The 93,880-nt window shown below is 49.8% G+C and carries 73 protein-coding genes; 52 read left to right on the top strand and 21 right to left on the bottom strand.

The features are described from left to right. The coding region (nagZ, locus tag AC3WRW_RS16965) for a beta-N-acetylhexosaminidase (RefSeq protein ID WP_492547485.1) at positions 1–1,127 on the top strand (1,127 nt) is incomplete at its 5' end. 76 nt (positions 1,128–1,203) lie between these two features. On the opposite strand, the gene AC3WRW_RS16970 is transcribed toward nagZ, so the two are convergent. Beyond that, entirely contained in the window at positions 1,204–2,304 is a 1,101-nt protein-coding gene (locus AC3WRW_RS16970; protein WP_492547486.1) for a YheC/YheD family endospore coat-associated protein, read from the bottom strand. A gap of 224 nt (positions 2,305–2,528) precedes the next feature. Here AC3WRW_RS16970 and AC3WRW_RS16975 point away from each other — a divergent pair, with 224 nt between their 5' ends. The 4 genes from AC3WRW_RS16975 to AC3WRW_RS16990 all read left to right on the top strand — a co-directional run bounded on the left by AC3WRW_RS16975 (position 2,529) and on the right by AC3WRW_RS16990 (position 12,146). Continuing rightward, complete coding sequence (locus tag AC3WRW_RS16975) at positions 2,529–3,695, top strand: glycosyltransferase family 4 protein (RefSeq protein ID WP_492547487.1); 1,167 nt, start codon at positions 2,529–2,531, stop codon at positions 3,693–3,695. A gap of 104 nt (positions 3,696–3,799) precedes the next feature. Continuing rightward, positions 3,800–9,685 carry a WIAG-tail domain gene (locus tag AC3WRW_RS16980; RefSeq protein WP_492547488.1) on the top strand — a complete coding sequence of 1,962 codons (5,886 nt, stop codon included), beginning with the start codon at positions 3,800–3,802 and terminating at the stop codon, positions 9,683–9,685. Positions 9,686–9,844: 159 nt separating this feature from the next. Continuing rightward, positions 9,845–10,978: a glycosyltransferase family 4 protein gene (locus AC3WRW_RS16985; protein WP_492547489.1), complete on the top strand. Its 1,134-nt coding sequence runs from the start codon at positions 9,845–9,847 to the stop codon at positions 10,976–10,978. 25 nt (positions 10,979–11,003) lie between these two features. Next, positions 11,004–12,146, top strand: coding sequence for a glycosyltransferase family 4 protein (locus tag AC3WRW_RS16990; protein WP_492547490.1), 1,143 nt, complete (start codon positions 11,004–11,006; stop codon positions 12,144–12,146). A gap of 250 nt (positions 12,147–12,396) precedes the next feature. On the opposite strand, the gene AC3WRW_RS16995 is transcribed toward AC3WRW_RS16990, so the two are convergent. The 6 genes from AC3WRW_RS16995 to AC3WRW_RS17020 are packed head-to-tail and all read right to left on the bottom strand — an operon-like array spanning position 12,397 to position 17,702. Beyond that, complete coding sequence (locus AC3WRW_RS16995) at positions 12,397–13,365, bottom strand: GDP-mannose 4,6-dehydratase (protein ID WP_492547491.1); 969 nt, start codon at positions 13,363–13,365, stop codon at positions 12,397–12,399. 25 nt (positions 13,366–13,390) lie between these two features. Further along, entirely contained in the window at positions 13,391–14,161 is a 771-nt protein-coding gene (locus AC3WRW_RS17000; protein ID WP_492547492.1) for a hypothetical protein, read from the bottom strand. Positions 14,162–14,174: 13 nt separating this feature from the next. Then, positions 14,175–14,954, bottom strand: coding sequence for a hypothetical protein (locus AC3WRW_RS17005; protein WP_492547493.1), 780 nt, complete (start codon positions 14,952–14,954; stop codon positions 14,175–14,177). Between the two features lie 11 nt (positions 14,955–14,965). Then, entirely contained in the window at positions 14,966–15,742 is a 777-nt protein-coding gene (locus tag AC3WRW_RS17010; protein WP_492547494.1) for a hypothetical protein, read from the bottom strand. Between the two features lie 27 nt (positions 15,743–15,769). Beyond that, on the bottom strand, positions 15,770–16,891 hold the full coding sequence (gene glf, locus AC3WRW_RS17015; protein WP_492547495.1) for a UDP-galactopyranose mutase: 1,122 nt from the start codon (positions 16,889–16,891) through the stop codon (positions 15,770–15,772). 43 nt (positions 16,892–16,934) lie between these two features. Next, positions 16,935–17,702 carry a glycosyltransferase family 8 protein gene (locus tag AC3WRW_RS17020; RefSeq protein WP_492547496.1) on the bottom strand — a complete coding sequence of 256 codons (768 nt, stop codon included), beginning with the start codon at positions 17,700–17,702 and terminating at the stop codon, positions 16,935–16,937. Positions 17,703–17,962: 260 nt separating this feature from the next. Here AC3WRW_RS17020 and AC3WRW_RS17025 point away from each other — a divergent pair, with 260 nt between their 5' ends. From AC3WRW_RS17025 to AC3WRW_RS17050, 6 genes are read left to right on the top strand one after another with little or no spacing between them, the layout of a single operon-like run. Beyond that, the gene (locus AC3WRW_RS17025; RefSeq protein ID WP_492547497.1) at positions 17,963–19,288 is read left to right on the top strand and encodes a UDP-glucose dehydrogenase family protein; all 1,326 of its coding nucleotides are present in this window, start codon (positions 17,963–17,965) and stop codon (positions 19,286–19,288) included. Positions 19,289–19,331: 43 nt separating this feature from the next. Then, positions 19,332–20,198 carry a UTP--glucose-1-phosphate uridylyltransferase GalU gene (gene galU / locus AC3WRW_RS17030; protein WP_492547498.1) on the top strand — a complete coding sequence of 289 codons (867 nt, stop codon included), beginning with the start codon at positions 19,332–19,334 and terminating at the stop codon, positions 20,196–20,198. A gap of 28 nt (positions 20,199–20,226) precedes the next feature. Further along, positions 20,227–22,035, top strand: coding sequence for a DUF707 domain-containing protein (locus tag AC3WRW_RS17035; protein WP_492547499.1), 1,809 nt, complete (start codon positions 20,227–20,229; stop codon positions 22,033–22,035). 32 nt (positions 22,036–22,067) lie between these two features. Continuing rightward, complete coding sequence (locus tag AC3WRW_RS17040) at positions 22,068–23,222, top strand: glycosyltransferase family 4 protein (RefSeq protein ID WP_492547500.1); 1,155 nt, start codon at positions 22,068–22,070, stop codon at positions 23,220–23,222. Between the two features lie 32 nt (positions 23,223–23,254). Further along, positions 23,255–24,304 carry a CotS family spore coat protein gene (locus AC3WRW_RS17045; protein WP_492547501.1) on the top strand — a complete coding sequence of 350 codons (1,050 nt, stop codon included), beginning with the start codon at positions 23,255–23,257 and terminating at the stop codon, positions 24,302–24,304. Continuing rightward, positions 24,294–25,310, top strand: a complete 1,017-nt coding sequence (locus AC3WRW_RS17050; protein WP_492547502.1) for a CotS family spore coat protein — start codon at positions 24,294–24,296, stop codon at positions 25,308–25,310. The genes AC3WRW_RS17045 and AC3WRW_RS17050 overlap by 11 nt, the downstream gene beginning before the upstream one ends. Before the next feature lie 37 nt (positions 25,311–25,347). Here the strand turns inward: AC3WRW_RS17050 and AC3WRW_RS17055 are convergent, their stop codons facing one another. The 8 genes from AC3WRW_RS17055 to AC3WRW_RS17090 all read right to left on the bottom strand — a co-directional run bounded on the left by AC3WRW_RS17055 (position 25,348) and on the right by AC3WRW_RS17090 (position 32,699). Next, positions 25,348–26,412 carry a hypothetical protein gene (locus AC3WRW_RS17055; RefSeq protein WP_492547503.1) on the bottom strand — a complete coding sequence of 355 codons (1,065 nt, stop codon included), beginning with the start codon at positions 26,410–26,412 and terminating at the stop codon, positions 25,348–25,350. An 80-nt stretch (positions 26,413–26,492) separates the two neighbouring features. Further along, positions 26,493–27,344 (bottom strand): SDR family oxidoreductase, encoded by an 852-nt coding sequence (locus tag AC3WRW_RS17060; RefSeq protein ID WP_492547504.1) that lies wholly within the window; start codon positions 27,342–27,344, stop codon positions 26,493–26,495. After that, positions 27,341–28,330 carry a polysaccharide biosynthesis protein gene (locus tag AC3WRW_RS17065; protein ID WP_492547505.1) on the bottom strand — a complete coding sequence of 330 codons (990 nt, stop codon included), beginning with the start codon at positions 28,328–28,330 and terminating at the stop codon, positions 27,341–27,343. Before AC3WRW_RS17065 ends, AC3WRW_RS17060 begins: the two co-directional genes overlap by 4 nt. Next, on the bottom strand, positions 28,320–29,414 hold the full coding sequence (gene wecB, locus AC3WRW_RS17070; protein ID WP_492547506.1) for a non-hydrolyzing UDP-N-acetylglucosamine 2-epimerase: 1,095 nt from the start codon (positions 29,412–29,414) through the stop codon (positions 28,320–28,322). Before wecB ends, AC3WRW_RS17065 begins: the two co-directional genes overlap by 11 nt. 16 nt (positions 29,415–29,430) lie before the next feature. Beyond that, the gene (locus tag AC3WRW_RS17075) at positions 29,431–30,399 is read right to left on the bottom strand and encodes a GDP-mannose 4,6-dehydratase (RefSeq protein WP_492547507.1); all 969 of its coding nucleotides are present in this window, start codon (positions 30,397–30,399) and stop codon (positions 29,431–29,433) included. Continuing rightward, entirely contained in the window at positions 30,396–31,109 is a 714-nt protein-coding gene (locus AC3WRW_RS17080; RefSeq protein WP_171687063.1) for a sugar phosphate nucleotidyltransferase, read from the bottom strand. The genes AC3WRW_RS17075 and AC3WRW_RS17080 overlap by 4 nt, the downstream gene beginning before the upstream one ends. A 13-nt stretch (positions 31,110–31,122) precedes the next feature. Then, positions 31,123–32,106 (bottom strand): SDR family NAD(P)-dependent oxidoreductase, encoded by a 984-nt coding sequence (locus AC3WRW_RS17085; protein ID WP_492547555.1) that lies wholly within the window; start codon positions 32,104–32,106, stop codon positions 31,123–31,125. A gap of 182 nt (positions 32,107–32,288) precedes the next feature. Then, on the bottom strand, positions 32,289–32,699 hold the full coding sequence (locus tag AC3WRW_RS17090; protein ID WP_492547508.1) for a hypothetical protein: 411 nt from the start codon (positions 32,697–32,699) through the stop codon (positions 32,289–32,291). 198 nt (positions 32,700–32,897) lie between these two features. Here AC3WRW_RS17090 and AC3WRW_RS17095 point away from each other — a divergent pair, with 198 nt between their 5' ends. The 6 genes from AC3WRW_RS17095 (at position 32,898) to AC3WRW_RS17120 (ending at position 37,821) form a co-directional block, all read left to right on the top strand. Further along, positions 32,898–33,650: a sulfotransferase domain-containing protein gene (locus AC3WRW_RS17095; protein WP_492547509.1), complete on the top strand. Its 753-nt coding sequence runs from the start codon at positions 32,898–32,900 to the stop codon at positions 33,648–33,650. A gap of 24 nt (positions 33,651–33,674) precedes the next feature. Further along, on the top strand, positions 33,675–34,694 hold the full coding sequence (locus AC3WRW_RS17100) for a glycosyltransferase family 4 protein (protein WP_492547510.1): 1,020 nt from the start codon (positions 33,675–33,677) through the stop codon (positions 34,692–34,694). A 7-nt stretch (positions 34,695–34,701) separates the two neighbouring features. Then, on the top strand, positions 34,702–36,465 hold the full coding sequence (locus AC3WRW_RS17105; RefSeq protein ID WP_492547511.1) for a glycosyltransferase: 1,764 nt from the start codon (positions 34,702–34,704) through the stop codon (positions 36,463–36,465). Positions 36,466–36,582: 117 nt separating this feature from the next. Then, positions 36,583–37,164: a hypothetical protein gene (locus AC3WRW_RS17110; RefSeq protein WP_492547512.1), complete on the top strand. Its 582-nt coding sequence runs from the start codon at positions 36,583–36,585 to the stop codon at positions 37,162–37,164. A gap of 48 nt (positions 37,165–37,212) precedes the next feature. Next, positions 37,213–37,605, top strand: a complete 393-nt coding sequence (locus AC3WRW_RS17115) for a hypothetical protein (protein WP_492547513.1) — start codon at positions 37,213–37,215, stop codon at positions 37,603–37,605. Between the two features lie 12 nt (positions 37,606–37,617). After that, complete coding sequence (locus tag AC3WRW_RS17120) at positions 37,618–37,821, top strand: hypothetical protein (protein ID WP_492547514.1); 204 nt, start codon at positions 37,618–37,620, stop codon at positions 37,819–37,821. 15 nt (positions 37,822–37,836) lie between these two features. On the opposite strand, the gene AC3WRW_RS17125 is transcribed toward AC3WRW_RS17120, so the two are convergent. Together AC3WRW_RS17125 and cysC are read right to left on the bottom strand one after the other, a co-directional pair. Further along, entirely contained in the window at positions 37,837–39,144 is a 1,308-nt protein-coding gene (locus tag AC3WRW_RS17125; RefSeq protein ID WP_492547515.1) for a glycosyltransferase family 2 protein, read from the bottom strand. A gap of 67 nt (positions 39,145–39,211) precedes the next feature. Next, the gene (gene cysC, locus AC3WRW_RS17130; protein ID WP_492547516.1) at positions 39,212–39,808 is read right to left on the bottom strand and encodes an adenylyl-sulfate kinase; all 597 of its coding nucleotides are present in this window, start codon (positions 39,806–39,808) and stop codon (positions 39,212–39,214) included. A 205-nt stretch (positions 39,809–40,013) separates the two neighbouring features. Here cysC and AC3WRW_RS17135 point away from each other — a divergent pair, with 205 nt between their 5' ends. The 15 genes from AC3WRW_RS17135 (at position 40,014) to AC3WRW_RS17205 (ending at position 52,365) form a co-directional block, all read left to right on the top strand. Further along, the gene (locus AC3WRW_RS17135) at positions 40,014–40,304 is read left to right on the top strand and encodes a hypothetical protein (protein ID WP_492547517.1); all 291 of its coding nucleotides are present in this window, start codon (positions 40,014–40,016) and stop codon (positions 40,302–40,304) included. Between the two features lie 14 nt (positions 40,305–40,318). Further along, positions 40,319–40,690, top strand: a complete 372-nt coding sequence (locus AC3WRW_RS17140; protein ID WP_492547518.1) for an alpha-helical endospore appendage domain-containing protein — start codon at positions 40,319–40,321, stop codon at positions 40,688–40,690. Continuing rightward, positions 40,687–40,983, top strand: coding sequence for a hypothetical protein (locus AC3WRW_RS17145; protein WP_492547519.1), 297 nt, complete (start codon positions 40,687–40,689; stop codon positions 40,981–40,983). Before AC3WRW_RS17140 ends, AC3WRW_RS17145 begins: the two co-directional genes overlap by 4 nt. 297 nt (positions 40,984–41,280) lie before the next feature. Continuing rightward, on the top strand, positions 41,281–42,090 hold the full coding sequence (locus AC3WRW_RS17150) for a glycosyltransferase family 2 protein (RefSeq protein WP_492547520.1): 810 nt from the start codon (positions 41,281–41,283) through the stop codon (positions 42,088–42,090). Between the two features lie 29 nt (positions 42,091–42,119). Continuing rightward, positions 42,120–43,169 (top strand): glycosyltransferase family 2 protein, encoded by a 1,050-nt coding sequence (locus AC3WRW_RS17155; RefSeq protein ID WP_492547521.1) that lies wholly within the window; start codon positions 42,120–42,122, stop codon positions 43,167–43,169. Further along, positions 43,166–43,894, top strand: coding sequence for a glycosyltransferase family 2 protein (locus AC3WRW_RS17160; protein WP_492547522.1), 729 nt, complete (start codon positions 43,166–43,168; stop codon positions 43,892–43,894). Before AC3WRW_RS17155 ends, AC3WRW_RS17160 begins: the two co-directional genes overlap by 4 nt. A gap of 28 nt (positions 43,895–43,922) precedes the next feature. After that, positions 43,923–44,681: a sugar phosphate nucleotidyltransferase gene (locus AC3WRW_RS17165; protein WP_492547523.1), complete on the top strand. Its 759-nt coding sequence runs from the start codon at positions 43,923–43,925 to the stop codon at positions 44,679–44,681. Then, positions 44,678–45,889 carry an L-2-hydroxyglutarate oxidase gene (gene lhgO / locus AC3WRW_RS17170; RefSeq protein ID WP_492547524.1) on the top strand — a complete coding sequence of 404 codons (1,212 nt, stop codon included), beginning with the start codon at positions 44,678–44,680 and terminating at the stop codon, positions 45,887–45,889. The genes AC3WRW_RS17165 and lhgO overlap by 4 nt, the downstream gene beginning before the upstream one ends. Then, on the top strand, positions 45,886–46,452 hold the full coding sequence (gene rfbC, locus AC3WRW_RS17175; protein ID WP_492547525.1) for a dTDP-4-dehydrorhamnose 3,5-epimerase: 567 nt from the start codon (positions 45,886–45,888) through the stop codon (positions 46,450–46,452). Before lhgO ends, rfbC begins: the two co-directional genes overlap by 4 nt. After that, entirely contained in the window at positions 46,449–47,492 is a 1,044-nt protein-coding gene (locus AC3WRW_RS17180) for an NAD-dependent epimerase/dehydratase family protein (RefSeq protein ID WP_492547526.1), read from the top strand. The genes rfbC and AC3WRW_RS17180 overlap by 4 nt, the downstream gene beginning before the upstream one ends. Beyond that, positions 47,492–48,382 carry a dTDP-4-dehydrorhamnose reductase gene (rfbD, locus tag AC3WRW_RS17185; RefSeq protein ID WP_492547527.1) on the top strand — a complete coding sequence of 297 codons (891 nt, stop codon included), beginning with the start codon at positions 47,492–47,494 and terminating at the stop codon, positions 48,380–48,382. Before AC3WRW_RS17180 ends, rfbD begins: the two co-directional genes overlap by 1 nt. Positions 48,383–48,384: 2 nt before the next feature. Further along, positions 48,385–49,626, top strand: a complete 1,242-nt coding sequence (locus tag AC3WRW_RS17190; RefSeq protein WP_492547528.1) for a CgeB family protein — start codon at positions 48,385–48,387, stop codon at positions 49,624–49,626. A 4-nt stretch (positions 49,627–49,630) separates the two neighbouring features. Beyond that, a complete protein-coding gene (locus tag AC3WRW_RS17195; RefSeq protein ID WP_492547529.1) occupies positions 49,631–50,665 on the top strand; it encodes a GT-D fold domain-containing protein in 1,035 nt (344 codons plus the stop codon). Further along, positions 50,662–52,116 (top strand): glycosyltransferase family 2 protein, encoded by a 1,455-nt coding sequence (locus AC3WRW_RS17200; RefSeq protein WP_492547530.1) that lies wholly within the window; start codon positions 50,662–50,664, stop codon positions 52,114–52,116. Before AC3WRW_RS17195 ends, AC3WRW_RS17200 begins: the two co-directional genes overlap by 4 nt. A 15-nt stretch (positions 52,117–52,131) precedes the next feature. Beyond that, positions 52,132–52,365 (top strand): hypothetical protein, encoded by a 234-nt coding sequence (locus AC3WRW_RS17205; protein ID WP_492547531.1) that lies wholly within the window; start codon positions 52,132–52,134, stop codon positions 52,363–52,365. 77 nt (positions 52,366–52,442) lie between these two features. Here AC3WRW_RS17205 and AC3WRW_RS17210 read toward each other — a convergent pair whose 3' ends face one another. Further along, a complete protein-coding gene (locus AC3WRW_RS17210) occupies positions 52,443–53,432 on the bottom strand; it encodes a ketoacyl-ACP synthase III (RefSeq protein WP_492547532.1) in 990 nt (329 codons plus the stop codon). Between the two features lie 324 nt (positions 53,433–53,756). On the opposite strand from AC3WRW_RS17210, the gene AC3WRW_RS17215 reads away from it, so the two are divergent. From AC3WRW_RS17215 to AC3WRW_RS17290, 16 genes are all read left to right on the top strand, one after another. Further along, positions 53,757–54,194 carry a GNAT family N-acetyltransferase gene (locus AC3WRW_RS17215; RefSeq protein ID WP_492547533.1) on the top strand — a complete coding sequence of 146 codons (438 nt, stop codon included), beginning with the start codon at positions 53,757–53,759 and terminating at the stop codon, positions 54,192–54,194. 625 nt (positions 54,195–54,819) lie between these two features. Then, positions 54,820–59,211 carry a glycoside hydrolase family 3 N-terminal domain-containing protein gene (locus AC3WRW_RS17220; protein ID WP_492547534.1) on the top strand — a complete coding sequence of 1,464 codons (4,392 nt, stop codon included), beginning with the start codon at positions 54,820–54,822 and terminating at the stop codon, positions 59,209–59,211. A gap of 212 nt (positions 59,212–59,423) precedes the next feature. After that, entirely contained in the window at positions 59,424–60,092 is a 669-nt protein-coding gene (locus tag AC3WRW_RS17225; protein WP_492547535.1) for a helix-turn-helix transcriptional regulator, read from the top strand. 162 nt (positions 60,093–60,254) lie between these two features. Further along, the gene (locus AC3WRW_RS17230; protein WP_492547536.1) at positions 60,255–61,994 is read left to right on the top strand and encodes a sensor histidine kinase; all 1,740 of its coding nucleotides are present in this window, start codon (positions 60,255–60,257) and stop codon (positions 61,992–61,994) included. A gap of 23 nt (positions 61,995–62,017) precedes the next feature. Then, entirely contained in the window at positions 62,018–63,541 is a 1,524-nt protein-coding gene (locus AC3WRW_RS17235; protein ID WP_492547537.1) for an ABC transporter substrate-binding protein, read from the top strand. Beyond that, the gene (locus tag AC3WRW_RS17240) at positions 63,538–65,160 is read left to right on the top strand and encodes a response regulator transcription factor (protein ID WP_492547538.1); all 1,623 of its coding nucleotides are present in this window, start codon (positions 63,538–63,540) and stop codon (positions 65,158–65,160) included. The genes AC3WRW_RS17235 and AC3WRW_RS17240 overlap by 4 nt, the downstream gene beginning before the upstream one ends. 277 nt (positions 65,161–65,437) lie before the next feature. After that, positions 65,438–69,856: a chitobiase/beta-hexosaminidase C-terminal domain-containing protein gene (locus tag AC3WRW_RS17245; RefSeq protein ID WP_492547539.1), complete on the top strand. Its 4,419-nt coding sequence runs from the start codon at positions 65,438–65,440 to the stop codon at positions 69,854–69,856. A 74-nt stretch (positions 69,857–69,930) separates the two neighbouring features. Then, positions 69,931–71,565: an S-layer homology domain-containing protein gene (locus AC3WRW_RS17250; RefSeq protein ID WP_492547540.1), complete on the top strand. Its 1,635-nt coding sequence runs from the start codon at positions 69,931–69,933 to the stop codon at positions 71,563–71,565. A gap of 195 nt (positions 71,566–71,760) precedes the next feature. Continuing rightward, on the top strand, positions 71,761–72,495 hold the full coding sequence (locus tag AC3WRW_RS17255) for a peptidoglycan-binding protein (protein ID WP_492547541.1): 735 nt from the start codon (positions 71,761–71,763) through the stop codon (positions 72,493–72,495). 225 nt (positions 72,496–72,720) lie between these two features. Continuing rightward, entirely contained in the window at positions 72,721–74,046 is a 1,326-nt protein-coding gene (locus AC3WRW_RS17260) for an IS91 family transposase (protein WP_492547542.1), read from the top strand. A 268-nt stretch (positions 74,047–74,314) separates the two neighbouring features. After that, positions 74,315–75,907, top strand: coding sequence for an AraC family transcriptional regulator (locus AC3WRW_RS17265; protein WP_492547543.1), 1,593 nt, complete (start codon positions 74,315–74,317; stop codon positions 75,905–75,907). A 129-nt stretch (positions 75,908–76,036) separates the two neighbouring features. Next, positions 76,037–76,597, top strand: coding sequence for a nitroreductase family protein (locus tag AC3WRW_RS17270; RefSeq protein ID WP_492547544.1), 561 nt, complete (start codon positions 76,037–76,039; stop codon positions 76,595–76,597). A gap of 3 nt (positions 76,598–76,600) precedes the next feature. Further along, positions 76,601–77,554 carry an ABC transporter permease gene (locus tag AC3WRW_RS17275; protein WP_492547545.1) on the top strand — a complete coding sequence of 318 codons (954 nt, stop codon included), beginning with the start codon at positions 76,601–76,603 and terminating at the stop codon, positions 77,552–77,554. Beyond that, complete coding sequence (locus tag AC3WRW_RS17280) at positions 77,544–78,491, top strand: iron chelate uptake ABC transporter family permease subunit (protein ID WP_492547546.1); 948 nt, start codon at positions 77,544–77,546, stop codon at positions 78,489–78,491. The genes AC3WRW_RS17275 and AC3WRW_RS17280 overlap by 11 nt, the downstream gene beginning before the upstream one ends. Beyond that, positions 78,488–79,246, top strand: coding sequence for an iron ABC transporter ATP-binding protein (locus AC3WRW_RS17285; protein ID WP_492547547.1), 759 nt, complete (start codon positions 78,488–78,490; stop codon positions 79,244–79,246). Before AC3WRW_RS17280 ends, AC3WRW_RS17285 begins: the two co-directional genes overlap by 4 nt. Positions 79,247–79,265: 19 nt before the next feature. Beyond that, entirely contained in the window at positions 79,266–80,252 is a 987-nt protein-coding gene (locus tag AC3WRW_RS17290) for a siderophore ABC transporter substrate-binding protein (protein ID WP_492547548.1), read from the top strand. A 267-nt stretch (positions 80,253–80,519) separates the two neighbouring features. On the opposite strand, the gene AC3WRW_RS17295 is transcribed toward AC3WRW_RS17290, so the two are convergent. Then, the gene (locus tag AC3WRW_RS17295) at positions 80,520–81,551 is read right to left on the bottom strand and encodes an anthranilate phosphoribosyltransferase (RefSeq protein WP_492547549.1); all 1,032 of its coding nucleotides are present in this window, start codon (positions 81,549–81,551) and stop codon (positions 80,520–80,522) included. Then, the gene (locus AC3WRW_RS17300) at positions 81,548–82,198 is read right to left on the bottom strand and encodes an ANTAR domain-containing response regulator (protein ID WP_492547550.1); all 651 of its coding nucleotides are present in this window, start codon (positions 82,196–82,198) and stop codon (positions 81,548–81,550) included. The genes AC3WRW_RS17295 and AC3WRW_RS17300 overlap by 4 nt, the downstream gene beginning before the upstream one ends. 461 nt (positions 82,199–82,659) lie before the next feature. Between AC3WRW_RS17300 and AC3WRW_RS17305 the strand changes: the two genes are divergently transcribed. From AC3WRW_RS17305 to nirD, 3 genes are read left to right on the top strand one after another with little or no spacing between them, the layout of a single operon-like run. Then, positions 82,660–83,901, top strand: a complete 1,242-nt coding sequence (locus AC3WRW_RS17305) for a nitrate/nitrite transporter (RefSeq protein WP_492547551.1) — start codon at positions 82,660–82,662, stop codon at positions 83,899–83,901. Positions 83,902–83,927: 26 nt separating this feature from the next. Then, a complete protein-coding gene (nirB, locus tag AC3WRW_RS17310) occupies positions 83,928–86,348 on the top strand; it encodes a nitrite reductase large subunit NirB (protein WP_492547552.1) in 2,421 nt (806 codons plus the stop codon). Between the two features lie 24 nt (positions 86,349–86,372). Further along, the gene (gene nirD, locus AC3WRW_RS17315) at positions 86,373–86,699 is read left to right on the top strand and encodes a nitrite reductase small subunit NirD (RefSeq protein WP_492547553.1); all 327 of its coding nucleotides are present in this window, start codon (positions 86,373–86,375) and stop codon (positions 86,697–86,699) included. Between the two features lie 18 nt (positions 86,700–86,717). Here nirD and AC3WRW_RS17320 read toward each other — a convergent pair whose 3' ends face one another. Further along, positions 86,718–91,073: a DEAD/DEAH box helicase gene (locus tag AC3WRW_RS17320; RefSeq protein ID WP_492547554.1), complete on the bottom strand. Its 4,356-nt coding sequence runs from the start codon at positions 91,071–91,073 to the stop codon at positions 86,718–86,720. A 206-nt stretch (positions 91,074–91,279) separates the two neighbouring features. Between AC3WRW_RS17320 and AC3WRW_RS17325 the strand changes: the two genes are divergently transcribed. Next, positions 91,280–93,526, top strand: coding sequence for an S-layer homology domain-containing protein (locus AC3WRW_RS17325; protein ID WP_492547556.1), 2,247 nt, complete (start codon positions 91,280–91,282; stop codon positions 93,524–93,526). The last annotated feature ends 354 nt before the right edge of the window (positions 93,527–93,880 follow it).

Genomic DNA, 93,880 nt, shown 5'->3' on the forward strand with positions numbered 1-93,880 from the left:
CCCCAACCCCAACCCCGACACCGACACCAACACCAACGCCGGCACCAACAAGCAATATGACGATGTCGTTGGACGAGAAAATCGGACAGATGATCTTCGCAGGCATAGATGGATACAGCATGAATGCAAATACCCAAGCGCTGCTTGCAACGCGCCGCGTGGGCGGCATTATTTTATACAAGCCGAATATAAAAGATTCAAGCCAATTGACTTCGCTGGTGAATGAGCTGAAGCAAAAGAATGCAACGAATAAACTGCCGCTCTGGATCGGCGTGGACGAAGAAGGGGGCAGGGTGACACGCCTGCCGGACGAGATTAAGAAAACGCCGACGAATCAAGAGATCGGCAAGAAAAATAACAAGCAGCTTGCCTATAACGTCGGCAGCTTGATAGGTTCCGAGCTTCGCGCGTATGGGTTAAATGTCGACTTCGCTCCGGTTCTGGATATTAACAGCAATCCGAAAAATCCGGTGATCGGCGACCGTTCTTTTGGGGCGAGCTCTTCCCTCGTGAGCGGGCTGGGCATCCAAATGATGAAAGGACTTCGGGATCAGCAGATCGCCTCCGTCGTTAAGCATTTTCCAGGCCATGGGGATACATCCGTCGACTCGCATGTGGGGCTGCCTGTTGTACAGAACGATTTGAACAGGCTGCGCAAATTCGAATTGCTTCCCTTCGCGGAAGCTGTTAAGCAAGATGCAGATGCCGTGATGGTTGCCCATATTTTGCTGCCAAAGGTGGATGGCCAGAACCCGGCATCGATGTCGAAGCAAATCATGACGGACCTGCTGCGCAAGGAGATGGGCTTCCAAGGAGTGATCATGACCGACGACATGACGATGGGCGCCATCGAAAAAAACTATGATCTCGGCGCTTCCGCCGTGAAATCGGTGTTGGCAGGAGCGGATGTAATCATGGTCGGGCACGATTACAATAAAGTCGTCACGGTGATCGAGGCGCTCCGTAAAGCGGTTCAGGACAAGCGGATTCCGCAGGAAACGATCGATCAGAGCGTGGCGAGGATTCAGAAGCTGAAGCAAAAATATAAGCTGAAGGACGAGAGCGCAGGACCGGTCGATACCGCTGCCCTCAATAAGGCTGTACAGAAAGTACTGGATACGAAATAGCATACATGAAAAGAGGTGCCCTTAAGTCATGATCTGACTTGTGGGGCACCTCTTTTTGATTGCGCAGGGGAGAGGGCTAATACACAGGCGTGCCGCCGTCCAACAAAAATTTGGCATAAGCCATCGGATGATAGTAGGTTGCTTTCCATGCTTCCAGCATATTTCCTTCTCGAAAGCTATACCGCTGATCCTTGCCGTTGCATTCAATAAATAATGGATAGCCAGCGGTGGTAATCCCGACATCCAGTCCAAGATCCGCCAAATGCGGCAGATGCATGCTCAAAAACTTCGCTACCCGGATGGCGAAAGCTGTAATTTCCTCAAACACGGCAGACGGGTCAAGAGACGGGTACTCGGCTGCCAAAATATCTGTCAATGTCTTCACTTCGCCCCCCTGTGCGACATTGGTTAAGAAAAGCTTGCGGGAAGCGACCTTGGCGACGATCCCCGTCACGCCCCAATCGCCGGAAGCTCCGCGCTGCACCGCTATGCGCAGATCGAAAGGACGGCGGTCATAGGTAGCCAGAGGCAAACATTGCTGTACAAGATAGGCACGGCTTTGGATTTTGCGCAGCAGGGTTAAGGGCAATTGTTTGCGAAAGCGGACCTCCCGCCAAATTTTATTGTTGATTTTGAGTGTTGCGGGATAAATAAGCTGCCAGCCGCCGGGGGTCCGGTCCATTTTCATAACGCCGCGCCCGATGCTGGAGTTCGTAGGTTTAATAATGATAGAGTCATAGGCGCTCATCATGACTTTCATATTTTTGAGAGTAGCGGGGTAGGTGGCCGGCAAATGGGGTCTAATGACTTCATCCTGGAGCAGTATTTCGTGAATTTGCAGCTTGCTGTACCGATTCCAACGGTTAAAAACATGAATGCCATGCTGGGTCCAGCTTTCCAGCTCCTGATCCGAACCAGGGTCCAAATAAACGGCCCGGTTATGAATCACTTTCGGCATATCCATCCATTCCCGAATATAGTGAACTCCTCTTTGCACATAGGCATGGACTCTCATGGTATGGATGTGAACGTCTTGCATGCGGAAGTAGCAGGGGGTAATGCCATATTGTTTGCCGGCGTCACTGTAGAAATGAATGGCTTCATATTTTGTGTTCCCCAGGGGAATGCCTGCGTACAAGGAATCGTTAATTAATATACCCACATAGGGATTAACCATCAGCTTCACTCCTTAGCGGTCTTCGCCAGAAAAACTGGCATCGAGAGCCAGTTAAGCTGTATTGCGCCAACGCGGCGGCATATGCCAACGGCTCCCCTACAGCTTATGGAAAAGCAGTGCGGCTTGTTTGTACGGATGCCGATACTTTTGACGCGGAGGGGGCAGATGCCCAAACTTTGCCTGTATATCCGCATATGTATAGAAGAAGGAAGGGGGAGTTACATGTGAGCCAGAGACCTATGCGTGTTGTCATTGTTACGCCAGGTGCTTTTCCCATTCCCTCAGGAAAAAGCTCTTCCGTTGAGCAAGTTGTCGAGAAAACGGCCGAGAAGCTCGTGAAATTCATGCCCGTTTCTGTACTGGGGAGAAGAACGGCGTATCAACCAAAGAGTGAAGTACGGGGAGGATGCAGCTATATCAGGGTGCCATACGGGGGTTCCCGCTCCTATATTTCCGCCGTAACGCAACAAATTGCCAAGCTGAAGCCCGGCATTATTCAGGTTGAGAACCGGCCGCACTTCGTCCGCATTTTGCGCAAGCGTTATCCAAGAAGCATGATTAGTTTGGTGCTGCATTCCAAAATATTTATTTCCAAGCCGTACATCTCAAAAAAAAGTTTAAGAACATGTCTGGCCGCAGCAGATGTCGTTATCGTTAACAGCGATTATTTGAAACAGGCGGTGCAGGAAAAGGCACCGTCTGCCGCACATAAAATTGTCACGCAGCATCTGGGTGTAGACGTTTCCAAATTTACGTCAAGATGGTCCCCGGAGGGCAGCGAAGCCCGCATCCAAAAACTTCAGGAGCTAGGCTACGAGAACCGGAAGATTATCCTCTATGTAGGACGGCTTATCCCGAGAAAAGGCGTGCATCATCTCATGAAAGCGATGAAAACCGTGATCGAAAAGGAACCGAATGCGGTTTTAATTCTAGTCGGCGGCGCCTTCTACGGATCCAAGAGGTTGACGGAATATGTGAAAAAGCTGTACCGGGAAGGGAGTAAGATGCCACAGAATGTGAAGTTTATTCCCTACATGTCGCATGCCGACGTCCCGAAATGGTTTCAACTGGCAGACGTTGTCGTCGTGCCTTCCGGGGAAGGGGAAGCTTTTGGACTTGTGAACATCGAAGCGATGGCTTCCGGAGTCCCTGTCGTAGCGACAAACTCAGGCGGCATCGGTGAGATTGTTAAGAGCGGGACTGTCGGGTATTTAGTTGATTTGGATAAAGTGGAATCGGACCTTCCGCGTTATTTACTGCGTCTTTTGGCAGATGGAGAGCTGCGGCGAGCCATGGGAGAGCAAGGCATTCAGCGCGCCCAGCAATTGTTCACGTGGGATAAAGCAGCCGAGCAGCGGCATGACTTATATAAGGACAAATTGGGGAGGTAACTATTTATCTGGGTTTTTGCACATTTTTACGGGCTAACGTACATCTACTATTCAGCTTGAATATGTTACAAAAGACTAATTAATGTGGAAATGGAGAGGAGTCTATGAGTAAGCGTAAGAGCAGCAGCAACAGAGAGAGGCCTTATGTGCAAAAAGTGAACTCCCGAACGAATGAGCTGAAATGGCTCGACGAAAGCGAACCGCCTTCACCTGCTCCGGTTAAACAGGAGAAGTTGGAAGCAACCCCCAAAGCGATTCCTCTGGCTGAGCCGAACACCGCTAAGCCGGCGACAGCGAAAGGAACGATTGTTGAGACGGGCAAAGGATACAAATTACCTGCTTCACAGGCCAACGTATCTCACACTTCAGTGCCCGCCCCACCGCTGCTCCTGCTCTCTGAGCGTAAAACGGGCAAGTTCGTCAATCCGGTCGTGTACACGGATGATATCGTGGAAGAGGCGGTAACATGGGAGAAAATCGCCAATCGTTCGGTGGACGAAAGTAAAATCAAGCCGCAAAGCATCGGCACGAAGGTGATTAAGGACTTCGCGGTCGATCAATCGAAGCTGGCGCAGGCGAGCGTGACGCGCGATAAGATCGCGAGTCACAGCATTCACGATGAACATGTGGCTCCGCACAGCATCTCCGGCGAGAAAATACAGGATCAATCGATTCCGGGCAGCAAGCTGCTGGATAACAGCATTACAGCGGATAAACTCGCCGATCAAACGATTGATTCCTTTAAGCTGGCGGACGGTTCTATTTTATCTCAACATTTATCCGAGCTTGTGATAACGAATGAGTTGATTGACGACCAATCGATTTCAGCGGACAAAATACGCAGCGGGGCCGTTCAAGCGAAACATATATCCAACTACAGTATTGACACCGCCAAGCTGATGGATGCTGCGATCACAACGGATAAGCTAAGGGATCAATCGGTTACGGAAGAAAAAATTGCGAATGAGAGCATCTGCTCCGTTCATTTTCAACATAAAGTTATTTTCAACGAGCATTTGGCGGATGGCAGCATCCAGAGCCATAGTATCGCGCCGGGACAAATTGGAGCGATTCATATCGCCGATGCCGCAATTGAAAGTTATCATCTGGAAAGTCATGTGATTACGGATGATAAACTGGCGCAAGCGTCGGTCACCGAGGAAAAGATTTCCAATCAAGCGGTGACGAGTCAGAAAATCGCCCCTCAATCCATTGAAGCCCGGCATATCGTCAGCGCTTCGATTCGAACGGAGCATCTTGCAGACGGTTCCGTCCAGGCTGCGCATCTTGCTCCCGGCGCGATACAAGCCGGGCATCTGGCCGAAGGCTCCGTACACGTCAAGCTGATTCAGGATGGTGCCGTTACATCGGCCAAACTGGCTCCAAACACGATTGAAGATAAGCATATTCTTCCGAAGGCTGTACAGAGCGGGCATCTCGCAGACGACATCATCTCAAATGCGAAGCTGCAGGATGAATCGATTACATCATCGAAGCTGGCTGAAAGTTCCATTGAAAGCAAGCATATCCGGCAGCAGGCGATTCAGAGCGGACATCTCGCAGACGACAGCATTTCAAATGCAAAGCTGCAGGACGAATCGATCACTTCCCCGAAGCTGGGTGATAGCTCGATTGAAGGCAAACATATCCGTCAGCAGGCGATTCAAAGCTGGCATTTGGCTGACAGCATCATCTCCGGCTCGAAAATCCAAAGTCAGTCCATCGCATCAAGCCATTTAACGGAGCAAATAATTGAAGAAAGACATATTAGCGAGGGAGCCATAACGCAGATTCATTTGGCCGAACGCATGATTTCTTCCTCCAAGCTGGAAGAAGGAGCTGTGACAAGCGACCTGTTGGCGTCAGGCAGCGTGGATACATCAAAGCTGAAGGAACAGAGCGTGACATCCGATAAGCTTGCCGCAAATGCGATCACGACGGAGCACTTGCAGCAAGGCATTATCGGCAGCGAGCATTTGAGGGATGGAGCGGTGCTTGGCAAACACGTTTCGCCGGGGACGATTGGAACGGCACATTTGCAGCCTGGCGTCATTACGAGCGAGAAACTGGGCTTAGGCGCAATTCGCTCCGAGCATATCGGGAACGGCGTGATTGGCGAAGAGCAAATCGGGTATTCGGCGATTCATCGCGATCACCTTGCCGAGGAGGCCGTAACGACTCAGCATTTGCAGGATCAAACGATTACGACAAGCAAAATTGCGGAGGAAGCTGTGACAGGCACCAAGATAGCGTCCATGTCCATCGACTCCCGCCATCTGCAAGAAAATAGTATCGACGGCAGTCATCTTAAGCCGGGGTCGATTTCGTCCCAGCACCTTGCGGACGGCTCGATTACACTTAATATTTTTGCTGATCGGAGCTTAGACGGAACGAAGCTGATTGAGCAGTCCATCACAGGCGAAACCCTCGCTCAAGGAGCGGTGACAGAAGATAAACTGGCGAACGGAGCTGTTGGCCCGCAGCATCTGCAGCCCGGAGCGGTCTCGGCGAGGAGCCTGCAGGAGCAAGCCGTAACGGCAGGCAAACTTGGCGATAATGCCGTTACAGAAGCTAAGTTAGCCGACGCTAGTGTAACGGGCCGCAAAATCTCCGGCAAATCCGTGCATAGCGAGCATATTGCCGACGGTGCTGTCACTGCGGCGAAGCTGGCTAACGAGAGCATTCATGGCAGCAAGCTGGTTGCCGGCGCGCTCAGTTCAAGGCATATCGCCGATGGCGCAATCAGCAGCGCGAAGCTGGCTGCGCGGGCCATCAGCAGCGAGCATATCGCCGATGGGGCTGTCACCGGCGCCAAGCTTGCGAAGGAAACTGTCGATAGCTCGAAGCTGACAGCAGGTGCGGTGACAGGCGATAAACTGGCGGACGGAGCGGTTAGCGGAGCAAAGCTGGGAATTGGCGTTGTCGCTGGTGAACATCTGGCTGCGGGAGCGGTCGAGAACAGCAACTTGGCGGCAAATTCCGTGGATGGCACCAAACTGACGCTAGGCGCAATCAGCAACTATCACCTTGCGGATAGTTCCGTGTATGGCGCGAAATTGGCGACCGGCAGCGTGGACAGCAGCAAGCTGACGGCAGGCAGCGTGCATCATGAGCACATCGTGGACAGAGCGATTGACGGGAGTAAGCTGGCGAAAGGCAGTGTGGATGGCAGCAAAGTGGTTCCAAACGCAATTGGGCGGGAACATCTTGCGGACAGCGCCGTTGATTCCGCCAAGTTGGCTGAAGGGGCTGTGCATCGAAACCATTTGGCCGCAGGAATCATCGATGTATCAAAGCTCGCGGATAACAGCGTAATCAGCTCCAAACTGGCGGACGGCGCGGTAACGACGGAGCACTTGATAGACGGAGCGGTCAGCGGAGCGAAATTGGCGCCGGGCAGCGTAGATGGCAGCAGGCTGTTATCCGGCGCTGTTGCCGGCGAGCACATCGTGCCTGGCGTCGTAGATGGAAGCAAACTGGCGGCTGGCAGCGTGGACGGAAGCAAGCTCGTGGATAACGCCGTGAGCAGCGAGCACATCAGCGCCGGCGCCGTGACGAGCACGAAACTGGCGCCTGGCATTATAGATGGCAGTAAGCTGGTATCCGGCGCTGTAAGCAATTATCACCTCGCGGACGGCGTGGTGGATGCTGCGAAGCTGGCGGCCGGCAGCGTGGACGGCAGCAAGTTGACAGCAAACTCGGTGAGCGGCAGCCATATCGCGGATGGAGCGATAGACAGCAGCAAGCTGGCAGCGAACAGCGTGGACAGCAGTAAATTGTCCCCGGGAGCGGTGACGGGGGACCACTTGGCGGACGGCGCGTTGTTTGGCGCCAAGCTGGCGGCGGGCAGCATCGACGGCAGCAAGCTGGCCTCCGGCGCAATCAGCGGCTATCATTTAACCGCTGGCAGCGTGGACGGCAGCAAGCTGGCAGCAGGTTCCGTAAGCGCCGAGCATCTTGCCGATGGGGCTTTGGGCGGCGCTAAGCTGGCAGCTGGCAGCATCGATGGCAGCAAGCTGGTATCCGGCGCTATAAGCAATGATCACCTCGCAGACGGCGTGGTGGATGCCGGGAAGCTGGCGGCGGGCAGCGTAGACAGCAGCAAGCTGACCCCGGGAGCGGTGACGGGGGATCACGTGGCCGATGGCGCCTTATTTGGCGCGAAGCTGGCGGACGGCAGCATCGACGGCAGCAAGCTGGTCTTCGGCGCAGTAGGCGGCAGTCATATCGCGGACGGTGCGATTGACAACAGCAAGCTGGCGGCTGGCAGCGTCGACAGCAGCAAGTTATCCCCGGGAGCGGTGACGGGGGATCATGTGGCTGATGGCGCCTTATTTGGCGCGAAGCTGGCGGAAGGCAGCATTGACGGCAGTAAGTTAGCGGCAGGTGCGGTAAGCGGCTATCATCTTGCGGAGGGAGCTGTGGACGGCAGCAAGCTGGCAGCAGGTTCCGTAAGCGCCGAGCATCTTGCCGATGGGGCTTTGGACGGCTCGAAGTTGGCGGAAGGCAGCATAGACGGCAGTAAGTTAGCGGCAGGTGCTGTCAGCGGCAATCATCTTGCTGAAGGAGCTGTAGATGGAAGCAAGCTTGCGGCTGGCAGTGTAGACAGCAGCAAATTGTCGCCGGGAGCGGTGACGGGTGAATATGTGGCTGACGGCACATTGTTTGGCGTGAAGCTGGCTGACGGCAGCATAGATGGCAGTAAGTTAGCGGCGGATGCGATCAGCGGCTATCATTTATCCGAGGGCAGCGTGGACGGCTGCAAGCTGGCAGCGAATAGCGTCGACAGCAGCAAGCTGACCCCGGGAGCGGTAACGGGTGAACATGTGGCTGACGGCACATTGTTTGGCGTGAAGCTGGCGGACGGCAGCATCGATGGCAGTAAGTTAGCGACAGGTGCGATCAGCGGCTATCATTTATCCGAGGGCAGCGTGGACGGCAGCAAGCTGGCAGCAGGTGCGGTAAGCAACGAGCATCTTGCCGAAGGGGCTTTGGACGGCGCTAAGCTGGCGGAGGGCAGCATCGATGGCAGCAAGCTGACCGATGGTGCTGTGAGCGGCAATCATCTGGCTGACGGAGCTGTAGACGGAAGCAAGCTGGCGGCTGGCAGTGTAGACAGCAGCAAATTGTCCCCGGGAGCGGTGACGGGTGAACATGTGGCTGACGGCACACTGTTTGGCGCGAAGCTGGCGGAAGGCAGCATAGACGGCAGTAAGTTAGCGGCGGATGCGATCAGCGGCTACCACTTATCCGATGGCAGCGTTGACGGCAGCAAGCTGGCAGCGAATAGCGTAGACAGCAGCAAGTTGTCGCCGGGAGCGGTGACAGGAGAACATGTGGCTGACGGCACACTGTTTGGCGCGAAGCTGGCGGAAGGCAGCATCGATGGCGGTAAGTTAGCGGCGGGTGCGATCAGTGGCTATCATTTATCCGAGGGCAGCGTTGACGGGAGCAAGCTGGCAGCAGGTGCAGTAGGCAACGAGCATCTTGCCGACGGTGTCTTGGACGGCTCCAAGATCAGAGCCCAAAGTATCGATGGCAGCAAGTTGGCGTATGAGGCGGTCACCGGCTTCCATCTGTCCCCGAACAGTGTGGACGGCAGTAAATTAGCTGCCGGCACGGTCGGCGGGGAACATCTAGCCGAAGGGGCCGTAGATAGAACGAAGCTGGCAGCAGGCAGCGTGGATGAGAGCAAGCTTAGCTTCCAGGCTATACAGGTTCCTCCGGTTAAGAAAGCTGTCGTTCAGCAATTCGGGCTCGTTCCTTTCGAATTGAAAGTTCAGGATGAAATTGTGGAAGTCTCGATCCTTTTTGACGAACCGTATGCCGATGTCAATTATGTTCTGACAGCGACAACCAGCCATTCTGCCTGTTACGCGGTTATTAAGCAAAAACAAACGAACACTGCGCAGCTGTACATTGTGCGATCTCGCTTTTCGCCGGATGCGTACGGAATCGTAAACTGGATTTCCGTAGGCTCAAAAGCTTAACTTCTTGGAAGGATCATGCCTCTATGCATGGTCCTTTTTTTGACCTTTCTCATATGTTTAGCGGGACAGATTTTGGTTTTGTACAAACATTTATGTGTCTTGACGAATAGAATAGAGAAACGCTGCAAAACATTCATCCGCGACGAGAGGAGGACTTTCATGAACATTGCCTTAATCTGCCCGGATTCTTTGCCTTGTCCACCGATCAAAAGCGGAGCGATTGAATTATTGATCGACCGGATAGCTCCAAACTTAACCAAACTAAACCACTCGGTTACGGTTTTTTCTATACAGGATGCTTCCTTTGTGAATGATGAGTGGATACATGGCGTCAGATTTATTCGTTTTCCCAAAGCCCAATACTTCAAGGAAGTGCAGAGCTATTGCAGCACGCACCCATTTGATATTATTCAACTATTTAACAAACCGAAATGGGTTGAAGGCATGAAGAGGGCAGCGCCTGATGCCCGTGTTTTTTTATCGCTTCACAACTTGCTCCTCAAGCGCCAAAGCAACGATCAAGCGCTTCTGAACGCTTTCCAACGGGCCGATCATATCCTAACTGTCAGTCACTTCGTTGAGCAGGATATTCTCAAGGTAATTCCTGCAGTCGCAAGCAAAATTTCGACCCTATACACGGGGGAAGACCCTAAGCGGTTTACGCCTCATTTTAGCCAGAAAGGTAAAAGGATTGCGGAGAAGCTAAAGCATGAATTGGGTATTCCTTCTAATTTCCACGTTGTCCTCTTTGTCGGCAGACTGCTGCCTAAAAAAGGGTGCCACCATCTGATCGAGGCGATGAAGACCGTTATCAGAAAGCATCCCAAAACCGCTCTGGTCATTGTCGGAAGCAAATGGTACGGCGACCGGACTGTCAGCAATTATGTGACGAGTCTCCAAAGAAGAGCTCAGGCCGTTTCCTCATCTATTTATTTTACCAATTTCATGCCGGTAGACAGGCTTCCCAGCTATTATACGATGAGCGATCTGCTTGTTTGTCCTTCCCAATGGCAGGAGCCGTTAGCCAGGGTTCAATACGAAGCTATGGCTGCGGGAATACCGGTCGTCAGTTCAAACCGCGGAGGGAATCCGGAAATTGTTCAAAACGAGAAAAACGGTTACATTATCGACCTTTATCACACACCGGAAGCTTATGCCCAGGCTATTAGCACGTTGTTAAGCAGCAAAGGGAAGTGTGACAGAATAGGCCGCGAAAATAGGAAGCTGATTGCAGAGCGGTACAATTTTGAGAAATACGCCTGCTGTTTATCGGAGCTGTACCAAGCCAAATGAACCGTATAGGATTGGAGTGAACAGGGTGAGGATTGCCTTGATTTGTACGGAAATGCTGACTGTCCCTTCGATAAGAGGAGGAGCTATTCAAATCTTCATCGATGGTGTCATTCCCTATTTAAGTGCGAACCATGAAGTAACGGTATTTTGCATAAAAGACAACGACCTTCGCGATCGTGAGGTTGTAAAAGGCGTAACCTACATTCGGGTCGAGAAGAACAACTACTTAATGAATGTAGCCAGAGAGCTGAAAAAGCTAACGGCAGGCAACCGGACTTTTGACGTCATTCATGTGTTTAACCGGCCGCTGAACGTGCCCGTCATCAAGGAAGCTATGCCTGGAAGCCGGATTGTTTTGAGTTGTCATAATGAGATGTTTCGCAAAGAAAAGCTGCCGGACGACAAAGGGCGTCTTGTTGTAGATATAGCCCACAATATCATGTCCATTTCAAACTATATTGGAAACACCATTGTGAATCGTTTTCCTGAGGCCGCAAGCAAGGTGAAAACGGTCTATTCCGGCATTAATTTGGACCGGTACAGACCGATTTGGAGAGAAGACGCGCAAGCGGAACGAACGGCACTGCGCAAGAAATACGGCGTCGAGAACAAAAAGGTTGTGCTGTTCGTTGGAAGGCTGTCCGCTAACAAAGGGGCCGATGTATTGCTGCGGGCGATGCAAAGGGTGATCCAAAAGCATGAGGATGCCGTGCTGGTCATTGTCGGAAGCAAATGGTTCAGCGATAATCGCATAACCGGGTATATTTCCAGTCTGCGTAAGCTAGGCAATTCGCTGGGCACAGGCAGAGTCATCTTCACGAACTTTGTGCCTCCGAGCAAAATCCCTTCCATCTACCTGTTGGGAGATGTGTTCGTTTGCAGCTCCCAGTGGCAGGAGCCGCTGGCGAGAGTGCATTATGAGGCCATGGGTGCAGGCCTTCCGGTCATTACGACGAATCGCGGGGGAAATGCCGAGATCATATCGAACCACAAGAACGGCATCGTCATCAGCGCCTATACCGATCCGTGGGCTTTTGCCAATTCGATCAGCCACATCTTCGCGCATCCCTCGAAAGCGAATGAACTGGGCAGGGCCGGCCGCAAATTCGTGGAAGGCAACCATGGGTTTCAGCATGTCGCCAAGCGTTTGCTGGAATTGTATGTATAATGTATGAGGAAATTAGCTGGGAAATCTTCCTCTAAATCGCTCGAAAGAGGCTCTCGCAGGAAAATAGCCGGCAAAGCTCCCGTTAATTTGACCGGATTTCGTAGACGCTCACGAAATCGGCGCAAATAGAGGGGGTTTTTCCGGCTAAATGGCTATTACACACTTCAGCGGTCAGAATAAAGGGAATTTTTCCCTTCGTACTGACCGCTGAAGCACAACATCCCTTTGTTTGTCTTAGTCTTGCAAGTGTTTATGCCTGCGGCTGGCTTTCCTCCAGCCACTTCACAAACCGGCCAACGCCCTCCTCCAGGCTCGTTGACGGCGTGTAGCCGAGCAGACGATGCGCTTTCTCGAAGTTGGCCCAAGTCCGGGGGACGTCCCCGATCTGCATCGGCTTCCAAGCAATGATCGCTTTCTTGTTCATGGCGTTCTCCAGCACCGTGATAAGGTCCAGCAAGCTGGTCGGATGGTCGTTCCCAAGGTTGAATACTTCGTAGCCGGGATGGTCGAAATCGATGGATTTGCGAATGCCGGATACGATATCGGCGACATACGTATAATCCCGACTCGTTGTGCCGTCTCCAAATAAGGAGATCGGCTCCCCGTTCGCCATCTTTTTGGCAAACAGATGAATCGCGAGGTCCGGCCGCTGCCGGGGACCGAAGACGGTGAAGAAGCGCAGCGCGACGATCGGCAGGCCGAAACAATGGCTGTAGCTTCGGCATAAGGCTTCGCCTGAAGCTTTGGTAGCGCCGTACGGCGAGGCGATGAGCAGGGTGGAATCCCCTTCGGAGAACGGCACCTTCTCATTCAGGCCGTATACGGAACTCGACGATCCAAAAACAAACTTGGAAACGCCGTACTTGACCGACGCATCAAGCAGGTTGACCGTGCCGGCAAGATTGACGTCCACATATATGCTCGGGATTTCGAGCGAGGGACGGACACCTGCTTTGGCGGCCAAATGGACGACGGCGTCCGGCTTCCAGGAGCCGAAAATCCGGTCCATGCCGGCTCTGTCCCGAATATCGGCTTCCACTAATTCGTATCCGGGCGAGCGCAGGTGCTGCCGGATATTGTTCTCCTTCACTTTGCGATCGTAGTAATCGTCAAAATTATCGATCACAAGCACTTCGCTGCTGCCGTCCAAGAGGAGAGAGTCCACCAGGTGGCTTCCGATGAACCCTGCCCCTCCGGTAACCAGAATCCTTTGTTTCATCATGGTTTCCTCCTAGGCCTCCAGCTCATAGTGCGCTTATCCAGGCGCGGACGGATTCGTCTTTGACCGGATGGGCGAACATGACGTCTGATTTCTGTGAGGCATGTTGAATTTCTTGCAGGGCGATATTAGGCCGGTAGCGGAAGCACTGCCTGTTCTTGCTGGGATATTCCTGGCATCTGGCGCCGCACTGCATGGCAAGCGTCATGTATAAGATTTCCCCCAGAGCAAAGACGTCCGTCTTGGCAAGGATTTCTTCCAGCATCGGCTTGTTAACCCTCGCGATCATGCTCCGCACAAGGCTGTGGCGGTAAACCTGCATCGGGTTGAACGTGCCGTAGAAGTGATTGCTTTGAAAAAACGGCTGCCAAAGCCCCCATTCCTTCCACATGCCCAAAGCGGTTGTCCAATTGCTTTTATGTGGCGTTTTCTCTGTTTTCAGAGCCTCCACTAAACAATCGTAACCCGCCATGTGATCGTTCAAAAAGGCTTCAAAGCCGTCGTTAATGAACATCACGTCATATTCGGTATAAACCAGGTACTCATACGGAATCCGCATATCCTCCAGCCATCTCATAACGTCATAGAAAAATCTTCCGGTTCGTCCTCTTCGCAAAGGTCTGCTGTAGGGACAGTAGAGGGCGTGCTCGCTCTGGCACACCTCTTTGCCGAAGCTCCGGTCACTGCCGCCGTTATAGAGCACGATAAAGGCATTCGGGTTAAACCGGCGAAGATTTCTCATTTGTTGGCGAAGCGCAGGTTCGTTCTCGTGTGCTAACAGAGCGAAACAAATCATGCGGCTTCCTCCTCTATTTTTTTAAGTTGAAAATCCAGTCTCGCACGTCCCCGTCCTTGACCGGATGAACGAACATGACTTCAGGCTTCGAGCTGGCCTCTTTGGCATCCTCCAAGCGAATACGATGGTACACGCGGAGGTATTCTACGCTCGGCTTAGGATAAGCCTTCATGCGGCCGCCGCAATTTTTGGCCAGCGTAATGTACAGCATCTCACCCAAAGCATACACATTCGTATGGGTGAACAGCTCCTCCAGCATCCCTTTGTCAATGACGGAGAGCATTTGTTTCAGGATGGAACGCCGGTACACTTGCATCGGATTGAAGGTGCCGTAGAAATCTTCCCGCTTGAAGAAGGGCTTCCAGCGGCTCCATTCCTTCCACATCGTTTTGCCGGGAATCCACCAGTTGCGCCTCGCGCTCTTCTCGTGCCGAATTAATTTCACCAGGCCGTCATGATCCTTGAGTTCATTCTCGACCATTTGTTCAAACCCGTGATTGACGAACATGACGTCATACTCCGTATAGACCAAATAGTCGTAATTGACGTTTCTCTCCTCCAGCCACCGCATCACGTCGTAGTAGAAACGTCCGGTCTTTCCTTTCTGCAGCGGCCTGCTGTACGGGCAGTACATGACCTTCATTTTTCTGCAAAGGATTTTGCCGAAGTCCGCATCCGGTCCGCCGTTGTACAAAACAATGAGCACGTTATTCGGATTATATCTGCGAATGTTCCGGATTTGCTGGCGAAGGGCGTTTTCGTCGGCATGCGCTAATAGTGCAAAACAAAGCATGGTTCCGCCTCCTAGGATTGGTTGAAAATCCACTCACGCACTCCGGCGTCCTTCACAGGATGGACGAACATAACCTCCGGCCGTTTTTTGGCTTCTTTAATTTCTTTCAGTGTGATGGCCGGTCTGAACCGAAGGAACCGTTTGGTATTATCTCCGTAGATTTTACATTTGCCGCCGTATTTTTTAACTAAGGTAATGTACAGCATTTCCCCTAGACAAGGAATATTCGATGAATCGAACAGCTGCTCCAGCCGCTTCTTATTGAGTCCGGCGAGCATCTGCTTAATAATGCCATGCCGGAAGACCGACATCGGGGAGGAGGAGCGGTAGAAGGAGTCGGAGTTGAAAATCTTCTTCCACCGCTCCCAGTCTTTCCACATGTCTTTAGCCGGAGGCCACGAGGCTTCGTTCGGATCGACTTCTTTGCGGATCATTTTGATGAGGCAATCGTGGCCTTCCATTTTGCCCAGCAGGTACTCCCGAAACCCGGGGTTCACATACATGATGTCGTATTCCATATAGACCAGGTATTCATATTCGACCTTTTTATCTTCGAGATATCGCATGACATCGTAGAAAAACCGGCCGCTGGTCCGCTGCTGCAAAGGACGGCTGTAGGGGCAGTACATGACTTTTTCTTCTTCACAAACCTTTTTGCCGAAATTCGCATCCTGTCCGCCGTTGTAGAAGACGATTTGAACGTCCTGAGGGTTATATTTGCGGATATTTCGAATCTGATTCCGTAATGCGCGTTCGTCCTCGTGGGCTAACAAAGCCATACAAATCATGAATGCAGCCTCCTCTGCCTATACGCCTTATTTTTGAATCTCGTTATGGAATAGCGTTAGCGCACGAGCTACGGCCTGATCCATATTGTAGTATTTGTAATCGGCCAATCTGCCAGCAAACAGCACTTTATCTTTGATTTTGTCGGCTTCCGCTTGGTACAGCTTGTAGCGGTCTTTGTTCTCGTCGCGCGGAATCGGATAGTACGGCTCATTTTTTCCAATGGTATAGGTTTCAGGGTACACGTAAGAAATGGTTGTTTTGGGGGATTGCTGGCCGGTCAAATGCTTCTGCTCGAGCACCCTGGTGTAGTCGTATTCATGCGGGTAGTTGACCGTCCCGACTTCCTGATGGTATTCCGTATCGAGGGTATCGAATTCAAAGCGCATGCTGCGGTACGGAAGCTGTCCGTGCATATAGTTGAAGTATTCGTCGATCGGACCGGTATAGACCATCCGCTTGTAATCAATCTCATCGATGATCTCTTGGTAATCGGTATTCAGCAGCACCTTGATGTTCGGATGTTTGAGCATCTTATTGAACATAGGCGTATAGCCGTGTTTAGGAAGGCCTTGATAAGTGTCTTGAAAGTAACGGTTATCCCGGGAAATGTAGACGGGAACTCTTGCGGTCACAGAAGGAGCGAGCTGTTCCGGATCTAATTCCCAATGCTTAAGGGTGTATTTATAGAACACATTTTGATATATAAAATCGGCTAAGTCGCTTAGTTCGCCGCTTGCGCTCTCACGAAGCTTCAAGATCGGGACTTTAACGCCATAACCGAAATGGTCGATCAGCAGCGCTTCCAGCTTTTCGGCATATTTGGGTGGAAACAAAGCGTAGATGGAGTTGAGATTGAAAGGGACAGGCACCTTTTTGCCGTCAATGACCACACGGACTTCATGAAAGTAGGGACGCCACGAGGTGAATTGGGAAAGGTAATTCCAAACCATGCTGGAGTTGGTATGGAACGTATGCGAGCCGTACTTATGAATCAGAATGCCGTGTTCGTCATAGCAATCATACGAGTTTCCGCCAATATGATCTCTTTTGTCGACAATCAGAACTTTCTGCCCCAATTGGGAGGCAATTCGCTCGGCCAGCGTTGCGCCTGTAAAGCCTGCGCCGATGATTAACCAATCTGTTTTCATTCCATGACCCCCTGATCGTTTGAGATTTGCGCTGCTGGTCTGGCTACCAGATGGTTTTACGCGCATATTTGAGATACTCATCTTTAAACTTCGGATTGTGATGGCTGTTCCAAGGTTTTTTGTCGGTGGTGTAATGAATGATGGCCGGCTCGAAACGCTGATGATGGGAGCGGTGGACTTGATAGTTCCACTTGGGGTCCAGCTTTAGCCATTTGTTTTGGAGCACTGCGTTCAAAGCGTCCTGATCCATGTATTTGAGCTTCTCCGGATTTTTTTTCATATAATGTAGAACTTTCTCGGAGGTCTGGTTGTCTCTCCACTTTTTCAAGTTAAGGAGCAGCACGCCTGCGTTAAAATAGCCGGAACTTTCCGGAATACCGAGCTCCTCGTAACGGAGGACTTTGCCGGGAATTTGTACGGCGCCGAGCTGATATTTCTCGATATCGACATCCCATAGCTTCGCAATATCCTCTTTCACAACGAGGTCGCAGTCCAAATAGAGCGCTTTTCGTATATCGTTTGGCAAAAGGGCCGGAATCGCAATGCGGTAGTAGGTTTCCTTGCTCAAATGAAAACGAACGACGACATCCCGGAATAAAGAATCATCCACCGTTAAGAATACAAGCTCTTTTTGAAATGCTTTCAGGGCATGCTGAAGCTTTTGTTTATTCTCCTTAGACAGATTGCCGTCGATGACATAGATCGAAGCGGGCCGGTCCTCTGATTTATGTTCGAATAAAGAAGTAAGCATCACCGCTAAAGGTTTCACGTAATTGTTGTTTGCAGCTACGACGATATGAATTCTCTCCAAGCGTAGTCCTCCTTCGTACTCATTGGTTTTTACCCGTCTAGATATTTGTATTACCGAAATGGGAGCGTGGATTGTACGTTTGTCCTCAAAAACAGAATAAAGCTGATCTGCGTAGGTAAAAGTTGATTTTTCCCAGTGCTTAGTTATCCGTCCGAGTTTCTAGTAAGACAAGGCGCATACACTTTAAGATGACAGTGATTAATGTCTACCAGCGGTTGCGGTTAGCAGCAACGAACTCTACACGACGAGGGAGAGCGGCCATGAAGATTTGCATGATTGGAACTGGTTATGTAGGACTCGTGGTTGGGGCATGTTTGGCGGAAATGGGGCATGGAGTCATTTGCGTGGATAACAATCCGGCCAAAGTATCCGCACTGACAAACGGACAAGTACCCATTTACGAACCTGGACTTACGCGGATGGTTGAACGAAATGTGCAGGAGGGACGGTTAAACTTCTCGCTGGACATCAGCCAAGCTGTTGCGCAGAGTCAATTTATTTTCATCGCTGTCGGAACGCCTCCGGCCGAAGACGGTTCCGCCGATCTTACTTACGTGATGCAGGCCGTACAGCAAATCGGCGCAAGCATGCAAGATTATGCCATTGTGATTACGAAATCAACGGTTCCTATCGGCAGCAGCGAACGCATACGCGGCATGATTGAGGAACAGTTAGCGAAACGGGGGCTCGCGGATTTGGAATTCGACATTGTGTCGAATCCGGAGTTTCTAAGGGAAGGCTCTGCCATCAATGACTTCTTGAACCCTAACCGGATCGTCGTCGGCAGCAGCAACGACCGGGCTTTGGCTTATATGGAGAAGCTGTATTCGCCGCTTACGAGCAAGGGTTTCCCTCTGATTCACATGGACATAGCTTCCGCTGAGCTTGCCAAGTATGCCTCCAATGCGATGCTCGCGACACGCATCAGTTTTATGAACGAAATTGCCGGTATCTGTGAGTCGGTCGGGGCGGATATTGAGCGTGTGCGGCAGGGAATGGAATTGGACCATCGGATCGGCAGTTACTTTTTATCGGCCGGGGTTGGGTACGGCGGTTCATGCTTCCCTAAGGATGTACGGGCTATTATCCAAAGCGCCACGGAGCGGAATATTCCAACGCACATTTTGGAAGCCGTCGATAAAGTCAACCACAAGCAGAAGAAGAAATTGCTGGAGATGGTCGTCGGCTATTTCGGAGAAGATTTGACCGGCCGCAAGCTGGCGGTCTGGGGATTGTCCTTTAAACCGGAAACCGACGATATTCGTGAAGCGCCGTCCATCGAAACCATCGAACAACTTAGAAATCGTGGCGCTCAGATTCAAGTACACGACCCGGTCGCTCTGCAGAATGCGTACCAGGCTCTGGGCGAGGAGAACATCCAGTATTTCACGGGGCTTTATCCTGCTCTGATGGATGCGGATGCCTTGTTGATCTTTACAGAATGGAAGCAGTACCGGTCGGCGGATCTTAGCCGAATCATGAGTTTGCTGAAAAATCCGGTTCTTTTTGACGGAAGGAATTTATTCGATCCCGAAAGGATGAAGAAAGAGGGATTCGTCTATCAAAGCATTGGCAGGATGAAGTGATCGTTCTTCCTGTCACAATTCATACAGAAGGATGATGATCGCTATGAAAGTTCGGAAAGCAATCATTCCCGCTGCAGGTCTGGGAACCCGGTTCTTGCCGGCAACCAAAGCGATGCCCAAAGAGCTATTGCCGATCATTGATAAGCCAACGATTCAATTCATCGTGGAGGAAGCTGTCGCATCAGGCATTGAGGATATCATTATTGTGACGGGAAAAGGCAAGCGTGCGTTGGAGGACCATTTCGACAACGCCTTTGAGCTTGAATATCATTTGCAGCAAAAAGGAAAGCTGAGAATGCTGGAAAAGGTGCAGGAGCCTGCTCAGCTTATCGATATCCACTATATTCGTCAAAAAGAGCCCAAAGGCTTGGGTCATGCGATTTGGTGCGCAAGAAAGTTTATTAATGACGAGCCCTTCGCCGTGCTGCTTGGCGATACGTTCGTCCAGTCTGACGTTCCGTGCTTAAAGCAGATGATGGACTATTTCGACCGGTACAAAACGTCGATTATCGGGGTGCAGCCCGTCAATCCGAAGGATGTTTCGAGCTACGGCATTATCGATGCCCAGCTGTTGTTCGACCATTTTTACAATATTACGAAGCTGGTGGAGAAGCCGAGGCCGCAGGACGCTCCGTCCAACCTTGCCATGATCGGCCGGTATATATTGACGCCAGCCATCTTCGACATTTTGGAGAAGCAGGAGCCGGGTGTCGGGCAAGAAATTCAGCTGACTGACGCGATCTCGAAGCTTAATGAAGAAGAGGCGGTTCACGCCTGCGAAATTGACGGTGTGTGGCACGACGTTGGGGATCATCTCGGCTATGTGAAAGCGATTCTGGACATTTCCGTGCAGCGGGAAGATTTGCGGCAGCCGATTCTGGAATATATCCGATTCATGGAAAGGAAATAACGAACGGTTAAAAAAAGGAGCGAGCGAAATGACGTCATTTCAAGTCAAAGGTGACAAGAGGTTTCTTGTAATCGGCAGAGTGGGCGATACCTCCATCCATCAACAATGGCTGCAGCCTGCGGAGTATAAAAACTTCGATCTTTGTCTTAGTTATTTCGGTAATACGCCACAAAAGTATGTGAATGATTGTGACTTCTATCAGGAGATTCCGGGGCTGAAATGGCCCACAGTGAAGGATACGATTGCCGCATTTGGAGATGACATCCTTCACTATGATGCCATCTGGATGCCGGATGACGATATAAGCGCGAGCGCCTATGACATTCATCGCATGTTTGAGATTTTCATGGAGCAGGGTCTCGAATTGGCCCAGCCGAGTTTAACGCAAGACTCTTACTACGGGCACGGGATCACCTTGCAAAATAGCAATTATTATTTGCGATATTCCCAGTTTGTCGAGCCGATGGTTCCGCTGTATACCAGAGAGACATTCCAAAAGCTGCTGCCTACATTTGAAAAGAGCGAATCGGGCTGGGGGCTCGATTTTGTATGGCCTAAGGTGCTGGACTATCCCTATCAAAAATTAGGAATCATCGACGAGGTGGCCGTCAAGCATACAAGACGCGTCGGAGGCGGCGAACTCTACAAAAATATATCGGGTTCACAGTGGGACGATTTGTACCGCATCACTGCTGAATATGAGGCTCCCGTTAACTTCAGAATGACCCATTACGGGGGCATACCGAAGGGCAAGCGGCTCATGTTCGCGCTGTTGGCCCACAAAGACGAGCATGTGCTTGCCGCACAGATTGACAATATTCGCAAATTCAACCCGGAAGCGGGCATTGTGCTTTATAACGGGGGCGACGAGAGCGGCTTCGGCAAAGGCATGAATGCGGCTGTTTGCGAGTACAGCCGGCATCTCATTTGGGGACACTTGGCTCCATTCCTGTGGGATGTGATGAAGTGGCTGGATGAGCATCAGGTGGATTACGACTATTTGGTCAATCTCGACGATGATGTGCTCTTTGTGAAGCCGGGATTTGAGGCGTATCTGGATCAAACGATGCACGGCTACGACTGTATGGGATGGGATATGCAGATCTGCCGCAGCGTCAAAGAGGCGGATACGGTCAACAAGCGGTCGATGTGGCAGGAATGGGGACGCTTCGGAGCCTTGTTCCAAATGAATCACTTCATTCGCTATTTTAATCCGACACAGGTTTACCGGCGCGGCATCGTCAAGAAGATGCTCGAAGAAGCGGACGTTTCGCTGGTTGATCAGTGGCTCTCTGAAAGCAATGTGGTTGCATTGGAAGAATTTTTCTTTGTTACATTCGCTGCTGCCTTGGGGGGAAAATGCCGGGAGTTTCCGCGCGACGAGCGGTTGAATGTGATGCGGCATGAGCATGAGATTGAGCAGAACGAGGCGCACGCTGCCATGCATCATTATATGTATTACACGATTCATCCTGTCAAAGGCGATCGCCTTCTTAACCTGCACGAACAATTGATGGCCGGAGACATCCCTTATGTGGATCCGAATCCGCCGCAGCTGCAGCCGGGTCCCTTAGCGCATGTGCGGCATCCGCGGACAAGGCGGGTCAGGCGCCTGGTTTCTAAGAAGCAGCTGCTTCGTAAGAAAAAGCCGATGCTGAAGGGATCGCCGGGCAGAGGAAAGAAAGGGCTGAAAACTAGAAAAACGCCGGTTAAGAAGCGACTGAGAACAGTCCTTTCTAACAAACTTAAAAAAGGGAAAAAACGGTCCAAACCGAGAGTGAATGGATGGAGCAGGTTTGGCAAGAAGCTGGCGCGTAAAACTAAAAATGCGGCGTAGTTTCGTAGAGAAATACGATTGGAGTGGTAACGATGAAGATTGCATTTATTTGCACTGAAAAGCTTACCGTTCCGCCGATTCGAGGGGGCGCCATTCAAATTTTAATCAATGGCGTGACACCGCATATTGGCAGTAGGCATGATCTTACTATTTTTTGCATTACGGACCGCGAGCTTCCCGATCGGGAAGTGGCCGCCGGCGTTAAGTATATTCGGATTCCGCCCGAAGATTATGTGAACGGTGTTGCCAAAGAACTTGCAAAGCTGCACGCCGGCAACAAAAAGTTCGATGTCATCCATGTGTTTAACCGTCCGAAAACCGTCCCTGCGTATAAAGCTGCTATGCCGAACTCCCGCTTTGTTGTCAGCTGCCATAACGAAATGTTCAAGGACGGGAAAATATCGATGGAAACGGGAAACTCCGTGATTCGAACGGTGGATAGGATCATGTCGATCTCCAATTATATCGGCCAAACGATCACTACGCGTTTCCCTTCCGCTAAAGGCAAGGTGAAGACTGTCTATTCGGGTATCCATTTGCAGCATTACAAACCGATCTGGACGCCGGAAGCGCAATCCGTCAGGAAGGAACTCCGCAAAAAATTCGGGCTCGAGAATAAGAAAGTCGTTCTTTTCGTAGGACGTTTAAGCAAAAACAAAGGGCCGGACGTGCTGATCAAAGCCGTCGAGCAAATCAGCAAAACCCATAAAGATGTCGTTCTCGTCATCATCGGCAGCAAATGGTTCCATAACGAGCAGTTGGATGAGTACGGAGCAAGCCTTCGCCGGCTGGCCAAATCGCTCGGCGAGCGAGTCGTCTTCACAGGCTTTGTTCCTCCTGACGAAATTCCGGCCCATTATTTGCTGGGAGATATTTTCGTCTGTTCGTCCCAGTGGCAGGAGCCTCTGGCCAGGGTTCATTTTGAAGCTATGGGCGCAGGACTTCCGATTATTACGACCAACCGTGGGGGGAATGCGGAAATTATAAAGCAGAATGCCAACGGAATGGTGATCGAGGATTACAGCAATCCTGGCGCCTTTGTTAAAGCCATAACGTTTCTGTTAAACAACCCTGGGGAAGCGCAGCGGTTAGGCAAAGCAGCCAGAGCGGTTGTTGAAGGCAACTTCGGCTTCGAGCATGTGGCGAAACGGCTGGAAAGCTTGTACGCCCCGGAAAACAAAAAATGACCTTAAAGCCATATCATGACGGAGGTGTCAGCATGGATACTACTTTCTCGGACATCTTGAAGAAGGTGGTCTCGCAATATCCTTTGAAAGTGAAATCGATCTCCCTGTTATCCGATAAAGGAAAAAAAGCAGTCTGGTCCATCCAAACCGACAAGGGCGAACTGATCATGAAAAAGGTTCCTTTCGATGAAACGCATATCGATTTCATGCTCCATGCGATTCGTTATCTAAGAGGAAATGGCGTCAACACCCCGGATGTGCTCAAAACCGGCTCGGGCCAGGGCTATGTGAAGCTGGACGGAGAGTACTTCGTCTTATTTGAAACCGTATACGGACGATCCCCGGAATATGAGAACGACAGTGACTTATCGCTTATTTTAAAAGGAATGGCGGGCTTCCACCGGGCATCGAGAGGGATCGAATCTCCCAATGGATTCTACCCGTCCTATCTCTTGACGAAATGGAAATCAGACTTGCAGACAAGAATGGAGCGCCTGGCGGCCTGGAAAGAACAGCGCCTGCAGGTTAAAAATAAAAACGAATTTGACCGTTTGTTTTTGGCCAATGTGGATACTTTCCTGCAGCAGGCCAGAGCAGCGCTTGCGACGCTCAATCAGCCTTACTTTGGACAGTGGGTGAAGGAAACCGAGGCCGTCAAAACGCTGTGCCATCAGGATTTTGCAGCGGGCAATTTGGTTGTAGGCAAAGATGGGAAGCTGTATGTTTACGATATGGATTCGTTGACGGTAGATCTGCCGGTGCGGGATCTGAGAAAAATATTGAATAAGGTCATGAAGAAGGGAGGCAGCTGGAGTCTTCCGACCATGCTCAAAATGATGAAAGCTTATCAGCAGGTCAATCCCTTAACAAAAGATCAGTATATGGTGCTGGGGGCAGACATTCAGTTCCCTCATTTATTCTATGGGCAAGTGTCCAAATACTATGAAAACCGGGAGGATTCATGGCCCGTTAGCAAGCATATTTCCCGTTTAAAAGATATGATCTCCACCGAGCTTAGTAAAAATAATGTGCTCAAGTCGTTCCTCGGTCGTTTGGATGAGGTGGTGAAACGTGGATCTTAATCAGGAAGAGTTGAAGTTAGGCAAGCGTCTCATGGCCGCCAATTATCCAAAGATATCGGTCAAGAGCATCCGGGTCATTCAAAGCGGAGGCGTTAAAACGGTCTGGAAGCTGGAGACCTCCGCAGGAACCGTTTGCCTGAAACGGATCCGCAAGTCCATTGGGATCGTGAAGTTCACGACGGCGGCGCAAGATTATTTGTTCAAAAAAGGAGCCATTGTCGCGAAGATTATTCCGACGAAGGATAACCGGCTGTTTTTTGAACATGAAGGGTACGCGCTCGTTCTTTATGCCTGGGTGCAGGGCAGCGATCTGGAGATGGACCGGGTTCCGGAGCATCTGTATGCGGGTCTGAAGGGGCTCGCACAGTTTCATAAAGATACGGTTGGATTTATCCCCCCTGAAGATTGTGACATCTATGACCGGATGGGGGTCTGGGGTAAACATTTTAGCGGCATGCGCGATGAGTTTATCCTGTGGAAGGAGCAAGCCATGAAGGAAAAATCGCCATTCCATCTCTCTTATGTGAAGAATGGGGACGCTATGATTGAGATGGCCGATCGTGCCGTAAAATTGCTTGAGGCATCCTGTTACGGGCAATGGGTAGCCGACATCGGCAAGTACGGTTACATGTGTCATCAGGATTACGGCAAAGGCAATGCCCTTCAAACGTCCCGTGGCGTTTGTGTGCTGGATTTGGATAATTTGACTTATGACATTCCGCTGCGCGATATCCGCAAACTCCTGGTGAAACGCATGGAACAATTGGGGCGATGGGATGCCAACGAGCTGAAACGGTGCATGAGCTACTATGAAGCGGTTCTTCCGTTTACGCCGGAGCAAATGCAGGTGCTGTATATTGATTTGCTTTTCCCGCATAAGCTTTACGGGTATGTGAAAACGCCTTTCAAGAAAAACGTGCCGGGGGACGAAAAGAAGCTGCAGAGCATCGTGGCGTTTGAAATGGAGAAGCTGCCTGTCCTCAAGAAGCTGATCAAAGGATTGTAAGGTGAGGTTTTAACAGATAAAAGGACGGAGCGGGAGACTATCCCAGCTTCGTCCTTTTTTGGGGTTGGGCAGAAGTTCGTTTAGCCGCAGACTTGGGGCGCAGGTTCAGCAGGTGCCTTTTGGCGAACTTGTTCGTTTTTTTCCGGCTTCGCTTCCTAAGGATGCGCCGTTTCGTCCGTTTTCGGAGATGGCCCCGTCTCAGGCGGGACTTACGTTTTCTCCGTCTGAGCGCTGTGCGGCGGGAAGCGGGCCTGCCCCTTACAGAAGGCGGTTGGTTGGCAGGCGGCACTTCCGGCCTGGGGAGCAGCAGCCGGTTCATTTCCAGCAGCTTATCTCCTTTTACCGGATGAATCCAATAATAGCAGGGATGCGCGCGATGCTGCTGCACGCTTTCGAAGGTAATGTTCTCTCCCCAGCGAACCATATCATTATACTTGCTTCCTTCGGGATATTCCCGGACCCTGCCCCCGCAGGCCATTGCCAGCGTGACAAAAAAGATTTCTTCCAGGGCGGCAGCCTCCGAGATGCCGAGCAGGTGATCCACGGCGGCATGATCGACATGAGCGAGCATACGCCTGACGATATCGTGCTTATAAATCTGACCGGGGTTAAAGTAAGTCAGAAAGCCGTCCGTCCGAAAGACGGGCTGCCATAAATGCCATTCGTTCTTCATGTTCCGCACGGGAAGCGAGTACGGATGATCCCGGTCGTTTTCAAGCCTCCAGCCCATACTGTCGGACTCCGCCATAGCTTCGTCTAAGAAAGACTGAAAGCCATGCTTAACAAACAGCATATCATGATCCATCGACATCAAATATTCATAGCCTGCGCCGAGCTCTTCCAACCATTTCATGATGTCCCACATGCCGGGCACGATAATACCGGCTCTTAAGGGATGGCTGTGCGGAAAGGACCAAACGTTCACGTTCTTTGCAAAATCGGGATTGGGTCCGCCGTTGTAGAGAAGGATGCCGGCTTCAGGAATAAAAAAATGGATATTTTCGATTTGTGCCGCCAATACATGCTCGTTCTCATGAGCAATCACTACGATGATGAATCTTTTGTGGATTAGCTCATCTATGTGGGTAGGGGTCATATCCATAGCGACACACACCGCCTTATGATTTGTTCGTTGCAGCAGCCGTTGTATTTATCCTATTCTGCAGCCGGCAAAGTGTGTGACTAGTGCGGTTGAGTTATCCAAGGTTGAGTCATCCAAGCGTGCAAGTCGGCAATCATTTGCGGATAGGACGCAACCCCATACGTGAAATCGGCTCGCGTAGAGACCAAGCTCTTGTCTGACTTCATGTCGTCGTTATAGTGAATGGTGACGGCGTCATGATGAAATTGCTGCTGAAGCATCAGGAGCAGCTCGTATTTGGACAGCTTAGGCTGGCCGGCAAGGTGGACAAGGCCCTGAATGGGATGATGAAAGCACCATTCGATGGCCTTGGCTAATTCGAGTGTCGTAACCCCGTTCCAGAACACTCTGCGATATCCTTGAATGTCGCCCTTTTGCTGCATAAACCAGTGGAAAAGCCCGATGCCGCTCTGTTTCAGCTCAGGCCCGATGATGGAGGTGCGGATCGTTACGGCGTGAGGGCTGTAAACTTCGCCGAGACTTTTGCTTTTCCCATAAACGGATAAAGCATCCGTGGGGTCCCATTCGGCGTACTCCCCGCGCGAGCCGGAAAATACACAGTCCGTGCTGATGTGGAACAGGCGGAAGAGATACTGCTCCGCATACATAGCGAGTTGATGGGGAAACAGGCTGTTGACATAAATAGCTTCCGCCTGCCTCGTGCGGGCTTCCTCATTCAGCAAGCCGGCCGCATTGATGACGGCATCCGGCTTTACCTGAAGGAGCAGGCGCCGCAGATGCTCGTCGTTTCTCACGTCGAGCGACAGGGCCCCGGTATCCGCCGGATCGGCCGACCGCACGGTAGCCCAGACTTCATGTTCCTGCTGCCGGGCGAAGTAGTTCCTTAACATGTGGCCGGCCATGCCATGACCGCCGATAATAAGTAATTTCAAGGAAGGAATCCTCCTTTGAGCAGCATCTCTAAAATTTCCTCCGCCGTCATGAGCGAATCGTTGGAGGCATATTGCCTAAAGGTGGATTTAGGCAGATGACTATAGAAGCTATACAGGGAGGAGGCTGCATTCGCCGGCAGGATAACAAAATATTTCTCATTATATTGATAGGTAAAAGGGATTTCATGTGTGGAAATAAGCACTTCGTGCAGCTTCTCTCCAGGGCGGATGCCGACATCCCTCACAGGCAGAGGTTGGTCTGACAGCTGCTTCATCATCACCTGAGCCAAGTCCATAATGCGGCAGGCATTCATTTTCATAACAAAAGTTTCCCCGCCTACGGCTGCTTTGGCCGCACTTAACAGAAGCCCGATCGCCTCCGGAAGCGTCAGGAAGAAGCGGGTCATGTCCTCGTGGGTAAGCGGGAGATCTTCTCCTTGCAGGATGCGGTTCTTGAAGAAAGGGACGACGCTGCCGTTGGTGCCCAGCACATTGCCGCCTCGAATGCAGACAAACCGGGTCGTGGAGCTGAGATCGTTCGCCCGCACCATCAGCTTCTCTCCGAGCGCTTTCGTCATGCCGTAAAAGTTGATCGGATCTACAGCTTTATCCGTAGAGACGTCGATGACCTTTTTGACTTCGTTCCGAATGCTGGCTCTGATCACATTTTCCGTCCCTTTTACGTTCGTTTTCAGTGCTTCATCCGGCTGTGCTTCACAGATGGGCACGTGTTTGAGGGCAGCCAGATGAAACACATAATCCACATTCCGGCAGGCGTCCTCGACGGCTTCCTGATCGCGGACATCACCGATCATGAACGTGAGGGAAGGATGGAAGGCGAAGTCGCGCTGCATCTTCACTTGCGAAAATTCGTTGCGGGAAAAAATACGAATTTCCTTAGGCATCTCTTGCAGGAGACTGCGGGTAAGCTCTTGCCCCCAAGATCCGGTTCCTCCCGTGATGAGGATGGTTTGATTATGAAACATAGCTCTGTCCTCCTAGTACAATATTGACAACTTTGCTCGATACGTTCGGGTCCAGATAGCCATCCGGGCACTGCCATGCAGCCTGAGGCTGCAGCATCAGCTTAACGCAAGCGGCAATCCGCTCCGGCACAAGCCCTGACAGCAGATTGCTGCCGCAAAGCAGAGTCTCGGGCCGTTCCGTGCTTTGGCGGATGGTAACGGCCGGAACGCCCAGAATGCAGCTTTCTTCCTGCACGGTGCCGCTGTCGGTGATCACGCAGGCGGCATGCTGCTGCAGCTTCAGAAAGTCGAAGAAGCCGAATGGCGGCAGAAAGCGAATGAGCGGGTGCGAAGCCGTGACTCCGAGCTTATCAAGGCGATCCTTCGTACGGGGGTGGGTGCTGCAGATGATGGGGAGCTGTGTATCCTGTGCCGTTAGCTGCAAGCCTGCGATAATTTGCCGCAGCCGGGATTCCTGATCGACGTTTTCCGCCCGGTGGGCGGTAACGAGAATATATCCTTTATCCGCAATACCCAGCTGCTCCAGGATACGGCTGGCATTTGCCTGCTCCTTGTAATGCTCCATAACTTCATAAATCGGATTCCCGGTCATCCAAATCCGCTGGGGAGGAACACCGTCACGCAGCAAATTCTCGCGCGCGCCGGGCGTATACGGCATATTGCAAGTAGAGATGGCATCGATCGCCTTCCGGTTGATTTCTTCCGGCACGCGAGTATCGTAGCAGCGATTTCCTGCTTCCATATGATAGACGGGAATGCCGTGCCGCTCTCCTATGAGCGCAGTAAGCGCACTGTTGGTATCTCCCAGTACGAGCATGCGATCCGGTTTCTCCTGCAACAGCACTTTCTCGACTTCAACGAACATTTGAGCAATCTGCTCGCCGACGGTTTGAGCTTGGAGCCGAATATGGACATCGGGAAGACGAATGCCCATTTGCTCGAAAAAGACGTCGCTGAGCGAACGGTCATAATTTTGTCCGGAGTGGACGAGAAGATGCGAGTCTGCAAGAAGGTCAAGTTTGGCGATCACTAAGCTTAACCGGATAATTTCGGGACGTGTTCCAAGAACCGTCATGATCTTCATAGCGTAACTCTCCTTTTCATAGTAGGCTCCGGTAATAATTCAACGTATCGCTTACCGACTGGGCGAGCGAAAGGGTGGGCTGCCAACCGGTAGCGGAGCGAAGTTTGGTATTGTCGCCTTGAATGAAGGGGGGATCATTAGGGCGAAATAAGCGATCATCGACGGCTACCTCAAAGGGAATTGCCGCATACTGCTGCAGCAGATCGACGATGTCGCTGATGGGGCAGGCTGTGCCGCTGCATACGTTGAACAGGCTGCCGGGAGGCACACCGGTAAGCTGGATGAGCGAGCAGTAGGCGGCGGCTGCATCGCGGACGTCAAGGAAGTCGCGCTTTACGGCCGTATTTCCGACGACGAGCTTAGGAGGGAGATGGCCTTTCTCCATCATCGCCACCTGTCTGGCCAATAGTGCGCATACGCCGGAGGCATTACCCGGTCCAATCAAATTGAAAGTCCGTGCCGTCATCGCCGGAATGGCATAGACACCCCCATACATTTGGATAAGAGAGGTCATGAACTGCTTGCTCCAAGCATAGGGACTGACGGGCCCGACAGGGGAGGTTTCCGTTAAAGGCGCAAAAGGCACAGAATGAAAATCATATTCGTATGCCGTTCCTATACTAAGGAACCCTTGGATGCTCCTTGCCGATGTAGACCGTACAGCCTCCAACATATGCAGCGTACACCAAGCGTTTGTATAAAGCGTTGGAACCGGGTCGGCGTAAGACGCGCTTACATCGTTTGCTCCTGCGAGATGGATGATATGGGTGATCGGATGCTCCTGCAAGAGCTTGGCGATCGTAGCGGCCTGCGTAATGTCACCGGATACGTAGTGCAGACGGCGGTGCTGCAGCAGGCAGTCGGACCTGCGCCCAACGCCGATGACGTTCATATTATGCATGAATAAACAAGCAGCCATATGCTGCCCGACGAACCCGTTAATACCCGTTAGGAGTACGAGAGGGGGTTCACTCAACTCGCTCATACAGGTTCACCGGGCAGTAAAAGTGATTTGAGTTTGCCGAATTGCTCATTGGCCAAGGTATAATCGGACGGCCTTCCGATGTCGAGCCAGAAGTCATTGTTCTCAAAATGGCGCACCTTTTCATTTGCCGCCAGGAGGGCATGAATCAAATCGGGAATGTCGAAATATTGATGGGACGGGATATATTCGGCTACTTCCGGATTCATCATATAGATGCCCATACTCACATAAGCCGACCGGGTCGGCTTTTCTACAAAATTAGTGACATACTCATCCTGCGTTTCGAGCACCCCAAGCTCAATCGGAATGCCTTTCTTTTGGGAAGCAATGGTCAATATGCTGCCTCCCTTAATATGAAAATCTCTGAAGCGGGCAAAATCAAGGGTGGTCAAGACGTCACAATTGATCAGCAAAAAAGGGCCCGGCCTGCGCCCAATCAGCTTAATTGGGCCGACAGTGCCTAAAGGTTCGTTTTCTACATAATAGGAGATCGACACCCCCCGGGAGCTGCCGTCCCCGAAATACGTTTGTATGAGCCCCGACAAGTAGCCGCATGCCATCGTAATGGACGTAAACCCGTAATTACGGAGCTGCTTGACAATGATCTCCAGAATGGGTTGTTCGCCAACGGGCAATAACCCCTTCGGAAGCACCTTGGTATATGGCGCCATGCGCATCCCCTTGCCGCCCGTCATGATTACGACTTCCACAGAAACCAACTCCTTATACGACATATTCATCAGGTCGATACAGCTCGGGATGCTTGCTAATCCATTCAATCGTCCTGGTTAAACCTTGCGCGAGCGGCACAGACGGCTTCCAGCCCATCAATGCCGCCGCTTTGGTGCTGTCCGAGAAGAGGCGGTCTACTTCGCTTTTCTCCGGCCTCACCCGTTCACTGGCGATGCGCACAGGAAGATCCTTGCCAACAATTTGCAGGATCGTGCCAGCCAGCACGCCAATGGAAATTTCCGCTCCGGACCCGGCGTTGATCGTTTGCCCGACGGCTGCCTCATGGTTGGCCGCACAAATGAAGGCATTGGCGGTATCTTCAACGAAGGTGAAGTCCCGGGTTGCCGTGAGATTGCCAAGCACAATTTCGGATTGATGCAGCGCTTGATTAATAATCGTAGGAATGACAGCTCTCATGGATTGCCGGGGGCCGTAGGAATTAAAGGGCCTGACCGTTACGACAGGCAGCGAATACGAGCAATAAAAGCTTTCAATAATTTTATCTGCCCCGATTTTGCTTGCCGAGTAAGGGGATTGGCCTTGAAGCGGATGGGTTTCATCCATAGGCACATAGCGGGCGCTTCCGTAAACTTCGCTGGTTGAGGTATGAATCAGCTTGGGTATGCCTAAGTCCAGAGCGGCTTGAGCGATATTTAAGGTGCCAATGACATTCGATTGCACAACATCAGTCGGATGTTGATAAGAATAAGGAATAGCGATCAGCGCTCCTAAATGAAAAATGGCATCCATGCCCTTGACCGCACGATAGACCCCGTGAGGATCACGCAAATCTCCTTTATAAATGTCTATCTCTTTCCCAATATCGCTAGGCAGTTGATCAAGAAAGCCGCGTGAATTCGTTGAGTTATATCGGATAAAGGCTCTGACGCGCGCTCCGTCCGCAACGAGCTGATGAACGAGATGACTGCCGATAAAGCCGGCTGCACCTGTGACCAATACCTGCTTCCCTCTCATCATGAATGGAACCACTCCTTCCAACATATGGTTACAGTCTATTCTCTTTGCATAGGGATGTAGTGGACTAACCCCCACTTCGAGGGTTAATAGGAAAAAATAGGTAAAGCGCGCATGCGAAAAAGCTGTCCCGGCGGATCTTTGCAGATCTTTCGGAACAGCCTTTTTTTCATAACGCTCCATTAGCCATACGTGTAAGAGATGCCGGAGAATGTGACAGGACCAGTAATCGTTGCGCCAACTAACAGAGAAGATTCCAGTTGAACAGTCAGTGTATAGGCTTGGTTGGATGTTGCTGGAACGTTGGAATCGATAGCTTGGAAGGAGACCGTAACTTCTTGTCCTGTGGATAAGAGCACTGCTTGTCTGCAAGAGAAAATGACGGCATTGTCACGGAGTACGTTAAATAATAACACAGGCGCTAAAAGAGATGAAGTTACCCCAACAGTAGCATTTAAGATAACTCGGTTTGCGCCTTGCGGAATCATGAGTCCAAATTGTGAAAGAGTAATGGGAGTCGTCGTAACTGTACGAGAGAGAGAGCCGCTTGATGCTCCGGGAACGCTTGTCCCGATGCTAACGATATTTGACATGTGACCACCTCCTTTCTCTATATTCTATTAAATTGTAATAACTTTGCTTGGATGGCTGCCATAGATTTCCATTTTTTGTGTGAAAATAGTTACATATCTTCCGCAAGTTATGTTAACCGGATAGACGCATTAACAGGTCAAGTTGGTGCTGAGACACATATGCTATATCTAAACAAATATTGGGAGGTGCCGTGCAAAATGAGTGCTCCCCCTTCAAAGCCTTTCATTTTTCTAAATACGATTCCCAAAAGTGGAACGAACCTCTTGAACCAGCTCTTGCTAGGCATTCCGGGTTCGAAAATGAATGAGTACGTCTTTTATGAAGGGTTGATCAAGGATTTGCCTGCGCATGCTTCCATTCTGAGCAAAGCACTGCCGAATGAACTTTTTATGGGACATGTATACTACTCCCCTGAATGGGCGACGCTGCTCGGACGACTCGGCATCAAGACGATCTTCATGAGCAGGGATTTGCGTGATGTGCTTGTTTCCTTGACGTACTTCATTGTCGACAAGCTGCCCGACTACCCCTTATATGAGCAATTGATCGCGCTGAGCAGCCAGAAGGAACGGTATTTGCTCTTAATTAACGGCATAGGCGATTACCCGAATATCAAAAATTGGTTCGGCGTGTTTCACGGCTGGTTGTCCGAGCCGGGCGTGTTAAACGTCACTTATGAGGAATTGATGAGGTCGCCGGAAACAAGGCGGAAAACCATTACAACAATCGCCAAATTTCTATGGAAAGACAGCAAGCCCCCGATGCCGTTTTCCGAGCTGGTCCGCAGCATGGAAGGCAATATGAACAGCGACCGTTCCTTTACGTTTCGCAAAGGCATTATCGGCGGTTGGAGGAAAGAGTTTGACGAAGAAGTTATTGCAGCGTTCAAACGAGTGGCAGGTGATGTTTTAATTCAAACCGGCTATGAAAAAGATTTGGACTGGTCATAACCGAAAGAAGTGTGGAGGTGAAACATGAAAATCGTAATACCGGCTGCTGATTTGCATATTGGGGGCGGTTGTAAGGTGCTGGTCGATATCGCCGGAGCGCTGACGAACAGGGGACACGAGGTTGAAGTCGTCATTCCGCAGACGGCGACCGTGAAGTATAGAATTCCTTGCAAGCTGACGGTCGTGCCAAAGCTGGACAAAGCCTACATTCCTTATGGCGATATCATTTTGCCCAATTTCTACACAACGTTTCAATCGGCCTTCGAAGCTTGGCCCCAACAAACGGTCAGGTTAAGCCTCGGCTTTGAGCCGCTTTGGGTGCCCAATCGCGAGGCGGCTTTATGGACCTATGCCCAGGATGTACCGATCATCTCGATTTCCAGTTGGTTGGATCAGCAAATTTATGACCATGTGGGGCGGCGAAGCACGATCGTTTCTCTTGGCATAGATCCTCTCGTGTTTCGTCCGCAAGGTCCGCGGATGAAGCCTCTCCAGAGCCAGAAATCAGGAAAAGTCATTCTGTACATCGCCCGGGACAGGAATGACTATGCGTTGAAAGGATTCGATGATTTCTATGCTTGTATGGAAATTATCAAAAATGAGTATGCAGGCGATTATGCCGTGTATATGATCTGTCCGGACGGAAAACTTTCACTCGGGGAACTTTATATCCCTGAGCGCATCTTCTATCCCGTCAATGAATACGAGATGGCGAAGCTGTATCGAACGGCAGATGTTTTCGTGGCCTCATCTTGGTTCGAGGCGTTCTCGCTGCCTCCTCTGGAGGCGATGGCCTGCGGCACGCCGGTCGTGACGACGAATTCAGGCGGTGTGATGGATTTCTGTTCGCACATGAACAGTGCTTATGTCACCAAACCGAGAGATCCCAGGGGGCTGGCGCAAGGCATTTGCGCAGTGCTATCGGATTCCCATTTGGCGGAGAAGCTTGCCCTCGAAGGCAAAGCCGCTGCCGCAAAGCTAACGAAAGCCCATTTTGAGCATAATATTGTGAACGTATTGGAGGCTATCTTCGAGAATCGTTAAGGCAGGTGTGTCAAGTTTGAAAGCAAATTCGAAAGTATCCATTATTATTCCTTTCTATAACTGTGCTTATGTCACTGTAGCGATTGAAAGTGCGCTGAGCCAGACGTATCCGAATATCGAAATCATCGTCGTCAATGACGGATCTACCCGGCATTCGGAGAAAATTGCTCCGTATATGAATCGTATCGTGTATGTGGAGAAAGAAAACGGCGGTACGGCCAGCGCATTGAACGCAGGTATCAGGCGAGCCACTGGCGACTATTTTGCATGGCTTAGTTCCGACGATATGTTCGAACCGAACAAAGTGGCCATGCAATTGGCTTTTATGCAGGAGAAAGGGGCTAAAGTCAGCTATACGTCCTATGTTCATATGGATGGACAGGGGCAAATCTTTGGCGGACCTTCAGGCATAGGCTGCTCCAGCAAGATGGAGTTTTACAGGACGATGCAAAAAGGCTGTATTATCAACGGCTGTACCGTGATGCTGCATATGGATGTGTTTCAGAAGGCCGGTTATTTTAATGAAACCCGCAAATATACGCAGGATTATGATTTATGGATAAGGGTTATGAAGCACTTTGATTTTTATTATTTGGATGAAAGCCTTGTGCGGTATCGGGTGCATGAAGGGATGGGGTCCCGTAAGTATGAGAGCGAGATCGTCAAAGAAATCCACTCGGTTCAATCCGTCTATCGTAAAACGCTGGACGCTTTGATCGCCAAAGAGAGGCTGACGGTTACTTTTCCCATTATTACGCTCAGTATCGGCGGAGCGCAAAGGATGCTGGCGGAGATGGTCAACGGGCTGTCGGCCAAAGGTCATGACGTCACTGTGCTGATGCCGCTAAACGGCGCGCTGAATTATTCCATTAACGCCAAAATCGTTCGTACCAAACAGCCCTATTTGATTCATGAGTCGGAGTATCCCAAGTCAGATGTGATCGTCTCCAATTTCTATACCATTGTTCCGGGGGTTCATCAAGCAAGCTTGAAAGGGAAAGGCGTGCATGTCCGTTTAAGTCTATGTTATGAACCTACTTTTCTGCCGGAGAATCAAATCTCTTTTCCGACCTATCACATTTCAGAGCATATCGTCGTCCTCTCCAACTGGCAAAAGCAGATCATTGCGCTGAATCACGGTCATCAGGCGCACATTGTGCCGGTGGGTGTCGGCACGGCTTTTAAAAACATGCATGTTCGCAATACGCAGTCGCAGCTGCAAATATCAGCGATTATGCGCAGACCGGAAGGCGGCTACTCTTGGCACAGAGAGCAGGATTATTTAATCAGCCAGTTGGAAATCGTGCAGGCCCGGTATCCGCAAGTCCGAATCAACTTGATGTCCCCTCCGGAAGAGTTTAACAGCTCCCCTCTCTTGCAGGCGGTGAAAGCGAGTCATCCGGCTTTTCGCTATTTGACGCCCGGGCACGATGGCGCTATGGCTTACCATTATAACGAAACGGATATATTCGTGAATTCCTCTACGTATGATTCGGCCTCTCTGCCGGGACTTGAGGCGATGCGCTGCGGAGCGGCATTGGTGACGACCTATAATGGCGGGAATATGGATTACTGCCGCCATGAACAGAATGGCTTGATGTCTTACCGGTATGAGAACCGATTGGCGGCCGACGTCAGCCGGTTGATTGAAGATCCCGATTTGCGCAGAAGGCTGGCGGCAGCGGGGGAAGCCGAAGCGGCGAAATGGACGTGGGAGCGCAGTGTAAATGCCTTTGAAAAAGCTTTATATGAGATACGGGCATCGCGATAGATACCCAGATTTATATTTTTAGGTGAGCGTCTAGGACGAGGGTCTACCCCTATGAGTAGTATAGGAGTGTGACAAGATCCAGTATTTGTTAGTATGTGAAAACCTTGGAGGTGCTCTATGTCCCGATCAGAAAAAGGCTGCGCGGTCAAGAAAACCACGCATGTCGTACGTAAAGATAACTGCTGCAAGAGGAAGAAAGGCAAGAAAAAGCATTGTCATGTATGCGAGAGAAAGCTGAGAAGAAGAACGATCAAAGTCATCTGCAAACAGGCTAAAGCCCCTGTTGTCAAACTCACGACCCCTCCACCGGAAGTCAATGTACTAACGAACCCCCCAGATGTTCTGATTACAACACCGCCCCCTATTGTTAACGTAGATACTCCTAAACCTGATGTTCACGTCAAAGTGGAAACGCCGAAAACAGAAGTGAAGGTCAAAGTAGATTACCCGGACGATGAGTGTATGGAAGAGATGAGGCATCAACTGAAGAAGTATTGGGATCATGAAGTCGAGCTGTTCACTTCGAGCGGAGCGGGCTCCGGGGGGGAACCGCCGAACCGGATCGGAATGATTGAGGACATCGGGAAATCGACCTTGACCCTTCGTCCGACAACGGGGAATACGCTGGATCAAATCGTTATTTTCTCCATCTGCCATATCATCGGATTCAGACCCTATGTACCGGTTGCGGCGCCGTAACGGAAGATTATGATGGATGACAACCTTATTTGAAGGAGGAAGCATTACATGGATGTTGTAGTTATTGTTGCCGGTAACAGTTATTCTACGCGGCAAGCCGTTATTAACTTGTTTGACGCTACGATGGATTTCCCCGGACTTGAAGTAGGTGCTAAGTTAACTCCTGTTCTTGCCTCATTAATGGAAGCCGGATTCGCTTTATTCGATTTTGACGGTAACGGCAACGTTACGACGTATTTCCTGGTGCGTGAACAATCAGAGGGTGCATGTACGCCGTTAAACGCGGTTGCAGGCCGCTTGAACACAGAAGTCACTGTACAAACAGGCGCAGGAACAGTGAGCGGCTTGCTGTTACTTATCGGTACCGATGTGATTGAGCTTCAAGAGCCGACAGGAGATATTCTCCTTATTCCAGCTTCCAGCATCGAATCAGTGATATAAGGAGGAGAAACCATGTCATTCGCAGATTTACTGGCGAGTTTTATCGGAAGAACGATCGAGGTGTACTTTACGAGTAATCCGCCTTATGTGGGACAATTAGTATCGGTTGACGATTGTATTTTCACGATGCAGATCAACAATACGTATTACTACAGTCCCCCTGTGATCGTGACCATCGTGGCGGATCAGGTTGATTATATTCGCGTAGTGGCGTAAACGGAAGGGAGGGGATCACGTTGATGGCCGTGAATCTCCTCCGTCCCCCTGAGGGAGAACGGCGTGCTCCTTCATCCATTTCATCCAATCGGCATATTTCTCGGCATGTTGATGCGTTATGCTGGAGCTGCGAATTCTCCGGTGATAGAGAGGCACTGGCAGATGCCTTGCTGCATAGGAACGCGATAAGCGGATGACGATCTCAAAATCTTCGTACAGCCTTCCCTCGTAAGGAGCATTGACCCTCCAGCCTTGGATGCACTTAAGGGCTGCAACCCGGTAGCATCGGGGGGCTATAGGAAGAGCTGCGGCAAGAAGCGCTTCGGGATGAACTTGCGCAGGTGTCTGGCGTATTCCCCCATAAATAAGCTGTTTGCGAGCTCCTTCCGTCCATTCGTAGTAGTCACCATACAGAAGCGATGTCTCCGGTGCTGCCGTGTTGGCAGCGTTAAGTAAAATCCGGGCGGCGTCCGGAGGAAGCCAGTCATCGGCGTCAAGCTCCAGCAGCCAGGGGGCTTCGGTCAAAGTTAGAGCAGCATTCAAACTGCGCGCTTTGCCGTAATTAGCAGGATTGGTATACATACGAATGCGTGGGTCTGCAGGCAACGAGGCCAGCTTCATCTGCGTGTTGTCGCTGGAGGCGTCATCGATGATAATCAGCTCCCAATCCGGAATGCTTTGCGCCAAGACGCTTCGAATCGACCAAAGGAGATAGTCGGCATTATTAAATGTACATATGACAATGCTAATGGCAGGGGATGGTTTCTCTGTTGGCCGGAAGTCCGCTAAGCCTGCTTCAAGAATCGGTCTGACAAGCTCCCACTCTTCCTGCTTCCGCTGCCATTTAGGGTAATGTACAGCTTGGGGCTGCCACCAATGACTGGTGACGGTGAGCCATGACCAAGCTCCCTGCAGCTGCAGCATGTTATCGACGAGCAGATAAGTGTCGAAGGGCAATCGGTCTTTTTCCGAAAAAAAGGGACGGCCGCTCGACCGGACTGCGTGAGTTCTCCAAACGAGGGGAGAGGAAGGCAAATTGTGTCTAGGAGCGGAAGTTCCGCGTTCGTAGACTAGACCGGCGCACTGCTCCGGCAGCGCTGCAAGCTGCTCGGAAAGCTCCGTTAGAAAGCTGCCATGCAGCAAATCTCCTGCCTGAAGCGTTATGAAAAAGGGCTGATCATAGGTATGAAGATGTTCATTCAAGGTTTCTGCCGCATGGTCATGAACGAGCCGGACGGACCACTCGGGAGCGACGTGCATAAGATTGGTTGTGGTCGCATCGGTATGAGCTTTGTTGGACGTTCCAAGCACGTAAACCAGCATATGCGTCCAGTCCCCCCAACAGCAGCAGATGTTAATGCTATTCTATGCTGGTGCCGGGGAGGTGGTTCTAAATGATTTGATGCACGTGCAAATAGTCGTAGATGCGAGAAGCCGATGCTTGCAAAGATTGCCGGTTGGACGAAATGACGATTTCAGGGCTGAGTGGCTGCTCATAAGGCGCTGTAATCCCCGTAAAGTTTGGAATGACGCCTGCCCGTGCCTTCATGTAAAGGCCCTTGGGATCGCGCTCCTCGCATATGTGGAGAGGGCAGTCCACAAAAACTTCAATGAATTCGCCTTCGCTGAACAGCGATCTTGCCTGCTCCCGATCCTTCCGGTAAGGGGAAATCAGTGCCACGATCGCAACCATCCCCGCATCGACAAGCAGCTTGGCCGCTTCTGCCGTTCTGCGAATGTTTTCGCTGCGGTCTTCCGGGGAAAAACCGAGATTGCCGTTTAAACCGTGCCGAAGATTGTCCCCATCCAATACGTAGGAACGCACGTTCCGGTTGAAAAGCAATCGATCCATCTCATAGGCAAGCGTAGATTTGCCAGATCCGGACAGACCTGTGAGCCAAAGTACGCAGCTTTTGTGGGAATTCAAGAGATGCCGGTCCTCTTTGGAAATGTTGGAAGGCTGCCACTGAATGTGTTTATCGGACAAGAGGTTCCCTCCCTTAGCTTGTATTTCTATATGTATATGCTAGAGGAGAATGTCAGGTTCTGGTCTGATTTCCGTATAGAAATACAAAGATGATAGATGAAGGAACTAGAAACCTGAAAATTGGATGAATGCGGCGTATTCCCACTTTGCGCTAAGCCGCATATGCTAAATGGGAGAGCCTAAGGGTACGAGGAGGGAAATCGACATGCAGGAACAGATCACTTCGATCTTGGAGCATATGGCGAAGTCGCAGCATGAAATGGCGCGCACCTTGGAAGCGAAACGCGAGGTAGTTGCTCATATGGCGAAAATGGTTGATGAAATCCCCGACCATAATCCTACCTTCGGAGAGATCAAAGCGTTAATGGAGCATTCCCTGAGTATTACCAAAGGGATTTCCAGCTATCTGAACAGCCTTGCTGAGCTGGAAGATGCCATCGCGGATACTCTTTCGCCTATTGTGAAGGCCATGAAGGAACAGCCCGGTGATGAATAAATGAGGGGCAGGGAGTGGAGAAATTGAACAGAACGGACAGTTACTTATCTTTCTTGGATGCCACGGCCAAAATTCAACAGAATGTCGCTCTGATCCTAGAGGCCAAGGCTGTACACGCCGAGAAGTCGCGCAATTGGATTTGCCGCCATCTGTCTACAGCAGCCTACGAAAGCAATGCCGAGCATGTGAAACAAGCGGGCGATATCCATGAACAGCTCATTGAGGTTATTGCAGGAATTACCAAAATGGAGGTCGCTTTTGCCAAAAATTTAGGCATTCTCATTGCGGAAGAAGAGAGCTCCGGTTTTGGCGGCAGCGGCAGTGGCGGAGGTGGAGGCGGCCTAAGCGACTTGTTCGGCGGTTCGGGCCTTGACTTTTCAAAATGAGGATTCATGAAAAAGAACAGCAGATAAAGCTGGATATACTAGACTCTCTTGCCAAGAGCCAGCGGGCCTTGGCCCGAATCATTGAGAGCGTAGCCGGATCCGTAGAAACATCGCCGCAGCTAGCCGGCCAAGTCGCTGACAATTTGGCCTCTATCGTAAACTATCAACAAATATTGGCACGGAAAATCATCGGATTGCCGATTCGCGTGAAACAAACCGGACCCCCGGGACAACCATGGTTGAACGTATACGCCGGCGTTCGTCAAGGTGTTCGTAAGCCCCCCTCTTCGTAGAAGGAAGAGAATGGGGCTTTTTTTGATGCTTTCATCGAAACGGCAGTAGTCATTCGCCAATTTCTAGCCAAGCTGGGTAAGCGCATATGAATCTGTCCCAAGGCAGTCATACTATGAAAGCAGGTCGAACATACATCATGCGGAAGGCCTTGAAGCGGGCGGCGAAAGTGACTTATGACAGATGTCCGATTTTCAGCTGGAGATGATACGGGCTTAAACGTATGCCGTGTCCATCGGGATGGATAAACATACAATGGGAACGAAATCGAATGCACATCACAGTGGGAGGGTGTGGATATGAAACAGCGCAGGCAGCGAAAGCCGTTACTACCCAGGAGGAGAACTAGACCCGTATTCAAGCCCATTTCAAATCACGAATCGCCAAAAGTATCTGTCGTCATCCCTGCTATGAATGAAGGAAGAACAATTGCAGCCGTGATTCGTCAAGCCCGGATGGTTCATCCGGCAGCTGAGGTCATTGTGGTCGTCAACGGTTCAACGGATGGCACCGAACGGATCGCCCGCCAGATGGGGGCGCGGGTCATTTCCTTCAAGGAATCGTTAGGCCACGATGTTCCCCGAGGCGTTGGCGCCAGTTATGCGAAAGGAAGCACAATCCTATTTATTGATGCGGATATTGTCATTGCAGCGAAAGATTTGAGGCCATTCGTGCTGGCGGTGGACCGGGGAGTGGATGTGGCGCTAAACAGTTATTCCGGCAAAACGGATAAAGTGGACGTACATCCTGTTGTGTTAGCCAAGCATGCCCTTAATGTTGCTCTCTCCCGTCCGGACTTGCGGGGAGCTTCCATGACGACAATCCCGCACGCCATCAGTCGTAAAGCGCTGAATGAAATTCGTGCCGGCAACCTGGCTGTGCCGCCTCTCGCCCAAACCATAGCAAGTGTAAAGGGGCTCACGCTGAACAAAGTTTACAATGTGAATGTGGGTCGGATCAATCCAAGAAAACGAAGAAAATTTAAGGTGGACCCGCTGCAAAATCTTATTCTTGGAGATCACCTCGAAGCCCTGAATTGGCTGCATGAACAGACGAATGAGCGTGGTCAGCTAACGGATTTAACAAGGGACCGAACCTTTGTGGGGTGAAGCTGATGAATAAATTAATGAGGAAACGAGTGAAACAAAGACCGAAAGCGAGAACCGTCATCCCCGTACGCCGTATGCGCAGGGGCTCCAGACCGGTGGCGCAGTTAAGAAGAAGAGTATATGCAATCGGCGCCAGATATGCCACGGACCATCCTCTGCAAGAGCACATGGATCCAAGCGCGTATATAAACTCCTTATGGCAGTCGTTCTATACGTCGAAGGAAATCGGAACGATTTCGGAGGGGCAGTATCTGAGCATCTCCCGGGCGTTTCTTGCAGGTTACAGCGAGAAGATGGGGATGCCGACTCCGAATCTTGTGCTTGTTCCGACAAGGAAAACGATCGGAGCGGTGGTTACCGTTTTTAATGAAGAAAAAACGATAGCGCGTGTGCTGAATGAACTGCAAAGATTGCCCCTTCAGGAATTGATAGTCGTTATTAACGGTTCAACCGACAACAGCGTTCATATTGCCAGGCAGTGTCCGCAGGCCACGATTGTTCATTACCCTAGTCTCGTTGGGCATGATGTCGGGCGATCGATTGGCGCCAAGCTTTCCTCCTCTGACATGATGCTTTTTCTGGATGGCGATATCCCGATTCAAACCGAAGAGTTGGTTCCCTTCATACGGGCCATCGACGGGGGATGGGATGTCGCTTTAAACGATATCTCCCCGTATATCGGTCTGTTCGCACATCGCGACGGGGTTTCGATCGTCAAACAATTCGTGAACCGGGTTCAGGGGCGGCCGGAGCTCCAAGCCAACTCCATGACGGCGATTCCCCACATGCTCTCCCGCAAAGCGCTTGAAGTGATCGGAAGCGCAGCGTTAGCGGTTCCTCCTAAAGCACAGGCGAAGGCAATCCGCTATGGATTGCGTATTTGCGCACCGGCAAGCATCGATGTGGTCACTTCCAACAAAACGACCAGATTCAACACCGGGACGGCCAATCCGGTTGCCAATCTGATTGTTGGCGATCATCTGGAAGCACTTCATATGCTGCTGGGCGAACATGGCAACAGACTGCAATTTAAAGATGCTCATCGGACGCGAGCAGCCCTGGCGGGGGGATCGGTATGAACAGCACAAGCATTATCATTCCAACGTTTAACGAAAGAAAGCTGCTGCTGGATTGCATTTATTCCATCCGGGAGCATACAAGAATTCCTTATGAAATTATTGTGGTCGACAATGCCTCTACCGATGGGACGCTCGACGATCTGGTCCGTGAGAGGATTCCTTTCGTCTCCTTCTCGGAAAACAGAGGCTTCCCTGCGGCTTGCAATGCGGGCATGAAGCTGGCTAGAGGCAGCTCCGTGCTTTTGCTGAATAACGATGTACTGCTCACGCCGAATTGGTTGGATCATATGCTCACCTGTCTGTATCACCGAAGCGATATCGGCATTGTAGGACCCATGACGAACTACGCCAGCGGTATCCAGCAAATGAAAGAGCCGTATACGAATATGACGGATATGATCCTCAAGTACAACGTGGGAAATAAGGGGAAATATGTTGAGGTGCAGCGTTTGGTCGGCTTCTGCTTTTTGTTCAAGCGCGAAGTCATGGAGAATATCGGCTTATTGGATGAACGGTTCAGTCCCGGTCATTATGAGGATGACGACTACTGCTATCGCGCAAGGCAGGCCGGCTACAAGCTCATGCTTACCGAAGATACCTTTATCTTCCACCACGGAAGCGCGAGCTTCGGCAAGAAGGGAGAAAGCCAACTGCAAGGTATTGTGGAGCGTTCGCGCAAGCTTTTTATAGAAAAGTGGGGCATCGATCCCAAAGCTTTTATTTGAATGAGCAAGAGGAAAGGATGGCGTTGCTATGAAGGGAGTCATTCTAGCGGGGGGAACTGGCACGCGTCTGCGACCCTTGACGAAAATGATTAACAAGCATCTTCTGCCCGTCGGCAAATATCCGATGATTTACTATGGGATTGAAAAGCTGAGAGAAGCGGGAATCACCGATATTCTGCTGATCACGGGCAAGCACTCCGTCTCCCTCTACACCGATTTCTTAGGCAGCGGGAAGGAGTGGGGCGTTAACATTTCTTATAAAATACAGGAAGAAGCCGGCGGCATCGCCGATGCTTTGGAGCTTGCGGAAAACTTCGTGCATCCCGGCGAAAAACTGCTTGTGCTGCTGGGGGATAATCTGTTCGAGGATTCGCTGATCCCCTATGTGACACAGTTCGAAGCTCTGCCGGAGGGAGCTAAGGTGTTTTTGAAGGAAGTGGAGGACGCCAGAAGATACGGGGTTCCGGTCATGGACGGCGAGCTGATCAGACGAATTGAAGAAAAGCCTGAGCATCCGCAGTCTTCTTATTGTGTTACCGGCATTTATATGTATGACTCCACCGTATTCGACTTGATTAAGACGGTGGAGCCTTCTGCCCGTGGCGAAATGGAGATTACCGATGTGAATAACTTATATGCGGAGCAGGGGAAGCTCAGCTATCATCTGCTGACAGGGTGGTGGTTTGACGCCGGCACCTTCCTGTCCTGGTTTGAAGCGTCCGACAAGCTGCGGGAGTATCCGAACCTGCAGGCGCCGCCCAAGCCTGACGCCGGTGATGACACGTGAGGAAGTACGATTACGTCATTATCGGAGCGGGGATTATCGGTCTCACCATTGCCCGTGAGCTGAAGAAGCGGGAGCCGGGCGTGACCATTTGCGTCTTGGAAAAAGAGTCCGATGTGGCTGCGCATGCAAGCGGCCGCAACAGCGGAGTGCTGCACGCAGGCTTCTATTATTCCGCCAACAGCTTGAAGGCGAAATTCACCAAAGAGGGCAATCAGGCGATGCGCGCTTATTGCAAGCAAAATGGCCTGCAGCTCAATGAATGCGGCAAGCTTGTTGTGGCCAAGGACGCCTCCGAGTTAGCGGGCTTGGAAGAGCTGAAGCTGCGGGCGGACATCAACGGCGTGCCGCTGCTGTGGATGAACGAGGAAGAAATCGCGGTCATCGATCCGAATGCGAGGACATACGGGAAAGCTCTGTATTCCCCGACAACGGCGTCGGTCGATCCGATCGAAGTTTGCCGCACCCTGAAGCGTGAAAATGCAGAGAACGGCGTCGAGTTTCATTTTCTAACGAAGTATCGCAAGCATCGGGGAGACCTCCTTTTTACCAACTCAGGTACTTATAAATACAACTATCTGATCAATTGCGCCGGACTTTATGCGGACAGCATCGCTCATGACTTTGGATTCGGAGAGAAGTATACGATCATTCCGTTCAAAGGCATGTATTTGAAATATACGAAAAATAAAACCGATGTCGTCACGAACATCTATCCTGTTCCGAATTTGAAAAACCCGTTTCTCGGGGTTCATTATACAAAAACGGTGGATGGCAGCATCAAAATCGGACCAACGGCGATGCCGGCCTTTTGGCGGGAAAACTACCAAGGGCTGCAGGGCTTCAACCTGAAGGAGTTTCTGCAGATTGCCGGTTATGAGCTGAAGCTGTTTATTACCGATTCTTTTCATTTCAGGCGCTTGGCCTTTCAGGAAATGCGCAAGTATATCAAATCCTATTTCATCGGGCTGGGCATGAGTATGGTCAAGAACATCGATCCCAAAGGCTTTGGCCATTTCCTAAGACCGGGCATCAGGGCGCAGCTGCTCCATATCGAGACCTTGGAGCTGGTTCAAGATTTCGTGATCGAAGGCGACAACCGCACCATGCATATCCTTAATGCGGTATCGCCGGCTTTTACATGCTCGATGCCGTTTGCCGCCTATGTGGTCGATCAGATTATGAAACAACGAGGAGGAGCCCTTTCATGAAAGTGATTCCGACCAAGCTGCCGGGGGTCGTGGTGCTCGAACCGAAAGCGCATGGTGATCATCGCGGATTTTTTATGGAAAGCTATAACCGGCAAACGTTGGCAAACGCAGGCATTCACCATGCCTTTATTCAAGATAATCATTCCTTGTCGGTGGAAGCGGGCGTTCTTCGCGGTCTGCACTATCAATTAGAGCCCAAAGCGCTGACCAAGCTCGTTCGAGTAGTATCCGGCGCCGTGTATGACGTTGTCGTCGATATCCGCAAAGGCTCCCCCACCTATGGAGAGTGGGTCGGCGTCATTTTGAGCGCGGACAACAAACGCCAAATTTTAGTTCCGAAGGGCTTTGCCCATGGCGCCTGCACATTAGTTCCGAATACACAGTTGCTCTATAAAGTGGATGATTATTATTCGCCTGAGCATGACCGTGGCATCGCTTGGGACGATGGGGATCTGGGCATCGCTTGGCCGATCTCGCAGCCGGTCTTGTCCGACAGGGATCGTCGGCAGCCTGCTCTTGCGCAGGCGGAGAATAACTTTGTTTATGGAGGGGACTTATCATGAAAACCATTTTGGTTACGGGAGCGGGCGGCTATATCGGCAGTGTGCTTGTACCGAAGCTGCTGGATAAAGGCTATGCCGTGAAGGCGGTCGACCGCTTTTTTTTCGGTACCGATAAGCTCCCGTCGCAGCATCCGAATCTCGTCATGATTAAGGAGGACTCCCGCCGTTTGAAGGAGGAAGCCTTTGCCGACGTTTATGCGGTCATTGACCTTGTGGCGATTTCCAACGATCCCAGCGGTGAATTGTTTCAGGAAGCAACGTACCAAATTAACCATATTTCCCGTGTGAGCACGGCGCATAAAGCGAAGAAGCTTGGCGTGAAACGATACATTCTACCGTCTTCCTGCTCCTTATATGGTTTTCAAGCCCCTGACGTGATCGTCGATGAAACTTCTCCTACGAATCCGCTGACGACGTATGCCAAAGCGAACGAAATGGCCGAACAAGGCGTGCTGCCATTAGCAGATTCCGCCTTCACGGCCGTTGTCATTCGCCAAGCAACCGTCTATGGCCATTCTCCTCGCCTTCGCTTCGATTTAGCCATTAACGGGATGGCGCTGGGCGCCTATCGGAATGGAGTCATTCCCTTAATGAGAGACGGTTCTCAGTGGAGACCGTTCGTTCATGTTCAGGATACAACCGATGTTATGTGCTTGCTGCTGGAGGCGGATGCCGGAGTCATCAACGGTCAAATTTACAACGTGGGCTCGGACAGCAACAACTATCAGCTCGGTCAATTGGCAGAGGAGATTACCAAGGTCATCCCCAAGCCCGTAACCATTGCCTGGTATGGTGCGCCCGATCACCGATCCTATCGCGTCAACTTCGACAAAATCGAGAAGGCCTTGGGATGGAAAGGCCAATGGACGGCTGCGCAGGGAGCTCTAGAAATTTATAACGCTCTGGCAGCGGGTGAAGTGCCGGGCATGGATCAAACGATTACGCTGGACTGGTACAGCGAGCTCATCAAGTGGCACAAGATTATTAAGGATGCCACGCTGTATGGCGGTATTTTGGATATAGAAGGATCGAGGGAGTAATGAAACGCATCGCGCTGCTAGGCGCTAATGGTCAACTGGGCTCCGACATCCATCGGGCATTGAAAGAGAATAGCCAGTTCGAAGTTGTCCCGATTACGCGGGAGATGCTGAACGTGGAGAATACGGAAATCATCATTCCGGTGCTTGAAAAGCTTGGTCGCATTGACGTGCTTATTAACTGTACGGCGTTTCACAATACAGAGCAATGCGAAGCCGATCCGCTCAAGGCGCTCGTTATCAATTCAATCGCTGTTTTGCGCATGGCGGCTTATTGCAAGCAGAATGCAACGCTGTTCATCCATTTCAGCACGGATTATGTGTTTGACGGCAGCAAACAAGCGCCTTATACCGAGGAAGACCGGGTAAACCCGCTGAACGCCTATGGCAGCAGCAAAGCGGCAGGAGAAGAAGCGATTGCGGCCTATTTGGATACCTACTTTATTTTCCGGGTATCTTCGCTGTTTGGAGAAGCCGGGGCCAGCGGGAAGGGCGGCAATTTCGTGGAAACGATGATTCGGCTCTCGAAGCAGGGAAAGCCGGTATCCGTTGTTGAGGATGTCATCATGTCACCGACACATACGCGGGACGTGGCTGACATGGTGCGGGCCTTCCTGGAACAAGAGATTACGGCATACGGTGTTTATCATTGCTCGGGCGAAGGTGCTTGCAGCTGGTATGAACTGGCAGCGGAGACGTTCGCGATTTGCGGTATTGCCTGCGAAACGACGCCGATCCTGAACAGCGCGTATGGGGCTAAAGTCCGCAGACCTTTATACAGTGTGCTAGACAACAGCAAATTGAATCGCATTTATCCGATGAAAAGCTGGCAAAGCGCATTGACTCAATATTTGCAGCTCAAAGGACATGTCAACATCAGCGGAGGCGAGTAGGAATGAGTGCTTTAAGAGCTGTGAAAGCGAGGACGAAGTTGAGGGCGGGAAAATCGCCGCTGCGATCGGTAAGCAGGATGAGGAAGCGTGTGCGGAGAGTGCGGAAAGTGCGGAAAGTTAAGCTCCGGCCTGTCGCATCCCTGTCCCGTTACAAGGAAGAATGGACAATGGGCAGCAACCAAGGCTATGGAAAAGGCTGGTCTCACGGGTTCCACATGGGCCGCTGCCAAAGCTTGATGCGGGACATTCCTCAGGAACGCGGCCTTATCTGGGATTTGAAGGTGATGTACGTAAGGGCTAACGGGCTGCCCTATGCGGCGATGGATGAAGGTATCGAAGCCAGTCTGCGGGATATGGTCAGAGAAGTTATCGTCGTCAATCCGGCCGATTCCCTCGTTCAGATCGCACAGGAGGCAAGGCCCGATCTGGTGCTCGTACTCGATGCGATTGGTCAATCGGTGCCGGGAGATGTCGTGCAGGCGATTCGGGCGCAGGGCATTCGCACCGCGATTTGGCTGCCGGACGATCCCTACCATTCGGATCAATCGATGGGACTCGTGCCCCATTTTGACTATGTGTTCACACTGGAGAAAAGCTGTGTAGAGCCCTACAAGTCAGTGGGCTGTGCGAATGTGCATTATTTGCCGTTCGGTATTCATCCCGATAGGGTAAAGCTGGACTATGTGCCGACGAATTTTCACAAAGATATATGTTTTATAGGTACAGCTTTCTGGAACAGGGTTGCTTTCATCGATGAAATGGCGGACTACCTGCAAGATAAAGATTTTATGATTAACGGCTACTGGTGGGACCGGTTAAGCTCCTACAAGAAGCTGTCTTCGAAGATTCAAGGCTACTGGCTGAGTCCGCAGGACACGATGAAGTATTATCACGGGGCGAAAATCGTCATCAATCTGCATCGGGCCACGGACGATATTTCCCATAACAGCAACAGCAGGCAAATTCCGGCTTTCTCGCCGAATCCGCGGCTGTTCGATATTACAGCGTCCGGGACTTTGCAGTTAACGGATGTCCGTGACGAACTGACGAATTTCTATAAGCCCGGCGAAGAGCTCGACACGTTCAGCTCCCCGCAGGAGCTCATCCAGAAAATTGAGTACTATCTAGCGCATGAAGAAGAACGGCAGCACATTGCATTGCGAGGAATGGCGCGAACGTTGAAGGATCACACGTATCGCAACCGATTGAATGAGTTGTTAACGATAACGCAAAAAGGCGGGTGAACGCATGCTGCCCCTAACGAAGAAACAAAGCGCTAAAAAGCTGGGCAAAGTCATCTCCTTTCGGAGAAGCAAACGGTCCCGCAAGCGCAAAGGCAAAGGTCTTCCTGCTTCTATACGGGTAAAAAGGAAGCGGAGACGGGTTCCGTTGCTCCCGCCGCTCCAGCCTGTGCCGGCAGAAAGAGGAACCTACGATCAAGGCTATAACGAAGGATTTGACAGAGGCTTCGATAAAGGACACAGGGATGGGAAGCATGCAGGGGGCGATGCCATTGTGGATAGCTTGCTGCCAGACTACCAAATCCTGCCCGACATCACGATTGAGCAAGTTGTTGCTGCCGGCGTGGAACATTTGCGGCCGCACATTTATCACCTGCTTTCCGCAAGGGAGCTGGGAGAGAGAATCGTCGCCGCACTTGATGCAAGAGCGCCATTTTCCCTCGTTCGCTTAGGGGATGGCGAGCTGCTGACCTTGGCGCAGGAAACGATTTTACCGATTGACCAGATTAAGCAGGAAGGCCCGTTCCTCTCGTATGCCGGCGTAGAAGTACCGGACCTGGCGATTAAAGCGGAGCTGGTGCAAGCGATTCGCCGGGCCAGCGTAATCGGCATTCCGAAGCTGCGGGTGCGCAATTTCCAGCCGCTCGCGTTTGCGGTGTTTAAAGCTGAAAATATTAACTTCCGCGAGCTTGTCCTGACGGACTCCCTAGTGAATTACTATCTCTATCACGAGGGCTACTTGTCGCGGATTACGCAGGGCAGAAAGGTGCTGCTGGTCGGCAATTTGGCCCCTCATTTGGCCGAAGTGCTGCGCCCGCACGGCGTGAATATTGTTGGCGAGATTACGCCGGTTCTCGGTGTGAAGGATATTCCGCACATTAAGGACAACATAGCCGGCTACGATTTCGACATCGCTCTTGTTTCCGCAGGGATATCGGCTGTCGTTATTTCGGAGTGGATTGCGTCGAGCATGGGGAAAGTAGCGATCGACTTCGGGCATTTGGCGAACTCAATCGTGAGAGGGGAGGCTCCTTACCGATGAGAACAGCAAGCAAACGAGCTGTCCGGAGGCTCGCGGGCAGATCGCGTAAATACAGCAGAAAAAGCAAAGGAAAGCTCGCTAAGCTGAGCAAAACGGGAAAGCGTGGCAACGTCCTGTCCTTTTCCACAGCAAGCTATAACCGCGGCTATAATGAGGGCTTTAATTTGGCCTATGACAGCGCGCACGATTACGCATATCAGCTTGGTTGGGAAGCAGGAGCAGCGCCCTCGGACTTCCAGGGAACAAGCATTATCATCGTTACGACGAATGCTCAACGCCAGCATCTTCAGAACTGCATCGAGAGCATCTACGAGCATACGCCGGAGCCTTTCGAAATCATCGTTATCGATAATGCGTCAACGGATGATACGGCCCAGTATTTGAAAAGCTTAACCGGGAAAATCCGCTACCGGATTCTGACCTCCAATCTCGGCTTTGCCGGAGGGACGAATCAAGGGCTGCGGATGGCTCGCGGCGCCAACCTGCTGTTCTTGAACAACGATACCATTGTGACCAAGGATTGGCTGAAAAATATGCTGACCTGCTTAACCAGCAGCGAGAAATTCGGTCTGGTGGGACCCATGACGAATTATATAAGCGGCGAGCAGCTGCTGGAGACGAACTACGCGTCTACGGAGGAAATGCATCGTTTTGCCGCAGCCTTCAATCAGTCGAACGCCGAGAAATGGCAGGTCAGCACGAGATTAACGGGCTTCTGCGTGCTCATGCGGCACGGGGTTTTTGAGCGGCTTGGGTATTTGGACGAAGGGTTTGAGATCGGAAATTGTGAGGATGACGATTTCGGCTTGCGGGCGCGGATGATGGGATTAGAGCTCGTTATTGCCAAGGATACCTTCATCCACCATGTCGGCAGCGTCAGCATTAAAGCGTTGGGCGAGCAACGGTTTGAAGAGGTATACGGAAGAAACCTGGAATTCTACGCTCGAAAATGGGGCGACTCCCACAGCTTGCTGCATGAGGTTCGGCAAAAGCTGGATGGCGGCAGCGCGGCGATGAAGGACTTCTATCCGAGCCATATTGTCGTCCGAGGCGTATCCTCACGGCTGTATTGGATTGAGAACGGACACCGCCATCCGATTGAAGGAGAGGCGCATCATTTGTCTGCCAGCCGTGTCTCCCAAGTTGATCTGCGCAGCTGGCCTATGGGCCATACCCTGCCGCATCATGAGGTGCAGAGCAAGCTTGCGGCGCTTGCCCAGGGAGCTTGCATCGACGGCGTTTATCAAGAAGGGGCGCTGGTCCGAAGCGAAGGAAATTACGTCTATCAAATAAAAGGCGGCAAGCTGCATCGTTTCATTAACGAGTGGCCGTTAAGATACTGGAATATGGATCTGCGCCACCAAACCCATGTTGGCTGGGATGACCTGCACCGGTTTGAAACCGCGCTTCCGATCATTGCTCCCGCCATCATCACGGCGAATAACGTGTAAAGGAGTCAGAAATCTATGAGAGTGAAGGCCGCAGTACGCAGAAGGCTGAAAGGCAAGCTTCTCAGGAAAGCGAAGCCGGTTCGCGGCAAGAAAGCCCTCCTGAGAAAGAAAAAGCGCCCCGTCAAAGAGCTCCTCACACATCAAGGAGGCTTCGACAAGGGCTTTGACAATGGATATGACAGAGGCTATATGGATGGTTTTCAGAAAGGCTTTGAACAAGGCTTCGATCATCACTATTCGGCCTCTTGAGCAAGGGGCGGCAGCTTGAAGCGTCTGCACAGGCAGGCTGCCGCCTCCTTTGTTTAGACTGTCACGGGCAGCTAAACTTATCCCCAGCGCAAAATGAGCCCAGCGTGTGTAAGTCCGGCACCAAATCCGTAAAGCAAGAGAGTGTCGCCAGCTTGCACTTTGCCTTCTTTCACCCCTAAATCCAGCGCGAGCGGAATGGATGCCGCTGACGTATTGCCGTAATATTCAAGGCTGTATAACGCTTTTTCAAAAGGAATTTCGCTTTTCTCACAGATCGATTGAATGATCCGCAGGTTAGCGCTGTGCGGGACAAACCAATCGATGGCCGTATGCGATAGTCCGCTCTTGGCGAGCAACTGCTCGATGCCGTCCGGAACCGTGGACACCGCGAATTTATATACTTCGCGTCCGTTTTGGACGAGCTTGCCGTTGCCTGTGAGCGGTATGTCCTGCCACTGCGAAGCCAGCCCGGTGCGGTACACATGCTTGCCGCCGGAGCCGTCCGAGCCGAAGTGGTGGGCCAGGAAAGCAGGCCGTTCGTCCTCGCGTTCCACGACCACGGCCCCGGCGCCGTCGCCGAACAGAATGCAGGTCGACCGGTCGGTATAGTCTGTGATTTTCGACATCGAATCTCCGCCGACGACCAGAATTTTGCGGTGCAGGCCGGCCGCGATCAGTCCGCTTGCGGTATGCAGCGCATAGGCAAACCCTGCGCAGGTGGCGTTGAGATCATAGGTGCCGACAGCAGGGAGGCCGAAATGAGCTTGAACCATACAAGAGACTGGCGTTGAGGGCAGGTCCGGCGTATGGGTGGTGACAATGATCAGTTCCACGCCGCTCAGCGCTTCCGGATAACGATCCAGCATATTTTGCACGGCAGCTATACATAAATGGCTTGTGAATTGATCGGGGGCGGCGATTCTGCGTTCCCGCATGCCGGTGCGCTGGACGATCCATTCATCGTTCGTTTCCACCATTTTTTCCAGATCGGCGTTGCTCAAAATATGCGATGGCACGTAGCTGCCTATAGCTGAGATGCGGGCGGGCAAGGGATTCGAAAGCGACATGAGAATCTCTCCTTTTTTATTACCTAGTATTAGTACCAGATACTAATTTATACGTTTACTTTACTGGAAAACAAGGTGGCTGTCAATGTGTGAATTGCTCAATTGGCTGGTATGGATCATCCATTTAATCGTAGATTGAGCAATAAAAAAATCGATGATATCATTATGACAACCTTCGTTTTCAGATTTGGACCGACTTCTGCCAGACAAATACCTGTTGTGAGAATGGGTTTTTGCTTGCAAAGGGATTACATATGGTTTCTAGCCATTTCATGAATTTGAGGAAAATGTCTCTTCACATACCAATTAGCAGGGAGAAATCAAATGAGCCATCTAATTAGAGAAGCAACTATGCAGGATACATTAGCATTAAGCACATTAATGAGCGAATTGACAGCGAGTGAAGTAACAGTTAGCGATATGGAAAACCGGTTGCAGTTTGTAGCATCAAGTCCATTTGATACGTTATACGTATACGAAGATCAGGTTATTGGAGTTGTTGGTGTACTAGGATTTAGGTTGCGTGAAAATTTGGAGGAAGTATCACGCTTCGGAGAAATATCGGTTATTGTAGTAAGCGAATCCTTTAAACGAAGAGGGGTAGGAGCCCGCCTTTTAGAATTCGCAGAGGAGCTGGCCGATCGACACGATTGTAAAGGCACATGGCTGGTATCGGGATACAAACGGACAGATGAAGCTCATAAGTTCTATATTGCAATGGGTTTTGAAGATACGGGTGTGCGATTTGTGAAGAAGAGATAGGATTGTTCATTTCAAATAATCAAAACGGCTAGTGGAATTGCTATGTGAAGATATGAGGATTCTACCGGAGGGAAGTTAATGAGAATAGATTGGTCCATATTTATAACAAATTCAATTATTTATCTTTCAATTACACTCTTGATAGTACTTCTAATTTACAGATTTCTTTTGAAAAAGAAGTAGCAGGCAGAGGAAGATAACTGGAAAAAATCCCTCTAAATCGCCCGAAAGATGAGCTGCCGAGGGAATTAAAGGAAAAACTCCCATAAATTTGACCGGATATCGTAGATTCTTACGAAATCTGTTCAGATAGAGGGAGTTTTTCCTGTTTCATGGACTTGATAAGCTTCTAAAGTTATATTAGTTGGAATTTTCACCTTTATTTGGACGTGGAAGATTACCTGTACAAAGGGCTTCCTCCTAGAAATGACTGGTGACATGGACGTAAGGCACATTTCGTATATTTTTATCAGAATAGTTATAGAAGCGCAGTATTTTCTATTTTAGATAATTAGTTATTTTTATATATTGGGTGGGGAGGTGAAACAGCCTGTTGAAGCGGAAAGAAGTGCTTCTCAGAAGGAACAGTAACGATAAGAAAATCAACTAGATGGAGGGCCCGAAAATGAAAAGAAATAAACCCATGATATCGATGCTCTTGGCCATTTTGATGGTGCTGGGTGCAGCTCCTATGCATGTTATGGCTGCCGGGTATACGATTAACTATTCCGCCAATGGGGGTTCCGGCGCGAAGTCAGAAACGACGGACGGCGTGTCTGCTTATACGATTCTGACCAATACGGTTGCGGGAATTACTTACACCAATCATACTTTTGTGAAATGGAATACGGCTGCTAATGGCTCCGGTACAAGCTACACGCCGGGAAGCTCAAGTGTGCTTCATGCGGACTTGAATCTTTCCGCGCTCTGGTCGTTAAATGCTCCGACTGTAACCGCTACCACGTATAACCCGTTGCAAATTACAGTCTCTTGGAACTCGATTGCAAATGTCCATTATAAAATCGAAAGAAAAACGAATGGCGCTGCTGACACCGAATATGCCGTATTGAATGGTGACTTAGTTGCTAGTGCGTATAACGATACAAGCGTCATGGCTGGCGGAAAGTACGATTACCGTGTCACAGGATCTGACGGCAGCTTTGCGGCTGCTTCTGGAGTAACAACTACGCCCGGCGTGATGCCTGCTGCTTCCGCTCCTGCCGTTCAACCTGCGATTACAGGTTATGCGAATAACGGAGTTACAACCGTATCAGGCACAACGGTTACGCTCACTGCGGATGTATCGGCAAATGGGCTGCCTATGTATTACACACTGGACGGTACAACGCCAACGGGAGGTTCGACGCTTGTTCCAACCAATAGACAAATTGTTGTAGCTCCGGCAGCGAATCGTCCTTCCCCTGTAACGTTAAAAATAGTTGCATATAACGGTTTGGAATATTCTCCTGTATACACGCATACGCTGGCGTTCAAACTTGCCGTTCCAACGGATGGCAAAGCGGGTGCCTATGCAAACGATACCTATTTCCCAAGCACGGCTAGTCTTACAAGCGCTGCAGGAACAACGGTTTACTACACGATGACAACAGACGGAACAGAACCAGCAGCTCCTACCGGTTCTTCCTCTGTTTATTCAACGCCAATCCAGATTCAACCCACTCAAACAACGAGAATTAAAGCTGTGGCTAAAGGAAGCTACAATATGGTTGACAGCGATGTCGTAGAATTAACTTACAGAGTAGATCCTGCGCTCAAATCGCTTCTGTCGCTCAAAACAGGCGCATGGACTGAGGCTCAGAAAAAAGACTTGATTCAGCAAGTTATTGCACAGCTGACGCTGGACGAGAAGATCAATCTGATCGGCGGAACTTCCGGTTCGGTTGCAGATGGCACGGCGATTAAAAACGCAGGCGGTGCAGGCGGTACGTATACAAGCCGTCGATTGATGTCGATGGGCATTGCTCCATTAACGCTCTCAGACGGTCCTGCCGGTGTTCGTATGGGCTATAAAGCCACAACTTGGACGTCTCCAACGGCTATCGCATCATCGTGGGATGACAAATTAATGAACGCGATTGCTGTTCAAACGGGTAAGGAAGCCGTATATTACAGTGTCGATGAGATGCTTGCTCCGGGGCAAAATATTTTGAGAAATCCGCAAAGCGGCCGTAACTTCGAATATTTCTCGGAGGATCCGTATCTTTCCGGTCATATCGCCCGTGAATACACGGAAGGCGTTCAGTCTCAGAATGTTGGCGTTACAATTAAGCATTTTGCTGGCAACGAGCAAGAAACGTATCGCAGCGGCGGCAATTCAATCGTGTCCGAACGTGCTTTACGTGAAACTTACCTTAAAGGCTTTGAAATATCCGCATCGGCGAAACCTTGGTCCGTCATGTGTTCCTACAATCGTTTGAACGGCATTTATGCTTGCAATAACGAATGGCTTCTGACGAATGTACTCAGAGGTGACTTCGGTTTCGACGGCTATGTGATGTCTGACTGGGGTGCGACGCAAGGCATTCTTGAGACTGTAAAAGCACAGAACGATTTGACCGAATCAAGCCTCAGCGCGGCTAAAAAGGCAGAACTGAAAGCTGCGATCGAGAGCGGATCTTTCGATGTGAAGTATCTCAACCAAAACGTGATGAACCTCCTTAATGTCGTTACGAAATCGAATACATTCAAAGGCGAATATGGCGCATGGGGAATCCAAGATAACCTTGTTCAGAAAGAACAAGATTTCTACAACAGTTCTCTCTTTACAGAATCAAATAATCTTGCACGCAAAACAGCAGCGGAAGCCATGGTTCTATTGAAGAACAACAACGTTCTTCCTCTCGCCGCTCATACTAATGTTGGCTTGGTTACAAGCGCAAACTTAAAGGGACGCGGAGGTTTTGGCGATAATGGCGTAACAGCTTCAGATATCGTAGCGCGCGGAGGCGGCAGCGCCGGCGTTTATTTCGACCCTACGAATGCTTCTGTCGTTTCACTTGAGAAAGCGCTTCAAGAATCTTTCACGGTTGCCAATGCCGGCAGCGTTAAAGATATTAAAGAAGCAGCCGGATACACCAAATCGTTAAGCTACACGTATACGTCGAACAGAGTAACCGGCATTAATTTAACCTACACAGGTGCATTTAATCAGGCAACGCTCGAAAATAGAGCCGCTGCTCTTGCAGGCAGCGCAAATTATGGCATCTTCGTTGTGAGCCGCCAAACGGGCGAAGGCGCGGACAACGCCTTAACCGGAAACGACGGTTACATACTCACGGATGAAGAACAGAAGGCTTTAGTTGCCTATGCAACTGCCTTCCATAATGTCAATAAAAAATTGATTGTTATTTTAAATATCGGTGCTGCGCTTGATACGACTCTTGTCAATCAATATGCAGATGCGATCCTTGTTTCTTGGCTGCCTGGTCAAGAAGGCGGGCATGCCATTACCGATGTTCTTTCAGGTGCCGTCAACCCGTCAGGCAAATTAACTCAAACGTTTACTACGCATTTTGAGAACAGCCCGTCCATTGAGGCTTCCAAGGCTCTTCCGACTCGTACAGGATTCAACATGGCGGCTAATTCAGGAAATGCCGCTAACGTGGGTACGACTAACGGCGGTTGGGGAACAAATCCTGTGTATTATGATGAAGGCGTACTGGTTGGCTACAGATGGTTCGATAGCAAGTATGCGGCTAAGGTTGATTATGACGCTAAAGTGGCATATCCATTCGGATTTGGTTTAAGCTATTCGAAATTCGAGTTCAGCAACCTGAAACTTAGCAAACAAGTATTCGATAAAAACAATGCGAATGACACGATAACGGCGACCGTCGATGTTAAAAACGTTGGCAATGTCAAAGGCAAGGAAGTCGCTCAGCTGTACATCGGCATGGATAACTTTGCTTCCGAGGGCCGTCCTATGAAAGATCTTCGCGGTTATCAGAAGGTTGAGCTTGAGCCGGGTGCCGTGAAAACGTTGTCTTTTACACTTAAATTAAGCGACCTGCAATATTATGATGATGGATTTAATAACCAGTTGTCGGGTACGGAAACAACGTCCAACGTTCCTTACGGCGGCGGTAAAGGCTGGACTGTCAATGCGGGTAGTAAATTCAATGTCATTATTGGAAATACCTCTAACAATTTTGTGCTGAATGATTCTGCTGCTAAACAAGGGGTTACGGCATCTTTCCTATATGGAACTCCTGCTTCCGGCGGCAGCGATGGAGGAAGTGTCGATGGAGGAAGCGGTAGTGGAGGTGGAAGCGGCGATGGCGGAAACGGTAGTGGTAGCGGAGCCGGAGGTGGAGACACAACGACGACTCCGAGCGAACCGGTTAAAGAAGACGTGCCCAAAGACAAGCCTTCGACAGAGAATGGAACAGGTTCTTCTTCCGGCAAACCGGCTTCTGAAGTTCTGAAAGAAAAATTCAAGGATGCCGTTCAAATCCCTGGCTGGGCGCAGAATGCGATTGCAGACCTAGTGGAAAAAGGCATTATCAACGGCAAAGAAAATGGCGTATTTGACCCGTCAAGCCAAGTAACAAGAGCAGAGTTCCTGAAAATGATCGTGAAAGCTTTTGATTTCAAAAGCAATGGCGACGCGCTGACGTTTAGTGACGTTCCTGCTGATGCTTGGTTCAAATCATTCGTCGATATCGCAACTTCATTGGGACTTGTGGAAGGTATCGGAAACGACGCGTTTGGACCGGATCATTCTATCACCCGTCAAGATTTATGCGTTATGATTTATAACGCGCTTAAGGAACAAAAAGCGGTGGCGCTGCCTGCTGCGGCTGCATCCAGTGCTTTCGCAGACAACGATTCCATTGCTGATTATGCGAAGGAAGCTGTAAACGGCCTAAGCTTATTAGGCGCTGTGAACGGGCGCTCCGAGGGCGAATTTGTGCCGAAAGCCACGGCGACAAGAGCCGAAGCGGCCGTCATTATGAAACGTGTTTTGGATCTCGTTAGCAAATCGAACGCCAAATAAGTATCGTTATCAAAGGTTGTGCAGGATCGTTTTCCTGCCAGCCTTTTTCTCTTAGAACCAAAAGTCCAAAAGTCTGAATCGTTACATCCAAAAGTCTGAATACTGATTTGAAAGCGATTCCTCTCATACTAAAATAGTAAAAAAGTTCAAAGGATTACGCTCAACTAGAAGATGTAATCAGATTCTTTGTATGGAGGATGTGGTGAACAGACATGGAAAAGATTCGTTTTGGCGAACTCAGGGAGATTGAATTAACACGTTATATTAAGGCAGGAACCAATCAAGAAATCGAAGAGGAAATCTACAAGGTTTTTCGAGGTATTGAGGCAGGAGCTTCGGTTCAGGACAATCAAATTTATTTGCTCGAAATATTAACCTGCATCCTGAAAGCGGCCAAGGATTTAAACCTGGATATTGAAGTGGTTTTGGGCGAGGCGTTTGTTCCTTTTACCCAAATAGCCAATTTCACCACCATGGAGGAAGCCAGGATTTGGTTGACGGACATTAGCATTAATATGAAGAATCATATCGCTGCAAAACGTCAGTCCAATTTCACGAATCTAGTCGATCGAGCTAAAGAGTATACAAAAAAACACTATCATTTGGGCGATACTTCCATTAATAAAGTATGCAGCCACCTTCATATAAGTACAGGCTATTTTAGCAGCATTTTTAAGAGAGAGACGAAGATGACCTTTGTTAATTATTTGAACGATATTAGGTTGGAGGCCGGCATGGTGCTGCTGCGTACAACCGATATGAGAGCTTTGGAGATTGCGGAAAAGGTCGGTTACTCCGATGCCAATTATTTTAGCTTTAGTTTCCGCAAAAAAGTAGGCGTAACGCCAAGAGAATACCGGAATAGTTTCAGAGGAGTGTGACAAAGTCGCTTATGGCGGCTTTTTTCTTTTGCAGCCATACAAGTTTAGATGATGATTTCTAAGTTTTGCAGCAGTATTTTTTAGTGTCTTTTAAGTAGAGTTCAGATAATATATTAGTATCATTGCATAAACATTTCAAACATCAGGGTGAGGAGGTCTATAATGAAGTTTTCGTTAAGATCTCATTTTAAATCTTTGCGCTCGAAGTTGATTTTTGGCTTTTTAATTACGACGTTTCCGTTGATCATTTTGCTGATTACGAACAATCAGTACGCGATTCAAGTCGTACGCAAGCAAGTTTTTCAATCTAATTTACATACCATTAATTTATATATGGGGCAAATCGATCGTAATTTAGATGAAGTTGATAAATATTTATACAATACGCTGGCGACTGAGCCGGATTTCTTGAGGCTGGAATACCCGATTAACAGTGACAGCCAGCTGTACTATACGGCTAAAGTTCAATTGTTCAACAAGCTTTCGACGGATAGCAACAATTATAAAATAACGGATTCTTTATTCTTCTATTCAGCGATTAACAATGATCTAGTCACAACTTCCTTGCTAAGATATAACTTCAACGAACGTGAAACGATAAAGGGCGAGCTCAAAAATATTTTGATGCAACTTCAAATCAAGCCGGACCCCGAATATCGTTATGATCAATGGCACGTTATCAAATTAAACAGCAATTACTACTTGTATCATATTGTAAAAAAAGGGAATGTCTATCTTGGCGCTTGGACAAGTGCCCAAAGGATCATGGTGCCGACTGATTTTATTGATTTGGGCAAGCAAGGAAAGGCACTATTTGTGACAGATCAGCTTGAGCCCATGGAAGAAACGGATTTCTTTCAATCTCATGGCATTCAGATTCAGTATGATGTTGATGAGTATATGATGACGGGGGACAAAGAGAAGTTTTTGGTCGTAGGCCAACAATCGCTTAAGGGAAAATTCAGCTTGCTGGCCTGGATTCCTGATAGCAGTATTTTGGAAAAGCTGCCTTATTGGCAGCGCGTACTAACGTTTATTGCGCTCGGCTGGGTGGTGAGCTTGGTCATTTTCATTTTCTTTTTGAGAAAAGTGCTCCTGTACCCGATTAACAAACTCGTTAAAGCCATGAAAGTCGTGCAGATGGGCAACTTAAATGTAGCCGTTACGTATCAATCGTCCTCCGATGAATTTGTGTTAATGAACCGAACGTTCAATCAAATGGTTTCACAAATTCAAGATTTGAAAATAAATGTGTATGAGGAACAATTACAGAAGCAAAAGGAAGAGCTTAAGCATCTGCAGCTTCAAATGAACCCGCATTTTTTTCTTAACTCGCTTAATGTGATGTATAATCTTGCGCAAGTGCAGAAGTACGAACTCATTATGGAAATATCGCGTAGTCTTGTTCAATATTTAAGATTTATGTTCCGAACGGATTTGACGTTTGTTTCGTTAAAGGATGAAATCAACCATACCCGGAATTATTTGAAAATACAAGCCTTGAGGTTCCCGAATCATTTGTCGTTCGACATCTCCGTGCCTGACGATCTGAACTCGTGTAAAGTACCCCCGCTTGTTATTCAGACTTTTGTCGAGAATACGATCAAACATGCAGTAACCTTAGACGAACCGATTCAACTAGCGATTACGATCCGTCAAATTGAAGGAGCAACGCCATCTATTCAACTGCAAATTCAAGATAGCGGTAAAGGTTTTCCCCTTGATGTATTAAGCCGGTTGCAGAAAAATCAAGGACTGTATTCGGAGAAGGGCGAGCATATTGGGATTGCCAATGTGCAGCGCAGATTGCATCTATTGTACCAAGAGAAAGCAAACCTGACCTTTTCGAACGGAGAGAATTTCGGAGCTAACGTTGTAATCGTTCTGCCAATTGCCACGTAACGCTAGGACCGGGGGGGCGAAAGATGAGAATGAGAGGGATCCGCATTGCTTTGCAAATGCTTAGTTTGATCCTGGTGACCGTACAGCTCGCTGGATGCACGTGGAGTCAGAAGAAGACCGATCAACCTCCCTCTGCGAAGCAGTCGCCGGATAGTGTGATAACGTTCTACTTTTATACGGAAATCCAACGGGATATGAGAGAAATTGAGACGGAAATCAGTAAAATAACGAAAGAAAAATTGAATGTTACCGTGAAATTCATGCCTTATATGAGCACCACCGAGCTGCAGCAAATGATGATGACGGCTGACAACAAGCAAATTGATTTGATGCTCACAGGCAGCGGTACGATCAATACATTGATCGATGGAAATCAGCTTATTCCGCTGAATCATTTGCTGGCTACAGAAGGTCAAGATATCGAAAAAGTGCTTGGTCCTGATATTTTAAATAGCGTGGTAAGAAACGGGGCGATCTTTGGAATTCCCAGCATGAGGGATTTAGCAACCAATTATGGCATCGTGATGCGCAAAGATCTAGTTGATACATATAAAATAGATATCTCGCAAATAAAATCCATCACTGATCTGCAACCTGTGTTTCAAACCATAAAACAAAACGAGCCTGGGCTCACACCGCTCGTTCCTTATGCAGCTTCTATATATGGCGGAATTCGTTCCGGAACTTATGATGAATTAGAAGACAGCATCGGCATTCTCCCAGGGTATGATAACGATTTGCAAATTGTGAATTTATATGAGAGCGAACAGTATGCCAAGGACCTGAATTTGGTACGAACTTGGTACTTGTCCGGCTTTATTGACCCGGATGTTGTGTTTAAGAGAAGCGGCGCAGCGGAGCTGGTCAGGGCTGGGAAAGCATTCGCTTACTTTAGTCCTCTGAAGCCCAATGTCGAGCAGCAAGAATCCAGATTAACGGGCTATCCGATGGTCGCCGTTCCGTTCTCTCAGCCTGTCATGACAACGAAACAATTGAATACATCGATTATGACGATCCATAAAAATTCTAGAAATCCGGAAAAAGCTATGAGTATTCTGAACTTGCTCTACTCCGATGAACGGATCATTAATTTATTGGACAATGGCATCGAAGGGAAGCATTATATTCAAATCGCCCCAAACATCATTGATTTTCCAGAAGGCATCAATGCTTCCAACACGGGATATGTGTACAAATCATGGGCGGTTGGCAACCAATTCCTTTCCCATATATGGAAAGATGACGGCGATGATATATGGAAGAAGATGGACGTGTTCAACAAAACCGCAAGGTTATCGAAGGCACTCGGGTTTACGTTCGATTCGTCTCCGGTAAAAGCGGAATATGCGGCCGTTAAGAGTGTGCTCAGACAATATGGCTATGCACTTGAAACCGGAACGTATGAGCCTGCGGTGAAATTGCCTGAATTTAATATGAGGCTTAAGGCTGCAGGGATTGATACGGTGATTAAAGAGAAGCAGCGTCAGCTCCTTGTCTGGGATCAGAGCAAACGATTTAATCAAAATCAAGCGGGAGGAAACAAATGACAGAGAAAAACGCATATCACTTATTGTTGGTAGATGATGATATACATTCAATTGATTGCGTGAAATCTGGAATTCATTGGGGAGAGTATTCGATTGAAGAGCCTCAAGTTTCTTATAATATTCGACAAGCCAAGGAAATACTGAAGCACGGTCACATTGATATTATGGTCTGCGACATCGAGATGCCGCAAGGAGACGGTCTGGAACTGCTGGAATGGATAAACGAGCAGCGCCTTACGGTGGAAGTGATTTTCTTAACGTGCCATGCCGATTTTAAATATGCGCAGCGGGCCATTCATTTGGGAAGCCATGCTTTCCTATTAAAGCCAGTCCCTTTTAAAGAGTTAATAGAAGCCGTTGTGAAAGCACAGGATAAAATCATCAAAGAACGGGAAACGGTTAAGTATGAAAAGACCTATCGTCTTTGGAAAACGCATCAACCACGATTAGTTGAAAGCTTTTGGATCGACTTGCTTCATCAGGATATCTCCTCCAATCAAGATCAGCTGCAACGATTATTAAAGGAGAGAGAGATTCCTTACACGATGGATACCAAGTTCGTACCGGTATTAGTCAGTGTACAACGATGGCATAAACCTTTAACGAATCGCGAACAGAAGATTATGGAGTATGCGCTAAGGAATGCGCTGGAGGAAGTATTTATCGCGAATAGCGGTATCGAATGTCAAATCGTGCAAGAACGGGATGGCAGCATCCTTGTTTTCATCGACGGTGCAGAGGGGAACAACTTTGAGAACGAGCAGCTAAAAAAGATATGTCAGATGTATATCCAATCCTGCAATCTCTATTTTTATTGTGATATATCCTGTTATATCGGTGTTTCTTCCTTTATATACGAAGCTAGAGCCATGGTAGAGTCTTTATATCAGCTTGAAGCAAACAATGTGAATTTAGATAATCGCGTATTTCTGTTAAATGAGAAGGAAAAGCGGGCTGTGCTGGTTATGCTGCCTGATATGAACGCTTGGTTTGAAATGTTGAAGCTGGGTTCAACGAAAGAACTGATGGCGGAAATCAATTATTTTTTTGATGGATGGATGTTAACCGAGAGGCTGGATCCCTCTTTATTGCATGAACTCTATCAAGATTTCATGCAAATGATTCACTATACATTAAGGATCAGGGGGCTTCAAGCTCACCAAATCTTATCGGGTTCCGTAGCTATGAAATCCATGATAACAGCCATTAGAACGGTCACCGATCTTAGAGAATGGGTAATTACCGTCATTCAGTTTGTTAGAGATCACTTGGATTCACTGGAAAATTCGCAATCGGTGATTGAGAAGGTCAAGCATTATATTGAGATCAATTTGAACCATGAAATTTCACGGGAGGATATTGCCAAACAGGTTTTCTTGAATGCCGATTATTTAAATCGTATTTTTAAAAAGGAAACCGGGCAGCCGATATCGGAATATATTTTGCAGCAGCGGATGAAGACGGCCAAAGAATTATTAATTAAAACAGAGATTCCAATTAGCAATGTCGCCACTTCCGTCGGCTATTCCAACTTGCCCTATTTTTCGAAAATGTTTAAAAAAGTAACGCAGATGAGTCCGCAAGACTTCCGTCAATGCCGGCAGCCTGTCAATTTCTAAATGCATACAACACACCAATCTCTTATCGATTTGTTCCGGGCTGTTAGGACTGGAACAAAGGGGTAAGGGATTTTTTTTCTGAATCTCTTAATGTCTGAATAGTTAAAACGAGAGGTCTGAATACTGATTTGAATAGAACATAGACAACGTTACTATAGAAGTAGGACCTAGGCCTTGATGGAGGTGTATAAAGCTTATAAATCGCGAGCTCCTTTTTTAATGAAAAAGCATTCAGCTTCACTGCAATTTTCAAAAAAAGTTGAAGGAGAGTTGGCAATTGAAAACCAAGAAATTTAAAAAGACATTACGAGTGGTGACTACCAATCTATTAGTAGGGACCATAGCCTTTTCTTCAGCAGGAATAGTTGGTCAACAGGTTGCATTAGCAGATTCGGCAGCTGTAAACATTCCAGGATTGATTGAAGCAGAGAATTATACGGCTGCATCGGGATACACGGCTGCAAATATTGAAAATCAAGCTACAGCTAGCGGTGGGAAAGATATTACTAACGTAGTTGCAGGCAATAGTCTTAGTTATTTAGTCGACGTAGCTACCGCTGGAAGTTATAAAGTGACTATGCGCTATGCGGCCTCAACGGCAAATACGAAGTCTTGGTCGATAAGAGACGGCAGTGGCAGCGTGCTTTACACAGGGGATACCCCCTCCACAGGCGGCACGACGACTTGGGGAACCGTATCCGGGTACGTTGATCTGCAGGCAGGCGTTAATACAATAACTCTTTTTAACGACAAGAATGGCTATAAAATAGACTCGCTCCAATTCGACGTGTATCAGGTACCGGCGCCAACGGGAACTCCGTCAGCAGGCACCTATGGTTCAACCGTGTATGTAAGTCTCTCCGATGTTGTACCTAATGCGCAAATCTTCTACACCACAGATGGTTCTACTCCTGTTGTAACTGTCACCAATGCGACCTATGCCCCTGGGAATGCGGCGACCAGTTTGTATTTCACTCCTATTCCGGTATCTACGACAACAACGATTAATGCAATTGGCACGAAGTATGGAGCCAGCAACAGCGCGGTAACTTCAATCTCCTACACGTTCGATTCAGCTACGAAAGCCGTCAAGCCAACAGCGTCCAAGGCTTCAGGGAGCTATAGCGGAACGCAGAGCGTAACTCTTTCAACCACAACCGCGAATGCAAAAATTTATTACACGACGGATGGAACTACGCCGGCCACGTCCGTGACAGGCTCGACAAAGCTGTACAGTGCGGCGATATCGATTGCTTCTACTTCCGATTTGAAAGCGATTGCAGTTGCGGATAGCTTAAATCCGAGCGATGTAGCTACCTACAACTATGTGATCAGTGCAACAGCGGCGGCAGCACCTACTGCTGATATTACAACAGGCGCCAATATTGCCAGCGGGGCAAAATTGACTCTGACCTCGTCGTCAACCGGGACCAAAATTTACTATACGACTGATGGAAGCACGCCTACGACCTCTAGCACTTTATACACAGGCAAAATCCCGTTAACGAACAGCATCGCAGCAGGCAATACGGTTACGATTAAGGCGATTGCCAGCGGGGGGGCTTTTGCAAGCAGCACAGCGGCTTCGTTTACTTACACGATTGACCCAAGTCTTGTGCTTCTCACGAATGAAGCGTCGATCCCGGCCGTTGTAGCCGAAATGACGAATCAAGAGAAGGCGGATATGGTGAGCGGCGGCGGTTCAACCACCAAATTGCCAGGCGCTGCCGGAGCCATTAAAGGGGTAACCAGACTCGGGATTCCGGTGACGGTCAATACGGACGGCCCTTCGGGCATACGAATTACCGCTCTTCCTTCCGGTGTAGTGGACTCGCAAGGCAATCAAACGACCCGATATGCGACGCAATGGCCGAATGGGGCAGCCCGTGCTTCCACTTGGAATACCGCGCTTGAAGAACAGCTTGGAACCGCTTTTGGTAAAGAAATTCATTACTTCGGTTCTGATATCTTGCTCGCTCCGGGGATGAATCTTCACAGAAGCGCACTGAATGGCAGAAACTTTGAATATTTCTCCGAAGATCCGGTGCTTACCGGGAATATAGCGGCAGCGGAGGTTAACGGTATTCAGTCGCAAGGTGTGGGTACGACAATTAAACATTTTGCCGCCAACAACCAAGAAACGAACAGATCCAACGGTTTAACGACCGTCAGCAAAAGAGGACTCCGTGAAATGGAGTTAAGAAGTTTTGAAATTGCCGTCAAGAAATCGCAACCATGGGCGATCATGACTTCTTACAATCAGATTAACGGTGTGAGTGCCGCATCCCACTATGATTTGTTGACAACCGTCACGAGAAATGAGTGGGGCTTCAAAGGATACTTTATGACCGATTGGGGAGGTCAAGGGAACGCATCTTATTGGCCTGCGCAAACAGGGAATAACGCCAACTCCTCCAATTTAAAAGCGGGGCTGGATCTTTCCATGTCAAGCGGTAATGCCGCCAATGTATTGACGGGATTATCCTCCGGATTTGTTTCGCAAGCGGATCTGGATGCTTCCGTAACAAGACTGCTTCAATTCATTATCAAAACGCCAACTTTCAAGGGCGATTTGCCAAGTACAGAACCTAATATCTATACGGCGCAAAACGATGCCATTGCTTTCCAAGCATCTGTTGAAAGTATGGTCATTCTGAAAAACAATATCGTTAACAACAAGTCGGCTCTTCCAATTGCAAACGGGAATATTACGGTTATCGGCAATGCAAGCAACAGTATGGTAGCTGGCGGAGCAGGAAGCGGCAGCGCGAATATCGATACATCCAAGGTTTTGCAGCTCCCGGCAGCGCTTAGCCAGGCATACGCCAAAGGCACGGTGATCGATGCAACGACGATGGGCTTCCCTCAAGTAGCCAGCGTGTTAGCGGTTGGCGGATTTGGCGGAGATGCGGCTATGAATGAAATGTCGCTTTCAGACAGTCAGATGAATGATCTCGTCAAAAACACAAGCAGCACCGTCATGACGATTAAAAGAGGCTCTGCGGAGGGTACGGATATCGCCGCGAAAAAAGGCGCGTACTATCTAAGCGATGCAGAACAAGATCTAATCAGCAAAGCTTCTGCTAAAAGCCGGGCGCAAGGGAAACCATTTATCGTCGTCCTCAATATGGGAGCCCCGGTTGAAATGGAGAGCTGGAAAGACAAAGCGGATGCCATCCTGTTTGCTTGGGAACCAGGCTCTGTTCTTGGCAAATCTGTAGCGGCCGTGCTTACCGGAGCAGCTAATCCATCGGGTAAACTTTCGACCACGTTCCCAATTGATGTAACCGGAAATGCAAGCAATGGCAAACCGTTCCAACCGGCCGTAGACTTCGGTCAAACTAACGCCCAAGGCGGCGAAGTGTACAACGAAGGCATTTATTCCGGCTATCGTTACTACGACACATTCAATGTGCCTGTATCGTATGAGTTTGGCTATGGTAAAAACTATTCCACATTCGATTACAGCAATTTGCAGCTGAGCTCGGGCTATTTCAACAATGCGAATAGCACGCTCAATGCTACCGTTGATGTGAAGAATACAAGTACGGTTAGCGGGAAAGAATCTGTTCAGCTCTATATTGGAGCGCCAGGCAAATCCATGGATAAGCCGGTTAAAGAGTTGAAGGCTTTTGCCAAAACCGATGTATTGGCGCCAAATGCCAAACAAACGCTGAATTTCAGTGTGGATGCGAAATCGCTTGCTTCCTATGATGAAGCCCGTGATGCTTGGGTTGTTGAACCAGGTCAATATGTCGTATATGCCGCAGCTTCTTCCAAAGACATTAGACAGGTATCGACCTTCATCGTTCTAAGCGAGATCGTTGTCGAGCAGGCTCACAATGTTCTGAATCCGGATAAGGCGATGAATATCATGAAGCCGGCGGTAACCGGCAAAGCCATTACGGGGTATGTCAGTGTGAACGCAACTACCAATGCAGGCAAGGCTCCTGTGCTTCCTTCCACCGTTCAAGCGATTTATAACGATGGAACCATTCCATCTGTGAATGTGACATGGAATAGCATAGACGCACTCACCTATGCCAAGGGTGGAACTTTCACGGTCACAGGTGTCGTAGCAGGTGCCGCTATTCAACCTACAGCGACGATAACCGTCAATGCTACGGCTTCAAGTCCGACTCTGAAGGGCTCGTATTTGGCAGGACTGTCTGACACGATCTATTTAGCATTCAGCTTAAATGGAGCAACGAATGTAGATGCTCAGGATCTCACGTTAAGCTATGATCCAGCTATTTTTGATTACATTGATACGACTATTTTAGGTAATTCAACGTTTGCGCATTCTCCTGTCGTCGATTCTGCAGCGGGGACAGTCAGATTCCTTCTGGCTAATACGACAGGAAGTGGCAATGCAGATGGTTTGAGCATCAAGCTGAAGACGAAGTCTACAGCGGCTGTAGGATCAAGCCTCGTGAAGGTTTCAGGAGCTGTTTCCGATGGTCAAGGTGTCGTAACCAATATTGGGATTGGATCGAAAATCATTACCATCAACCCCAATATCCTTAATAACGTTCCGGGTTACGATGTAGGCGATCTGGGAATTGTTTCACACAATTACGGTGCCAAGGTTGGAGATGAGATTTGGAATAGTATTAAGAAAGCCGACTTTAATGAGGATGGCGCTATTGGTCTCTTTGACTTGGTGTATGTGGCAACAAAGATCTTAAATAATTAACGAGAGGTTTTACCGAGAGGGTATTAGCAGTATGAGCAGTACCCTCTCTATCTAGCTTAATTTGAGGTGCTATGATGAGAAAAAAGTATAAATCCATGTCCATGTTCATGATGATGATCTTGCTTGTTTCACTTTTACCTGTGAATAATATCATTTTCGCTGAAGATACGGCCTCGTTTCAATTCAAATCAAATACGAGCGGCATGAACATCGGGGACGAATTTATTTTGACGGTAGAAGCGGATAATGTGAAGGATTTGGTGGGATACGAGGTTGTTGTTTCAGCCGATACGGATAAGCTTTCCTACTCATCGGCAGTCTCATCGCTTACCGGCGGACAAACCATCGTTGTCCCAAGAGATAACACGATTACCATTGCTTACTCCAAGATGGGCGACGAGAAGCATGAAAACGGTCATGTCCCTCTGAGCTCCATCAAATTTAAAGGCATAGCTGCCGGAGCAGCCAATGTGACGCTTCAGTCCGTCAAATTGATGGATGGCAGAATGAATGACTCGGATTATGCTCCGAATCAGACGGCATCTGTAACCATTGCCAGCAGACCTGGAACAAACCCAGGCTCAGGTGGGGGTTATGTTTCCAGTCCGTCTACCACGATTACAATTACAGAATTGGAAATGAAGAATGCAATTCATTCGGCCAGTGAAGGTACGGCTGCAATCAAAACAACTATCGCAAAAGATGCAAACGAAGCTGTTATTACTATTCCTGAAGCCATTATTAAAATGGCCGCCGACAATAACATTCAGAAGATTGAGATTGATGCGGGCGTAGCAACCGTAACTTTGCCGATGGAATTTTTAAAAACGTCAACCTCCAATGTGCAGCTTTCGTTAAAGAAAGAGGATGCAAGCAAACTCTCTCCAGAAGTGTCGAAGGTGATTGGAAGCAATCCTGTTTATGATATTAGACTAAGTGTCGATGGGAAAGAAACGAGCCATGTACAAGATGCAAGTGTAAAAGTAGCTTGGGATTACAAACTGGATGATGCGAATAAAGACGCCGGTAAGGTTGTCATTTATTTCATTAATGAGAATGGAAAACTTGAAGTTGTGAAAAATAGTAAATTTAATTCTGCAACCGGAAAAGTTTCCTTTCATACCGAACAAACCGGAAAGTATGTGGCTTTGTACAACGAAGTAAGCTTCCAAGATATTGCAAGTGTACAATGGGCCAAAGCCAGCATTGAAGCATTGGCCGCAAGAGGGATCATTAACGGTGTTAGCGATCATCTGTTTGAACCGAACAATAACGTTACAAGAGCACAGTTTATCAAGATTCTTATGCAAGCATTTGATCTGGATGACGACTATGCTGTAAGCACGCTCACAGATGTTAAAAAAGGCGAATGGTACTATAGTTCAATTGCAGCAGCGGAAAAGCTGGGAGTTACGCAAGGAAAAGAAGACGGCAGTTTCGGTATAAATGATTCCATAACGAGACAGGACATGGCCGTAATGATCGATCGGACAATTAAAGTAATGAAATTGAAAATAAGCGGAAGTACATTCGCCGCACAGTTTGCGGATAGCTCCGATATTTCGGAATATGCAGCGGATGCTGTGATAGCGATGCAGAAGATGGGCGTTATCGAAGGCGTTGGCGGCGGGAACTTTGCACCGAAGGATCATGCGACCAGAGCACAAGCTGCTGTCATTATATATAGGGTCTTTAATCTGGTACCTTAATGTTCAAAGGCTGGTTTTCGCTGCACCGGAAACCGGCCTTTTTTGTCACAAAAATGGATAAAATCCAAAAAATAGGTCACTCTAAGGGCTATCGCCCATGTCGGGCGAATGATACTGACGACGACAGGGAGTGAACGTTAACGCATGTTTCACGGCAGGAAAAAGCATGTCTGGATCCTACTAATCTGTATCGCCTTGTTTTGCTCAACTTCAACGACCGCCTATGCGTTTGGAAAAGGGGTTAAGGGGCCGGATGTTTATGCGGTTCAAGGGATGCTGAAATCTCTGGGCTACTATAGCGGACCCATTACAGGTTACTATGGCAACCAAACACAATCGGGCGTTAAAGCATTCCAAAGCAGATACGGCCTTCCGGTTACCGGAAATGTCGACGATCAAACGCTGCAATCCATTCTATGGGCGTATGGGAACTTGAAAATTCCCAAAAAACCGGTCCCGCCGCCGGCACCGACCCCACCGCCATCCGAACCGCAGCCGTCGCAGCCAGAACCAGGCCCAGCTCCACAAGTCCCGCCGACAACGGGATTAACGGTAGAGGAACAGCAAATGTTGGATTTGGTGAATAAGGCGCGCGCTGCAGCGGGACTTGCTCCGATTGCTGCCGATGCCGAGCTGACCAAAACGGCAAGACTCAAAAGCCAGGATATGGTCGACAATAAATATTTCTCTCATGATTCGCCGACGTATGGTTCACCCTTTCAAATGATGGAAAAATTCGGCATTACCTATAACGCAGCCGGAGAAAACATCGCTTGCAATCAATCCGTGCAGGCGGCCCATGAAGCGCTGATGAATTCACCTGGCCACAAAGCGAATATATTAAGCAAAGATTACACACACATTGGGGTCGGTATCGTAAATGGAGGACCCTGCGGTAAAATGTTCACGGAGCAGTTTATCGGGAAATAGCGCAAGCCATAAAGCCTCAGCCCGCACGATGGGCGGAGGTTTTTTCGACATATAAGAATTTATATGTTTTTGGGGTGAGCGAAGCTTACCCCTTATTTAAACATATAAGAATTTATATGTTTTTGGGGTGAGCGAAGCTTACCCCTTATTTAACATATAAGAATTTATATGTTTTTGGGGTGAGCGAAGCTTACCCCTTATTTAATTTTTTGGTATGTTAAAGCTATGGACTCTAACATACTAAAGCGGATTTTTTTTGATGAGCAGGGACACTGGGATGCCTTTGTAGAAAAACATAAAGAACATATTCGGCCTAACGTGATAAAAGAGGTACAAAAATTTCGTGGTTGCGGAGACCCTCGTAATGGATTCAAGATCCTTGTTTGCGAAGGGTGTCATGATATTCGTAGAGTGCCCTATCGCTGTAAAGGACGATTTTGTACGACTTGTTCTTGCGGAGAGACCGAAGAGTGGAGCCGTCTGATGATGGAGGATGTATTCCAAGTGAATCATCGACATGTGGTATTTACCATCGATGAAGGGTTATGGAGTGTCTTTTTGCTACATCGAAGAATGTTGAAGGAGTTCATGGACGAAGCAGTTAGAATTATGAAAGAACACTTTGAGAAGAAACATAAAATTACGCCTGGAATCATTGCGGGATTACATACGTTTGGCTCGCGGCTGAACTTCAATCCTCATATCCACATGCTCGTAACGATGGGAGGGATGAAGTCAAACGGAGAATGGAAAACGTACGATTACGTGCCGTTTGAAATGCTTAGAAAACAGTGGCAAACCGTCGTGTTAAAATTAATTCGAAGAAATTTGAACGAGGAAGAAAAAAAACAAGTACAGCCAAGATTACAGAAAGCCTACTTAGCAAATGGAGCAGGCTTCTATGTACATGCACCGAAGCAAAAGGGGAATGTAAAGGAGCAGCTGGGTTACATCGGACGATACATGAGAAGACCTGCTATTGCGCTGGGAAGGATAAAAGAGTACGACGGTGAGTTCGTGGTATTTAGCTACCATGATAAAACCAGTGGAGAAGAGAAAACAGAGAAATTGACCGTGGAAGAGTTCATTGCACGGGTTATTCGTCATATTCCTGACGAAAATTTTAAAACAATTCGCTATTATGGCGTCTATGCACGGCGAATAAAGAGTGTGTGCAAAAAGTTGGTAAAGGGCTGGCAAAAAGAAGCAAGGAAGTGGATAGTAAAAGCAAAGAAACAACTAAAGCGGAGGAATTGGAGAGAGAGAATTCAAAAAGCAACGGGGAAGGATCCCCTAGTCTGTCCGAAGTGTGAATGTTACTATGAATACAAGGGGGAAGTCTGCCTAGAGGCAGGCAAACTCGTGATAAGATACGCAGCTTGTAAGAAGAGTAGGGGCTGTTTGGAAAGGATGATTAACGATTTCACAGGGCAAGAAAACAAAACACAAAAAGAAAAAGCCACAACTGAGCATAAGCAATTACATGCTGTCCAAACAGAGTGTGAAGTATATATGTTTGACCTGTTCGGAAACAGAAGAAATACCGCTTAAGGTGGTTCGTAATTTTGATGAAATGGATCATGGAGATCCCACAGTTCCGCCGCAGTTCTCATGTGAGGCTTGTGGTGGAGGTATGTATCCAGAGTATTACAAAGGTGTTCGTGGTCATGAGTACAACATTAACACTGTTCGTCAAACCTAAAAAGGACCGTCAGGGTGAACTTCCCTGACGGTTTTTCTTATGTCCTTACATTTGACAATGAGAATCATTATCACATATGATGAGGGGACTTAGAGTGAAAGCAAGGATGTGATTCCCATGGTAACGACCCTATCTGCCGGTGCGCATGCCCTCCATTATTTGGGGACGGATGAACTTCATATCGGCAGTCAATCGACTCAGGAATTTGCCGGCCAAACCGATTATGCATTCGGTTACTTGATTGATGAAGTGCTGCGGGTGACGCTGGAGGATCAGTTGCACCGTAGAACTGCCAAAGTGTTGACGGGTGAGCTGTTTTTCGTACCGCCGAACTGTCGCTGCTTGCTGCAAAATAACGGGCACCACCGTGCGCGTGTCATATGGATTCGATTCCAGATTCTTGGCGGCGCGGAGCCGTCTCCGATGCCCTCCGTATCGCCAATGCCCCGAAAGGGATCCCGTGATTTTATGAAGCAGGATGAACTGCAGCTGTACAGCTTTCGTATGCCGCATATGTTCCACTGGATCCCGGAATTCCTTAGCGATTGCGGACAGCCGGATACGGCGCTGTTTTATCAGCTGCAGTCGCATCTTTACAAGATCGCTGCGGCGTTCACGTCATTTTTGCAAAGTCCCAAAAGTGTGGACGATGACCTCGTGGAATATGTGGAACAGGCTAAGCAGCATCTGACGGAGTACTACAATCAATCGACGGATATCGAAGAAATGGCCCGCCTATCCGGCTCAAGCCGCAAGTTCTACCAAGCGTTTCGGGGGATTACCGGCTTTAGCCCGCATAAATTCGTGACGACCACACGCCTGAATCGTTCTTTAGGGCTATTAGGCAGCTCTCCTGCGTCCGTTGCTGAGGTTGCGCATGCGGTGGGGTACTCCGACGAGCTGTATTTCAGCCGGCTTTTCAAGAAGCATATGGGGTTGTCTCCTTCAGATTATATCAAGCATACGCAAATTCGCGTGGCCAACCTATGCCCTATTTTTCACGGAGATTTGTCCGTGCTTGGCATAACGCCAAAGGTTAGCCTGCACAAAGACTGGTCTTTGGAGCCGGACCTGACGCCGTACATCGAACAAATCCGGAACTGTCAGCCTGACGTGATTCTTAGCGCTCCGCTCCCGGAAGAACTGCTCGAGTCCCTCTCACACATAGCTCCCGTCACCGTCATCCCCTGGCGCGATTACAGCTGGAAGAAGACACTGCTTATCATCAGCAGCGTTTTCGGCTTGTCCAGTGTCGCTGAGCGCTGGCTAACGTATTTTGACATGAAAGTGGACAATGCCCGGGAGCACATTCGGCAGCGTCTTGGAGACAGGCCGTTTCTGCTGGTTAGCGCGCAAGAAAAGCATTATCGGGTATACGGCTTAACGCGTAAGAAAATAAAGGATTTATTTTATGATGAGTTAAAAATAGTGCCGCCAAAACCTGCCGAAGGGATCTCCTTCCTCGATACGTATTCCCTCCAAGAGGTTGCCTCGTTGGACTGTGATAATGTACTATTCTTTGTCTCAACGATGTATTCGAGCGAGTATTGTCTTACGCTGGAGACTTCCTGGCGGCGGCTAAAACAAGCGCACAGCAGCAGGCAGCAGCAAATTCTGTTTATTCGTCACCAGGGATTACTGCTCTATAATGCCACGATGCATGACAGCTTAATTGATGAGACGGTTTATCATTTATTGTCTAAATCATGACGGTGACAAAAAATCCATCCCGAAAACAGGAAATTCCATTCACGTCAAGGGGCAATCATGCCAAAATAAGAGTCGTTGATAACGATTCTCAATATAAACGGACGTCTGCAAGACAGAATTGGAGGATGTATGGAGCTAACGAAACTCTTGAGGGAACGGCGATCCGTTCACCAATTTGAAGATAAACCGCTCTCCGTGGAGCTCGTCACCGAGCTGCTGGATACAGCCGTCTGGGTGCCTAATCACCGGATGACGCAGCCGTGGCGCTTTGTCATTATTCAGGGAGAAGGCCGCCAAAAGCTGGCGGAGATCGTTCGCAAGTTCAGGGAGGCTAACGAGCCGGACCCGGAGAAAGCGAAAGAGATCGGACAGAAACTGTATAACAAGTTCATGTCCGTTCCGATGTTTATCGCGGTCGTTCTGCAGGTAAACGAGAACCCGGCCATCGCGGAAGAAGATTATGCCTCGGCAGCATGCCTGATTCACAACTTCTCCTTGTTGGCATGGGAGAAGGGCATTGGCATGGTGTGGGAAACGTACCCGCTGCTGAAAGTGGAGGCATTCCGGGAAGCATTCGGCGTGAAGCCGGACGAGCGAATCATCGGCAGTTTGCATACGGGATACCCTGGGAAAATTCCTTCCGCACAAGCGCGCATTCCTGCGACCGAACGCCTGACAGTCATAGAATAGGTGATGAAAAAAAGATATTTAGGGATTGCCCTCGTTATTTTATCGGTAACTTCGCTTTTTGTTGGGGTTAAGGGCATTACCCCTCTGGATTTGTTTCATTTAACGGAAGATCAAGCCCATATTTTGCTGGTTAGCCGAATACCGCGCTTGATCAGCATTGTGATCGCAGGAGTGAGCATGAGTGTGATCGGGCTGCTTATGCAGCAGCTCAGCCGCAATAAATTCGTATCGCCGACAACCGCGGGGACGATGGACTGCGCAAGGCTCGGCATTCTCGTGGCTATGCTGCTGTTCGCAGATGCGACGCCATTGCAGAAAATTATGGTCGCTTTTGTTTTTACGCTAGCCGGCACGTATGTATTCATGAAGATTTTGGACCGCATTCGCTTCAAAGATACGATTTTCATCCCGCTGGTGGGCCTCATGTTCGGGAGTGTTATTACATCCATTTCCACCTTTTTCGCGTACAAGTTTAATCTCATCCAAAATATTTCCTCTTGGCTGCAGGGCAATTTCGCAACGGTGATGAAAGGACGGTATGAGCTGCTGTACATCAGCATTCCGATGCTGATCATTGCCTATCTCTATGCCAACCGCTTCACGATTGCGGGGATGGGCGAGGATTTCTCGTTGAATTTGGGACTGAATTACCGTCAGGTGGTCAATATCGGTCTGATCATCGTCGCTGTAGTGGCTTCGGTTAATATTTTGAGCGTAGGCATTATCCCTTTTCTGGGCTTGGTCATTCCGAACATCGTTTCGATTTATCAGGGGGATAACTTGAAGAAGATCGCGCCGCATACCGCGCTGCTGGGGGCCGTTTTCGTATTGTTCTGCGACATTCTGGGTCGTGTGCTCATCTATCCTTACGAAATTCCAATCGGTTTAACCGTCGGTGTGATAGGCAGCGGGATTTTCATTTATTTGCTGCTGAGGAGACAAGCTTATGACGTTTAGATGGAAGCTCAGTCTGCTCGCGATCGTTGCCCTGGCCGTTACAGCCGCCTTCCTTACGGTTAATGCCGGAGGGAATTGGGACTATATCCTCCCCAGAAGAGGGATGAAGGTCATCAGCATCTTGCTAACAGGCGCAGCTGTTGCTTATTCGACCATTTTGTTTCAGACGATTACGAACAACCGGATTTTAACCCCGAGCATTATCGGCCTGGACGCTTTGTATATGCTCATACAGACTACCGTTATTTTTCTGCTTGGCTCGAAGAGCGCGCTGTCGGCGAACGCGAATATAAATTTTGCCATTACGGTTGGCTTGATGTCGCTTTTCGCATTACTGCTGTTTAAGTTTTTGTTCAAAAGTGAAAGGCGGAACCTGTACTTCCTGCTGCTGTTCGGCATTATTCTCGGCACCTTCTTCGGCAGCTTCACGACGTTTATGGAAGTGCTCATTGATCCGAATGAATTCGCTATTTTGCAGAGCCGTTCCTTTGCCAGCTTTAATAACGTCAACAGCAAGCTGCTTCTGATTTCGGTTGTTTCAAGCGTTCTAATTGCCCTGTACAGCCTGAGATTCTTGAAATATTTAGACGTTATTTCGCTGGGCCGAGAGCATGCCGTGAATCTTGGCGTTCCTTACGAGTATGTCGTGAAACGGCTGTTGATCATCATTGCGGTGCTAGTTTCCATTGCGACGGCGTTGGTGGGTCCGATTACTTTCCTGGGTCTTCTTGTGGCCAATCTTTCTTACCAGTTTATGAAGACGCATCTCCACCGTTATTTGATTACAGGCTCTATCCTGATTTGCATGATTGCTTTGGTAGGCGGACAGTTGATCATGGAACGCATCTTCTCCTTCTCCACACCGCTTACGGTCATTATCAATTTCATCGGAGGCGTTTACTTCTTATACTTGCTGCTAAGGGAGAATAAGTCATGATTGAAGTCAGAAATGTGTCTAAATCCTACGGAAGCAACCCCGTATTGGAAAATGTGTCGCTGACGATCGGCAAGGGTCGGATTACTTCGTTTATAGGACCAAACGGCGCCGGCAAAAGCACCCTCATCTCAATGATGTCCCGGCTCCTAACTAAGGATAGCGGTGAAATTTTCATAGACGGCGAGGAAGTCAGCAAAGCCAACAGCCAGGAATTGGCCAAGAAGATCGCTATTCTCAAGCAATCCAATCATATCAATGTGCGTCTGACCGTTCGGGACTTGGTGAGCTTCGGGCGATTCCCGTACTCGCAGGGGAAATTAACCAAAGCGGACTGGCAGTTCGTCGACGAAGCGATCCGGTATATGGAGCTTGAAGACATGCAGCATAAATACCTGGATCAGCTAAGCGGAGGCCAGAACCAGCGGGCATTCATCGCGATGGTTATCGCGCAGGACACGGAGTACATTCTGCTCGACGAGCCGCTCAACAATTTGGATATGAAGCATTCCGTACAAATTATGCAGGTGCTGCGGCGGCTTGCGGACGAATTGGGCAAAACGGTCATTATTGTCATCCACGATATTAATTTTGCTTCCTGCTACTCGGACTATATTGTTGCTTTCAAACAAGGCAAGCTGGTGAAGGAAGGTCCTACGGACGAAATCATTGATTCCGCCGTCCTGCGCGATATTTATGACATGGACATTGCGATTCAAGAGATAAACGGCAATAAGATTTGCGTGTATTTTAAGTAAATATAAGAGGTGGCTAATGATGAGTAGAAAAATAACAGTGTTAATCGCAGCAATTATGATTATGATCTTTGCAGCCGCATGCGGCAATGGAAGCGGAGCCGGGACAGAAACAGCGAAGCCTGCGGCAGCCAGCCCGCAAGCAACGGCAGCGGCAACGGCTGAGGCGCCGGCGGAAATAACGGTGAAGCACAAACTAGGGGAAACGAAAGTGAAAATCAATCCGAAGAAAGTTTTCGTATTCGATTACGGCGTATTAGATTCTCTGGATCGTCTGGGCGTAGAGGTTACAGGGGTTCCGCAAGCGAACCTTCCGTCCTACTTGGGCAAATTCAAAGATGCCAAATACATCAACGCGGGCACGTTGTTTGAGCCGGATTTCGAGAAAATCAATGCGAGCAAAGCGGATCTGATCATCATCTCCGGCCGTGCCGAGAAAGCTTATGCCGAGCTTAGCAAAATCGCTCCTACCATTTTCATGGGGGTGGATACGACGAAATACATGGAATCTTTTAGAGAGAACACGTTGACTTTGGGTAAAATCTTCGGTAAAGAAACGAAAGCGCAAGAAGAAATCGCTAAAATTGACGAGGCTGCCAAGCAGCTGCAGGCTAAAGCATCCGCCACAGGGAAAAACGCACTGATCGTTCTTGTGCAGGACACGGCGCTGAGCGCTTACGGGTCAGGTTCCCGTTTCGGCATCATCCATGATGTGTTTGGCTTCAAGCAGGCGGACAGCAAAATCGAAGTGTCTACGCACGGTCAAAATATTTCGAACGAGTATATCCTGGAGAAAAACCCGGACTATTTATTCGTCGTCGATCGCGGCAAAGTTGTGGACGGGAAAACGACCGGCAAGCAAATTATTGAAAATGAGCTTGTGAAAAAGACCAATGCGTTCAAGAACGGCAACATCGTTTATCTGGATGCGAACTATTGGTACCTATCCGGCGGCGGCTTGATTTCCGTTGAAGGCATGGTGAAGCAGGTAGCGGATTCCGTAAAATAGTGCCAAACGTTTTTATAAGCTATGCTTCTGTGATCAAAATAAGGGGGAAATTCCCTCTAATTCGACTGCAGAAGCCTGTCAGACCCATTTAGCAGGAAAACCTCCCTCGATTTGCGTGGATGTCATGAGAATTCTCTGAATCCGGTCAAATTAAGGGAGGTTTTCCTTTTATATTTCTGTGAGCTCATCTTTGGAGCGATTTAGTGGGAGATTTTCCAGTTATTATCATTTGCCTGCTCCGTATTGCTCGGATTGAGTGCGAGATACTTAAGTAGCGGATACAGGCTTAATCGCTTCGGTCCACTCGGTATATTTCCGAAGGGCGGTCCCTTGCTCGATGGCGTGACGGGCCATGTAGATCCCTTCTTCAATGGACCCGGCTTTCCCGGAAACCCAGAGCCGCACGGCGCTGTTGAGCAGCACCATGTTCAAGTAAGGGAGTTCGGCTTCTCCGCGCAGGACGGCCAACGCCGTTTCGCCTTGCAGCTTGGCGGTCCATTCAACTTCAGGCACTTCAACCATCAATTCATAAATCTCAGGATCTACAATGAATAGTTCGCTGGAGCCTTCTTGAATGACGTAAGTCCGCGTGCGTTTGTCGACGGAAAGGTCTTCCGAGCCTTCCATCCCCTGCACGACGATACCACGCGTGATGCCCAGTTCGATCAGCAAATTCGTAATTTTCTCGAATACCGTGCCATGAAACACGCCGACAGCCATGAAAGGGGCTTCCGTGAAACGAAGCAGCTTCTCGGCGGTGTTAAATACGGTCCGCAGGCCCAGCTCCATGCGGAGCTCGCGCAGTTCTCCGAGCGGAGGGCACCAGCTTTCCGTCGGCGTGAACAGGAAGCCTGTTCGTGCCGCAGCGGAAATCAGCGCTTCGCGCGATGTCGTGAGCGCGGGCACGCCAAGAGCATCCAGCACGTCCGTCAACGTGATGCCCCATTTGGGAGGCATGCTCGGGCTGCCGTGCAGCGCAGTTGGAAGACCGCAAGCCGCAAGCACGAAGGCGGTCGGCAAAGTCGCGATGAACGTACGCGAGCGTCCGTCGTAAGGTCCGGCGCAGTCCATGCTGCCGGGAACCGGATAAGAAACGGTGCGTTTACGCAGCGCGTCGATGAAGGCTTTAATCTCATCCGGCGATTCCATTTTGATTCGTTCGGCTACTAGAAACGCTCCCATTTGAGCCTGTGTAGCGCCGCCTGTCAGTATGAGCTCGGCTGCTTGGGAAGCCTCTTCATACGAAAGATCTCTCGCACCGCGTTTGCCGCGGCCAACTTCTTTTAGTAAAGATATCATCGTTTCCGGCCTCCTTGATTCTGATCTTGTAGTATTTGATACACCTTGACGATGGAGGTAGCGACATCTGCCATGCGTTTGCGCTCATTCATGGCTTGTTTTCGCAAAAAATCGTAGGCTTCCGCTTCGGAAATGCCTTTAATCTCGCATAAGATCCGCTTGGCTTGATCGACCCATTTGCGTTCCTCCAGCTTGGAGAGGAGCTGCTCGCGTTCCTGCTGCCACTCTGTGCGCCTGAAATAGTGATTCACGCCCAGAAGCAGCGCGCAGTGAATGTCAAGCGGACTCATCGTTGAACCGATTAAACCATCTATACCTGCATCTATTTTGCACTCGTTAGAAGGAAAAGTGTGCATATCGCACCACCAAAAGAGGGGGAGGCTGCGCTGAGCCAGCACACGCGTGCGCCATGTCTCCACTTGGCCCGGGTTTACACTTAATAATACAGCATCGGCCTTAGGAATGAGAAAGGAAATTTCTTTAACCGTAGATGCCGCATAGATGCGAAAGCCCAAATCTTTCAACACCTCGTCAGGAAAAGGTCCGGGGGCACGATTTGAATAGCTCATCTCACTTGCAGATGACGAGGAGGTAGCAGCTGAGCGAATTTGCTTTAACTCATCGATCAGTAAAAATGATTGCAACATGGGTATACCTCCATCGTTAAGCTTTTACCTTATGGCAACTTTATGTGAGGTTTCTTGGTTGGATGAATGATTATACGGCACAACTATAGCATATGCATATGTTTTTTGTCGATATAGTAGGGGGGACAGTCGCTCGAAAATATTTTGTGTCATTTTTATTGACACGAACTCGAAGCCGTACTATAATCAAACTAGAAATCGGCACAATGATGTGCCACAAACGAAGGCAATGGCGCCTATCCTCTTACAAATTCGTAACCGGATAGGCTTTTTACGTTTACTTAGTCGTATTTAACATGCTGTTCACGAAGATGTGGCAGCAGTGGCGAAGAGGCCGATAACATCCCAATGCAGGAATGGGTATGTTTGTCGGCCTTTTTCCATGGTAGTATAGACGCTAATGCAAGTTTGGGCAGGAAAAAAAAGAAGGCGAAAAGCCTCACAAAGGGAGAGGAAAGATCATGGTTGATCGGAAAAGTTTTTTGCAAGTCGGACACAAAGGGTCATTGTTCAGTTCATTTTTGTATTTTGACATGAGCTTCATGGTTTGGGTGCTGCTAGGACCGCTGGCGGTCATTCTGGCTAATGATTTCCAGCTAAATGCCGCCGAAAAAGCGAACCTTGTTGCCCTGCCTACTTTAGGCGGAGCGGTGCTGCGGCTTGTGCTTGGCGTTCTGACCGATAAGATCGGTCCTAAGCTTACCGGACAAATCGGATTGTCGCTAACCTTGGTTCCTTTATTCTGGGGATGGCAGTTTGCCGACACCATGGGCGATATGTACTTCGTGGCGTTGATGCTCGGTATTGCCGGTGCAAGCTTTGCCGCCGCACTACCGCTTGCAAGCTCTTGGTATCCGCCGCAGTATCAGGGCCTCGCGATGGGAATCGCCGGAGCGGGGAACAGCGGAACGATCTTCGCAACGCTCTTTGCTAACCGGCTGGCCCAGCATTATGGCGATTGGCACGTTGTTTTCGGTATTGCGATGATTCCGATTGCCGCGACTTTGGTTATCTTCAGTCTATTGGCCAAAGACAGCCCGAATAAACCGGCGCCCAAAACAATTGCCGAATACGGCAAAGTTTTGAAACAAAAGGACTCTTGGTTGTTCTGTATTTTATATAGCGTAACGTTTGGCGGTTTCGTCGGGATGTCGACCTATTTAACCATTTTCTTCAATACGCAGTACGGTCTCTCGCCGGTTCGCGCAGCCGATTTTACAACCCTGTGCGTGATAGGCGGAAGCTTCTTCCGTCCGGTAGGCGGTTGGCTGGCCGATAAAGTCGGCGGCATTCGGATGCTGATGGGGCTATATGGGGTTGTCGTCTTGATGATGGCGGGAATTTCTACGCTTCCGGCACTGCCTGTGACAACGGTCTTGTTATTTGTGGCCATGATGGCTTTTGGCATGGGCAATGGTTCGGTGTTCCAGTTGGTGCCGCAGCGGTTTAAAGCGGAAATCGGCGTTGTAACTGGAATTGTTGGCGCAGCAGGCGGACTGGGCGGTTATTTTTTGCCTAAAATTTTGGGGAATGTGAAGTTAGCGACAGGTTCTTTCTCGCCGGGCTTTCTCATTTTGAGTGCGATTGCGGCATGCTGCATCATCTTGATCGCGATTGTCCAGAGGGAGTGGAAGCGCAGCTGGATTGGCGAGGGCGGCAAAGTGAAAATGACCCCGACGGGTATGGACAGTGTTCATGCGTAGCTACATGTAGAGAGGAAGATGAGACTATGACGCAAAAAGAAAAGCTGGTTTTAGTCGGAAACGGGATGGCGGGTGTTAATGCGGTTGAACACTTGCTGAAACTTGCTCCTGATAAATATGAAGTAATTATTTTTGGCACAGAGCCTCATCCGAATTATAACCGGATTTTGCTATCCTACGTACTTTCGGGAGATTCCAAAGTCGAGGATATCGTCATCCATCCTTATGAATGGTACGCAAACAATAAGATTACGCTCTATACCAACCAAACGGTAACGGAAATCGATACGGCGGCTCAAACCGTAACAAGCGATAAAGGAGTAACGGTTTCCTACGATAAATTGATTTTGGCAACAGGGTCCAATCCTTTTATGATTCCGCTGCCTGGCGCAGATAAAGAGGGGGTTATGGCCTACCGGACCATCCGCGATTGTGAAATCATGATTGAATCGGCAAAAAAATATAAAAAAGCAATCGTCATCGGCGGCGGCTTGCTCGGATTGGAAGCGGCGAGAGGCTTCTTGAACTTAGGAATGAATGTGGATGTTGTGCATATCGGCGACGCGATCATGGAGCGTCAATTGGATTACACAGCGTCTAAAATGCTGCAAGCAGCTCTGGAAGAGCAAGGGATTAACTTCTTACTGGAGAAGCAATCCGCAGAAATCATCGGTCATAAACGAGTTACCGGTTTGAAATTCAAAGACGGCACAGTGGCGGAAGCCGATCTGATCGTCATGGCGGTAGGCATTCGCCCGAATGTAGCGCTTGCCAAAAGTTCAGGCCTGGAGTGCAATCCCGGCATTATCGTCAATGATTACTTACAAACAAGTGTTCCCAATGTGTATGCGGTTGGGGAATGCGCAATGCACCGTGGCATTGCATATGGCCTAGTGGCGCCGCTCTATGAACAAGGTGCTGTGTTAGCGAAGCATTTGGCAGGCGTGGAAACGGCTCCTTATGAAGGCTCCGTTCTCTATACGAAGCTGAAAGTATCCGGTGTTGACGTATTCTCAGGCGGGAAATTCGGGGATGAAGAAGGAACGAAAGCGATTCGCATTGACGATGAGTTTACCGGCGTGTACAAGAAAGTCGTGATTAAGGAAAACAAAATCGTCGGCGCGGTGCTCTTTGGAGATACGGCGGACGGCACAAGGCTTATGCAAATGATTCGCGAAGAAACGGATGTCAGCGGCATGGCTAAGACTGCGATTTTGACGGATGCAGAGGGCGGAGGCGGTGCGGCTTCCGGTGTCGCCGATATGAAGGACGAGGCGATTATTTGCGGATGCAACGGCGTAACCAAAGGGACGATCTGTTCCGCGATTAAAGAGCAAGGTTTAACCTCCGTAGAAGAGGTGAAAAACTGCACGACGGCTTCCCGTTCTTGCGGCGGCTGCAAACCACTTGTCAGCGATCTGTTAGCTTTCACGCTTGGCTCCTCATATGATAAGAGCGCTGCAAAAGAGTCGATATGCTCTTGCACGGACCATACGCGGGATGAAGTTGTTCAGGCGATTCGGGAAAAAGGCTTGTCGCATGTACGCGAAGTCATGAGCGTGCTCAGTTGGGAAAATGAAGAGGGCTGCTCCAAGTGCCGCCCTGCGCTCAACTACTATTTGGGAATGGTTAGTCCCGAAACTTATATAGACGACAGCACTTCGCGCTTCGTCAACGAGCGGATGCATGCGAATATTCAAAAGGACGGCACCTACTCGGTAGTTCCGCGAATCTATGGCGGCGTAACGAACCCGACCGAATTGAAACGGATTGCCGAAGTGGCGGAGCAATTCAAGGTCCCGACCGTGAAATTTACCGGAGGACAGCGTCTTGACCTGCTCGGCGTGAAGAAGGAAGACCTTACGGCGATGTGGGAAGCGCTTGATATGCCCTCGGGCTATGCGTATGGTAAAGCGCTGCGTACCGTCAAAACATGCGTCGGCGAAACCTTTTGCCGGTTCGGCACCGGCGATTCCATGGCGGTGGGCATCGAGCTGGAGAAGCGTTTTGAGCGTTTGAACACACCGGCCAAGGTGAAGCTGGCTGTATCGGGATGTCCGCGGAACTGCGCGGAATCCGGCATTAAGGATTTAGGCGTTGTATCCGTAGATGGCGGTTGGGAGCTGTATGCCGGAGGCAACGGCGGTGTGAAGGTACGCGTTGGCGATCTCTTGGCAACCGTGAAAACAGAGCAGGAAATTATCGAGTATGCCGAAGCCTATCTGCAGTATTACCGTGAAACCGGTAAATACGGCGAGCGTACAAGCGAATGGGTACACCGTTTGGGCATCGAGCATATCCGTGATGTCGTTCAGAATGAGGAAGCGCGCAAACCGTTATGCGACCGGATGGACGGGGCGCTTGCCGTGACGAAGGACCCTTGGAAACAAGCGATCGAAAGCCGGAAAATTCAGCGCGATCTGTACGAAGTCGTTGAACTCGTCTAATCAATCGCTTAGGAGGAGAAGACCATGAAAACACAAGATAAGCAAACGATTTGGGTTGAGGCCGTATCCTATGAAGATTTAGCGGTAAATACGGGCAAAACGATTCGTTATCAAGGGGAAGAGGTAGCCCTCTTCAAGATGAAAAGCGGCAAGCTGACCGCCATTCAAAACCGCTGTCCGCACAAAGAAGGCGTGCTTGCCGAAGGCATTGTCTGTGATGAGCATGTTTTCTGTCCGATGCATGACCGCAAAATTCATCTTCCCTCGGGTCTCGTGCAAGCTCCGGATACAGGCTGCGTACAAACGTATTCGACGAAAATACACGAGGGTACCGTATTCATCGGATTTTAAGTCTCCAGAAGACCGTATTCAGCTTAGTTGGCTAGGCCAAAGAACTAAGCTTGTACGGTCTTTTTCTGCGCCCAGAAGCTTCAAAATTTCCTGCTCGGGAGCATCGGAAATCCGAACGCCGTTCCATGTGTCGACGACGATTTTACGCAGCTGATGCTGTTTAAGCAATTGCCGGAACAGGAGGCGCAGTTCATGGACGGTCTCCGCCTGATCATGGCTGCGGCTGCTTAGCTGATAAATGCGCTTCCCGTTGTTTTCAATCCAATACAACCATTCGCTCCCTTTGAGCGCTAAATAGTTGCCGCTTTTGCGTGAGAAAGAAACGCCGGCCTTCTCAGGCCATGGGACCAGCAGTCCACAAGGATTAGCCGGATCGACAGCACTGACCAGCGTAAATGCAGGCTGCCGGTCCGAATCTATCGGCGCTGGCTGATGCAATTGCCGGATGAAATCTTTTGTTGCGAATTGGAGCGCATGCAAATCGGCGATAAACAGTCCTCGAACGACAAGTCCCCACTCCTCCAGCTGACGCAGAGCGGTATGAACGGCTTCCCAGGGGAACGGACATAGCGCAGCGACCAGATCTTTGGTGATAAGACCGAATCGCTCTAAGAGATGATGCGTCCACTGCATAGCGGAAGCTTGCCTGTCAAAGGCGGGATTATGCAGCGTGTTCAGGGCATACCAGCGGCCAAGACCGGACTGGAATTTATCTCCTTTCTTCGCAGAGGAAGCGCCCGCGGCATGAAGCCGCAGAGGAGCGAATTGATCGTTAGCGGCATGCCCCTCCCACACGAGGCCTAGTAATTGTTCCAACAAGGCGGATGGGGCCCTCCCGGTTTCAAGCCCAAGCTTGCTGAGAAAGATAGCTCCTTTATCCTGCATGAGGCTGAGAAGACCCGGATCGGAAGCGGGCTTATGGCGTATGGCGGCAAGGCAAGGATCATAAAGCGCAGAGCTTTCCGATAGAAAAAAGGCGATGCGGCCTTCTTTTTCGTCGGGTTCTTTGCGGCCGATCCACATGATTTCACCTGATGAGCACAAGGTGTCGAGGTCCTGCTTCCGGTAGGACAGCTGTCTGGTCGGGAACAAAACCGACTCCCACAGCGAAACGGGCAGGAAGAAGCCTTGCAAATCGGAGATGATTTCCCGCAGCCGTTCCATGCCGGAAGCGTCCGTTCTGTTTGTTAACTTCCGCATGAGCGGCATATGCGTCAAGAAAGTCATCGGGAGAATCGCCGAGCTGTCTCGTCTAAGCACCTGCAGCGATTGGCGTATTAACCGCGATGCGACCTTGCTGCTCGTCCAAAGCGATTCCAATTCAGGATCGGCGAAAGGTGCAGGCTCAATGATCCGTGCGCGTACCGCTTCCGCAACCCAGCTCGCAACAGACGCAGCCTCCATCCCGTAGCGGGCCGCAAGCTCCTCCTCGGTGAAGCTCAGTTTCCCGTCGGCATATCTTTGGAAGACGAACGTTCTAGCTAGAGGATCTTGGTAGAGAGAAGAATAAAATGCCACCTCATCGCGGCTTATATAACGACTCTCCCCGGTGAACGGAGCCTCTGCCGCTTTGCCTTGCTCAAGCAGTTCATGAATCCAGGCGCTGGCTGACGATTCGGAGGCCGAGCCAGCTTTGGCGAGCTCGGTGACGGAAGCATCGCCGCGTTCTTTTAAATAACGCAGCACAGGCTCAGCGGATGTCCACGCTGCTTCCGTTGTGGCGAGACGCTTCTCTTCGGCTTCGATGACCTGGGGGCTTATCACGTTCCTGATGGTCTCCGCTCCGAAAATATCGGCCGCCATCTGCCTGCTGAAGCCGAGCAATTCTACCTGCAGATCCTGGGATAAGCTATCTGATTCATATATTTTCTGGGCCACGTAATCGGATTGAAATTGAGCCGCCAAAGGAGACGGGAAATGGTTGCGATGAACGGCAAAATGAATGTCTCCTGCTTGAATGGCTTCCAGAATGACTTGAAGGTGGCCCATATCGACATGTTCTTCCAAGCATTCACGCATTGCCTCTTGAAAGAGCGGGAAACGCTCCTTGAAAGGCAGAGCTTCTTTCATAAGCTCTTGTCCGCGGAGCCGCTTGAGCCAGGCAGGCATTCTCGTAAAGCTGCGGGAAAGCAGCAGGGAAGTTTCCGCCAGCCGCTGAAAGGCGGCGCCAAACATGCCGGACTCAGCGACAGCTCCAATAATCATCTGCTCAGCTTCCATATAAGAGAGAGACATGATGTCAGACACAATCGATTCCTGGTAGCTCGGAAAAATCAGTTCGATCCCATTATCTTTGGCATTCGTGTAGAGGGCTGTATGCCCTTTGTGGATAAGTTGCTTCTCCAGAGCCATTAGCCAAGTTCGGTTTACTTTACGGCCGAACAAGCTGTGAAGCACATAATGGGTTTGGTTCTGTTCATCGGCAAACGCTTCAATTACAACCGTACGATCGGTCGGCACCGTATTGACCGCAATCTGATTGCGGATGAGTCCGATCAGAGATTGGCTGGCTTCCGCATCAAAGAAGTACTGCTCCATGAGCCATTCTTGGACGTCCAGATCTCCTTGCGTGCGCGACTCTCCAAGCAGGCGATCCCGCATCTCACGCCAGAGCAGCCCCGTCTGCACGCCGAGCTGATAAGACTTTCCGCCGGTTTCCCCGCGCCAGAAAGGGATTTCGCTGTACCGGTTGTCGGCTTCCTGCACGTAGATGCGCTCCGGACGCTTGCGGACGATTCGCCAAGAAGCCGTACCCAGCTGGAAAACGTCGCCGATCGACGATTCGTGAATGAACTCCTCATCCAGCTCGCCCAGATGAAGGCCGGTCTCGTTATGATGCACGGGGTAGGCCGTGCTTTGGGGAATGGTGCCCGCGCCCGTCAGCGCGGCCATCTGTGTGGCCGCCAATCGTTCCAGGCGGCCGGTTTCGCGGTCCCATGCGATGAGCGGACGCGCAAAGGGATACAAGCCCGCGAGCACCTCCAGCATCGCGAGCCAGCGTTCCTGCGGCACCTCGCGGAAGGAGTCGCTCTGCGCGAGCAGGCGCGCCAGAAGCGCAACATGCAGCTCGTCGCCCATGGCGGTCATGGCGACGAGCTGCTGCGCCAGCACATCGAGGCTGCCCCGCGGAATGCGGATGGCCTCGATGTCGCGCGCCGCGATCCGTCGGCCGAGCACCGCGAGCTCCGGCAGCAAGCTGCGGCTGCGCGCGAGCAGCACGCCGCGGGAGACGCTGCCGACGGCGTGGCCGGCGCGGCCGATCCGCTGGATGCCTGCGGCAGCGGTGAAGGGCGAGTCGATCTGGATGACCAGATCGACATGGCCGACGTCGATGCCGAGCTCCAGCGACGACGTGGCCACCAGGCAGCGCAGCTCGCCGGCCTTGAGCTGGCGCTCGACCTCGAGCCGGGTCTCGCGGGCGACGCTGCCGTGGTGGCTGCGCGCGATCTCATGGCCGACATGGTCATTGAGCCGCAGCGTTAACCGTTCGCACAGCCTGCGGCTGTTGGCGAAGATGAGCACGGTGCGGCAGCCTTCCATCAGCTGCAGCAAGCGCTCGACAAGAGGCGTCCAGATCGCCTCTTTATCCGCCCCGGCGCGTGCCGGCTCCGGCATCGTCACCTGCAGCGCGTAATGCTTCTCGGCCTTGCTTTCGATAATCGCGACGGGACGCGGCTCATCCGACTCCCATCCGCCGAGAAAACGGGCGACCCGCTGGATCGGTTTCTGGGTAGCGGAGACGCCGATCCGCTGAACGGATCGCCCGCACCACATATCCAGCCTTTCCAGCGTCAGTGACAAATGCATGCCGCGCTTATCGGCAGCCAGATCGTGAATTTCGTCGACGACGATCTGTTCTACGCTCTTAAGCATCTCCCTTGCGCGCGGGGAAGTAAGCAGCAGGTAGAGCGACTCCGGGGTCGTCACCAGCAGATCCGGCGGGTGTTTCAACATGGAGGCTCGCGTGCTCTGTGTAGTATCGCCAGTACGAACGCCTACACGGAGTCCGTGCCAGGCGGCATCCTTTTCAAGCGTGGTGGAAGCAAGCTCTTCGATTTCGTTTATATAATGAAACAAATGATCGTGAATATCGTTGTTTAGCGCTTTAAGCGGGGTCACCACCAGCACGCGAACACCGGGGGCGTAAGCGTTGCCGTGCGCCTGCTTCTTTTTCACAATACCGTCCATGCAAGGCAGTAAAGCTGCCAAGGTTTTGCCTGAACCCGTAGGGGAAGAGATGAGGGTATGCGTGCCGGAGCTTATTTCCTTCCAAGCCTGTTTTTGCACGTCAGTGGGTTCGCCGAAGCGCGAAATAAACCATTTCCTCAGTAGCGGATGAAACGGTGACAGCGATGCATCCGGTGTAGGCGTCATTCTATCTTCACTCCCTTGCACACAATTTCTTCCAACATAGCATAGTGCAGGCGTTTTCGCCAATGGAGAGACGGTTCGGAACAGAAGGCATTCATTGGAAAAATTTTGGATGGAAAATGAAAGATCACCCTCCTAAAAATAACCATATCCACGAATTGTTCTGATAGATGTATCAATCTTAGAATAAGGAGTGTGAGTGAAGCTTGATGTTCAAAAAACTAATCGCGACTGGCCTAGCTTTTGTAACGATCATGGGAAGCAGCACTGCCGTTTTAGCCAAAGACAATGACAACAACCGCAAAGATGACGGGAAATACGAAATCCATCTCACCTTTAACGATTTGAAGAGCGCGGAGTGGGCGATACGCTACATTGCGAGTTTAGCCTCGCAGCGTGTATTTGAAGGGTATGAGGATGGGACTTTTAAACCGCAGAACACCGTTTCGCGCATTGAAGCGATTACGGCGGCCGTTCGTCTCATGGGACTTCGCAGCCAAGCAGAATCACCATCCAAAATGAGCACTCATCTCAATTTTAAAGATGCCAATAAAGTTCCTTCCTGGGCCGTCGGCTATGTAGCTGTTGCGGTAGAAAACGATTTATTTGCCGAAAATGACGACAACGTTCAGCCTCAGAAAGAAGGCGACCGGCTGTGGGCGACAACGCTTTTGGTCAAAGCTTTGAAGCTCGACGCTCAGGCCAAAGCGAAAATGAATACGACGCTGCCCTTCAAGGATGCGAAGCAAATCCCGGCAGGATCCGTCGGTTATGTGGCCGTTGCCATTGAAAAAGGCTTAGTGGACGGCTTCGAAGACAATACGTTCAGGCCAAGTCAGCCTGTGACAAGGGCTCAGCTTGCCGCATTGCTTGACCGTACAGGAGGTCAATTGCCTGATCAAGGTCAAGGAAACAACACACTAACGGGAACCGTAAACAGTGTTGTCAACGGCAATGCACTTGTGATGACAAGCTCAGGAAAGACAACTACCTATTCCTTGCACCCGGATGTTTACATTTACCGGAACGGGATCAAAGTGAGCCCTTCCGCCCTGCAAGCTGGGGACGAAGTGAGCGTGAGAACTTTTAACAATCAAATTATTTATATTGAAGTGACCAAATCCGTGCAAACAACCATTAACAGCGGTACAGTAAGCGCAGCGGTTGCGAACAATACATTGACGTTTACGAAGTCGGGCGTTACATCTTCTTTGCTGCTTCATCCGGATGTCGTCGTATACCGCAACGGTGTCCGAGTGAATCCCGGTGAGCTGAAAATCGGCGATGAAATTAACATTCGCACCTCAGATAACAAAATTATCTTTATCGAGGTGACCAAGCCGGTTGTTCCGATATCCAGCAGCGGTACAGTCGCTGCCGTCGTGAACAGCAATGTGCTGAAGCTTACGAAATCAGGTGTTGTAACCGACTATACCCTGCACCCGGACGCGGTTATTTATCGCAATGGAGTGAAGGTTGCCGCTTCCGCCCTGCAGGTTGGCGATGAAGTGAACGTTCGGACGTCGGAGAATAAAGTTATTTTTGTTGAAGTCACACAAACAGCGCAAGCCATTACGAATAGCGGAACCGTTACTGCCGCTGTGAGCAACAACGTACTTAAACTTCAGAAGAGCGGCGTGAATTTTGAAATAGCGCTCCATCCGGATGTCGTCGTGTACCGCAATGGGGTGAAGGTTGCTGCTTCCGCCCTGCAGGTAGGGGACGAAGTGAATGTTCGGACGTCGGAGAACAAAGTTATTTTTATTGAAGTCACACAAACAGCGCAAGCTATCACGAATAGCGGAACCATTACTGCCGCTGTGAGCAACAACGTGCTGAAACTCCAGAAGAACGGCGTCAATTTTGAAATCACGCTTCATCCGGATGTCGTCGTATACCGCAATGGCGTGAAGGTTGCGTTATCCGCGCTTCAGGTTGGCGATGCCGTCAACGTCCGCACTTCGGAGAACAAAGTCATCTACATCGAAGTGACCAAAATGGTGCAGCCGATTACAAACAACGGCACCGTGAGCGCAGTGGTCAGCAGCAACGAATTGAAGCTTACGAAGGCGGGAGTTACCACAACGTTTACGCTTCATCCGGATGTGATCGTCTATCGCAACGGCGTGAAGGTCGGGGCGGTTGATCTCAAAATCGGCGACGAGGTCGATATTCGCACCTCCGACAGCAAAGTCATTTATATAGAAGTAACCAAAATGGTGGATGAGAATTTGCCGTTTGAACTTCAGGGGAAATTGAAAGGAACGACCCTGAATGCCCAGGGCGGACTTGCTACGATTTCTATCGTGCAAACGATCAATGGCAAGGAGGAAACGACCATTTACCAAGTGGCTTCCGGCGTGACCATCTCCGGCAACTTGGCGCTGTTCAAGGAAGGGCGGCTTATACAGCTGAATGGTACGAATAAGGTTGTGACGTCGATCACGATAAAGTGATTGAGGGAGTATGTTAAGAAGCCTTGCGGGGCTTCTTTTTTTATGGTTTTGGCGGGCTTTGAGAGAGCCGAAAAGGCCCTCTCGGGAGAAGCGTGGGCGAGGATTGGCGGTGAGACGTCCGAAAAGGCCACCTCGAGTGCTATTTTCCTCGGAAATGGGGAAATTACTGCGCGAGCGGTCTAAAAAGGCCTTCTCAGGAGCCGTTAAGGCCTTTGATTATAGTGAGACGTCCGAAATGGACGTCTCACTGACCGATGCGGCTTTATTCTGAGCCAGCTGAGCCAGTTCGAGCGGCCTGGCCTCGACTTTTGGGCAGGGGGGCGAGGGCATCGAACCCCGAACCCACCCCCGAAC

The organism is Paenibacillus sp. FW126-R14 (assembly GCF_058789495.1).

Excerpts from the sequence above, each read along its gene's own strand:
- AC3WRW_RS16970 (WP_492547486.1), bottom strand. The coding sequence starts at position 2,304 with ATGGTTAATCCCTATGTGGGTATATTAATTAACGATTCCTTGTACGCA.
- AC3WRW_RS16980 (WP_492547488.1), top strand. The coding sequence starts at position 3,800 with ATGAGTAAGCGTAAGAGCAGCAGCAACAGAGAGAGGCCTTATGTGCAA.
- AC3WRW_RS16985 (WP_492547489.1), top strand. The coding sequence starts at position 9,845 with ATGAACATTGCCTTAATCTGCCCGGATTCTTTGCCTTGTCCACCGATC.
- AC3WRW_RS16995 (WP_492547491.1), bottom strand. The coding sequence starts at position 13,365 with ATGAAACAAAGGATTCTGGTTACCGGAGGGGCAGGGTTCATCGGAAGC.
- AC3WRW_RS17000 (WP_492547492.1), bottom strand. The coding sequence starts at position 14,161 with ATGATTTGTTTCGCTCTGTTAGCACACGAGAACGAACCTGCGCTTCGC.
- AC3WRW_RS17005 (WP_492547493.1), bottom strand. The coding sequence starts at position 14,954 with ATGCTTTGTTTTGCACTATTAGCGCATGCCGACGAAAACGCCCTTCGC.
- AC3WRW_RS17010 (WP_492547494.1), bottom strand. The coding sequence starts at position 15,742 with ATGATTTGTATGGCTTTGTTAGCCCACGAGGACGAACGCGCATTACGG.
- glf (WP_492547495.1), bottom strand. The coding sequence starts at position 16,891 with ATGAAAACAGATTGGTTAATCATCGGCGCAGGCTTTACAGGCGCAACG.
- AC3WRW_RS17025 (WP_492547497.1), top strand. The coding sequence starts at position 17,963 with ATGAAGATTTGCATGATTGGAACTGGTTATGTAGGACTCGTGGTTGGG.
- galU (WP_492547498.1), top strand. The coding sequence starts at position 19,332 with ATGAAAGTTCGGAAAGCAATCATTCCCGCTGCAGGTCTGGGAACCCGG.
- AC3WRW_RS17035 (WP_492547499.1), top strand. The coding sequence starts at position 20,227 with ATGACGTCATTTCAAGTCAAAGGTGACAAGAGGTTTCTTGTAATCGGC.
- AC3WRW_RS17040 (WP_492547500.1), top strand. The coding sequence starts at position 22,068 with ATGAAGATTGCATTTATTTGCACTGAAAAGCTTACCGTTCCGCCGATT.
- AC3WRW_RS17045 (WP_492547501.1), top strand. The coding sequence starts at position 23,255 with ATGGATACTACTTTCTCGGACATCTTGAAGAAGGTGGTCTCGCAATAT.
- AC3WRW_RS17055 (WP_492547503.1), bottom strand. The coding sequence starts at position 26,412 with ATGGATATGACCCCTACCCACATAGATGAGCTAATCCACAAAAGATTC.
- AC3WRW_RS17065 (WP_492547505.1), bottom strand. The coding sequence starts at position 28,330 with ATGTTTCATAATCAAACCATCCTCATCACGGGAGGAACCGGATCTTGG.
- wecB (WP_492547506.1), bottom strand. The coding sequence starts at position 29,414 with ATGAAGATCATGACGGTTCTTGGAACACGTCCCGAAATTATCCGGTTA.
- AC3WRW_RS17075 (WP_492547507.1), bottom strand. The coding sequence starts at position 30,399 with ATGAGCGAGTTGAGTGAACCCCCTCTCGTACTCCTAACGGGTATTAAC.
- AC3WRW_RS17085 (WP_492547555.1), bottom strand. The coding sequence starts at position 32,106 with ATGAGAGGGAAGCAGGTATTGGTCACAGGTGCAGCCGGCTTTATCGGC.
- AC3WRW_RS17090 (WP_492547508.1), bottom strand. The coding sequence starts at position 32,699 with ATGTCAAATATCGTTAGCATCGGGACAAGCGTTCCCGGAGCATCAAGC.
- AC3WRW_RS17095 (WP_492547509.1), top strand. The coding sequence starts at position 32,898 with ATGAGTGCTCCCCCTTCAAAGCCTTTCATTTTTCTAAATACGATTCCC.
- AC3WRW_RS17100 (WP_492547510.1), top strand. The coding sequence starts at position 33,675 with ATGAAAATCGTAATACCGGCTGCTGATTTGCATATTGGGGGCGGTTGT.
- AC3WRW_RS17110 (WP_492547512.1), top strand. The coding sequence starts at position 36,583 with ATGTCCCGATCAGAAAAAGGCTGCGCGGTCAAGAAAACCACGCATGTC.
- AC3WRW_RS17115 (WP_492547513.1), top strand. The coding sequence starts at position 37,213 with ATGGATGTTGTAGTTATTGTTGCCGGTAACAGTTATTCTACGCGGCAA.
- AC3WRW_RS17120 (WP_492547514.1), top strand. The coding sequence starts at position 37,618 with ATGTCATTCGCAGATTTACTGGCGAGTTTTATCGGAAGAACGATCGAG.
- AC3WRW_RS17125 (WP_492547515.1), bottom strand. The coding sequence starts at position 39,144 with ATGCTGGTTTACGTGCTTGGAACGTCCAACAAAGCTCATACCGATGCG.
- AC3WRW_RS17135 (WP_492547517.1), top strand. The coding sequence starts at position 40,014 with ATGCAGGAACAGATCACTTCGATCTTGGAGCATATGGCGAAGTCGCAG.
- AC3WRW_RS17145 (WP_492547519.1), top strand. The coding sequence starts at position 40,687 with ATGAGGATTCATGAAAAAGAACAGCAGATAAAGCTGGATATACTAGAC.
- AC3WRW_RS17150 (WP_492547520.1), top strand. The coding sequence starts at position 41,281 with ATGAAACAGCGCAGGCAGCGAAAGCCGTTACTACCCAGGAGGAGAACT.
- AC3WRW_RS17160 (WP_492547522.1), top strand. The coding sequence starts at position 43,166 with ATGAACAGCACAAGCATTATCATTCCAACGTTTAACGAAAGAAAGCTG.
- AC3WRW_RS17165 (WP_492547523.1), top strand. The coding sequence starts at position 43,923 with ATGAAGGGAGTCATTCTAGCGGGGGGAACTGGCACGCGTCTGCGACCC.
- rfbC (WP_492547525.1), top strand. The coding sequence starts at position 45,886 with ATGAAAGTGATTCCGACCAAGCTGCCGGGGGTCGTGGTGCTCGAACCG.
- AC3WRW_RS17180 (WP_492547526.1), top strand. The coding sequence starts at position 46,449 with ATGAAAACCATTTTGGTTACGGGAGCGGGCGGCTATATCGGCAGTGTG.
- rfbD (WP_492547527.1), top strand. The coding sequence starts at position 47,492 with ATGAAACGCATCGCGCTGCTAGGCGCTAATGGTCAACTGGGCTCCGAC.
- AC3WRW_RS17190 (WP_492547528.1), top strand. The coding sequence starts at position 48,385 with ATGAGTGCTTTAAGAGCTGTGAAAGCGAGGACGAAGTTGAGGGCGGGA.
- AC3WRW_RS17195 (WP_492547529.1), top strand. The coding sequence starts at position 49,631 with ATGCTGCCCCTAACGAAGAAACAAAGCGCTAAAAAGCTGGGCAAAGTC.
- AC3WRW_RS17200 (WP_492547530.1), top strand. The coding sequence starts at position 50,662 with ATGAGAACAGCAAGCAAACGAGCTGTCCGGAGGCTCGCGGGCAGATCG.
- AC3WRW_RS17205 (WP_492547531.1), top strand. The coding sequence starts at position 52,132 with ATGAGAGTGAAGGCCGCAGTACGCAGAAGGCTGAAAGGCAAGCTTCTC.
- AC3WRW_RS17210 (WP_492547532.1), bottom strand. The coding sequence starts at position 53,432 with ATGTCGCTTTCGAATCCCTTGCCCGCCCGCATCTCAGCTATAGGCAGC.
- AC3WRW_RS17215 (WP_492547533.1), top strand. The coding sequence starts at position 53,757 with ATGAGCCATCTAATTAGAGAAGCAACTATGCAGGATACATTAGCATTA.
- AC3WRW_RS17220 (WP_492547534.1), top strand. The coding sequence starts at position 54,820 with ATGAAAAGAAATAAACCCATGATATCGATGCTCTTGGCCATTTTGATG.
- AC3WRW_RS17225 (WP_492547535.1), top strand. The coding sequence starts at position 59,424 with ATGGAAAAGATTCGTTTTGGCGAACTCAGGGAGATTGAATTAACACGT.
- AC3WRW_RS17230 (WP_492547536.1), top strand. The coding sequence starts at position 60,255 with ATGAAGTTTTCGTTAAGATCTCATTTTAAATCTTTGCGCTCGAAGTTG.
- AC3WRW_RS17235 (WP_492547537.1), top strand. The coding sequence starts at position 62,018 with ATGAGAATGAGAGGGATCCGCATTGCTTTGCAAATGCTTAGTTTGATC.
- AC3WRW_RS17240 (WP_492547538.1), top strand. The coding sequence starts at position 63,538 with ATGACAGAGAAAAACGCATATCACTTATTGTTGGTAGATGATGATATA.
- AC3WRW_RS17250 (WP_492547540.1), top strand. The coding sequence starts at position 69,931 with ATGAGAAAAAAGTATAAATCCATGTCCATGTTCATGATGATGATCTTG.
- AC3WRW_RS17260 (WP_492547542.1), top strand. The coding sequence starts at position 72,721 with ATGGACTCTAACATACTAAAGCGGATTTTTTTTGATGAGCAGGGACAC.
- AC3WRW_RS17265 (WP_492547543.1), top strand. The coding sequence starts at position 74,315 with ATGGTAACGACCCTATCTGCCGGTGCGCATGCCCTCCATTATTTGGGG.
- AC3WRW_RS17270 (WP_492547544.1), top strand. The coding sequence starts at position 76,037 with ATGGAGCTAACGAAACTCTTGAGGGAACGGCGATCCGTTCACCAATTT.
- AC3WRW_RS17275 (WP_492547545.1), top strand. The coding sequence starts at position 76,601 with ATGAAAAAAAGATATTTAGGGATTGCCCTCGTTATTTTATCGGTAACT.
- AC3WRW_RS17280 (WP_492547546.1), top strand. The coding sequence starts at position 77,544 with ATGACGTTTAGATGGAAGCTCAGTCTGCTCGCGATCGTTGCCCTGGCC.
- AC3WRW_RS17285 (WP_492547547.1), top strand. The coding sequence starts at position 78,488 with ATGATTGAAGTCAGAAATGTGTCTAAATCCTACGGAAGCAACCCCGTA.
- AC3WRW_RS17290 (WP_492547548.1), top strand. The coding sequence starts at position 79,266 with ATGAGTAGAAAAATAACAGTGTTAATCGCAGCAATTATGATTATGATC.
- AC3WRW_RS17295 (WP_492547549.1), bottom strand. The coding sequence starts at position 81,551 with ATGATATCTTTACTAAAAGAAGTTGGCCGCGGCAAACGCGGTGCGAGA.
- AC3WRW_RS17300 (WP_492547550.1), bottom strand. The coding sequence starts at position 82,198 with ATGTTGCAATCATTTTTACTGATCGATGAGTTAAAGCAAATTCGCTCA.
- AC3WRW_RS17305 (WP_492547551.1), top strand. The coding sequence starts at position 82,660 with ATGGTTGATCGGAAAAGTTTTTTGCAAGTCGGACACAAAGGGTCATTG.
- nirB (WP_492547552.1), top strand. The coding sequence starts at position 83,928 with ATGACGCAAAAAGAAAAGCTGGTTTTAGTCGGAAACGGGATGGCGGGT.
- nirD (WP_492547553.1), top strand. The coding sequence starts at position 86,373 with ATGAAAACACAAGATAAGCAAACGATTTGGGTTGAGGCCGTATCCTAT.
- AC3WRW_RS17320 (WP_492547554.1), bottom strand. The coding sequence starts at position 91,073 with ATGACGCCTACACCGGATGCATCGCTGTCACCGTTTCATCCGCTACTG.
- AC3WRW_RS17325 (WP_492547556.1), top strand. The coding sequence starts at position 91,280 with ATGTTCAAAAAACTAATCGCGACTGGCCTAGCTTTTGTAACGATCATG.